This window comes from Legionella maceachernii (genome assembly GCF_900167045.1).
GTDB lineage: Bacteria > Pseudomonadota > Gammaproteobacteria > Legionellales > Legionellaceae > Tatlockia > Tatlockia maceachernii.
The window spans coordinates 1-115,343 of sequence record NZ_FUXJ01000013.1 but is presented as its reverse complement, the minus strand read 5'-3'; the positions used below and the strand labels follow the sequence as shown (position 1 = coordinate 115,343).

Genomic DNA, 115,343 nt, shown 5'->3' with positions numbered 1-115,343 from the left:
GCCACCACATCATTGATCGCCGCCTCAATATTTTGATCAAGGAGGATCAAGTTGTAGTGCCAATGTTGCTTTTCTGCTATTGCTTTAAAAATATCAACCACTAAACCACTTAATGCGTTATCTTGGTAAATTGCGAAAGGCGGCTTATTAATAACACCAACACGAATAGGCTGCATTGCGCTTCCTAATAAAGCGTTGGGTATCGTTTCGGAAAAAGCGTTATTGTTGCCCCAGAGCAATAATGCACTGAATAAGAGGCCTTTTATCAATTGATATGCTTTGCTCATTGCGTCATTCACATTAGGGTATAATTGGTTCATAGTTACGAATAAAGGTAGACGCTTTTTCAATATCAGGGGTTAAGATCCTGTCTTCGTTTAAAAAAGGTACCTGCTTTCGAAACTCTAAAAATAATTGTAACGTATTGGCGCCTAAGCTTAGTTGAGGGTCTTTAATTTTCCTTAAGTCAATTGCCTGACTTGCATGCATTAATTCGATGCCCATAACCGCATAAAGATTGGTCAGAATTTGTTTCGTTTTTTCAATGGCCAATAACGAATTTGTAGCCACATCTTCAATTTCGCCTGCGACCGGATAATTGACTGCTTGTATCGATTTGCCAAGCTCTTGGATACTATCATTCAAGTAAATGAGCGGTTTTTGTATTGCCCCAAAAGCAATAGTGGTTTGGTTAGGTGAGAGGAACCGGGATAAATGGGTAAATCGGGGAGTACTCAATTTGATTGTTCTTTGGGTGGAACTGGCTGATAAATGGCTTAACGCAATGTTTAATTCTTGAAAATTTAGTACCCAGGGGATGGGATCAAAATTTGCAGTAGGTATGACGGCTCCAGTCAATTGATTATCACTGATATAATAAATTTTTTCTTGCGCAGATGAATTCGCATCTGGAATGATATCCAGAATAACCGCTGGATTATCGTCGGAAGAATTAATTTGCAGGTAAAGATTTTTTTCGAGTATATCCAAGACATCGCGTGCGGCACCATTGACTTGGCTTTCTGTACGAAAACTCAATGGATCCTGAAGTGCCCGTGTTGGTGAAAGGGAAAAAAGATAGGAGCCGGTCAGGTTTTTAAGAACATTTTTTGCCGACTTTTGTTGTCCGGAATAAGGACGAAGTTTTTGTACTGGCTCCATAAAAGGGGCGATGTTTCCATTTAACCCTTCTAAGCTTAATGCCGTCAGCAAATCATATTTATCAAGTAATTTTCTTAGATCAAAAACTGTTAATGCTCCAGCCGCAGCCGCATAAGCGTTTGAACTAAATAGTGCAAGCGCGTCTTTTGCATAGAGATTCAAGGGTTGTAAACCAGCTAATTTTAATGCCTCACTTGCACGCATTTTTTTATTCAGATAAAGAACCTCTCCCTCCCCTATCATGGCAAGCCCTATTTGAGCAAGAAGCGTAATATCACCTTCCCCTATGGTTCCACCTGAAGGAAAAAGCGGGGTAATCCCTTTATTCAGAAACGCTGCAAACCTATCAATAACGGCTGGCTGGACACCCGCATGCCCCAGCAATAGAGTATTCAATCTCACAAGCATCGCCGCACGAACCTCATCAATTGGCGCTATATGGCCGACAGAGGCACTTGTAGCATGAAGGTTTTTTAAATTAAATTGTTCAGATAATTTTTTTGCCTCAGATGAAAGGATACTCCCATGAAATATCGTTTTATCCTTGTTTAAACCAACGCCACGATTTAAGCCATAGATAGGTAAATTTTTTTCAGTTGCCAAAAGCAATAATTGATGTGATTTCTCAACCCTGATTGCTGCATTACCGTCTATTTTAATGGGTTGCCCTTTCCTTGCAACATTAACAATGTCATTAATGGTAAGATTTGAGCCAGTCAAAATTAGCGCTTCCGTTTGAAAGGAATACACAGACTGAGAATAAAGCAGAAGGGTTAAAATAAAAAATTGGACTTGTGAAATTTTTCGAATACCAAACACTAACATAGTTTAAAATCCTTTTTTCATTTATGACTGAGAGGATAGCACTGATTCTCGAGGAGTCTGCAACGTCGTTTCTAAAATGCCTCTACTTATTAGTGTAATTTTTGACCATTCGGCACTTTAAACTCCGTTGTCACTAAGCAAATTGCCCCTGTCTCATCAGCAAACCCAACAAGAAGAAACTGTGATTTGAATCCGGCGATATTTTTTTCTCCCAGATTGACACAGCCAACGACAGTACGACCTACTAAGGATTCGGGAGTATAATGGACGGTAACTTGAGCAGAGGTCTGCAAGACACCGATTTCTGGACCAAAGTCAACCCAGACTTTGTAGGCAGGCTTTTTCGCTTTGGGAAAAAATTCGACTTTCACTACCGTACCAGAGCGTAAATCGACTTGAGCAAAATCATCATAACTAATCGTCATACGTAGCCAATCCTTCTTCTCTGCTACAGAATAGGTTACTACCTATAGCAATTTCTAAGCAATTTCTTCGGGTTGGGTATTAAATTCCGGTACCAAATTTTTTAATAACACATACAGCTCTTTGTCGTTATGTGCTTCACAGGCAATGGTTAGCAAATGCATCGCCTGGATAAGTTCACTCCATTCCAGCTGGCGAAATTTGGCTTTAAATAATTTTTCATGCTCGGTGGGCGATAGTTCTTCAGAGATATGGAAAAGTTCTTCATACAGTTTTTCACCAGGCCTTAATCCGATATATTCTATGGCGATATCCTTACCGGGTTCTTTACCAGCTAATCGAATCATTTGTTCAGCAAGGTACCGAATTTTAATTGGTTCCCCCATATCCAAGACGAAAATTTCCCCACCTTGTCCATTGACCATTGCTTGCAAGATGAGCTGCGAAGCTTCGGGTATTGTCATAAAATAGCGCTGGATATCTGGATGAGTTACAGTCAAAGGCCCTCCTGCTTGCAGCTGTTTTTTAAACAACGGCACTACTGAACCGGCTGAACCGAGCACATTACCAAAACGGACGGTAATAAACTGGGTTTCTGTTAGACTATTTAAGTTTTGGCAATAAATTTCCGCCACCCGCTTGGTGGTCCCCATCACATTCGTTGGGTTAACTGCTTTATCAGTCGAAATAAGGACGAATTTTTCCACGCCTTCGGCCACACTGGCTTCAGCAATAACCTGAGTTCCTAGCACATTATTTTGTACAGCCACTCGGATTTGTTCCTCAAGCATGGGCACATGTTTATAGGCAGCTGCATGAAAGACAATTTGTGGCTTAAATTCATGGAAGACAAAGTCGACAGCCACTTTGTCAGTGACCGAAATCAATTGAAGTTCAAGCGTTATTTTGGGAAACTTGCTGCGTAACTCACCCTCTATTTTATATAAATTGAACTCTGAGTTATCAATCACTAACAATTTGCTTGGTTGCAATGTCATAATTTGGCGGCAAAGCTCTGAACCTATGGAGCCCCCGCCACCCGTAACAACCACTCGCTTATCTTTGATATTTGCGGCAATTTTATCCCATTGCAGTTGGACTTGATCGCGCCCTAATAAATCCTCGATATTTACATCGCGCAGCGCATTGACTTCAACGCGACCTGCAGCTAATGCGGATATGCTGGGTAAAGTTCTAAAGGGAACATTGCAAGCTTCACAATGATCAACAATTCGGCGCATCAATGCGGAACGTGCTGAGGGAATAGCAATAAAAATCAAATCGACACGGTATTGGACCACAAGTTCTCTTAAATCCCTGATTTGTCCTAAGACTCTCACGCCGTGAACTTCTAACCCTCTTTTATTAATATTATCATCCACTAACCCTACAGGGAGATAAGATTGGGTGCGCTTCAAATCACGGGCTAAACTTTCACCCGCTCGACCAGCACCAATGATGAGAACTCTTTTTATAACGCTTGACTCCCCTCTCTTGTCCTGGTATTCCCAGAGAGAACGCCGTAACAATCGAGCACTACACAGCAAAACAATTAATATCATTGCATATAAAGGAGGGACTGAGCGTGGAATGTGATGAAGGATAGTGGTTAAATAGAGTGCTGGAATGGTTAGCACTGTAGCGCAAAGTGTCGCTTTAATTATTCTTGCCACATCGTTTAAGGAGGAGAAACGCCAGAGGCCTCGATGAACTTTGAAGTAGCAATAACAGACAATCTGTAATGTCGCTAAGATTCCTAACGCGGATAAAGAATAGGCTGTTGCGATACCGCTTGGGAATGGTTGCATATTAAAACGTAACCAATAAGCGCAATACCAGGCAAGAGGAATTGCTACAATATCGAACGCAATAACTGCAAATTTTTTGTTGAAATTAAAAGAAAAAGGAGCATTCTGCATAATTTATATTCGAACCTCTTATCCAGGCATCTCATTAGGCCTGTTGAATGAACATAAGATCCATCAGTCTCTTTGCAAGTAGGGCCATTTAACCAACCAGAGTATCTTGGGTATATATACCCGTGATCCTTCAAAACGCTATTTTTGGTCTATTGCTTTTTCCGCCTGGGATTATTTTAAAACCTCGCAATAGGGCTTGCTATTACTCGTTTTTAAAATAATCCCAGCCAAAAAAATCAAGTTGCCCAAAACATAGCATTTTGAATGCATCACGGGTATATACTACTACAGCTTTAATTTAATAGGGTATAAATTTCATAACGATAAAGGTGCGGTTGTGAATTTGCCCTAAAAACCGCACGAAACTGGTAAATATGGGTTTGTTTTAATTGGTTATGTAAACACAAATCTGCTGGAGTATAAATGGCTTTTCCATTTTTCTCTACCAGTGAGGTGAGTATAAGTACTTGTGGTTTTGTCACAAAAACCTCATTGCATAATCGCTCATAGGTATTATTCATTGGTGGCCTCGTCATGGATTTGTTATTTAAGCAATAAGAATCAATAAAACGCAGGGAACTAAAATAAGGGATTTGCCCGCTATCACCTAATACCACCTGGCTATGAGGTGCAACATTATACTTTAACCAATTCAGAACTTGCTCGCGAAGCTGTATTCCCGCTTGGGGATTGAAAGTAAAATGTCGATAATTGGCTAAATTTAAAAAAGGAATAAAAAGAAAAGCAATCCAGACTGCACTCATTAAAAGGCTTATTTGATAAACACTGTCTTTCTTAGGAAAAAAATAACCCGAAATATGGCTTATCCCTAAAAATGCAACCGGCAAAAGCAAAGCAAAAGCAGGAAGAAACAAGCGATTTTCAAAAGCAGCAACGGGATCAGCGTCTATTAATAAAATCAAATAAAGCAAACTCGGTAACCAAAAAAAATAATGACGCTTGTCTTTCCCTTTAAACAAGACAGGTAAAGACAGAATAAGAAAAGGCAAGGCTAAGTACAGGTATTGTCTATCCATGACAGCAAAGAAATTCATGAAACTTTTGCAGTAAACAGGATTAGGAAATAGTTGACCGTAATAAATCCATCGCCACATAAAATAAGGGACGAAAATGACCATACAGGTTACACACCCTCCTAATAGTGCTTTGTAATATTCTGTTTGCTTGTCTTGCGGCCTATCGTAGAACGCTAAACCCAAAAAAAGTAGCATCAGCGCTGGCGCTTCAGGGCGTGTTAATCCTGCAAGAGCAAGTAAAAATCCAGCTATCACAAAAAAGAGCACACGGGGATTACTTCTTGGTTGAGGATAAAAGCGATACCCCATCCCTTTTAATAAAAATAACAATGAAAAACAAATGAGCGATTGATAAACCGTGGTCTCTAAGCCACTTACGGCCCAAATGATTTCTCCTCGATAAAGAAGCAGCCACAAAGAGGGAATCAGCGCAAACCAAGAGGTAAACCACAGGCGCGAAAGACAATAAAGGGCAATGGTACTCAGAAAAAGGCCCACTACCCCCATCGCTTTAAGAACAATAATTGGATCAAGCCATAAGCGAATGGCAAGAGCCGCTAAGACAACAAAACTAAAATTTGAATAGCCTTCTACAGGCTCTTCACCGACATTCCATAGCAATCCATTGCCTGCTACCCAATTTTTTGCATAACGCAGGCTAATATACATGTCGTCAATAGTAAAAGGCCATATTGCAATCACTTGCAGAATCAGCAGATAACAGAAGATTAAAAAAAGCAGTCCAACCAGTAATCCTTTTGTCTTATTCATTTAAACAAGGCGATAAAAGTTAAAATTAAAAAGCATAAAAAATTAAAACGGGACAAATTATCGCTAACAAATAAGGACACTGGATCGTCATTATCGCTCCCCCTCATGGTTAACCAAACAAAACGCCACAGGCCTATCGCAGCAAAGGGCAAGGTTAGAAGAAAGTAATAAGACTCTTCATGAGCGTAAATGGTGTAAAGAAGATAAACAATGAAACAACTGACTGCGGCCGTAATAATCATGGCATCCAACCCACGAAAAGAATACTTTTTAAGCACGGGTCTTGTTATATATTTTAGGCCTAATTGCTTTTCCAATCGACGTTTACAAAGGGCAATGAAGAGGCTTATTAAGGTCGCTGTAAGGGTTAACCACCAAGAAATCGGTAATCCTATACCAATGGTCCCCGCTAAAACACGAAGCATAAAACCACTCGCGATGCATAACACATCAACCACAGGCAAATTTTTGAGAAAATGGTTATAAGCTAGGTTAATAAGCAAATAAAGCCCTAAAAGAGCCGCAAGATTGGTTGAAATAAACAAAGCCAGGATCACACCGCCCAGCAGCAAAACAGCTAACATGATGAGCGCGAAATCCAGTGAAACCTCTTCCGAAGCAAGCGGTCTTTTACGTTTATGCGGGTGTAACCTATCTTCCTCTCTATCCTGAATATCGTTATAAATGTAAACGGCACTGGCAATTAGGCAAAATGAAAAAGCAGCCAATAGGGCATCGGGTAAAAACGCGAGAGAGCGAGAATACAAAACCCCGAGGAGTACAAAAGCAGCCTTAGACCAATGAGATAATCTAAGTAATAAAAAAAATTGTTTTATTGAGGTCATACTCAAGCCTAGGCAGCAACTTCTGAATTTCTAACTATATCATCAGTTTTTCAATAGGTTAATTAACTTTTAGAATTTCTATAAGACTCCTCGTTGAGACGTCGAACTTTGGGCATTTTTAAAAATACGGAGATTGCAGGATAGTCATTAGAAACAGCCAATTAATTTTTATATTTGGAAATTCTGTATGGGTAAAACATTATCCAGTTGAGTGCATTTAATCATTAACCCCATAACATAGAGAATTAGAACAATATTTAACAATGAAAATGAAGTGCCGTCATTAAATTGGATTGGAACTGTCAATAAAAAAATGCTCAAGCCCATATTTCTCAGCGAGATGATTACCTAAAGCTTGAACACCATAGCGTTCGGTCGCATGGTGGCCACAGGCAAAATAATGAATACCTAGTTCTTTTGCTTGGTAATAAGTTCGCTCAGAAACTTCCCCGCTTAGATAAGCATCAACACCAAGGGCGTAAGCCTCTTCAATATAATCTTGAGCGGCACCGCTACACCATGCCACGCGCTGGATTGCTTTTTTACTTCCTGAAATATAAAGCGGTTTCCTTTGCAATTTCTCCTGAATGCACTTTTGAAACTCTTCCGTAGTGAACGGATTTGCCAATGTTCCTGACCACAACAAATTCGGTGTTTTACCAACTGGATGCTTTTTAATCGATTCAATATTTAATAATGCAGCGAGACAAGCGTTATTACCAAATTGCGCGTGACAATCAAGGGGTAGATGATATGCAAATAGTGTTAAATTATGGTTGATTAGTTTGGCAATGCGATCGCGTTTCGTCCCTCTTATAACAGGCGTCTCTCCTCGCCAAAAATACCCATGATGGACCAATAAGGCATCAGCCTGCAAAGAGACAGCTTTTTCGATGGCCTCCAACGAAGCGGTTACGGCTGTGCAAAGGCGATGAATTTGGCCTGTACCTTCGATTTGTATACCATTGGGGGCATAATCATCCATGGTGGCACAGGCCAATAACTCATGTAAATAAGAGGCTAACTCATCGCGTGCGATCACCGTGCTGAAGCCCTTTTAATGTCAGCTCCTAACATGGAGAGCTTCTCTTCAATCCGTTCATAACCACGATCCACATGATACACACGCTCCACAACTGTTTCTCCTTCAGCAGCAAGACCGGCTAAAATTAAACTTGCTGAAGCACGTAAATCAGTTGCCATGACTGGAGCGCCAGTTAATTTCTCAACACCAGTGACCATGGCCGTATTGCCATTTAAATGGATCTGGGCTCCCATACGCTGTAATTCCTGAACGTGCATGAAACGGTTTTCAAAGATATTTTCAATAACAGAAGAAGAACCATCAGCAATTGCATTTAATGCCATGAACTGTGCTTGCATGTCCGTGGGAAAAGCGGGATAAGGTGCAGTTGAAATATTGACTGCTTGTGGACGCATTCCATGCATATTTAAAGTAACCCAATCTTCCCCTATCGCTAATTCAGCTCCCGCTTCCTCAAATTTACACAACATGGATAATAAATTATCAGGCTTTACCCGTCGGACAGTCACTTTACCTCGAGTTATGGCGCCTGCTGTGAGATACGTACCGGCCTCAATACGATCCGGCATCACCGTATAACTTCCTCCAGACAATGTTTCAACCCCAATCACTTCGATAGTAGGCGTACCTGCACCAGAAATTTTTGCACCCATTTGTATTAAAAAATTGGCTAGATCAACCACTTCCGGCTCACGAGCGGCATTCTTAATAACGGTTTTTCCTTCAGCGAGAACCGCAGCCATTAATATATTTTCAGTTCCAGTGACTGTTACGGTATCAAAAACCAACGGTTTACCCTGCAAACGTCCTTTTTTGCAACGCGCTTTGATGTAGCCATTCTTTACAGTAATTTCAGCACCCATGTTTTTTAAAGCTTTAAGATGCAAATCAACAGGACGCGTTCCTATTGCGCAACCACCGGGTAAAGAAACGTCCGCTTGGCCAAATCGAGTGAGTAAAGGGCCAAGCACCAAAATAGAAGCTCGCATGGTTTTTACTAATTCATAAGGAGCTACGTATTCATTAATATGGGAGGCATCTACTTGCACGTTCATTTTTTCATCGACAGTCAATTGTGCACCCAATTGTCCAAGCAGCTCCATCATCGTCGTGACGTCGCGAAGATGTGGGACATTAGCGATAGTTACGTTATCTGCAGCAAGAATTGTTGCCGCCATAATGGGTAATGCCGAATTTTTTGCGCCCGAAATAGTCACCTCTCCGCTCAGCATCTTGCCGCCACTTATAATTAACTTATCCATGATTTTTCTCCCACTCTTCTTTTGTCAAAGTTTGCATGCTCACCGCATGCAGGCTTCCGCTTGTAATATAATCCCTTAATTTTGCATATACCCATTGTTGTCTTGCGACCTTTGATTTTCCTTGAAACGCATTGGAAACCACCGTTAGCTGATAATGATAGCCATCCCCAGCAACTTTAACGAAATCGACTTCTCCCGTTTCAACAAGACAACGTTCTATCTCTTCATTATTAATCATATTACTGCCCTAGCTTATTTGCATAATGGAACTTCTAACATTCCATCCACACCACAAAATTCTGCTAAAGCTTGAATCGCTTTAGGCATTCCGTCAATTTTGCAAACCTTATTTTGCTCTTTGCAGAGTCGTCTTGCTTCAATTAACAAAGCAAGACCAGCACTATCGCAATGAAGAACCTCACTTAAATCGAGATGCAACACAGCTTCTTTATTTTCATGACAAAACTTAAGCAAACGCTGACAGTCCGATTGGACTGTCGCAAAAGTCATTTCAGGAGAGGGTTTGAAGGATTGTGCTTGCACGTTACGCCGCCTTTTTGCTTTGTTGTTGCATTTGGCGGATTAAGTCTTGCATGCTTGAATTTTGTAAGGCTTCAGCAAACTGCGATCGGAAGCTTTGTAGAAGGCTAACCCCTTCAACACTCAAATCATAAATCTTCCATTTGCCATTGTTGAAAATGAGGCTGTAGCTCAGAGGAATATTCTTACCATTGGAGCGAACAATAATACTGTTTACACGAATAAATCGACTTTCCAGAGAGCCTCTAATGGGCAGGAATTGAATTGTTTCGTCAGTGTATTCAGCTAAGGGGGTTGCGTAAGTCCGAATGACTAATTGAGTAAACGCTTTTGAAAATTGTTGTTTGTCAGCTGCAGAAGCTTGCATCCACGCTTTACGACCTAGTACCGAGCGTGACATACCACTTACATCCACATTAGGCAATAGATGCCGTTCGACCGCTTGGTAAATAACATGCTGATTATTTTTTAAATTGGATTTATTCTGCTTCAACGTAGAGATAATTTGATTGGCAGTATTTTCGAGCATCGGAATTGGAGATGAGGCTGCCCATACCCACGAAGTCAAGGATAATGCAACGAATAACACAATTGTTTTTATTCCCTTCATAGTTCACCTATTTTTTAATATTAAATAAAAGCTGGCCAATCAAATTCTCAAGAATGATTGCTTCTTGTGTTTTAGGAATCATATCTCCTTCCCGCAAGTAAGGATGATCCTTGCTGTTTTCATCCTCAAATCCGGGCACAATGCTGATATAGTTTGAACCAATCAAACCTTCAGTAAGGATACGTGCTGAAGCATCTTCATAAGGAATAGGTTTATCGTTACGCAATAACATGGTCACTTTAGCATTTAATTCCCCAGGTTGTAATTCGATGCGTGTCACCTCTCCAATTTTGACGCCAGCAACAGTGACAGGGGCTCTTACCTTAAGACCACCAATATCCGTGAATTCGGCAGATACATGATAGCCTTTGGGCGAAACTAAATTAGAAACACCACTCACTTTCATCACCATAACGAGTAAGGCAAGCAAGCCTAGCAACATAAATAGCCCTACGCTTATATCAATACTTCGCTGCCTATGATTCATCTACCAACCTCCAATCATCACTGCTGTCAAAAGAAAATCGAGTCCAAGGACTGCCAGCGATGAATAAACTACTGTTCGCGTTGTCGCTTGACTGATACCTTCAGCTGTAGCAATACAATTAAACCCTTGAAACACAGCTATCCATACTACTACGAATGCAAACACGATACTTTTAATGATGCCACTTAATACATCTACTCGAAAGTTGACAGCAGCCTGCATGTTTGACCAAAAACTACCTGCATCAACCCCTAACCACTGCACTCCTACAAAATACCCCCCATACACGGCAACTGCTGAGAAAATTAACGCCAGCACCGGCAAAGCAATAAGACCTGCCAGAAATCGTGGATAGATGACGCGTCCGAGAGGATCTACACCCATCATATCCATGCTTGCCAATTGCTCCGTGGCTTTCATTAAACCAATTTCCGCAGTCAATGCAGAACCAGCGCGCCCTGCGAAGAGTAATGCACTGATTACTGGTCCCAATTCTCTAGCCACACTTAAGGCTAAAAGTTGCCCTAATTGGCTGGTTGCCCCGAATTTTTGTAAGGTGTTATATCCTTGCAATCCAATAACCATGCCAATAAACATGGCTGAGACGACAATAATTAAACAAGACAGCACACCAATAAAATGCAATTGACTACGCAAGGCTGGCCAGAGACGAGGTAAATCCGGATTCCGCGAAAAAATACTTAATAGGAAAACACCAGAGCTCCCCATTACTTGCAAAGAACTCAAGCCACGTTGTCCCAAGCGCGCAAGCGTCTCAAGCATTTAGCAACTCCTCTGTATAAGGGCGCGCCGGATAATGGAAAGGCACAGCGCCATCCGCTTCACCATGCATAAATTGTTTTACTTGCGGGTCGGTAGATTCTTTTAGCTCCGCTGGCGTTCCTTCCCCGATTAAACGACCGCCTCCAATCAAATAGATGTAATCTGCAATGGAACAGGTTTCCTCAACGTCATGTGAAACGATAATAGTTGTTGTTTCTAATAATTGATTTAAACGCTTAATGAGCCGAACTAAAACACCCATAGAGATGGGATCTTGGCCTGTAAAAGGCTCGTCATACATCATCAGCTCAGGGTCAAGAGCAATGGTTCTTGCCAGAGCAACCCGTCTTGCCATCCCCCCCGAAAGCTCATAAGGCATCAACTGAGCGGCCCCCCTTAATCCCACAGCTTCCAGCTTCATTAAGACAATATCGCGCAGCATCGCTTCATTTAATTGAGTATGCTCTCGTAAGGGAAAAGCGACATTATCAAAAACCGATAAATGAGTGAACAGAGCAGAACTTTGGAACAGTAAGCCCATTTTACGTCTGGCTAAATATAAGTTTTTTCGCGATAGTTGATGAATATTAACTCCATTTACTAAAATTTCACCCACTTCTGGTTCTAGCTGAGCGCCAATTAAGCGCAAAAGTGTGGTTTTACCACTTCCACTTGGCCCCATAATGGCTGTAATCTTTCCTCGCTTCATCACCATATTAATACCGTCAAAAATATGGCGCCCGCTTCTTGAGAAGCTAAGGTTGGTGATCTGCACCAAATTTGCCCGCATTTAGTTTGTTCCGACGCTCGATTTAATAATTGATTATACCTGAATATAAATTTTCGCCTACAAAAATTTAGTCCCTAATCTTGAACCCAACTCGCACGGTTTCTTGATGTGATTCTACTAAGCATCAGGAGATCCCTCACTCTATTCAGGATGACAGGGTGTTATCGTCCTGAGCAACGCGAAAGGATCTCCTTGGGGGGTTAGTGCCAAGAGTTGGGAGGTCCTTCGCGTTGCTCAGGATGACAGTGGTGTTGTCGTCCTGAGTGAAGAGAGGGATCTCCTTGGGAGGTTAGTGCCAAGAGTTGGGAGGCCCTTCGCGTTGCTCAGGATGACAGTTGTGTTGTCGTCCCGAACGTAGTGAGGGATCTCCTTGGTGGGGTTAGTGCCAAGAGTTGGGAAGTCCTTCACGTTGCTCAGGATGACAGTTGTGTTGTCGTCCCGAACGTAGTGAGGGATCTCCTTGGTGGAATTATTGCCAAGAGTTGGGAGGTCCTTCGCGTTGCTCGGGATGACAGTGAGTGGTATGTCGTCCCGAACGTAGTGAAGGATCTCCTGAAATTCACTGCTTTCATGCGAATTCTATTTTTGTCCTACAAAGAAAAAATTTACTATGCTAGAATTTGAAACCTGCTTAAATAAGAAAGACTAAGGCTGACAGGTAGAGCGCATATGAATTTTTGCAAATTAGGCCTTGCGGTCATTGAAACAGAAGCACAAGCAGTATTCGAGCTAACGCAGCGTATTGATGAAAATTTTGAAAAGGCTTGTAAGCTTTTACTCGACTGCAAAGGTCGTGTCGTAGTAACAGGGATGGGCAAGTCAGGTCATATTGGGCATAAAATTGCTGCTACTTTTTCAAGCACAGGAACTCCCGCCTTTTTTATGCATCCTGGTGAGGCAAGTCATGGTGATTTAGGCATGATCACCCGACAAGATACAGTACTTGCTATTTCCAATTCAGGATTTACCAATGAAATTGTGACCTTGTTGCCTCTTTTAAAACGGCTTGAAGTTCCCTTAATTACTCTCACAGGCAATAGCGAATCAACTTTAGCTAGGGCAGCGAATGTCAATCTCGATATCTCTATTCGACAGGAAGCATGCCCATTAGGCCTAGCACCAACCACCAGCACCACGGTATCATTGGTTATGGGGGATGCACTGGCGATAGCCTTACTGCAAGCAAGAGGCTTTAGCGCTGAAGATTTCGCCTTATCTCATCCAGGAGGCGCTCTTGGCAGGCGTCTTTTGCTTCGTATTGATGAGCTATGCCATCATGGTGATGAGTTGCCTTTAATAAAGGAAGACGCGACAATTAGAGAAGCGTTGATTGAGGTCACCGCGAAAAAATTAGGCATGACTTGTGTCATTGATGCGCATGGCTATCTCGCTGGCGTATACACCGATGGTGACGTAAGAAGAACACTTAATCAAAATGTGGATATTAATATCACCCCCATTAGCAGTGTGATGAGCAGAAACTGCAAAACTATTAAAAAAGGATTACTCGCCGCAGAAGCCTTGGCCATTATGCAAAAACACAGCATTACTTCCCTGGTGGTGATTGACGAAGAAAATAGACCCGCTGCCGTTGTTCACTTACATGATTTACTGCGTGCAGGTGTTTTTTAACTTCAAAGAGACGTTGAAAGAATGAATGAATTATTAGAAAAAGCAAAAAATATAAAATGCCTAATCTGTGATGTGGACGGGGTTTTAACAGATGGCCTCCTTTACATCGATAATTTTGGAAACGAATTAAAAACATTCTATGTTCAAGATGGCATGGGATTAAAATTTCTTATGGCAGCAGGCATTCAAGTGGCAGTCATTACCACTTCGCAAAATGCGGTTATTGATCACCGCATGAAACAGCTGGGTATTCAACATTATTTTAAGGGACAGGTTGACAAAAATGATGCTTTTAACCAGCTTAAGCTGCGTTTAGGCTTAAAAAACGAGGAATTTGCCTACATTGGAGACGATCTCCCTGATTTAGCCATTATTCGGCAAGTTGGCCTTGGCGTCGCGGTAGCCAATGCAGTTGATCAAGTGAAAGAATTTGCTGTTTGGCAAACGGAGCAAGCGGGAGGTCGCGGTGCAGTGCGGGAAGTTTGTGACCTTATTCTTAATGCCAAGCAGGTTTACGAAATGGCTCTAGCAAGGTATTTGACATCATGAATGCAGCAAAGCAAGCGGCTTGGCTGTTTTGTTTATTAGTCGCGTTAGCCTGCTCTGGTTGGTATTATGCAAGTTCGCGGTCGGTAACCCGGCTTGATGATACAACACTCTCTAACTCGCCCGATATGATGATTACTAATCTTTCCGTGAAGCAATTTGATTACAACGGAAAACTTACTAATTTTTTGCTTTCTCCTGAAGTACAACATATTCCAAACAACAATATGCATTTTTTCGCTTCACCACGCCTAGCTCTCTCGGAAGCCAATCAGCCGGCTTGGGAAATTAGTGCAAAGCAAGCACAAGCAATCCATGGTGGAGAGCGAATTATTTTTACTAATGACGTGCTCATTCATCAAAATCAGGGTGAACATAATCAGGAAAGTACACTAAAAACGGAGGAACTCACCTATCTTCCAAAAGATAAATTAGCCACTTCAGAAACCACCGTTCATTTTGAACAACCAGGTAGAACTGTACATTCTGAAGGGATCAAAGTTTATCTTGCTGATAAACGGGTGCAATTGAGTCAAGCACGTGCAACTTTTGAGCCGAAAAAAGATGATGCTTAAAACTCCACTCTTAAAATTTATTGCCCTACTCCTGTTGTTATTAGCAACCCCTCTGTGTTTCGCATTACCTGAGGATCGTGAAAAACCGGTTGAACTGTCGGCGGATACAGCAGATTTGAATCAGCAAACGCACCGCGGAGAATTCATAGGGCATGTGCAGCTCGATCAAGGGTCTTCTCATCTGCGGGCAGCAAATGCCATTACTGAAGGAAATGCGCAAAATAAGCTGGTGTTAGCCATAGCCAATGGCGACCAAAAGGAACAAGCCCATTTTTGGATTCTGACTGAACTTAATAAACCACCCCTGCACGCTTATGCCGATGTGATCCGCTACCATCCTGACCAGCATTTGATTGAATTAATTGGTAACGCCCGGGTAGTGCAAGGTGAAAATTCTTTCTCCGCACCCAAGATCAGTTATGATACACTTAAGCAACATGTGGTCTCTAAAAGTGATGGAAAAGCACGAACAACCATTATTTTCCATCCTGAGAAATAATTATGAGTGAGCTGTTAGCACGCCATCTTAAAAAGTCATTTAAAACGCGCACTGTGGTCAATGATGTGAGCATCAATATTCGCAGCGGCGAATGTGTCGGTTTGCTTGGGCCTAATGGTGCAGGCAAAACGACTTGTTTTTATATGATTGTCGGCCTGCAATCGTGTGACGAAGGCCAAATCATTCTCGATAATAATGATCTGACGAAAGCTCCCATGCATCAACGCGCGCGCATGGGTATTGGTTACTTGCCCCAGGAGGCTTCTGTATTTCGCAAATTATCTGTGGCCAATAATATCTTATCTATTCTGCAATTGCGGGAAGATTTAGACAATAAAGCGCGTAAAGACAAATTAGAGCAATTGCTGGACGAGTTTCATATTACCCACTTGTATCATAGCTTGGGAATGAGCCTTTCAGGAGGAGAGCGACGACGCGTCGAAATCGCGCGCGCTTTGGCCATTGAACCCACCTTTATTTTATTGGATGAACCCTTCGCTGGAGTAGATCCCATTTCTGTTTTAGATATCAAACGGATTATTTCGCATCTGTGTGATAAAAATATTGGCGTACTCATTACCGATCATAATGTGAGAGAAACACTCGATATTTGTGAAAGAGCGTATATTGTGAGTCAAGGTAAAATACTGTGTGAAGGCACCCCTAAGGCAATTCTCGATAATCAGCAGGTACGCGCGGTTTATTTGGGGGAAGAATTCTCATTATAATTTCAGCGCACTGCGCAAGGCTCCTTTGCACAAGGAGATCCCTCACTCACGTTCGGGACGACAATATCTCATCCCGAGCAAAGCGAGGGACCTCCTGACTCTCGCTCGGGGCCACGATATGTCATCCCGAGCAAAGCGAGGAACCTCCTGGAACCCGCTCGGGGCCACGATATGTCATCCCGAGCAAAGCGAGGGACCTCCTGGCACTCGCTCGGGGTCACGATATTGTCATCCCGAGCAAAGCGAGGAACCTCCTGGAACCCGCTCGGGGCCACGATATGTTATCCCGAGCAAAGCGAGGAACCTCCTGGAACCCGCTCGGGGTCACGATATGTCATCCCAAGCAAAGCGAGGGACCTCCTGACTCTCGCTCGGATCACGATATTGTCATCCCGAGCAAAGCGAGGGACCTCCTGGCACCCGCTCGGGGTCACAATATTGTCATCCCGAGCAAAGCAAAGGACCTCCTGGCCCATGGCAATAATTTAGCTTTAATAAAGATCGACTATGTTAATTCTCATTGATAATTACGACTCCTTTACCTACAACCTCGTGCAATACTTTCAATGCTTGGGGCAAGACGTTCGTGTTTTTACGAACGATGACACTTCCATAGAAGCAATAGAACAGTTATCACCTGAATACCTGGTCATTTCCCCAGGGCCTAAAGGGCCTGAAGCGGCTGGGATTTCATTGACAGCAATTCAGCATTTTTATCAACGCATTCCTATTTTAGGGGTTTGCTTAGGGCATCAATGCATTGCTCACAGTTTTGGTGCTTCCATTATTCAAGCGCCAGAAATCATTCATGGGAAAACATCACGCATTCATCACCATAAACAAGGTCTTTTTCGTAATCTTCCAAGTCCATTTAAAGCAACACGTTACCATTCTCTCGCTGTGGATATAAAAACACTACCCCCTTGCTTTGCTATCGACGCTTGGGCTCAACAAACAATTATGGCAATATCTCATCGTCAATATCCGCTTTATGGTCTACAATTCCATCCTGAATCGATTTTAACTGAATACGGCATGAAGCTCTTGGCTCAATTTCTACACCATGAAAATAAATAATCTCTTAGAACAACTGATTGCGGATGAGCATTTAACCATTTCCCAAATGCAGGAATTGATGCATGCCTGTATGCGCGGCGATTTAACTGATGCTCAGTTTGCAGCCTTTTTGGTTTTAATGCGTAAGAAAGGCGAAACCGTTGACGAACTCACTGCCGCTGCAAAAGTCATGATGGAATTTGCTCACTGCATCGATTTAGGCGACGATCTCATCGATATTGTCGGGACTGGCGGTGATGGGAAAAACACATTTAATGTGTCCACTATCAGCAGTTTTGTTGCTGCAGCAGCGGGCGCACATGTCGCGAAACATGGTGGTCGCTCCGTGTCCGGACGAAGCGGTAGTGCCGATTTACTATTCCAAGCAGAGTTTGAACTTTACCTCACCGATGACCAATTGGCGCAATGCATGCAGCAATGCGGCATTAGCTTTTTATTTGCCCCTCATTTTCATCAAGCCATGCAACATGCCAGACAAGTCAGGCAGCAGCTTGGAATACGAACCTTATTTAATATCCTAGGTCCCTTGGTTAACCCCGCACGGGTTAAAAAACAAGTGATGGGAGTCTTTGCTAAACACTGGCTAGAGCCCCTCGCTAAAGTTCTTGCTAATTTAGGCAGAGAACGAGCGTTAGTCATTCATTCGCACGATGGCATGGATGAAGTCAGTATTGCTGCCATTACCGATGTGGTTGAATATCACCATGGCCACTTTAAGCATTGGTCTATCGATCCCAAAGAACACGGTTGCTTTCATGCGACACTGGATGCCATCATCGTTGACTCCCCTGCCGAAAGCCTTGCTCTTGCCGATGAAGTGTTCAATGGCACTCGAGGTCCAGCACGGGATATCGTTTTATTAAACGCAGCAAGCGCTCTTTATTGTGCTGAGCTTGCAGAAAGTTATGCTGAAGCCGTAAGAAAAGCTGAGTTGGCTATCGACAGCGGCGAGGCAGCACGACGATTCACCCGACTAAAAGAATTAACTCGAACGCTGACAGGCAAATCATGAACAGTATTTTAAATCGCATTGCTGAGCACAAAAAACAAGAAGTGGAATTTGCAAAAAAGACAACCTCTTTAGACAGTTTAATTCATCGTGAAATGCAACCCATTCGCGATTTTATCGGTGGTTTACAGCACAAAAGCCCCGCAATCATTGCTGAAATTAAGAAAGCTTCACCGAGTAAAGGATTGATTCGAGCTGACTTTGATGTAGCATCCATTGCAAAAATTTACGAAGAACACGGGGCAAGCTGTCTCTCAGTGCTCACTGATGTTCACTTTTTTCAAGGCTCCCCTGCGTATTTATCACTGGCAAAGGCACACTCCTCACTACCCGTCCTACGTAAGGATTTTATTATTGATCCCTATCAAATTTATGAGAGTCGGGCATTGGGTGCCGATTGTATTTTATTAATTGTTGCTATGCTTGATGACAAACAGCTTCAGGATTATTGTCAATTGGCACAAACGCTTAAAATGGCGGTTTTGGTGGAAAGTCATACCCTTGAGGAATTTGAACGCGCGCTTCAATTGCCGACGCCTTTAATGGGAGTGAATAACCGCAGTTTACACAGCTTTGTTACCGATATTAAAACGAGTCTCGAATTAGTCCAGTATCTTCCGCCCGATAAAATGTTGGTTACTGAAAGCGGTATTAACACGCATGAGGATATCCAATTAATGCAAGAAAACGGAATAAACATTTTTCTGATTGGGGAAAGTCTAATGCGAGCACCCGATATTGGTGCAAAACTGAAAGAGTTTATGGGTTAAAAAGTAACCGCACTTCATTCGGAGTGGTTATATATTTGTTTTACTGTGCTAAATTTAGCATAATTACCCTCTTTCTAGTTTCATAGCTGAGAATTTATGGCACAAAATAAAGTAACCCTCGATCTTCTTAAACAGTTAGTGAAAAAAGCGGAAGAGAGCCAAGCAGGAGATACAGCTAATTATATTCCTGAGCTGGCTAATGTGAATAAAGACTTAACCGCAGTAGCGATTAATCCGCTTAACGACGCGATGGTTTCATATAGCAATATGCCTTTGCTGCCAATTACGCTACAAAGTACAGGAAAACTTATTCCCCTCATTGGGCTTCTTGAAGAATTCGGGGCAGAACAGCTTTTTGAATGGGTTAAAGTTGAACCGTCTGGAGACGATTTTGCTTCCATTACTCGCCTTGAGCAATTTGGACCTAAACCCTCTAATCCCATGTTAAACGCAGGCGCAATCACGCTTTGCTCGCATATTCCTGGTGTGGGTGAAGCGCAATTTGCCTGGCTAGAGCATTGGGTACAAAAATTATTCAATCAGCGACTTAGCATTAACCCTTTGGTGTTTGCTTCCGAAAAAAGGACAGGGGATCGCAATCGCTCCCTGGCTTACCTACTTCAAAGCCGAAAAAATTTAGGTGCGCCCGTTAATGAAACTCTCGATTTATATTTTGCTTTATGCTCGTATGAGGCCCTGTTAGAACAAATGCTTTACTTGCCTACTTTACTGGCTAATGCAGGTCAAGATCCTGTCAGTGGTGAGCAAATTATCTCAATAGAAACCTGTAAAATTACTCTCGCGATCATGGCTACTTGCGGTTTATATGATGAAACCGGCACCCATATGGTTAAAACCGGAATGCCAGCAAAAAGCGGGGTTTCGGGTTATACTATTGCCGTGGTTCCGCGCAAAGCAGGGATTGTCGTGCTAAGCCCAAGAGTTAACCCTAAAGGAAATAGCATTCGGGGTGAAATCATGTTGGAAGAATTGTCCAAACAGATGGATTGGCATTTTGCGATTCCTTAGAAAAGCTATGGAGAGCCAAAAAAGAAAAGTATATAATTAAATTTGGAGAGTTTAATAAGGTTACATGGCAAAGACCAACCATAAAGACATGATCTCAAGCGCAGAAGTAAGAATCATGCTTTTGGAGCCAAAGAATGATGATTTTCATCAAACTTTGATGCGCATGGAGAAAAGGTTTGATCAAATAGACCGAAAATTTGATCAGATTGACTAGAGCTCGACAATCTCGAAAGAAAATGGATGCTCGATTAACACAGTCGAATCGCGAATAGAAAAGCTAGATTCTCGAATCGATTCCAACTTTAAATGGATTCTCGCTTTTGTTCTTCTCAGCCTTTTAGGGGTTCTTGGCCTAATGGCACGAGGATTTCATTGGTTCTAGGATTTGTCATCAGAGGGTTCCGGGGTTTTTACTGGCTCAGGTTCAGGACTTTCATTAGGATTAGGTTCTAAAGGTTCGGGCAAGGGTGGATCGTTCATGGGAGGTACAGGTATTTCTTCAGGCATTTCTGCACTAGATATTTCCTTAATCATAAAACCTCCTAATTAACCGTACTTTAAAACTATAGTATATTATGCAACCAGACCAAAATACGCTCACAGTCACCCAGCTTAACCGCCAAATTCGCTCATGGTTAGAAATAGAGTTAGGTCAAGTTGCGGTCATCGGAGAAATATCGAACTTATCTAAACCCACTTCTGGTCATTTCTATTTTACATTAAAGGATTCAACCGCCCAATTGCGCTGTGTTTATTTTCGTAATCATCATGATGCAACGAGCAAAAATTTCAAGGATGGCCAACAAGTCATCGCCACAGGGAAATTAAGCCTGTACGAAGCGAGAGGTGAGTATCAGCTTATTGTTCATGCATTGAGTGAAGCGGGTTTAGGCGAGCTGTATCGCCAATTTGAGCAATTAAAAATAAAGCTGCAAACGCAAGGTTTGTTTGATCAATCGCGCAAAAAGAAATTACCTCTTTTTCCCTCAATCATTGGTGTAGTCACTTCCCCCTCTGCGGCTGCCTTAAGGGACATTTTAACCACCTTAAAACGACGATTCCCTTTCGCTGCTGTTAGGATTTATGCCAGTGAAGTTCAAGGCAGAGAAGCGCCTCAACAATTAATAAGAGCGGTTCAAAAAGCAAATCAGGAGAATTTAGCCGATGTCTTAATCCTTGCACGCGGAGGCGGTAGCATTGAAGATTTATGGGCTTTTAATGATGAACAGCTGGCTTTGACCATCAGCAATAGTGTCATTCCAATTGTTACCGGCGTGGGCCATGAGACTGACTTTACCATTGCTGATTTTGTTGCTGATCTAAGAGCACCCACTCCCACCGCAGCAGCCGAAGCCGTAACACCCCACCAGACTGATTTGATAAATACGTTTTTTGCGCTTGAAAAACGCCTGTTAAGGGCAATTCATCAATTCATCGACCATAAGCAACTGGTATTAGCTCATCAAATTGCCAAATTTTTATCCCCTGCCCAACTGATTGCAACCCATTGGCAAACGATTGACTCTCTGGAACAGCAACTTAATCACCGTATGCAGGGTTTCTTGCACCAGCAACATAAGAAATTGCACCTTTTTCAAAGCCGCCTACATGCTAAAAATCCCATGGCGATACTGCAACAATCCAAAGCAAAAGTACAAAGGCTGGAACAACAGCTCTATCAAACCTTGCTCAACAAATTTAATCGGATGAAGCAAAAATTGACGATGCAGATGGCAACCTTGCATGCAGTCAGTCCCTTGGCTACACTGGACAGAGGATATGCTCTAGCCACTTATCGCAATTCAGTTCTTTTTGATAGCCAACAGGTCAATTTGGGTGATGCTATCAACGTGCGATTAGCCAGAGGTAACCTTTTGTGTCAGGTCGTTGAGAAAGAGGCTTTGCTCGAAGCTGAAAATTCCTTACTACAACCGGAAGCGACCATTATTTAATACGCTGTTATGGATCTTTAGGTATGATGCTTGATCAATTAACTGCCAGCTTAGATCAGATCATTAATCAGACTCAAGCTAATTGGCACACGCTCTTGATTATTTTGCTTGTTCCTTGGCTTGTTTTTATTTTGAATGCACTGATGGGTAAGCGCTTACTTTTTCTGGGAATCATCCCTCGCCATATTTTGGGTCTTCCTGGCATCCTATTCGCCCCTTTACTCCACGCAAACTTCAATCATCTTTTTTTTAACTCCATCCCTTTGCTGGTTTTGAGTAATTTTATTTTGGTCAATGGGCTAACGTATTTTTTATGGGTGACAGTGATCATCACCCTACTCAGTGGCGTTTTAATATGGCTTTTTGCAAAACCAGGCATTCATGTTGGCGCCAGTTCTCTCATTACTGGGTATTGGGGATTACTGGTCAGTGATATTGTGCAACAAGGCACATTGACCGCCATTATTCTCGGCATCATTAGTTTGTACTATTTCGCCGGTATTTTCTTTGGTATTTTTCCCAGTAAAAAAGGCGTTTCCTGGGAGGGCCATTTATTTGGATTGCTAGCTGGTTTAGCGACAAGCTATCTTATGAGTTACTTAATGCTGTAACGAAAACGTGTTGATAGGCTTCTTTTATAGTATACTTTTGCGCCTCATTAACGGCGACAAGCAAAGCATGGTATGGCAACTTTGATACTCAAACATCCTCCCATCGATCATCGACAAACTTGGGGACAACTTTACGGCTGTAGTCTTCCCTTGGCCATTGCTGAATTTTGCCAAGAAAAAGCAGGAATAAAGTTATTAATTACCCCTGACAATTTGACTGCAGGGCAACTCTTAGAAGAACTGCGATTTTTCATTGGAGAGACCGATAAGCAAGAATTATTATTTTTTCCTGATTGGGAAACATTGCCTTATGATCAATTTTCACCTCATCAAGACATTATTTCCCAACGTTTATCGACCTTAAGCCGCTTGCAGCAAAGTGCCAATGCAATTGTCATTAGTTCTGTCAGTACCTTAATGCACCGGCTCTGCCCTCCCCAATTTTTACATCACCATGCTTTAGTATTAAAAGAAGGTCAGACTTTAAATTTAGACCATTTTCGCCATCAGCTCACTCAAGCAGGCTATCACAGTGTCAACAAAGTGCTCGAGCACGGTGAATTTGCTATTCGTGGTGCAATTATTGATGTTTATCCTATGGGAAGTTCAATGCCATTCCGCATTGAACTGTTTGACGAAGACATAGAAAGTTTGCGCCAATTTGATACGGAAACACAGCGTACAGTCAGCAAAATTTCTGAAATCCAGGTGCTTCCCGCACGTGAATTTCCATTAAATGAGCAAAGCATCACCTTATTTCGTCGCGCATTCAGAGAGCGATTTTCAGGAAATCCTAGCCAATGTCCTATTTATGAAGCGGTGAGTGATGGGCAATTTCCCTCAGGCATTGAATACTATCTGCCTTTATTTTTTGAAAGCACCGCCACATTTTTTGATTATTTACCTACTGATGCATCAGTCTGTTTAATTGAAGCGATCCCTAAGCAAGCAGAAGATTTTTGGCAAGAATTGTCTGCCCGGTATGAACAGCGGAATTATGATATTTCTCGCCCTATCCTTCCGCCAAATGCTTGCTTTTTAACACCTACCGAATTACTCACTTTAGCTAAGCAATATCAACAATTACGCTGCTACCATCAATCCGTGGAGAAAAAAGGGGCCTTATTTAATTTTAACATCGGCAAAGCCCCACCCCTTCCTATCGAGCGTCAAAGCAATCAACCCCTAAATAAACTTAGCGCTTATTTGCAAGACAAAGAAAACCGCTTCCTGCTGGTCGTGGAAAGTGCTGGTCGACGAGAAGTCTTATTGGATTTACTTCGACAAAGTGAGATAAATCCTAAAATACAAAATTCTTGGCAAGATTTTCTTACCGATTCCGCACCTCTTAATATCCTCACCGGTCCCTTGATTGATGGCGCCGAACTGATTGAGCAGAATGTAACCATTATCGTTGAAGCGCAATTGTTTGGAGAACAAGCAATTCCACAGCGACGAAGTGGCCAAAAAACAGTGGATCCTGACTTAATTATTCGTGATTTGGCAGAACTTAGAATAGGCGCACCAGTAGTTCATTTACAATTTGGGGTCGGCCGCTATCAAGGGCTTAAGACCATTGAAAGTAATGACACTGCGAATGAATTTTTGGTACTGGCTTATGCCGGTGACGATAAAATTTATGTTCCAGTGACTTCGTTGCATTTCATCAGCCGTTACACGGGTATGGACAGTGAACACGCTCCATTGCATAAACTAGGGAGCGACCAATGGCAAAAAGAGAAGAAAAAAGCCGCAGAAAAAATTCATGATGTAGCCATTGAGTTATTGGAAATTTATGCCAAACGGGAAGCGAAACCCGGATTCGCCTATGAGTTCAATGTCGCTGAATATCAACGCTTTGCAAGTGACTTCCCTTTTTCTGAAACCCCCGATCAACTGCGTGCGGTCGAGCAAATTATTGGGGATCTGCAATCCCCGCGTCCAATGGATCGGCTCATCTGTGGTGATGTCGGTTTCGGTAAAACAGAGGTAGCGATGCGCGCTGCCTTTTTGGCCGTGCAAAATGGCAAGCAAGTCTGTGTCTTAGTCCCTACCACTCTTTTGGCTGCTCAACATTTCGAAACGTTTCGTGACCGATTTGCGCAATTCCCAATGAATATTGAATTACTATCACGGTTTCGCAGTGCGAAAGAATCCGAAAAAGTCATTGAATCCTTAAAGAGTGGACAGGTTGATATTGTCATCGGTACTCATAAACTGTTCTCCAAAGACATTGCCTTTAAAAATTTAGGACTACTCATAATTGATGAGGAGCATCGTTTTGGCGTCAAACAAAAGGAACACATCAAAGCGTTACGCACTCATGTGGATATCTTATCGATGACGGCCACCCCTATTCCTCGCACACTGAATATGGCCATGGCTGGAATCCGCGATATTTCATTGATTGCCACGCCGCCAGCAAAGCGTTTAGCCATTAAAACATTTTGGCAAGAAAAAAACGACTCTGTGTTACGAGAAGCCATTTTGCGGGAAATTCTGCGTGGTGGACAAGTGTATTTTCTTCACAATAATGTGCAAACTATTGAACGGGTGTCTCAAGATTTACAAACACTCGTACCCGAAGCCAAAATTCGTAGCGCGCACGGTCAAATGCGTGAAAGAGAATTAGAACGAATCATGTCTGATTTTTATCATCATCGCTTTAATGTCTTAGTTTGCACAACGATCATTGAAACAGGTATTGATATCCCCACAGCAAATACTATTATTATCGATCGCGCGGATAAATTTGGTCTGGCCCAGCTTCATCAACTCCGTGGCCGCGTGGGCCGCTCTCATCATCAAGCCTATGCTTATTTGCTCACACCCAATAAGAAATTACTGACCGCCGATTCAGTCAAACGCCTAGAAGCAATTGTCTCTTTAGAGGATTTAGGTGCCGGTTTTACTTTGGCAACCCATGATTTGGAAATACGGGGCGCTGGTGAATTATTGGGTGAAGATCAAAGCGGTAATATGCAAGCCATAGGGTTTAATTTATTCATGGAAATGCTTGATAAAGCAGTTCATGATTTGAAATCAGGTAAAACACCTGAATTAGCCGCCCCCATTCATCAAGGACCTGAAATAGATCTTCGCCTAAGTGCGATTCTTCCTGAAGATTACATTGCCGATGTGCATACACGTCTCATCATGTATAAACGAATTGCAAACGCAAAAAATAAAGAAGAACTGCGCGATTTACAAATTGAAATGATCGACCGTTTTGGCTTATTGCCACAACCCGCTAAGCATTTACTTCTGGTAACCGAGCTTAAATTACTCGCTACACAATTAGGCATTAATAAAATAAATGCAGCTCAGCAAAATGGAAAAATTGAGTTCAGTGAAAAACCCGAAATTGATCCGGGTATTTTAATTAATCTTATCCAATTACAACCTAAACGTTACCAAATGGAAGGCCCTACTCGTCTACGTTTTAATTTGGATAGCACGACTCATGAAGAGCGTATTCTTGAGATTAAGATGTTGTTGATTAAATTGGCGAATAAAGGGTTAGAGTAACCCGAGACAGAAATAACACGGTCTTGAATTGAAAAATTCAAGACCGTTGCTACTTTTTATCAGTTTTTTGCATGTCTACCTGCGCGATGTTCCCCCAATGGTCAACGCATCAATTTTTAACGTCGGCTGACCCACACCAACAGGCACTGATTGACCGTCTTTACCGCACACGCCTATCCCTTTATCAAGGGACAAATCGTTGCCAATCATGGAAATTTTTTTCATCACTTCAGGGCCGTTGCCAATTAAAGTAGCGCCTTTTACTGGCTTAGTGATTTTACCGTCTTCAATGAGATAAGCTTCACTCGCTGAAAAGACAAACTGGCCAGAGGTAATATCCACTTGTCCACCCCCAAAATTGGCTGCATATAAACCGCGTTTCACTGAACGAATGATTTCTTCAGGAGAATGAGCGCCTGCAAGCATGTAGGTATTCGTCATGCGAGGCATTGGTAAATGAGCATAGGATTCACGTCGGCAGTTACCAGTCGGTTTCATATTCATCAGCTTGGCATTGAGCTTATCTTGCATATAATTAACCAATACACCATCATCAATCAAAGTGGTGCATTGGGAAGGTGTACCCTCATCATCGATGGTGAGAGAGCCCCTTCTGTCTTTTAAAGTACCATCGTCAACCACCGTAACCCCTTTCGCCGCAACTTGCTGACCCAGCCGCCCAGAAAAAGCCGATAATCCTTTGCGATTAAAATCACCTTCTAAACCATGGCCTACTGCTTCGTGCAGCAGCACACCAGGCCATCCGGGTCCCAAAACCACAGGCATTGTTCCTGCAGGAGCTTCTTCAGCTTCCAAATTAACCAAGGCCTCTCGCACCGCTTCGCGCGCATACTCAAGTGCTGTTTCTTTTTCAGTGAAATAGGAATAAGCGACACGTCCACCGCCACCTGAGCGACCTGATTCTCGACGACCATTTTTATCTTCAACAATCACACTGACATTGACACTGACTAATGGCCTGATATCTGCGATCATTTCTCCTTGCATGCCTGCGACAATGACCACTTCATAGCAACCACTTAATGAGGCATTCACTTGAATCACTCGGGGATCAACGCGCCTGGCCTCTCGATCGATCGCTTCGAGCAAAGCAATCTTTTCAGGTTTAGTCATGCCTTCCAGCGGATTTAATGCTTCGTAACGGGTGATGGGAGCACTGGCAATTTGAATGGATTGGCTCTGTTTATGGCTGGTAAAGGCAATTGATTTTGCCGCCTCAGCCGCACGCTGCATGGCAGGAAGTAGAATGTCATCGCAATAAGCATAACCCGTCTTATCACCACTGACTGCGCGAATTCCTACGCCACGATCAAGCGAATAGCTACCGCTCTTAACCTCAGAATCTTCTAAATACCACGATTCATAGCTACTGCATTGAAAATAGAGATCAGCATCATCGATATGCCGGCTCATCATTGAACGAATCAGTTTTTCTAAAGTGGATTCATCCAATGAAGCAGGTTTTAATAATAAATCTTTTGCTAAAGCGAGTGCTTGAGTCATAACTATTACCTTTAAAAAATCACCTGTTCAAGAGCACATGGTGCTCATTACTCGGGAACTGCAGGCGAAGTTGCTGTAAGCGTTGCAAATCGATATCTACTGTGATCATGCCTTCACCCACTTGGTGTTGAGTGATCACTTTTCCCCACGGTTCAATGACCATTGTATGACCATAAGTTTGTCTGCCATTTTCATGCTGTCCACCTTGATTGGAAGCAATCACATACGACAAATTCTCAATGGCACGTGCTCTTAATAGCACTTCCCAATGGGCACTGCCAGTTACTGCAGTGAAAGCGGATGGAACAGTGAAGAGTTCTGCCCCTCTTTGTAATAATTGTTGATACAACTCAGGAAAACGCAAATCGTAACAAACCGTTAAACCAACACGTCCTACCGGCGTATCCACAACCACTAATTCATCCCCTCTTTCAACAGTGAAGGACTCTTGATGCGCTTCTTGCTCGGAAACGCGAACATCAAAGAGATGAATCTTGTCATAGCGGGCAACGCAAAATCCGCTATTATCAAAGACTAAACAACTGGCTCTTACCTTTTTATTTAGACCCTCTAAGGGGATAGTCCCTGCAATAACCCAGAGAGCATACTGTTTGGCTAATTGTCTAATTTTATCTTGAATTTCTCCTTCACCATATTTTTCCGCAATACGCAGTTTATCCGTTTCTTCCATGCCCATGAACGCAAAATTTTCCGGCAGTACCAGTAAATCAGCTTGCTCTTCCTTTGCTTGATTGAAAAAATGTTCGACGCGCTTGAGATTTTGCTTTATCGAGGCAGACGAAACCATTTGCACAGCAGCAACTTTGGGCATAATCAATCCGTAAAAACCATTACTTTTTTCATTATCAGTGATTCACTTGCAATCTTTCAACCTCTCTAGAAACAATTATAGCCCTCTTGCGAGGATGAAAGCATCATTATAAACTTGAAAAGCCAACAAATCGCCCACAGATATGCTAAACTGAACATAACCAATCTGGAGTTATCGCATGAACAGAAATGACGTCACCCTCTTAAACCAACGAAGTGAGTCGGTGCTTGCCACCAATAAGGTACTCAGAAATACCTATTTACTCCTTAGTATGACTTTTATATTCAGCGCTCTCGCTGCTTACGCTTCCTTTGCCTTAGCAGTTAGACCTCTAAATCCATTGATTATGATTGTGGGTGTCTACGGTTTGATGTTTTTGACTCAGGCGCTAAGAAATAGTCCACTTGGTCTTTTGAGCGTTTTCGCCTTTACTGGCTTTCTAGGCTACACGCTGGGTCCTATCCTTAATCTTTATGTAGCCAATTTCTCCAATGGACCACAGCTTATCGGTGCTGCTTTTGGGGGCACTGGTATCATTTTCTTCGGTCTTTCTGGTTATGCTTTAACAACACGTAAGGATTTCAGCTACTTAGGTGGATTCCTCTTCGTGGGTGTTATGGTTGCAATGCTCGCGATGATTGCCGGTATTTTCTTCCACATGCCTGCGTTGCAGCTTGCTATTTCTGGCGCTTTTGTCCTGATTTCATCTGGACTCATTCTGTTCCAAACCAGTGAAATCATTCACGGTGGAGAAACTAATTACATTTCAGCGACAGTAGCATTATTTGTTTCTATTTATAATCTCTTCGTCAGTCTGCTTAATTTGCTCAGTGCCTTTTCAGGCCGTGATTAAACCTCTCCTCAACCTAAATCCCGGTGAAGTTGCCGGGATTTTTTTATCTTCAATTAGTGCTAATTTTCGACAGCAACAACTCAATTTGTTATTATGCCTCCAATTTAAAAAATGAGAGGTATTTATGTCTTTTTCTCTTGAAAGCATTCTTGAATTCAGTCGAAGCGTGGAGAGCCAATGTGGCCGGCAAGGAGTACCCGCAAAATTTTTTAAAAAAAATTGGATAGAAAATGCAGAGTGGGTGGTTACGTGTCAATCGAACCTGAGGAAAGAACCAAGCCAAAAGAATTTGGAGTGCTACGCTCAAGCCATTCATCTTGCTGCCCAATTTTTAAAGTCACAAGAGCAAGCCTCAACAACAGAATTAGGATTCCTTAGTCAGCATTTATTTACATTAGACTCAGAAGCAAGAGTATTGCTGCCAAATGCAGTCCTTAATTTTCCTAAGCCTGTTGATGAAACGAAAGAAACACTCATTACGCAACAATTTGAACAGCTGAAAACACTTTTTCTTTCAGGAGTTGACAGTTCGATTGGTCAAATTGAGGAAGAGTATAGGCCAACACCAGCCGTTCAGGTTTTTTTAAACAGTGATGAGTTTACTGCCTTAAAAAAATACCGGGATACTGTTCTAAAAAACGATAAACGTGATCATACTTTTTTCGGGATCGACTTCGCATTAACTATGAAATATAAAGCTTTGGATCTGCTTATTAATGCTTTTGAACAACAAAAAACACTGGAAGGCATCGATAACGTGATGAAAACATTTTATAACACGAAGAATAAGAGCACACGGGAAGCAAAATCCATTTATGATTACCTTAATACCGGACAAAATCTTTTTACCTGGTTTTTTGGCCTATTTGTAAAAACAACAACCGTTACCTTAATTGATTCATTAAAAGAGTTTATGGAAGAAAATTTTCAGGACAAGGTGGAGCGTGAATTGGAGCATCCTTGTTATTAATAAGAGTCTCTTCTCACCCACCCCTTGTCGGTGGGTGAAACTCCACCTTCTTTTTATTAATCATCATATTCTCTAATAACAAGGCATCAAAGTAATGCTGCCTCTGTCCATTAAGCGTTAAATAAAGCACGCTGTTGTAAATTGCATTAAATGTTTTAATACTTACAAACCAACAAATGAGTAGAAATAAAGTAAGAGGGGCATTAATCGTTAAGTGAAGGGTATATTGGGAATGCAGAAAGAATGAGGCAAAGAGATAAGCTAGCCCACCTAAAGCAGCAAGTACCAAAAAAACCATTAAATTAAGTGAACCGATGTTGCGCCACCCCTTCCCAGCCAGTTGCGTAGCCCGCTTAAAAGCAGTAAAAAATTTAACATTCCCATCAAGCATAGTCGGCAGTAAAAAACAGCTGGTGGTTGTCCAAGAAAAACCAAAAAGCATTGCAATCAACTTCCCAATCGCATCACTCAGCCGCTCCAAAGCACTCAACAACACACTCAATGTCGCGCTGATCAGTGTCCATTGAAGCAACGCCCGGCTGTTTTTGAATGCTCTCAATAATCCTGTAAAAACAGAGAGCTTTCTTTCCTGTAAGCGACTAAGGACACAGGTAATAAACGCGGCATTAAAAAAAACAGCGACAAAAGCTAATAAAAAATAAATTATGACTAAGCCAACAATAAAGATAAACTGAGTGATCTGATAGTAAATTGACACTTTTATGTAAGAGAACAGCAGAATAACTAGAGCAATTATACTGAGTACTGGTAAAATAATAAGATCAACGTTTTTTTTTAGAAATCTTAAGCTAGTTCTAAAACAATAACGGGAATTTTGGAAGCTTTGAATCAACTGCATCATGATACCTTTGCAAGAAGCGATAATAGTTGATGGAGTGCCGAACATCTTACCTAAGTTCTTGTGTAGTTTGTAGAGTGACTTTAAGCACATTAAGGGATTTGTCATTCCCCGAAAGCGGGAAGACAGTGTTATGCATTGAGGAAAAAGAATGAATCAAAAAGTTTTTGTTAATCGCATACTAAACATGAAAAAAATTAAATTTATCGGTTTAGATATGGATCACACCCTTATTCGCTACAATTCTAAAAATTTTGAAGCTTTAGTCTACAAACTTGTCGTTGAGCAACTCATCGCGAAAAAAAATTATCCACAAGAAATTAAAAAATTTGAATTTAATTTTGATGAGGCTATTCGTGGACTGATTATCGATAGCAAGAATGGAAATATTTTAAAACTGAGCCGCTATGGCGCCATTCGCCACAGTTATCACGGAACGCGATTAATTAACTTTGCAGAGCAAAAAAGAATCTATCGTAGTACTTATGTTGATTTAAATGATCCGAATTATTTCGCTATTGATACTGCTTTTTCCATCGCTTTTTGTGTCCTTTATAGCCAGCTGGTTGATCTTAAAGACGAGTATCCTAACGAGTTACCTCCCTATGCATCCATTGCGTTAGATGTCTTAAATACCGTTGATAAAATTCATTCTGACGGCAGCTTAAAAGGTTGCATAAGTCAAAATTTAGGGGACTATGTTTTAAAAGAAAAAGAGGTTGTTCAGGGATTACAGCGCTACATTAGATTAGGTAAGAAAATTTTTATTCTCACTAATTCTGAATTTTTTTACACTAAAGCCCTTTTAGACCATGCTATTGATCCCTTTTTAGAAGAAGGTAAAACCTGGAGAGACCTGTTTGAATACGTTATCACTTTAGCGAATAAACCCCGGTTTTTTTACGATAATCTTCGATTTTTATCCATTAATCCCGAAAATGGCACAATGACCAATACTCAGGGTAAAATTTATCCAGGCGTATACCAAGGAGGGTGTGCGCGCAAATTTGCTGAGGATTTAGGTGTCAATGGCGATGAAATTTTATACATTGGTGACCATATTTACGGGGATATTGTCAGATTGAAAAAAGATTGTAATTGGCGCACTGCATTGGTTGTTGAGGAACTTGGGCAAGAAATCTGTTCGCAAAAAAATGCCCAACCTGTGGAGAAGAAGATTGTTGCCGCAATGGAGATTAAAAAGCATCTGGAGGAAATGTACATTGCCCTTCATACGCAAGACATTGAAGAACATTCGCAAACGCATGCCCATGAAGTCAGTGAATTACAGAAGCAAATCACTGACATTGACATGGAAATATCCAAACTCTTACAAGAAGAGCAGACTTTCTATAATCCCAAATGGGGCCGCATTTTTCGTGCGGGTGCGGAAGAAAGCTACTTTGCCCATCAAGTGGATCGTTTTGCTTGTGTCTACATGGAAAAACTTGCAGACTTGCTTGAGCAATCTCCACTTACTTATTTTCGTGCGCATAGGCGCTTATTAGCTCATGACATTGCACTTCACTCTTGAATTTTGAAGCCAGAGACTCCTTGAGTGCAGACAAAACCATAACCGAAAAACTGTGGATTAAAAAACTTTCGCCCTGTCATTGGAAACGGAGCTGTCCGCCTCTTTCCCAAGTTTCTCAAATTGCTTATAAGTACGCATGCTAATCGAAAACATGCCATAAGAAGAAGCATTATAATTATACCAGCTGGGTTTTATCACCTGAGGTATCCCTACTTCACGATCCGCTGCTCGACACAGTGATAAGTAATCTGATGCGCTGAGCTTTTTATTTCCTTTGGTAAACGTCACCAGCAGATCGGTATTAATCTTCCCAGGCGATAATTCCGATCGAATGGCGCTAAATTCGAAGTTAATATCGATATGCAAATGCGATTTGAAAAAAACCGCTATTTTTTTACGCACCTCTTCATCACCGAAAACAGTCAATAATGTGTTATTTTCTGTCGAGCTCATTGCCGAAAATTTACCGCCTGGCTTAAGTAAAATGGCTGCATACATTAGGCTATGCAAAGGATTACTTGCATAAGTTGCCGGTCCGAAAGTATCAAAAACTTTATCCACGGCACCTTGTTTTTCCTTCAAAAACTCAATAACCGCCTCATCATGAGGTAGTTTTCCTTTAACAATACTAATATTGGCATAATGGCAAGCACGATGACTGATTTCATTGGGCGAGGCACTAATTCCCACTAAGTCGCACTCTTTTTTAAGTTCTGCAGCCAAATCAATTAAAAATTGACCTTTGCCCATGCCTAAATCCACAATGACAGGTTTTGGCGGTAATTCAGAAAGAATATCAAGTTGATTGGTTTTCGCTTCATCTCCTAAGCTTTCTTCGGTATTCAGTGCATGTAATGTAGCAATTTTAGCTTTACCGCGACTATTAGGCCATGGTCGTTTATTGAATACTTCATCCGCCGCTTTCGCTTGCTCAGCCATTCTAATTTTTGCTACCCCTCTGTCGATTATTGCCTGAGCATCAGTGAGTAATTTCTTTCTGTACCGCTCTAAGTTCTCTTTGAAATTAGTATCTTTTTTAAAAAAATTGATTTTGATGCTGGAAAAATCATTTCCGTCTGATTTCAGATACTTGCTTTTCATCGTTTATCCCCTCTTCTTTGCTAAAAGTCAGAGGGGATCTTAGTGATCTATAACTAGCCAAACCATGTCGTAATTCGGACATTATGATAAAAAAATGACTATAAAGGTGTTTATTTAAACCCTATCTGTATTTATTTTGTACTTTTTGTATGTTATTATATCGACATTTAGAATACAATCGTTTGTTGAGGTACTATGAAAAAACGGCATAAAGTCTCTGAAAACCCAAGTTTGGCGAGTCATCACGTCCTTAAAGAGGTTTGCACACCTTTGAAAACGCTGGGCGTCCATTTTTTTGGCTATACCGCAGTAGACATAGAGGGTAATGCATTCTGTCTGGGTTCTAAACCCGATTACGCTGCAGAATACCTTCGCCGTAATCATGCTCGTAATGATGTCCATTGCCATTCTGAAAGTACTCAAAAACAATTCCATTATGACTTCTGGGATTACCTGGAAATGACTAAAAACAATCAAGAACTTTATCAAATGGCCGCCGCTTTTAATCAAGGTCATACTTTAACTATTACTAAACATGATGCCGATATGACCCATTGTTACCACTTTAGCGGACAATTAACTGATTCTCGAATTAATCAGCGTTACCTTGAAAAGCTGGACTCTCTGCATGCGTTTATTTATTACTTTAATGATTGCATGAAAACTATTCCGGAGCTCGCTGCAGTGTATCAACTTCCGGTTAATATCGATCGAACCGCAAAGCAACAGAAAAAAATTAACCTTGTTCATGATGATCCTCGAGAGATGGATTTAGAAACAGAAGCTAAAACCAGATTACATTTTAAACATGGATCCCGTTATTACCTAAATTCTAAAGAACGTGAGTGCCTGCAATGGCTTCGCTTAGGGAAGTCTGCTGCCCTTATTGCAGAAATTAATAAGGTTTCGCGTAAAACCATAGAGCGCTACGTTGAGTCAATTAAAACAAAGTACAATTGCTATTCCATGATTCAGCTTGGGGAAAAAATAGCAGCAAGTGGATTAACTACTTTCCTCGATCTTCAAAATTCGAGAGCCGCCACTAAATAAAGCAAAGAGAGAGTCCTGGCTCATAATCAAGATTCTGTATTGATCACCTTTTTGCTTACACCCGCTCCCACGGCTTGACCACAAGATCGAGTGCTTTAGCACAGAGCTCGCGAATCCGCGGACAAGCCGCGGTTCGTCAGACTGCTGAGCTGGACTGGATTTTTTAGAGAAGTTACGATCGAGGCCTGGATGTATTTTTAGACCTACGGTTTTTCACTTTGCTGCCAACTTGCCCTAGTGCGAAATAGCGCGGGGAGATCTTCAACTGTTTTGTTAGCGGGTTTATTTAAAGTAAACACTTCACGCGGTTTTTGGAAATAAATTCCTAAGGGAACAGGGAATTGCGGAAAACTGAGGCGAGCTAAGCGCATTGCAGCAATAAAATTAGTCGAATCATGTCGGTAATTGATATTCTCATTATTGGGCACTTGCTCTAATGATTCCTCTTGCAAACTCAGCGCCCATTCTTTTCCGGCGCCAAACACCAAAGGCTCTCCTTCTTCTAGCACAATTGTCTTAGCTGCACGGTTGGTTTTTACAGCAAAAGCATCAAAAGCACCATGATTAAAGATGTTACAATCCTGGTAAATTTCCACAAAAGAGCACCCCTGATGTTCGTATGCTTTCTTAAGCATTAATCCTAAATGCACAGGATCTTTATCCACAGCGCGAGCCACGAAACTTGCACCGGAGGCCAACGCAATCATTAAAGGATTGATAGGCTCATTCGTTACTCCCTGAGGAGAGGTTTTGGTGACTTGCCCTTTTTGAGATGTCGGGGAAAATTGTCCTTTTGTTAAACCGTACACTTGGTTGTTGAAAAGTAAAATCTTGACGTTCACATTACGTCTTAAGCAGTGAATAAGGTGATTGCCGCCGATACTTAACGCATCACCATCGCCGGTGATTAACCAGACCGTAAGATCGTCTCGCATGGCTTTCAGCCCAGTAGCTACTGCTGGGGCTCTACCGTGAATCGTATGGAAACCATAAGTATTCATGTAATAAGGCAATCGACCTGCACAACCAATTCCCGATACAAAAACATGCTTTTCGGGTGGTAGCCCTAATTCAGGTAATAAACGTTGCAAGGCCGCTAAAATAGCATAATCCCCACATCCCGGGCACCATCTGACCTCCGTTGCATTTGTGAAATCTTCGCGCTTATAGCTGTGATTGTTCATAGTTAATTTCCATTTTTACGGCTTTAACCAGTTGACTTACAGTAAATGTCTGCCCATTGCATTGACTGATTGACTTAGCATCAACCAAATATTCAGCGCGCAATAGTTGACATAGTTGGCCAGAATTCAATTCAGCAACCAAAATTTTATCAAACCTAGCAAAGACCTTATCCAATCCATCAGGCAAAGGGTTTAAATGACGTAGATGAAGTAAAGCAAGGGGTAAACCTTCAATATGACATTCATTAATAGCGGATTTTAAGCTACCATAAGTAGACCCCCAGCCTACTAATAAAATGTTTGCGCTCGCATCCCCTTCAATGACTAAATCAGGGTATTCACGAGAAATTCCTGCGATTTTTGCGGCGCGTAAATTAACCATTTTTTGATGATTTTCCGCATCATAGCTCACACGCCCTTCGTCCCCTTGTTTTTCCAAACCACCTATTTGATGAATGAAGCCTGGCGTGCCTGGAATATTCCAGCTGCGCGCTAAAACGTCATCGCGTTGATAAGGTTTCAGGAAACGATTAAAATCGATTTTAGGGGTTTTGATGGATTCCAGAGCGGGGATTTTCCAAGGCTCAGCCGCATTTGCCAGATACGCATCAAGCAAAACGATGACAGGAGTCATGTATTTTGTGGCTATCGAGAAAGCCTCAATAAGTGTATCAAAACAATCAGATGAAGATTTGGCTGCTAATACGGGTAATGGCGCTTCGCCATGACGACCATAAAGTGCTTGACGCAAATCGCTTTGTCCTGTTTTGGTAGGTAAGCCCGTGGAAGCGCCTGCACGCTGAACATCGATAAGCACGAGAGGAAGTTCTGCCATGACAGCGAGCCCTAAACTTTCACTTTTTAAATCGAGTCCTGGTCCTGAAGTACAACTGAGCGCTAAACACCCTCCGTAAGCCGCACCAATACAAGCACATAAGGCAGCAATCTCATCTTCAGCTTGCAATAAATGGACGCCATAATCCGCTAATCTGACACATTCATGCAAAATAGCCGAGGCTGGAGTAATGGGATAACCAGAGACGAATACTGGGATTTTCGTGCTCACTGCTAAAGTCGCTAACGCGAGGCCAACAGCTTCAACGCCGGTTATCTGCCTATAGTCCCCGCTATCGCGACTTACTTGACCGAGCATGAATTGACGACGGCTCAACTCCAACGTCATCGCGTAGTTATATCCTGCCAAAAGCGTTAATTCGTTCGCTTTAGCGATTAAGGATTGATTTTTGAATTTTTTGGCGATAAATGCCAGACAATTTTCGGTAGGTAAATCGAAAAGCCAAAGCACCAAGCCTAACACATAAAAGTTTTTTGCTTTTTTTGCCTGCGCATGGGTAATTTCCAGCGCTTCAACCGCTTGTAACGTTTGAGTAATTAACGGAAGTGACACTAAATGATAATGCTCTACCGCTTTGTCGAGAAAATCACGCGTTAATCCCGCTTTTTGCCAATCCTTGTCGGTGAAACTGTCTTCATTAATAATTAATAACCCACCTGGACATAAATACTCCAGAGAAGTCTTTAACGCTGCGGGATTTAATGCCACCAAAACATCCAATGTTTCCCCCGCAGTGAAAATGGCTTGTTCGGCCATTGCCAACTGAAACCCCGAAACACCAGCCACAGTTCCGGCAGGAGCCCTAATTTCGGCAGGGAAATCGGGTAGAGTGCGCACATCCCGCCCGCTAAGAGCAGCCGTAATGGTCAATTGCTCCCCTACCAGTTGCACCCCATCCCCGGAATCACCGGTCAAACGGATAACAATCGAGTCAGTGTTTGCCATAATGTCTTGCTTCCAGCATAAGTTGACGCATATCCCTCACTGCGTTTTTTAAACCACAAAATAAAGCACGCGCAATGATTGCATGGCCAATGTTGAGTTCATGAAATTCATTTATTGCCGCAATGGGTTTGACATTGTGATAATTTAAACCATGTCCAGCATTCACAATAAGATTAAGACTTGCTGCGTATTCGGCTGCTTCTTTGATTCGCTGCAACTCCCGCTCTTGCTCAAGCGCATTGGAGGCATCTGCATAACAACCCGTGTGTATTTCAATGACAGGCGCACCGACCTCAACGGCTGCCTCGATTTGCTTTTTATCAGGATCAATAAACAAAGACACTTCGCTGCCCATTTGCTTTAAACGCTTTGTGGCATTGGCCACCGCATGATAGTGGCTGATTACGTCTAAGCCCCCTTCGGTGGTTAATTCTTCGCGCTTTTCGGGTACTAAACAGGCATGTTCAGGTTTAATCTCTTCAGCGAAATCGAGCATGGCTTCAGTAACTGCCATTTCTAAGTTCATACGAGTTTGCAGCACCGCCTTAATCAGTCTAACGTCACGTGCTTGAATATGACGCAAATCTTCTCGCATGTGCAGAGTGATTCCATCGGCTCCGGCTTCTTCTGCATCCATCGCCGCTTGCACTGGATCAGGGTAGCGCGTACCTCGAGCCTGACGAATTGTTGCAACATGATCAATATTAACACCAAGTAAAATTTCTTTAGACATCATTCCACCATTTGTTAAACCATTGTTGCAAATTATGACGCGATTACGGGACAAAAATCAAAAAGTCTTTCTGCAACACCCAACGTCCACGAGGCGGTGAGTCTGTGTGCAGTGTGACGCGTCTTTGTGAAATCCCCAAGCGATTTATGTGCCAAGTTGTTTGCGGGGATACAACTTTCGTGATTTTAATTCCCTACCCCCTAAAAGGTGATCAATCGCTTGACGCATAATCCATTTAGCTGTCTTTAAGATACTCACCTCATTGAATTGTCCTTGTGCCAACGCCAGAATATGCTCACCTCGTATTCCTGTACCCGCTGGCACGAATCCCTCTTCGGGAACAAACTGATAAAATTGCTGTGCATTTATTGGCATGACGGAATGTGCTTCATGGGTAAATGAGATGCCATAACCGCAAGTAAGCAGTAATGCCCATTCGAAACGCCTTAACAAAATTTCTGTTGCAAGTTTGTCATGAAGAGAGGCTAAGCCTTGTATGGTCTGTTGATAAATCGCGAAAAGCTCTGGACAGGGTTCCATGGGTTTCAGGGCATAAAACACCAGTTCATTGACATAGAGGCCAGCAAAAAGGGAGTTGCCTTGAAGCACGAGAATATCTCGTTGCATTTCAATCTGGCGTACAAAATGATACTCTTTTTTGCTATCCACAGCTAACCACAAAGGTATAAACGGCTGTAAGAGCGCCTGCTTTTTAGGGGTCCTACCGCCTTTGTACAAACAATTTAGCACCCCTTTTTCCTGAGTCAACAAGCTGATACGTGCGCTGGTATCTCCAGAAGGACTTTTATGTAGAAGCCAAGCGTCAAGTGTCTCAATCATAGCCTAATTGTTTTAATAATCGCTCGTCATCGGCCCAACCTGATTTCACTTTGCACCAACACTGTAAAAAGACTTTTTTGCCAAGTAATTGTTCCATGTCCAGACGCGCGCTAGTGGCCATTTCTTTTAATTTTTTCCCTTTATCGCCAATGATAATCCGCTTGTGACCTTCTTTCTCGACTAAAATTAATGCGTGAATACGCACTAAGTTTCCTTCTTCTTTGTAAGATTCAATGTCCACTGTTGTTGAATACGGTAACTCTTGACCGCATAGACGAAAAATTTTTTCACGCAACAATTCGGCGCACAAAAAACGCACAGGCCGATCCGTGAATTGATCTTCGGCAAATAAATGTGGTCCTTCAGGTAAAAATGCTTTGAGTTGCTGCTCTAAGTGATCCACTTGCAAGCCTGTTTTAGCCGATAAGGGAATAATAGCGGCAAAATTATGACGCTGACTCATCGTTTCTAACCACGGTAATAATTGGCCCTTATCAGCGATTTTATCGACTTTATTCACTGCTAGAATGCAAGGAACATCAGCCTCTTTAATTAAGCGCAGGATATAATCCTCTTCATCACTCCAATGGATTCCCTCGACAATAAAAACAATCACGTCCACATCGCGCAGTACAGCGATCGCGGTTTTATTCATCAGCCGATTCATGACTTTTTTTGAACCTTGATGAATACCCGGCGTATCGACATACACGTATTGATACTCATCAATCGTTTGTATGCCCAAAATACTGTGTCGTGTCGTTTGCGGTTTACGCGAGGTAATGCTTAATTTTTGCTGTAAAATGCAATTTAAAAGCGTTGATTTACCGACGTTGGGTCGCCCGATGAGGGCAATATAGCCACAATAACTTGTCATTAACCTTATATCCTGCCTAATTTTAGTGAGCTCATGCATTGATTAATCAAATTTAACACATTTTGCTTGCCTTAAAAACATAAAAACCTATACTGTGGAAGTAATCCATTCCTCTTCTATTTGAATATGGTCGCTACCAAATTTATTGACAATCGAATACATACCGTTATTCCTTTATCCGTCAGGCCAAACCGTTTTTATTCGAGTTTTACAGTGACTGCAACGGCCACTAGTCGACACGCCGGAACTGTCATCTACGGCTCTTTCAGAACACAATTTTTACTTCCGAACGGCGATTGCTTGCTTCTTTTCGCTAATCATAACAATAATTCCACTCAATTACTGCTTATTACTCATGATGCCGAAAAATTACGTTACTTGCCGGGAAAGCGCAGCGCTTCGCTCGTGGCTGACGTAATAAGCCAACTTCACCGATATCGTATCCGCTCAAATAGCTATAGCAAACCACGCACCGACGCACAAGTGTTAAAGTACCAATTAGCCACTAAGGCAATCAACCGACTTGAAGAATTGTTAACTCAAGAAAGGGCATTATCTCCTGATGATTGGGAAGGGCAAGAAAAATTGCGCCGTGATGTCTTTGCAATTCTTGTAGAATGCAGTGATGGCAATCGTCGTCTACTAGCGAGCGCCCCAGTGATCTCTGAAGGCGCATTGGGTCATATTTTATCTAAAGCTTTTGAATCCACTCAAGATTATCAATTTAATCGCGTTTATCCAGTTTGTCGTATTGATCAACTTGATTTTACCGATGAGCAAGGTCGATACACTGATAAACCAGCAGCTTATGTTTGGGACAGTGAATTACACATAGGCAATGATGAAGCGGCTTTACAAGATACATTTCGGGTTATTTGCCAATTATACGGCTTAAGATTAGGTTCCAAATTAAGCAATATCCCCGCAAATCGCTTTGTGCGTTTAGGGTCATTTTTACACAATCTTTGGACAAATAGTCGCGAGTTAGCGACCTTCTTGGCTTCTCCCTTTAAACCCACTCAACCGAGTGAAACAACGGGCTGGTATGATGGATTAATTGTGACAGAAATTAAGCCCTATTATTATTTTGAGGGAATCCCGCAAAATGGATATACAGCCGAAGAAATGGCGGAGGACCCTCCTCCACCCGACATTCTTTTCTTTGAACATGAAGGAAGACACTACCCACTTCCCAGTGGTGATGACTTAGTCACTATAAGTGAATTAAGCGAGAAACATCTTTATTTACATCAACGACTGAGCTTACAGCTTAAAGTGTTTTTTTCCAAACTTCCTGGCTTTTTTGTCTATGTCTACCGCAGCATAGCTCAATTTATTACCCACGATCTTTATAAGGATTTTATTCAATACATTCATAGTGATCATCTTGAATTTGAAAATAGAAAACCTCCCATTAAACCCCAAAGAACATCTTTGCAAAAGTATCTCATGTCATTGCAAGAAATTTTACAAAATGAAGGATTACTTGCTGATGGGCAAACGCTGGAGCAATTCATTGAAACACAAATTCAAAATAGCAATTATGTCTTAGTACGCGAAAAGCACCCTCCTAGTCCTCCAATGTACGATAATCCCTTACATCGCACGCTGGATGTTTTTCGCCATATCGGCTCTTTTTTTGTTCATATCAGTGAGGAAAATCCCATCATTGGTACGCTAGCCATGGCGGCTTATATCTATGGCGCAGGAGCCATCATCGCACCACAAACTTTAACTGCGATTTTGACTAAGTTACAGTTGAAAGGCTTGATTGCAGGGATAAACCCAACCCAAGCACTAGGTCAGTGGATGAGTCATGGGACAGTCTCTGAAGCGCTTTCAGCTGCAGTGACTTATTGGCAAGCCGTGGTCATTGGCGGTGATCTTGATAAGTTTTTTGTTGAAGCAATTAAGCTGTTGAAAGATCACCCCGCAGAGGCAGCTATTGTTACCGCTCTAGCAGTGACACTGGGCTTTGGTTTATGTAAAGCAATTCCCGCCTTGGAAGAAGAAAACGGCAAATTTCCTCCTTTAAATTATGCCTTTTTTGGGCTTAAAGGGGGTATAGCTGTCAATGACACCATTATGCATCCTGGGGACGATTGGCTACTTGGTACGATGAAATGGCTACTTCGAGGTGGATTCATCCTAGTTAAATTTCTTGTTGGCCCTTTTATCGAAGGTTATTACTATGGTGAAGATGGATTTGTTTCTGGCTTAACAAAAAGTTGGAATCTATTAATTCGAACCTTTAAACAAAGCATTGCAGCACTTACTGATTTAGTATTAGTCATTTTAACCATTCCTTTATTGGAACTCAGCAGTTTATTCCTCTATGTTCCCTTTCGGGGCATCACTAACCTACTTAGTAAGTCGTTGAGTGTCCTTGGAAATTGGCAAGATTTGGGAAATAGCCTATTAGAATTTACTCCTCAATCATTCTTCCAAAATTATTTTTCAGATTTTCGCTTATCCCCTCTTTATGGATTTTATAACCCGTTCGGCACCTATACGAGCAATAAGTTGCTCAATATTTTTATCAATGGTGTCATGTTATTCGTCTCTCCACCTTGGCAATTGGTGAAGAATTTAGCAGTATTGCCAGTGATTGACCTAACTTTCTTAGCTATACGCCTGAGTTTAACCTTGATCCATCCCTTTGTAAAAACGGTCATGTTAACAACCGGCATCTTTTTAAAAACTTCGGGCTTTTTATGGGACAACAGTTGTGGTTTGATTTTTCAGTTAGGTGCAAAAGCCATTAGCTTAGGCGCAAACTGGACTGTACGAACGGCCGGTATAGCTAAGCAGCGTATACTTAGTGAAATACAAATTCTTCGTCTTAATCTCTACGATTGGGCTTTTAATGAAGAAGATATTGCTTTGCATACTGTTAACAATGATAAAGACTACCTGATGGCTCATCCTGAATCCGTGGAACGATTTCCTCATGAACATAAAGACAGCACCAGTTGTTTACTTAAAGCACTAACAGGGGATAAACTCGATGCCGTCACTAAAGCGGCAATGAGCGATATGGCCAATCATGATCCTCTATTCAAAAGATCAACAAAAGAATCTAAACAATCTGAGCAACCAAGATCAGAAAGAGAAATAGTTTTACAGTAATCAATTATGAAAAATAAAGGATTTTCTTTCATCGAATTAATGATCGTTATTATCATTATCAGTATTTTGGCGGTTTTTGCATACCCGAGCTATCATTATTTCATCACTCAAACAAGACGCGTCGATGGACAAACTGCTTTACTTCAACTGGCCAATCGAATGGAAGAATATTACTCAAAAGCGCATACCTATCGTGGCGCAACTATCGCAACGGGTGGGCTTACTGATGTACTAAGTAAGCCTACTTCAGAGCAAAATGGGTATGAGTTGAAAATTATTGAGCAAACAGACACCTATTTTAATTTACATGCTATTCCAACCAAAGCGCAGGCACTAGCGGATACACTTTGCCAAACGCTCACCTTTAATAGTCTGGGCATTAAAGGAATTACCTCAGGACCCCAGGGTATTCCTCAGGGGGTGACCTCCCAATGCTGGTAGTGGACAGCCGCTGTCAGTGTGCTGGGAAGTCATTTTGATTATTGTATAGACAATTTAATGAGGTATACTTATAATATTTGTTATAGCTTTTCATTGGGTTTTACCATGGCTGATCAAACCAAACATGTTCCGGGGCCTTCATCGCCTAAAACTATGTCTTCCAACTCAGTGATGACTCAACAACAAGATCTTTTAAAAACCCTCTCTGCACAGCCGACACCGAAGCTTAGTAAAGATCAAACAGCAAAAAATCCACAACAAACACTTTCTACGCAATCAGGATCTCATTTGAGTAAGAGCCAGGGCGTTAAAGATGCGCGTCATAAAAGTTCGCTGGATTCAAAAATTGAAAAATTCCATCATCAATTAATAGGGCAACTGGGCCTGAAGGATGCTACCGAAGTCGCCGCTTTTTTAAAATCGCCCATCGGCCTAAAAACCAAAGCATTACTTCAGGAACAACAAATTTTACTTGCAGAATTAAAGAAAACTCGTCAGCACGCGATGTTAGAGGCTCTTTTAAAAAAAATGCGGATAAGGGCCTTCTTACACTTAATTGCGGTGTACAAAAGAAAAGCCCGAGCAAAAGAGTTGAATGCAGCCATTCAAAAGCAAATCGATGAAAGACTAGCCTCCTCACAAAAACAAACTCCAGTAGAAACGGTTCAACCCTTTAATCCTATTGATACCCAAGCTGTTATAAAACAAACTTATGCAGCTTACAAATTAGCTGCACAAGTGATTGAGAATACTCTGGAAGAGAAAATTAAAGAAGCACAAGAACTTGAAGAAGAATTAGCAGCCCTTGAAATTGAAGGTAAAAAAATCGCGAAACGCTACAACGCTTTTGAAGAAAAGCTTAGCGAGCTAGATAATCAATATGAGCAATTTGTCGAAAGAAACAAAGAAAAAACAACCGCAGAGAAGATCGCGGATATTAAAAGCATGATTGCAACCCTTAATAACACGATTGATATTAAGCGCATAGAAATCGATAGGTTGGTCGTCGCTAACCAAGACGAAGAAGCAATGGAAATACTCCCTGAACTTAATAGTCTTAATGGCCAGTCAGCGGGTATGGAAGACATTTTGTCAGTATTAGAAGAGAGAAAGTTATTCTATAATGCTGGAGGCGAGAGAGTTGACTCCTATAAAGAGGCTGACTTTATTCTTCCTAAGACACAAAGACTGTTTGTGGATAAGCAAACGGGAATAACTTATATCCTTACAGCAAGTGCCGATCTTAATTCGGAAGAGCTTACAAACCTATTTAACACCCTATCGCCTAAAGATAAATTGGCAGCTCAACGTCAGTATGAGCGTACTAAACCAGAAATCTCCAATCTTAAAGCACTCGTTGCAAACAACAAACAATTAGAATTAGCCCTACATACTGAGAAAGTGAATAAAGCATTGGCTCATAGCGAACTACTGCAGCAAGAAATTTTAGACCTTACTAATCAAGCTGCAGCCATTGCCTCCATGATGGACCAGATGGCTACTGCCTTGAATCAGGTTAATCAGCAATTGGGATCAGATATTCAATTAGCCACTCCAAAACCCAAACCGACCCCAGGTGGTACTGCATCTGCGAAAAAAGAAGCGATTTCAGGAACCCTAGTTTGTAAACACATGCTGCAATTAATTAAATCAAATCCAACTCCGGCAGCAATTGATCGCTTTGCCAATAGCTTCGTATTGCCGGATGGCTCACCTAATAAACAAGCTCAAGATTTAATCAGAAATAATATTAAACCCGGTATGCCAATACCCCAAACAACTATGAACCGCCTATTGCAAGATTTACCACGTTTTGGCGTTACCGCTAACAGCCCAAGAGTCACACCTATTCCCGATAAAACACCGGGTAAGATCACTGCGCCTACCCCTTTTAAAACCACCCCTTGGTGATTTAAGATAAAGTGAAATCTGTAAATAGGAGCCTCGCTTATGCCTGTCATCCTGAGGAAGCGAAGGCGCAATGGATTTAAATGACTGAGTTAATTGGAAGGGCATTAGGTATTTTGGTTAATGCTTTACCCTACTATCCAATCCATCACATAGAACCGTTTTAAGAATAGGATCAGCCTCCCTGATGAAGTGATTATTGTACTCTATTGAGGGATCAAATTGGTGATTGTAATGTATTCTAAGTTTCACTTTTTTATCAAATAATTGTTTATCGATGGACTTGTAATTTTCTTTTTTGAAAAATGCAGCCAACTTTTTGTCACAGCCAGGGGGTAGAAAGAAGTTATTAATATGGCATTGAGCGCTGTACTTCTTTTTTCCCTTACTTGAGCAAGGCGAGTGTGTTAAAAAAATTTCAATCGTGTTTATTTTTTGATTTGGAAATTCGGCTTTGAATTTTTTTAAAATGTTAGGGAAATTACGAATCAGATTTTCTTCAGCGTGTTGAGCATTTTGCGGAAATTGTTGTGAAACACCACTATTCATCATGAAATTATAAAGTTTTTGCTTGCGAACAACATCCACCTTCTTTGTATCACAATGCCGCAATTCATTCCCAATTGCCATCTTTGCGTGGGCTTGCATAATGGTGGATATCTGCGCATTAGGATTACTGCGGAAAACAAAATAGGCTTGTCCATTAAAAGAGATAATAGCAAGTACCTCTCTCGATTTTCGTTGAAATGCCGCAATAGCTTCGGAAAGTGAATGGTATAACTTCATTTAATTGATGTCTTGAAGAAAAAAGCGATATCCTACAAGGAATTTATTAAGGAAATATTAAATGAACACAATGGTCAAATTATTGTTAATTTTAGGGGCTATTTATTGATAGGTAAAAAGGATTGATTAAGACTTCAGCACCCCTGTAAGCCGTTGTCCTTGCAGCAATACCCTATTCTTAATTTTAAGATAATGTTCATTGCGTATAATTGTTAGTAGGGTCCTCCTTAAAAGATGGAAAATGAAAAATTTAATCGCCCAAAACAAACGATTAAGTGCTTTGCGAGGATATATCCAAAAAAAAACATTACAGTTAAACGCAAAAAAAACTCGCACTAGACCTCAGGAAATTGAATCGGGCAGCAATCATCATGAAGAACAGCAAACGAAGGCTGCCAAAATAATCCAACGCACTTGGCGAAAACATAAAATTCGAGAAGTAATAATCGATAGTCCCTATTTTGCTTATCTTTCGCTTATCGATCCTCGGGATGAAAAAAAACTGCTATCAGCAATAATGTTTGGCCGTCATGAAGCTGAATTTCGTGAAGGCTCGGCTGAGCGAAGCGAAAATCCTTTTATTTACACTAGAGTTAGTTCAAATGCCTATTACCATCGCGGTGATCTGCATGACTCTGAAGGCTTAATATTTGATTTGCTTCTCAAAGAATTTAAAATAAATAAAGCTGAAAACCCAGATTGTATCTATCTTCCTATTAGCAAACTTCAACTTGTTGCTACCAGAGAATACCTAAAGCCTTATGGCCATTTAGAAATAATAGAAGATGATCACCACACGATTAGTCTCGTTGTCATTCCCAAATCCAAGATTTCTATTGCGCATAAAATAATGAATCATGGGGTTATCGCTACGCCTTGGGAAATTGCTCAAAATATAAAATTAGGCAATCAGGAGCACTCCCACTCTTTTGACTCCTCAAAACCCAAGCTCACCTTAGATCCCAGTTTACCCTGTACTAAAGAGCAGCTTTTGGAAAGCCCCATTTGGGCGGAATTGGGAGTCACTGCAAGCAACAAAAAATACCCTAACAAGAAACTGGCAGTTTGTTTGCGTAAGATGCTCGTTAATTTACCCCCCCTAGATGCGGAAGCAATTCAGCGTATTGCTCTCATTCTTGATATCGCCAACACATTTTACAGATACAATTATTCACAATATGCATTTTGTGTTTATGCCATCGTCCATGAAATCAGTGTTGGCTTGTCTACCATCACCGATAAGCCATTTCTCCAAAAATCGTTTGACAATTTTTTAGCTGAGTCTAAAAGTACATTATGTAAAAGTTTAGGACTTACTCCATCCGATTTGAGTCGTTCGACCTTTATTGCATCTCCAGCCCTATCAGGAACTAATGCCTTTTTTATTGCCACAGAAATTGCTAAGCAAATGAGGACGACATCAGGACAGGAGCCTCGTATTAAACTCATTTCGCCCTGTCATTACTTTGAATTTGAAGGAATAATTTCCAATAGCACTTCATCAGATGAAGCGGATATATTTACCTTTTCAACAGGACCTATTGTAAATCCAGGCGGAATAAATCCAGGGGTTGATATTAATCGCTTTATTAAACGAAATATCATCGACAAAAAGCGAACAAAACCGGCAACTTTAATTTTAGATACCACTACAACCCTCTATAAAAACCTTAAGCTAAGCGACGAAGCAAAAGAGTTAGTTAGGGAGGGAAAATTATCGATATTGTTGATTGAAAGTCATCAAAAATTTGGTCTACTCCATACCGATCAAGCTCAACATGGGCGGCTATTTGGTCTATGTTCAAAAAATAGTTTCGCTGAACAATTCATTGAAGGAATGCAACAGAAAGCTCAGGTTGATTTCAACTCTCATCTCGATATGCGTGTAGGCGCTTTGATTAGTAGTGAGTGTGGTGAGACTTTAGAAGAAATCAAAGGGCAGCATTTTACCAATGGGGCTATTTTACGCAACATTTTAAGAGAAACTAGCTTAGCTTCTAGCACAGTAATGTCTCATACCGACATGTTAACTGATGAAAATGAGTTTTATTTTGCAACTTCGACTCTCAATTCAAGGAAAGAACAACAAATCAAAGGCATTGTTGAACCACGCAGTAGCTTCGGCCATTACACCACAACGGTATCGGATGTCGTTGATCAACTGAGAATATGCGCCAATGCGTCGGATAATATCGATTGTCTGATTAAAACTGCACAACTCTATCTGTGTGATAACTTTGACCAAGAGCAACAATTAAACATGTTGCTTGAAAATGGAAATGCACAAGAGGAACTGTCGATTGAAGAGCAAATTATTACACTTGCAATGATTAGCAACCTCTTGGCAAATCGATCGGATTTATTGACAAAGAATCCTTTAAACCTATTTTCCGCCCTTAACAATTTATTAACCCACTGTACTCTTTTAGAAAGTAGAGTTAATTTTGTTGAAGCGTATCGTTTTTTGCGCAACCTTGGCAAACAAATTTCACATAAAGAACAACCCGAAAACAATAAGCTGTTTCTGGCTGCACTTCATCGCCTTCATCTTAGCAATATACCGATTGGTCCTGGGATTTTAAGCCATCTAAGAGCAAACTCCAATATTTGTAGGGCTATCACACTACTAGAACCTATTAGTTTGGCTCAGATAAAATTAGTCATTGAATCACCCGAAAAATTAGCGACTGTACTTGGAACCACTGCGACACCCGATGGGCATCTTTCAAGCGCAATCGATGCCTTGAATAGACGTAATGTAGAAATAAAACCCTTTCTTTTAAGTCATTTAAAAGCGAATCCTAAACTGACTCAGGCAGTCAGTTTACTTGCGGATATCCTTGATAAGCGATTAGTTTACTCGTTAATTGAAAAACCGAAGAAATTAAATGATTTCCTCAATCGAACTGAAAAACTCGAAACCTGCATCCCATTAATCCAAAAACTTCAAAAAACTGGAGTATCGATTAGGCTGGATGGCTTGCTTGAGTTATTGGCACATGATGAATCTCAAGCGGCCTTGAGCGTTATTTTAGCTAATCATTTTCCATTAACTGAACAACAAATTAATAGCGTAGTAAAAGAGAAAATTGCGCAAATAATTATTGATAAGCAAAACACATTAACTGCAGAAAATACCTCTGCGCTATGCGCTTTAGGTGAACTTTACGAGGACTTCCAAGAGTTTCTTCCCCTATTGGATAACGATAACTTTTGTAAAGCGCTTTTGCACATACATCAAGCAACTGATAACATTCTTAGTAATTTAAAAAGCGCCCCACAAAAATTCCAAATGGCGGCAGCACACCGGCCTGTTTACCTCAAACAATGTTCTGATGCATTAAAAACGTTTTATAGCCTAAAAAATCCAAAACCCGTTGATTTGAATCAACTGAATAAGCATCTCGATATGGCTAAGGATAAGTATTGCCAAGATATTCTTGGTAAAGATCGTACCGCATTTTCCAAAGTGTTGCGTTTAACTTTTGCAGGGATAGTTAACTTCATTGCAGGACTTAGTATTGGAATTGCTCATTATGCCCACTATAAATTAACACAACGTATTGGATTTTTTACTGAAACAAATTCACAAAAAAAATTGGGGGAAGCGCATAAAGATTTAAATACTATTTTAACGAAATCTATAAAACCTTAGTCATTCATTTTTTAATATCCTCCGCTACCGATATGTTGCGTAAATGATCGTCATCCTGAGCGAAGTGACGGATCTTTGGTAGATCATTTCCGGGGTTTAATCAGGGGGATCCCTCACTTTGTTCGGGACGACAATACCAGTTTCAGTTCAGGACGACGCCGGTGAAGGATGATTTTACCCTGCAATCCAAAGAATCAATTCAGTTATTCTGTCGAGGCAGATAACCGTCTCTCCAAATCTGGGTTAGACCCTCGCGATAGGTTGGATATTTTAAACTGGCATGAAGCTCTTTTTTTATTTTTAAATTAGAAACGCGGCGGTTATTATCATAAAACTCCTGCTCCATGGGGGACATTGAAGCTTCCGAAATGGGCACTAAAGGTGGAGGCTCACGATGGAGCAAAGAAGCCGCATACTGCTCTACAACATGCGCTGGCGCTGGCTCATCGTCTGATACATTGTAAATAGAGAGGGGATTAATAGCATTCATTGATGCAAGAAGAGTAGAGGCTATATCGTCTACATGAATACGGCAAAATACCTGCCCCTCTTTAAAGAGCGTGTGCTTTTTACCTTTTTGCAGGCGCTCAATCGCATTCCGGCCTGGTCCGTATATACCGGATAATCTAAAGACATGAAGAGGCAATTGATTTATTTTTGCAAATGAAAGCCAATGTTCCTCTGCCTTTAAACGCATAATAGCCGCTGGCGTATGAGGTGTACACTCGGTTTTTTCATTAACCCATCCTCCCTGATGATCGCCATAGACGCCGGTAGAAGAAAGATAGCCTAACCATTGAAGGTGGCGAGCCTGTTTTCGGATTAAATCACCGTATTTTATGAAGACTGAGTCACCCAGGGGGCTTGTCGGAGGGATAGAAATTAAAATATGGCTCGCCTCGGCTATATAAGTTTCCATGCTCGGGGAATTAAAAGGCACTAATTGAACGCCTTGAAAGCCGTTAGACTCTTCTTCCCGTAAGGAACGTTTTGTCCCTATGACTGTAAACCCTTGTGAGATCAGTTTTGGTGCAAGCGCTTTGGCTGTGTAGCCAAAGCCAAAAATTAAAAAGCAAGGCTTCATAGCGTTCTCTTTGTTTTTAATTGATTATAATAACTCAACGCTATGGCACGAGATTCAATGTGATTGACAATAGGTCGAGGATAATGGGTTTGATCATAAATCTTCGCCGAATCAGTCGCTGTCCAAGGCGCATGGATATCCTCATTGTTTAAAGAAGATAATTCTGGAACCCAACGACGAATATAAGCGCCATCCGGATCAAATTTTTGGCCTTGTAACACTGGATTGAAAATACGAAAATAAGGTGCAGCATCAGCACCACACCCTGCAACCCATTGCCAACTCGCGCTATTATTGGCTAAATCCGCATCCACTAAGGTATCCAAAAACCAATCCGCTCCCAGGCGCCAATCGATAAACAATCCCTTAGTAAGAAAGGATGCAGCAATCATGCGTACTCGATTATGCATATAGCCAGAACCCCATAGCTCTCTCATTCCTGCATCAATGATGGGATACCCCGTCATTCCTTTTTGCCAAGAGGTTAATAATTGTTTGTCATTATGCCAAGGAAAAGCATCAAATTCCTTTTTAAAATTCTTATGAGGCAGCGTCGGCACATGATAAAGAAGATAATAAGAAAATTCTCTCCAGCCCAACTCTGATAAAAAATGATCTGCAGAGGCTAAATCACAGTCGGGATCGCACTTTGCTAATTCAACAGCCCTTAAAATAGTCCAAGGGCTTATTTCACCATAGTGCAAATGAGGAGATAACCGTGAGGTAGCCTGTTTTATAGGGAAGTTACGATTAACCTTATAGTCATTAAGATCATGAGCAATAAAATGGTTTAGTCTCTTTTGTGCCCCCTCCTCGCCAGGAGTCCAGAAAGTATGGAAAGAGGAAGCCCACGACAAGCTCGGTAAAAGCCCCCATTCATGGAGTTCATCACTAAATACATCTACCCCGATAGGCCGAGCGATGATTTCTTTTGCCGGTGGCGAAAAAAGAGTTTGCTTGCAAGCGTTCCAATAGGGCGTAAAGACTTTAAAATAATCGCCATTTTTATTCTTAATTGTCCACGGTTCATGCAATAAACTCCCATTAAAACTGAGTACTTCCAGTCCAAGCGCTTGCATGGAACTCTTAATTTTCTTATCGCGTGCAATGGTTAGAGGTTCGTAACAACGGTTCCAGTAAAGAGCATCGATAGAGAACGTTTTAACTAATTCTAAAATAACTTCTAAGGGATTGCCTTTGCACAAAACGAGTTTTAGCCCTAACTTCACATTAAGTGAATCTTTTAAAGCATTAAGACTGTGATGAAGCCACCATGCCTGTGCTTGTCCAAGCACACTGTTTTTTACATCTAAAATATAGAGAGGAATAATGCGCTTATGCTGAGTGCAGGCTTCAAAAAATGCAGGATTATCGGATAATCGCAAATCTTGTCGGAACCAAACAAGGGCAGTAGTCATATTTTATCCAGTACTTGAATCATTCGTTTAATGTAAGCAAATGGGATTCCGCTTGTATCTTAGAGATATTAAAGAATAAAAGAGAGTATTTCGACCCCTTAGAATAGATTGCCCGTGTTTATGCATTTTGCCATAAATCTGAATTCAATGACAAAAACAATAAAAGCAGCCCAAAAGAGTTATCTTATGGGCTGCTGTCAGAAAATTCGGTTTAATCAGGGATGGGATTAAATTCGTTTTGATTCTCTATTGGGATATGCCGAAGTTTCCTCTACTTCTTTTTTGCATCTTACCCCTAAGCTCCCTCCAATACATGAAGAAATAGCCCCTACAAAAAACAATAAAAATACCATCCAAGAACTCCCTGCTAAAGTATTAGGGGAAATTTTTACTTCAGGATTAGCAACGCCTGGAGCATTATTTTGATTTAAATTAATCATTCCTTGATCTGAAGTAGTACTGTCTTGAGAGCTGGTGAATGACACAGTTGGAGTGAGAAATTTATTATAAAAAGCCGTATAATGAACCAGAGGAAGCACCATAATTGCACTTAATAAAAGTGCCAAAGACCATGTTAAAAAACCATAAATAACTCCTCCCTGATGATTCGAATAAAAAAAGCGGCCTAAATACCCAGAAACAAAACCGGCTACTCCCATGGATGCTATGACTCCAATAAGTAGACCGAGAAGTCCACCTATTGCTACTGTTGCTGCTCCGGTCGATGAAAAATTATAAGCACTTAACCCAATTGCAATGCTGTATAATTGCAACAAAAAACCCAAGCCAATAGCAACCAGAGCCCCTGAAATGACAGCTGACCAACAGATTCTCGAAAATGAAAAATGAGTATCAGTCTGAATGTTCATGATAAGTCCCTTTTAAAGATGAGAAATAAGCCAAATTAGTACTAAAATGCTTACTGGCACCCCTAATAACCATGCAATAATATAACCCATGGCTATCTCCTTATGTTGAGTTTATTTAAATTAAAAATAAACAATTATCGTGTATTTATTGAATAATATTTTTATTAATTTACACGCTAATCTCCTTTTATCATCATCTCCTCCTCTTATTATTAATCTCATTAACAATAAACTCGATTAAAATTTAATTATAGAATAATTTTATCAATGGACATTACTTTCATTTCAAATATATACTAAAGATGGTATATGTTTTAAAAATTATCAAATTTTCAATTGAATGATGCAGTAAAAAGATTTAGATATAAATAAGGAGAAAGATGTGAAAGGAGAATCAATTTGGAAAAAAATTGATTATAAAAAATTACTATATAACGCTTTAGAAAACAATGAAATTGAAGTCGACTTGGCTATTATAGGTGGAGGAATAACTGGAATAACAGCCGCAATAGAGCTAATAAAATCAGGGAAAAAAGTAGCATTAATCGAAGCACAAGAAATTGGTGGAAAAACAACTTCAATGTCAACTGAAAACCTTTATATTCCTGTTCAACCTTATTATCATACAATTTCCAAAATTAACCGACTTTATTTCGAAAAAAATATTGCACAATCAAGAAAATTCGCTATTGATTACATCGAAAATAATGTCAAAAAATTTAATGTTAATTGCCATTTTAATCGAAGACCATGGTACGGGTATACTTCCAAAAATGAAAATAAAGTATTTATAGAAGAGGTTGAAATTTTAAAAAAAATGGACATTGCAATTGCAATGACCTCTGCCCTTCCCTTCTCCATCAAATTTAAAAAAGCAGCGATTATTGAGAATCAGGCTCGATTTAATCCATTGCAATATGTAAGCGCAATGGCCCAAGAGTATGTAAAAAATAGTGGCCAAATTTATGAGAGAAGCCTTGTAATAGAGATAAAAAAAGAAAAATGGGGGGTGTCGCGCGACAAATCAAACAATCTGCATCTGGTCTCAGCTATTTGTACCCATATGAAATGTGTGATTCATTGGAATGATGCCGAGCAAACATGGGATTGCCCATGTCATGGTAGCCGATTTAAACCCACAGGGGAGGTAATCGAAGGGCCAGCTACTAAAAATTTGAAATACAAATCAATTCCATCCTAATTCGATTTGGAGAGCCTAAATGTTACTGATTGCTATTGTTTTTTTCCTACTCGCAGCGATGTTTGGAATTTATTTGTTAAGCTATGTTTTCGCCGAAAAAAACACACCCAAAGGGGTTGTTATAACTCATGGTTTCCTTGCTTTTTTAGGAATTCTCCTTTTAATCCTTTATTCTTTTTTTTACACCATCCCTTTATTCAGCCTCATTTTTTTTATAGTTGCGGCCTTGGGAGGTGGATTTATGTTAAAACTGGATATATTTGGAAAAAAAATTCCAAAAATATTAGCACTTGGGCATGGCGTTATTGCTTTGGTGGGCCTATTACTTTTAATCGCATTTTTCATGAATTATTTTAAATGAAGACCACTTCCTCAAAAAGCCTACTTGCTTTAAGTGTGATGATATTCTTAATCTCGGATGTCCAAGGAGGGGTTGGGCCTTTTCTTTCCATTTACTTAAGCGCTTATTTAGGCTGGGATGCAGCCCAAATAGGCATTGCTTTAGCGACTATTGGAATTGTAGGGTTATTCTTTCAAATGCCGAGTGGGATACTGGTAGATGCTGTCCATTCTAAACGTTTGATAATTACAGTGGCTTGTTCCCTTATCCTTCTGAGTTGCTATCTTATTCTTAACCAGAAATCCCTTTTTATTGTCCTTTTAGCTCAAGCTTTTGTAGGTGTAGCGTTCAGCTTAATCCCACCCTCAATTGGAGCGATCACTTTAGGATTAGTGGGAAGAGAATTATTTCCTAAACGAGTAAGTACAAACGAATCACTAATCCATTTAGGAACGGTGATTACCATATTGACCATTGGCATTTTGTCTCATTACTATGGTCATGCATGGATAATATATGGCACTATGTTATTCGCAAGTATGGCATTGCTTCCTCTATCTTTCATTAACCCTAAAGAAATTAATTATTCAGCCGCCCGTGAGTTACCCGAAAATTCTTTGGATATAGCCCCTATTTCGTTTATACCGCTTTTTCGCGCAAAAACATTATGGATTTTTTATAGTGCTATGATTGTTTTCCATTTTGCTAATGCAGCCCAAGTTATATTAGTTGGGCAAAAATTAGCTAAAATTAGCCCGAGTATGGATTCACTCTATATGGGAATTTGTATCATTTTCGGGCAATTTGTCATGGTTTTTATAGCTTATTTTTTAGGTTTTTTTATCAGCAAAATGGCCAGAAGACCTATCTTCTTATTGGCCTTTATTTTTTTGATTCTACGAGCTACATTATTTATTTTCGTGGACAATCCGCTATACCTTGTACTTATTCAATTAATTGATGGAGTCAGTGCAGGGATATTTGGAGTGGTAGCTACGGTGATGGTTTCCGATTTAGCAGCAGGAACGGGTCGGTTTAATTTCTTATTAGGTGCGCTTGGGATGTGTGTCGGCTTGGGCTCTTCCTTGAGTAATTTGCTAGCAGGATTTTTAACAAAAACATATGGATTTCACATAGGATTTTTTAGCTTGTCAATAATTGGGTTTATTGGATTTTTTATTTGTTTATTTGCTTTTCCAGAAACAAAGGATATTAATCAAAACCCTATCAAAAAAATCATTCCTAAAAAAATATCCTTGAATAAATTCTGCTATATTAAAAATAGATAGATGGCTTTATAGCTTTTATTTAAAGATTAAGATCACATTATGATACCAATCATTCCAGAAGAAAAATGGCTTAATTTTTTGAAGGATCATCCCCTTTGGATTCCTCCTAATTCTAAAACTATTATACTAGCCCCTCATCCTGATGATGAAACATTAGGCGCTGGTGGATTAATTGTTGATTTAAGAAAAAAAAACATAGACGTAATTATTATTGCTGTGACTGATGGAGAAAACGCTTATAAAGATATGACAGGGCTTCGGCAAATTCGACAAAAAGAACAAGAAAAAGCACTGCAAAAACTCGGTATTGCTAAAAGCAACATCATAAGACTTCAACTGGAAGATAGCGCCGTCCATTTAGCAGAAAATCAGTTAGAACATTCCCTTTTACCTTTTATTAATAGCCATACAAACTTAATAGCTCCCTGGATTGGTGATTTTCATTCTGATCATGAAGCGGCTGGCAGAGTAGCCGTAAAAATTGCAAATTATCTTAAAATAAATCTAATCTTTTATTTTTTTTGGACGTGGCATCGATCCACAATTTCGGCAATCAGTCATTTGCCTTTAAGCATTTATCCACTTTGTGCTAATACACTGAATTTAAAAAAAATGGCAATAGCTTGCTATAGCTCGCAACAGAGATACCCTGCCAACAATTCGATTTTAACGAAAAAATTACTCAAACCAGCTGAGCGCCAATTCGAGGTTTTTTTAAACTATAAAAATCTATATTAGGGATAGTTTATTTAATTACATGGAAAAAAAATGATAAAAAATAATTGGCATATTTCAGTCTTAATCCCGGCATGCAATGAAGAAGAACTACTTGCTCGTTGCTTAAATTCAATTTTGAACGCTAAAGCTGAGCTTCCGCCTTACTGCACTGCCGATATTGTCTTAGCGGTTAATGCCTCTACTGATCAAACAATTCGACTTGGAAGAGCCCTTTTAGGCACAAAGGGCCTCGTCTTAGATCTGAACGAGCCTAATGTTGGTCATGCTAGAAAAATGGCTGCTAATGCCGCTTTACAACGCTATAAAGGCCCACTACATCGGTGTTGGCTAGCGAACACCGATGCTGACTGTGAAGTACCTATAAATTGGCTCTTGTATCAGCTCATAGTAGCCAACTCGGATGTCCAGGGCATTGCTGGAATTGTAAAAGTGGATTCATTTTGTGAGCATGAAATCACTGTGTCTTCAAAATTCTTAGAGAGTTATTTAATCAATCCAGATGGCACCCATCCTCATGTTCATGGAGCGAATCTAGGGGTTCGGGCTGATGCTTATAAACGTGTAGGTGGATGGAAAGAATTAACGACGGCAGAGGATCATGATTTATGGAATCGAATGACATCCTTTAACATCCCTAAAATTTCGGATGCGAATTTGTTTGTTTACACTAGCGGCCGCAGAAATGGACGGGCGCCCCATGGATTTGCAGACACATTGACTGCGTTCAATAAAAACCTTAAAACAAACTAATGCGAGTTTTTTACTTAAAGCCAAAAACTCGAAAATGGCTTTAATGAGGATGAATATTTCTTTTTGATAAAAGGCTTTTAATATCATTTATTGTTGGGTACTCGTCTTGATTATTCATGGATTGAAATTTTTTAAAATATTTTTTTGCTAATTCTTTTCCTAATTCCACTCCCCACTGATCAAAAGGATTAATATTCCAAATCACACTTTGTACGAACACCTTGTGCTCGTAAATGGCTAATAATTCCCCCAACCCTTTGGGAGAGAGGTTTTCTAAAAGAATCATTGTCGACGGGCGGTTGCCAGGATACACTCGATGGGGCAACAAACGATTAATTTCTTCAACTGAAGAATTTTCATTCCACATCTCCTGATACACTTCTTCTTTTGTTTTACCCTGCATTAACGCTTGGGCTTGAGCCAGAGCATTGGCCAAGACATATTGGGTGTGAGCAAGATCTTGATGTTCTAAATAAATGGGAACAATAAAATCGATAGGAACAAATAATTTGCCCTGATGCAATAATTGGAAAAAGGCATGCTGTCCATTGGAGCCAAGCTCACCCCATATAATATTACCCGTAAGATAATCTATTTCCTGAGCATCTTTATTAACGGATTTTCCCAAACTTTCCATACTTAATTGTTGGAGATAAGCGGGAAGATGTTGCAAGTAACTATGATAGGGAAGAATAGCTCTTGTCTGCGTGTGCCAGAACTCAATATAAAATAAATCGACTAATGCTAAGATAAACGGAATATTTTTTATTAAATCAGTCTCTTTAAAATGTTCATCAGCCTCATTCCCTCCACTTAAAAATTGCTGAAAATGGGTAAATCCTATGGCTAATGCCGAGACTAATCCTGCCGACGACCAAACCGAATATCGTCCCCCAACGAAATGCCAAAATTGAAATTGATTTTTTTTAGGAATTCCAAACGCATCCATTGCACTCAGGTTTGCAGAAACACCAACCACATGATTTTCAAACGGAGAGCGGCCAGTGCTATTAATAAACCACTTAATTAAGCTATTGGCATTTAGAAGGGTTTCCTGGGTAGAGAACGTTTTTGAGACGACAATAAATAAGGTGGTTTCTGGGTTTAATTTATTCATTAATTCATTGGCGTGGAGACCATCACCATTCGATACAAAATGGATGTTGAGACGAGTACGGTAATGGGCTAAGGCTTCGGTTAGAAGTAAAGGGCCTAGATCAGATCCTCCAATTCCGATATTAACGACGTCCGTAATGGCCTTATTGGAAAATCCTTGCCAATCTCCGTCGATTACTTGGTTTACAAAAAGTTTCATGCGTTCAAGTTCAAATTTAATATCATCCATTACGTCATGACCATCGATGATAATTTTTTTATTCCCTTGATAACGTAATGCGGTATGCAGCCCAAGCACCTTTTCTCCATACAGCGGTTTACCTTTAAATAAATCGTGTATTCGATTGGGAACACTATAAACTTCACCTAAATTGGCAAATAATCTTAATGTATCTAAAGTAAGGAAATTCTTTGAAAAATCAAACAGTAAATTTCCCAGCTGAAAACTCAATTGTTCAAATCGTGCTGGATTTGATTGAAATAAATCATTAAGGTGTATTTTCCTAAAAAACGCAGCTTTGGATTCTAGCTCATTCCATATTTTTTTCCTGAACATGTCCATAAAATACCCCTAGATTGTCCTTTAGTTTTTTTTCAATTTCCTTATTCTTATTACAGTAGAAACTTACTATTTTTTGCGGCTCAAGTTGGATAAATTCATTATTGAAAAATAGATTTGCCTCCTCATTGTTTTTTTCCAATAATTTCAAATGAAAGACATCATTAAATATTTCAATAAGATATAGGTTATTCTTGAAAATAAATTTAAAACTGACTCGCTTCACCCAGGAAGGAATAGAAGGATTGACATTCAATTTATTCTCTTGAACTGTTATACCAGCAAAAGTTTTAAACAGCATTGAAGTGGTACCTACCATAACACCAAGATGTATTCCTTCTTCGGTAGTTCCCCCTTGAGTATCCTGAATATCGCTGATGAGAGCCTCGTGAAATAAATGTTGACTTGCCTCTGAATCTAATTCAGAAAGAATGCTAGCGAAGGTGATTTTACTTAAAGTAGATCCATGGGAGGTTCTTGCTAGATAATAAGCAATGGTATTTGCTTTGATATTCAAATTATAGGGATAGGATAATTGATTTAAAATTCGCTCAATCTCTGCGTCCTTCAAAAGATAAAAAAGCATTAAAGTATCAGGTTGTTTGGCAATTTGAAATTCACTGGGATTTTTATTTTCTGCTTTTAGAATCCTGTCTAGCCGTTCAATGCGCCCATATTTTTCTTGATATAATTTCCAATTAAATTCTTTTAGTTCTTCGTACCCTTCGAATTGATTAAGAATTTTATTATGAAACGGGACGTACATTCTATGAGTAATGTCTTTCCAGCGATTGATCTCATCCATGCTGATTTCAAGCGTTTCAAAATAGTACTGGATTCTCTTAGGGCTTAATATTTCTATTAACTTGAGCGCCTTTTCTAAAACCCAAACGGCTAGAATATTGGTATAAGCATTATTATTCACTCCTGGTTTATTGGAGTCCGGATAATTTTCATGATATTCATCAGGGCCCATGACATTTCTAATTTCGTAACGCTCTCGGTTATAATCAAGAGATGCCAAACTTGAAATTAATTTAGCAATTTCAAATAGAATTTCAGCACCGTAATGGCATAGAAAATTAACGTCCTGCGTTGCCTCATAATAAGCCCAAATATTATAAGCGATTGCTAAATTGACATGTCTCTGATACTGGCTTTTATCAGGGCCCCATTTTGAAGATTGAGGGTTTAAATGGTATTGCTGCGTTTCTTCTTCCCCGTTACTTCCGCTTTGCCAAGGAAACATGGCTCCTTTATACCCATTTTTTTTAGCTAATTCCCGGGCAGAACTCAAACGATGATAGCGGTACATTAACATCGACCGGGCAATGTCAGGAAAATGAAAAATATAAAAAGGTAAAACAAAAATTTCATCCCAAAATACATGACCACGATAGGCTTCGCCATGCAAGCCTCGCGCAGGAACACCATAATCAATAGTTGTACTGTGAGGCGATAACGTTTGAAGGCTATGAAATAGATGTAGCCTTATTAATTTTTGAATATCACCACTCGTGTCAATTTCCATGTCAGAGATGTACCAAAGGTATTTCCATGCTGATATATGATTTTTTAAAATTTTAATAAAATTTTTGTGCCTTTTTATTGTTTTTTTTGCCTCATAAAGCGTTTCAAATAAAGCAACATCTTTTGCGGTATATATACTTACCGTTTTATTAATCCTTACTTTTTCAAGTTTTTTTAAATTAATGCAAAAATCTTGATGAATATTTTCTTTTTCTTCTAAAATCGTTTTTTGGGGCTTAATTTTATTTTTGGAATGAAATTCAGTATGAACAGCTTCAGCTATTTCAATATGTGAGGAATTCGTCCTTACATGCATGTATAATCCATCTTCATTAAATGATCCTTTTTGCAGCACTTCAAGATGATGATTTTTTAAATCTTTATACCGTGCAACCCCCTTATTAATCACATTTCCTAAGAGGGACGAACGGAGTGTTATTTTTCCTTCCCAGTTAGTTGAAATAATCGAATAACTCAATCCCCCTAAATGAGGATTATGTTGACTTACAAAACGTATTGAATTAATAATGAAAATTCTTCCTTTAAGATCCATGAATTTTAAACTGCGTTTCATCAATCCCTTTTTTAGATGTAGCATCGCTCTGTAAGATAGTATTTTTACTTTTGTAATATCGAACCATTCCTCCTCAATTTTAAAATTAACAGGTAACCAATTAGGCAAATTAACTAGATCTTCATTCGTTAATTTTTTACTACAGATAGTGCTTGAAAGGCGATTATAGACACCGCCTAAATAGGTTCCTGGATAATGAATTGGAGCAATCCCATCCTCATGAGCCCCTCGAGTTGCAAAATAACCATTTCCCAGAGTAAAAATGGTTTCTCTCAATTTTTGCGATGAACTATTAAAGTCTCTGTAACTAATTATCCAATTATTCATTTTTATTCCTTTAGTTCATTTAATTGATCGAGAAAAAATTTGACATGATTTGGTGACTCTAAAAAGTAGCGTGCGTGGGTGTTAGCGTTTGCACCCACTTTGATTGTAATGCCATTTAAATTGAAGAGTTGGAAAGCATCTTCATCAGTTACATCATCTCCAATATAAATTGGGATTACGTTTGCATTATCTTTTTTAATCCATTTTAAAAAATTTAAAGAGGCTATTCCCTTATTCCAGGAAATTTTTGGTCGAATTTCTATTACTTTTTTTCCTTCATGTCGCGATAATTTTGGATAATCTTGAAGAAGTAAATCGATTGACGAAGAAATGAATTGATGTTGATTTTCGTTAACTAAGCGGTAATGAACAGATAAAGTGAATTTTTTATTTTCTATCATACAACCTCTGATATCTTTTAAAATCGCGTCTATTTTCTCAAAAAAGGATTGAATGTCTCCAAGATGCTCTTGACCCATCTCGAACGGGAAACTTAAATGTTGAGGGCCATCAAATTCGTACCCATGATTTCCTGCATAATACAGATCCGCAACTCCAATTTTTTCTTTTAGATTCTCTAATTGACGACCACTAATAACAAGGGTTAAATAATTTTTACAGAGCTCGATAAGTGATTTTTTCATTTCAGGGGATAAATGAGCATCTTGTGGTCTATCCACAATCGGCGTTAAGGTTCCATCGTAATCTAAAAAAACAACCACTTCTCTTTGTTGATTAAGCGCCGAAGAAATGATAGGCAATGAGTATAATGCAGTGATTGTTGTCGGCTTGCCTTCAAGAAAGACTTCATAAAGATTTACTTGCGTCTTGGATAAATCCGTTAAAATATAATCGGGATTGTATTGGCTAAACTCTGTAAAAAGTTTATTTTCACGATCCAGTGCTACGACAAGACCAAATCTTCCCTCTTTTGCTGCACTAACACCCGCCAAAGCATCTTCAACCACCATGCATTCATCGGGTAACAAATTTAATTGGTTGGCTGCTTCCAAAAATATTGCAGGGTTTGGTTTTCCTGGAATGTTTTTTTCCTCCGCTGTTTTACCATCAACACAGACAGGAAATAAATTAATAATTCCAGCACGTTCTAATATTTTTCGACAATTTTTACTGGAAGAAATTATCGCAATTTTATAATTTAAATCGGATATATATTTAATAAATTCAATACAATCAGGAAAAACCTGAACTTTATCTTCAGCGATGATTGAAAGCAGAAGATTATTTTTTTTCATGCAAATTGAATTAATACAATCTGTTAAATTATTATAATAATTTCTTATTTTATATTCATCTATCTTATATGCATTAAAAAAATTTTTTACACCATTTTCTCTTGAAACACCATCAAAATAAAAAAGATAGTCTCGATGAGAAAAATCAATGTTTGTTTCATTTATTTGTCGTAGAAATTGATCGAGAATTATTTTCCATGCTTTAAAGTGTAAATCTGTTGTTTGAGTTACTACTCCATCCATATCGAATATAATTCCCTTTATTTTCATATCCATTCCCTTGATTAAATTACTTATGGATAAGCATAGTATATTTGGCTGAATTTTTCCTAACTTACATCTATCAAGATGAAAGAATTAACCGTTGGGCTGAAGGAATTTGAGATTTAATTAATACATTTTTATATTAAATTTTTAATAAATTAATAAGATAAATGCGTTATTTAAATGCCAATTTTGCTTTAATTTATGCAGTAATTCATTTAGAGGATTTATGGATATCAATAGAGTGACACCCGTTAGCAACAAGATTTGAATGCGAGTAAGTAAATATAGTTGTCCAGCTACTTATCACTGTCGTGATTTAATGTTTTGCTTTTAAATTTTTTCCATTCTTTATCTTTTTTGAATACGAATAAAGCGATTTGTTCAATGAAATAATCTATATCATCAATACTTGCCCATTTGCAATATTCCTTTATCATGAAGAATAGTTTTTGATCAATTTCAAGATTTAATTTTACCTTCTTTTGCTTATGTTGTTCTTTTAGGAGGGCCATAATATATCCAATCCTTGATTTTTTTTTATTTTATCAAAAAATTTCTAAATAGAAATAAATTTCTATTGATATAGGCTAAAGCGCACTCTCCTATGACTAAGGGCAACCTTAGTTTTCTTATGGTATTCCCTAATATCCCCCGCTCTCCCAAGTTTATATATTAGATGATTAATCACTAAAGGGAGATTAGGATGCCACTCATTAAAAGTAACTTTAACAAAAGAAAGATTACCATCCATGCCCAAATTGACTCTGAAATACTCAAACAAATTTATTCTTACTGCAAATGGGCTAATATAAAAAGCATTGATATTTTTTTTGAAGAATCCATAAAGTTTATTTTAGAAAAAAAAAATTAAAGTAGTACAATAGTCAGACGCTTTCTCATTTCTAACTTACCGCAACGAAACAATGAAGGTTTTATTAACCGCATTGTTTCGTAAAGGTATTTATCAAGCGTATTGTGTATTTATTTGCTTTTGAAATAAATAAGCACCATTGACCGAGAGTATTTCATGGACACCACATTAGGCCTATTTGGAATAATGTCTGCTTCACGGTTTAACAGCGACTCACTTCCTTTTAAAGTCTCATCAATGAGATGATCGAGGTTTTTTATGTGCCATTCAATTTTCAAATTGAAAATGGGCTCATTAATAATTTTCGTCCTGTCTAATGAAAATACTGAAAGAAACTTATCATTGGCAAAAAGGATTTGCTTATCTTTATTGATAATAACAACCAAATCATCAAGAGCATTCAGTAACGCGTACTCAGTATTTTTTAACCCTTTCAACTCCTCTTCAAGGGCAGCAAGACGATTTTCAGCCATTTTTTGAGAGTGAATATTGATAAAGGTAAGGACTACCCCATCAATTACATTATTTATAGTTCTGTAGGGGATGATTCGAACCACACACCAGTGATCGCTTTTATCCTGAACTTCAGTGGATTTAGGTTTTAGGGTATGCAGCACTTCTCTCGCATCATGCAATAAATTGTCATATTGAAGATTGGAAACAATGTGTGAGATTGGTCGTCCCACATCCGATAGAATTAAATTAATAATTTCTGTCGCTTTAGGAGTGAAGCGCTTAATGCATAATCTTTATCTAAAAATATTGTGGCTATTTCAGAATTATCGAGTAGATTTTTTATATCATCATTCGCGCACTCGATAGCTGTTCGATACGGCTTTCCAATTCGGCATTAACTGTAGTTAGCTCTTCATTGAGGGATTGTAATTCTTCTTTCGACGTTTCGATTTCTTCATTGCTGGATTTTAATTCCTCATTGGAAGTTCCTAACTCTTCAATGGTGGTTTGTAGGCTTTCTTTAGTAAATTTTAGCTCCTCACTTAATTGTGAGTTTTTTTTCTTCAGTATAGATGATTGTGAAAATAAAAATCCTTATAAAATGAAAAGGAAATGGTTAGTGTTTTCTTTAGGGCAATATCAGGAAAACCTTAGTAGCGGCTAATTTTTAATTTTGTTACTCTTACTATCAGGCATGCCGTCTCATGTCAGAAAATGAAAATTTAGGATGAAGCAAATATTAGTTAGGGAAGATTATATGGAAACAAAAATTTGTGGGATCGTAAAATGGTTTAGAGACGATAAAGGATTTGGATTCATAGAGAGTAACGGCACCGATTATTTTGTGCACTTTAAAGGAATTCTAGGGGAGGGTTTTAAAAGTTTGCCTAGAGGGGCAAGCGTGCGTTTCAAAGCTTTGAAAGGCAAAAAAGGACCACTTGCTGAGGAAGTCGAGCTCATTAACTTATAACTGACGTGGTATTTGATTGCTTTCAGATAACCGTTTTTTGAATAGGCTAGTTATTTACCTTTTCCCCAAATAACTAGCCCAATTCAAGGAAAGCCAATTTCTTCAATTTTTCCTAAATCTTCTAAATTGGATGATTTAACATCTTTTCCGATCACATCATCAGTTCTTACTACATTTTCAGAGTGATTTTCCATTGCTTTATTCTCCTTCTCTTGAAAGTTATTCTTATTAAACTATTACTTATATTGTTATTAAAATATATTAATGTTTACCTTGGAAATTAAAGGAAAACCTTAGTATAAATTTTTATAAATACGCATTTACAGATAGATGCACTATTCAATTAGATGTGATGACTTTTGATTCGCTGAATATCGTAAAAGGGAAAATTAAAATTTTTTTCGTTAAAGCAAAGGCTTATTTATCCAAAATTTTGCACACTTCTTCCAATAAAATTTCAATGTTTAACGGCTTGGGTAAAAACACTTTAGCCCCCTCATTCATTACCTGTTTTTTTGTTTCTTCAGAGACATACCCACTGATTAAAATAATGTCTAGAGCGCTATTTTTTTGCTTTAGTGTTTTAATAAGTTCAAGTCCATTAAGCGAAGGCATAAAAAGGTCAACAATTAAGCATCCTTTTTCCTCTTTTGAATATTCCTCTAAAAAGCGTATTGGATCTTGATAGATCTGCGTTTTAAAATTCATTGATTCAAACAAAAAACAAATGGCATTACAAACGGATTGATTATCATCAAGGATATATATTTTTTTTTTCATAATATTGACTTAAATTTTAAAAGGTTCGGTTGCTAAACCTTATGCTCTAATTGCCATTTTGAGTATAATGCTCAATAGGCATCATAAAGTAAAAAACTGCACCTTTGCAATTTTTTATAAATCGAAGATGTCCACCGTATCTTTCTATTAATGAGCGACAAATACCTAGTCCAATGCCAGTTCCTTGAGTTTTAGTGGTGAAATAAGAGTTTAAGACAATATTCTTATATTGATGAGGTATGCCAGGGCCATTATCCTTGACCTTAACGACAACAAAGTTTCTCAGTTTCCGGCTTTTAATGATGATTGTAGAATCAGGCTTTGAGACGGTTTGCAACGCTTCCATGCTATTTCTAGCTAAATTCAAAATGATTTGCATCAAATGAATTTTATTGGCGACAATGGGAGGAGGATTATTCATTAATGCCAACTGAATTTTTATTTTAAAGTCTGATAAATCATAATTTAAAATTTTAATTGCATCCTCAATTAAACCATTTATATTAATTGTTTCCGTTACTAATTTATCTCCTCGCATTAAGCTTTTCATATTATGAATGATATGACCAGCAAGTTCTGCTTGCATAGAAATTTCGTTTAAAGGAAATTTCAATTTTTCGTATTTCTCTTCATTACTAATTGAGGAATTTAATAAATAAGCGCAGCTTTTGGAAAAGGCATTGATGGCCGTTAATGGCTGGCAAATTTCATGCGCTAAAGCAGAGACCATCTCCCCCATAGCAGAAAGTCTGCATGAAAGAGTAATCTGAGACTGCTGGATATGCTGTGTCATTTCTTTTAGCTTGAACTCTGTTAAATCCCTAATATGCACCAACAAAAGATTCTCACAAGCCACATGACCTTTTAGAAAACTCACTACGACTTCATAATAAAAATACACCTCAGGATTATAATTATTATTTTCAATGATGGTGTAGGAGGTTTTTCCCGAAAGTGCGTCGTTGCAAGCATTCATCATTTGTTGCTTTCTATCCGGTAAATTATTAAGACAAATTTCTAAATGACTTCCAGGTCTAGCATAAGCAGTAAAAATCTTAAAAAATAACTTGTAAAAAGGTTGGCTTACTATTTTAAAAACCAGGTTAGTGTCTAATGCGGCTACAGCATCCGTGGTGTATTTTATTATTTGATTAGCTAGGTTTAAATTTTGCTCCAAACAAGAAATAGTACCTTTTTTTTGATGAAGGTCTGTAATATCACTTAAACATAAATGGATGCGTTTGTCTCTGTTTAAAGTGCATTCTAATTGAATGTATTTTCTCTCTCCCCCTTTTAAGAGGAGCTCAATCTCACAGGTCTGCTTAAAACCCATGTTTAAAAGGGATTGTATTGTCCTTCGAAATAATGCTTTTGATGAACCGGCAATCAATTTAAGGAAAGACTTATTTAATAAAAACACCCTTTCTCTACCAAGAAACGATGCTGCACTAAAATTCAATGAATCAATTTTATAATAGGTATCTATTATTAAATACATTAATGGGCTGAAATCATAGAGCTCTTTATATTCAGATTGTCGTTCTAATTCAACTCTGAGCGCTTGAATGATTTCAATTTTTTTTTTAGCTCAAGTTGTTGTGAATTAATGATTAGCTGCAATTCTTTTATTTCATCGTCAACTAGCGTATTTTCTCCCATGATTCATTCCTTAATTACTCTCTGGTAATTTTTATTCCATACTCATTTGAGCTTGTAAATAAGTTTTAATCAGCTGCGCCAGATTTTTGGAGTTCATTTTTTTCATAATATTTGCTCGATGCGCTTCAACGGTTGAAATGGATATACCCAAATCAAAAGCGATTTCTTTGTTAAGTTTTCCTTCTAATAAAAGATTAATAATTTGCTGTTCTCGGTCAGTTAAATTAATCTTAGAACGGGGGGGAAGTAACTCATTATTTCTAAGACTAGATATGGTTTTTTGGACTACTTCTAAAATATATTGTTCATTAATAGGCTTTAGAATAAAGTCTACAGCACCCGCTTTCATAGCTCTTACAGCCATTGGAATGTCGCCATAACCGGTAATAACAATTACAGGCAAATTTATTTTCATTGCGTTAAGTTGATCAAGCAATTCAAGCCCGCTCATTTCAGGCAGGCGAACATCTGTGATTAAACAACCAGGAGTATTAGAAATATTTTCCAAAAAATCCTGAGAGCTTGTGTAGGTTTCCACCTTATAATTTAAAGATTCAAATAAAAAGCGTAACGATTTACACACATCATAATCGTCATCCACAATATAGAGGGTTAGATTATTTAATTTTTGTCCCATACCCGATGTAACTAGCTGATTAATAAGAGCTATATAAATATACTTTTTTAAAACCCGATTCAAGAGTTAATGTACATTTTTTTAATTTTATTTTCCAGAAGTTCGGTATGCTTTTTCACCTCATATAAAGCGTCTATTATTTTATTTTTTTCATAATCTTTTGATTTTAATTGGTTTATACACCCACTGGCATAGGCATTTATAACGGTAAGAGATTGAGTTATTTCATGCATTAACGAAGAAAGGGATTCATTTAAAGACTTGGTATTTCGGAATTTGGTCATAGAGAGCGCTTCAATCAAACAAGGATAGTAGCGGAATTGCTTAGCAATTGGAATAAATATTTAAAGAATAGTTTATTAGGGAAGTAGACTTGTCGATTTAATACAACCGGTAATTGCATAATTATCATTCTAACTATCTATCTAAAGAATAATAAGTGTCAAATTCAAACAGATTTCCACACATCATTCTACCATTGGAGAGATAATACGAAAAGAGAATTTACAATACTTTAAAAGCAACCTACTTCCCAGGGCAATTACGAATTAACCTGTATTTTGGGATTATGAAATCATAGGGCGGCTGAATTTTTGATCAGATTTAATTCATCTAATACCTGATTTTTGCGTTGTTCGCGACAAGTCTTTTCACTAAAAAAAGATAAGCCATCTTTACGAAAAACGCTCTCAATTACATCTAATTTCAAAATACCACCTAAATATTTTAAAATATCGATAAAAAAAGCTGCAATTTTTCCAGTATTCCTGTTATTTAACTCAAATGATTCAACGAGGTAAGTACAGCAGTTAACAAAGCAGCTGCAATCGGTTTCTGTAAAATTTCCATTTAAAATAAATTGGGTGACTCTCATTTCTAATTGATTTGCTAATTGAGCTAGCTTTTTAGCGTCAATTACTCGCCCATTTTCATCTAATTCTATGACATAATTTTGCATTGATGAAATTATGCTTGCTAGTTTTATAATATTCGATTTAAGATAAAGAGGAATCGCTGATACTGATTCAGCAGGTACACCTATTTTGTCTAAATAATCAAATTGCTGTTCTTCAGCTGTAACAACTAATTGATTCGCTGATTGTTTAAGTTTTTGGGTTATATTTTTAGAATTTAATAACTCACCTATATCCCCCTCGAATGCTCTCTCTATAGAGTGGTTGAATGAATTAACAAAATAGTATTCATTTATTAATTTCGACCAAGGTTTTTCTTTATAAAAATAAGGCAATTTTTTTCCTGGAGAATAAAACTGAGCAGCTGTTTCTAATTTGTCCACTGATTCATTGAAATAGCGGATAAATTTTTGTCGATGAGAGATATCCGCCGGAATTTTTTGAATTCTTCGCCGCATTTCTTGAATAAGCCGCCACTCTTGTGCATAGACATTAGAAGCGTCTACTGAACTATATAGTCTCGAGTTTAAGCGTGTTAACTCATCTTCTCCTTTTGGATCTGCAACCCTATTCTCGTTCTCCAACTCTCTTAATACTTTGATACTTTCATGGAGATCTTCAGCTAAATCGCGTACTACAACTGGAAATAGAATCTCAGACGCTCTTCTTGCCCCCGCACTTTTTAGAAGCATAATAATTTCATTGTTTGGGGTAAAATCTTCATGAGTTTTATTAGTATTAAACCAACCTGTATAGGCAACATCAAGCGCAGTTGGTTCATCCCAAGTCCAGTCCACTTTATAATTTACGTCCAATGTACGTACCTCATCGGGATTGCGAAGATTTAATAAAGTACGAACAAGGTGTGCATCATTAGTTAATACGGCCGCAATTAAAGAAGCATCTTCTAATTCGCCAGTAGTGAAGTCATAAGCGCTAGAGCCATTTTTTTTTCGGAGATTTACAACTCGATCCACCAAATAATTTGCTGTGGAAGAAAATATTTTTCCTGCTGCATAGAGGTCAAATATCCGTCTCAAAATCTCAATGAGATTATGATTACTATTTAAATCAATAACTGGATTTCCTGCATCATCTTGGACGTTTAAAAACTCATCGATGATACTACAAGCGATTTCTGGCTTTAAAGTAGAACTATGATAAAGGCAAGATAAAGTATACCATACTCCTGTTTGTGCTCCTGTTAAACCGTTATGCACATTATTGATATCCTCATAAGGTACTCCATTCTCATCTCGATCACTCAGTATTTGTCTAATCTCATTAATATTACCGGCTTCGATTGCTTTACTAATTCGAGTCATTTTTATTGGAAATTTAATATATAAACGTTAGGCTTATTTTGAAATAATAAAGTTAAGCAAAAATTAAGGTTCAAGGAAATTTTGGAATTTGGCTAATTCTTTAATGTGGGATTAGCGGGGACATTTCTACAAAAACTTAGGGTCTCGGTGCATCCGAAATAGAAATTTAAAAATAGTAGTGAAATTTCTCTTAAAATTAAAACCAAAGAGAAATGCACGGGTTTAAGGACATTTAAAAATAAAAAGAATATTAATTGGCTAAGTGAATTAGCCATTTAACCAAAAGCATACAAGCAATACTCCTGATAAACTCATCAATACAAAAGTAAGTATCCCTAAATAATTTGATAATTTTCCATTCTTTTTATTCCCCATAATTGTTTTATTATTCCCGATTAGCAGAATTATTAATAATAATGGAGGAGAAACCAATCCATATAAAATTGCCGAGAAAATGAGAGCCTTTATAGGATTTACATCAAAATAATTTAGTCCCAACCCAATTAAAATAGAAAATATAATGAGCAAATAAAACACTTTTGCTTTTTTAAATTTTTTATCAAGCCCCTCATTTAGCCCAAAAGTAGTGCATACGGTATAAGATAAGCAACCACTTAATACAGGTATAGACAAAAAACCCGTTCCAATGATCCCTAATGAAAATAATAAATACGATAATTTTCCAGCTAAAGGCTCTAAAGCTTTAGCTGCATCCTCGACAGTCGATATAGAAATACCATGATTAAATAAAACGGTTCCCGTGGTTAATATAATAAAATACATCACGATATTTGAAATTAACATGCCTATTCCAACATCTTTTCTAAGGTTATGAAATTCCTCTTTTCTTAACCTAATCTTTTCGAAATTATTACGCTCTGCCGACATTGTAGTTTGCCAAAAGAAAAGATATGGAGAAATAGTTGTTCCCAAAATGGCTACTAATATACTGAGAAAATCTTTATCAAATTTGATGTGGGGAATAAATGTATTTTTTATAATTTCGCTAAAATCTTGCTTCGTAATAAATGGAATAATGATGTACAAAAATAAACTTAAGCATAAGTATTTTAAGATTGAAACAATTTTCTTGTAAGATAAAGCAATCATCGAGACGATTAAAAGAAAACTGAAAAAAATGGAGGCAGCTATTGCTGGAATTGTGGGCAATAAAAGATGAATTACTGCACCCATACTCGCTATATTAGCGCCGATATTAATAATCAGCGCTGGGCCCATTAACAAAACCACTAGAATCAGTATCGATTTTGAATAATGTTTTTTAATATTTGCTACTAAACCATTAGCGGTCACAAGCCCAATCCGCGCACACATTTCCTGAATAGCAAACATAAGAGGAAAAGTAATGAGCGCAGTCCATAATGTGGCTAATCCAAATTGCGCGCCCGCTTGAGAATAAGTTGCAATTCCAGAAGGATCATCATCGCTAGCACCGGTTATTAATCCTGGGCCTAAATTCTTAAAAAATTTTTTTATGGGTAACGTGTTAATTTTTCTTTTCAAGGTATACCCTCGCATAAATGAGATGGATTTCAATTAATTGATATTTTTATTACTCAATTTATACTCCGAGAAGAGATTTATTCCTTGTAGCATAACATTGAATTTGCCGAGTAAACATAGGCATGAGTATAGACTAAATAAGCAACTTCTTTAGCACAACCATGAAAGAATTCATGTTGGATCAATTGAGCCTCATATTCTACTTACATAAAATAATTACCTATAATTTAATATAAAACGTGAGTAAAAATGATAAAAATTTTTAAAAGTTAAAATAATTAAGATTAAATAGAGCAAGTCAAGGAGGATGCCATGCCTAAAATATCTTATCATATTGTTCCAAGATCGAGAGGCGGATGGGATATTAAGCAATCAAATTTTCTTCTACCAATTAAGCATTTTGCAACAAAGGATGAAGCAATAATCGCCGCAACAAAAATGTGTAAAAAGGAGTATGCAACCGTATTCATACACGGCCATAGAGAAGGAATAATTGACTCAAAAATAAACCCTTATTGATTAATTAATCTTAAAAATTAATAAAATTATTTAGCGAAATTCGTTTGTATTTGATTTTTATTTTTATTGAATTTTTGAAAAATGGTTTGGTTTATGCCAAATAAATGAGCATTTTTTCGCCTTTATAATTATTTGTCATAAGCTTGATTATACATTGCCGATTGCTTATTTAACTTTAGCATTTTTTCTTATCCATCTTCAGAGATTCCTAAAAAGGATTTTAGTTCTTGTTTCGTCTTGTCATAACGGGAGGTTTGCCAACTGACTAGCGTTGCATGGCCTACTTTCCGATTAAGACGTGGTGCTTTTTCATAATCATGGTAGTGAAGCCCGGCGTACTTCAAGCAGTTTTGGATGGGCAACATTTCCCCTATAAAATTAAGTAAGAAGCAATTTCCTAAAAAGGAAGTACTTCCTAAAGGAAGATCAAAAATAGCACGTAAATGGTTTTCGAATTGACTTGTCGCCGCACCTTCAATCGTTAAATGTCCGGAATTATGCACTCGCGGGGCAATTTCATTCACCATTAGCTTATGCCCATCATAAAAAAACTCTACAGTGATAACCCCCACGTAATTTAATTCATCTAAAATAGTCTTTGTAATTCTTCTACATTCCTCTTCAAGAATTTCATTTTTAAATGGCGCCTCAGACCATCGCAAAATGCCATTTTTATGATGATTGCGGATTAAAGGATAATATTCGATATTCGATTTTTTATTGCGTACGGCGATAAGCGACACTTCATAGTGAAAAGGAATAAATTTTTCCAAAATCAAAGGTTGCTGTTGTAATTCTTGCCAAGCTAGCGGCAATTCAGAATGATGTCGAATAAGGAATTGGCCTTTTCCATCATATCCCATACGTCTCGTCTTTAATATGGCCGGTAACCCAATCTCCGCAATCGCAGCCTCAAGCTGTTTCATTGTATTTATTTCGGTAAATTCAGCAGTTGCGATACCGAGGGATTTAAGAAAGGATTTTTCAAGATAGCGATCTTGTGAAATTTTTAACGCATGAATAGAAGGATAGACAGGTTTGATGCTATTGATAAACTCTACTGCATCCAGCGGTATGTTTTCCGTTTCAAGCGTCACACAATCCACACTCTCTAAAAATTGCTTCAAAACATTTTTGTCAGAATACTCCCCCCTTAACACTAAAGTTACGTTTTCTGCGCAAGCCTCTTGGTTAGGATCGAGGCAAAGGGTTTTAATTCCTAAAGTATGGGCGCTCATGGACAGCATTCTTGCTAATTGCCCACCACCTAAAATACCTATTTTCATCTTAACTTGTTCCTAATTGGGGTGTATCGGCTTCAAGTACTTTACGTGTTTGCTCTTCACGGTAAGATTTTAACTTGATCTTAATATCTGGGTACTTATTCGCGAGCATTGCAGCGGCTAATAATGCGGCATTAACAGCCCCCGCTTTTCCAATGGCCAAAGTCCCTACGGGTATACCCGATGGCATTTGGACTATAGACAATAGCGAATCTAATCCGTTTAATAATTCTAGCGGAACAGGCACACCCAGTACAGGAAGTATCGTTTTTGAAGCAATCATGCCAGGGAGATGTGCGGCACCACCAGCACCTGCAATAATAATTTCCAAGCCTGATGACTCCGCATTATTTGCATACTCTATCAATCGATCTGGCGTGCGATGAGCAGAAACAATTTTGGTTTCATACTCTATGTTTAAGATCTCGAGTGTCTCAGCTGCATGAGATAATATTCTCCAATCGCTTTTTGACCCCATAATAATACCCACTAAAGCGCTTTTTTTACTCATCGTTGCTCCAAACCCTACGATAGATTAGGGATTACAATAATTACAAAACTCAGGACTGGCATACTCTAAACCATCCTTCCTTGGCTTAGACTCCTCATAACAACATTGTACACAACCATATAATTCGAATTTATAGAGGGAAGTGGGCGAGTCACAACTTTGACATAATAAATTGTCTTGCGTTTTTTTAAAACCAAATCCCGGCGCCCAACAACCCGGGCAGTTAGTTTTGATACGATTCGCTAGTTTAATGGCTAATTCGGATAACACTTTCATCCTTGTGGGATTTAGCATGGCGCGCATATCGGTTGTAAGCAATAAGCGATCTTCCACTTTGTAACCCGATTTTAAACAAGATTGAAGTAGGTGAATGTCATTAATGCCCTTAGCAATGATTTCCTTCGTAGTGGCAGTTTGCATAATCAATGCATGGCCTGGGAAACCCATTTGTCTTAAAAATCCCTCAATATTGGTTGTCGAATCCACGTATATCGAGCTGTAGTTGGTTTTTTCCGTAATTAATTGTTCCGCTATAATCCAATCCTTCGATTTATCCCAAAAAATCATAACTTCATGACCTCCAGGGATAAAAGGAATAAAAGGATGCGGTCCATAACTTCCCTCACTGGCAATGCTTAACTCGTAGCCAAACTTTTCTGCTGCCTCTTTTGCTTTTAAAATGCAGGTCTGATAAGGACCAAGGGGTCTTGGAATCTCACCACTGAATGTGCCATATTTATCCGTATCAAAATCCTTCGTGTTAACTTGGCAATGAAGAACGGATTTAAAAACGGGTTGGATTACCTGCTCTTTAGCATGTTTTGTTGCCAATAAGACTTGCTTATTTTTATACTTGTCCATTTCTCTTATCCTTTTATTAAATGGCTTCCCATGTATTCTTGTCATTAAAGTAATAAGTTGAACGAGTTGTAGGATCGATAACAACCAATGAAACCCAGTGATTAAAAAATAACTTTTTTAAGATGTCGTGTTTCTCGATGATTTGGGTGACTAGATGCTTCGGGGCATAAACAAGGGTTAATAACCTCAAAGGCTCGTGGTAGTTCGTCTTATCATCGCTCTTTACAGACTGGAGAGGTAAACCATGCATCAAATCACTCCCGTTACCCTGCATGACCCCTATTTTACCCATGACATTGTGAGTAATTTTGCTGCCGCTTCCGTAAGTAGTGTTGTCCAGAGTCGAAAAGAGATATTGGTTATTAATCCATTGGGCCACTACCATCGGCGCAGTTAATATCGTTTCAAGGCAATTTCCTTGAGAATCTTCCTGCCAATCATAAGAATGCAAAAAACATCTCCCCTCTAAATCGATATTCTCTGTTATACGACGCGGGCCCACTATAAACGCTGCATTTCGAGCAAGTCCCCATTCTGGTCTTACTTCAGACCAGTCAGAGCTTCTTCTGATGACCTCATTTTCTTTAAAGGTCGATTTCATTAACTTGGCACTCCGTTCAAGAGTTGTCTTTTTTCTTGCCTCAGCAAAGGCAATCTTAAGCTTTCTCAGAATGGCTTGGTGAACAGGCTTTTTCTGGTCGACATAAAGAGTAATTTCATCCGTCGTGGTATTATGGAGACCGGCATAAAACACTGTATCTGCTGGGATGGTTATTCCTCTTTCAGAGAGTCCTGCGCGTATTTCCTCCTTATTGAGTATAGTGGCGAGCAGCTTTGCATTCGAGCCTCCATGATTTCCACCACAAGCACCGCAATCCAAAGCTGAGGCATAGGGATTATTCTGGGTCGTACTGCCATGGCCACAAAAAAGCACCACTTTGGCAAAATTTTTTGTTAACCCCATTAGCCGCAGTATGGTCTCTGCATGGCTCAATTGATCTTCTAAACTCATTCCTCGATCGATTGTTTTTGTCCTTAAAGCAGGTGTCAGCAGCTCATTTACCCAATTGCTTAAGGACTTGTACTGGACAGGTGAAAAGGATTGCATGAACATCGTTAATCCACACCAAGCCCCCAAAAACTCAGCGAACGCAAAGGGCGTTGAAAAATTATATTTCAGTTGGTTATACACAGTAGTTAAGGTGTTTTTAATCTTCTTACCTCGTTGATAACGATCAACGAGGTTTAAATCAGGAACAATAGGCGTCTCATCAATTGTAAATTTCGGTTTCAATAAGACAGGACATAATTCTTTCACTTTTCCAGTGTGGTAATCACAACTCTTAATCGGTAAACCAAAGAAACCGGCAAATCCTAATGTTTCGTAATTCCCCTGCTTTTCGAGAGCACGACGAAAAGGTTCTGAGCGAACATCAATACAAAAAATCAATTGTGCATCTGAGCGTACTTCGTCTTTTTTGTGATTCTTAAGATCATAGAGTATTTTGATTAAAAGATCGTTTCGAAACCATCTCTCCCTCACTTTCATTTCCTTGATTAAGTCATCTGAATGCGATGTCTTGGAATAATTCTTTTTTTCCTTTCCTGCTTCAGGCCAAAGGAGACATGTGATGACCAATCTTACGGCGATAAAATCAACCAAATCATTGGAAAATGGGGATTTTCGCGTAGACCATTCATTCATCCAGTGAATATACCCAGCCCATCCTGGAAGATAATTTAATGTTCTTTCTATAAACGTTTCTTGCTCATGAGACGGTATTCGAAGCTCTTTGAAACAAAAACTAATCGCTTGTTCAGCATTATGAGGTAAATTTGCAAGCCAAGATTTATTGGCTTTGTTTTTCTGATGTAAGGACTGATCGAAGGGGGCAAGGCTTATAAAAGCGCCATAAAACCCTTTTTCTTTATTGGGCATGGCTATAGTGCTTTGCTCTGGATCCAAAAAAGCACTACACCATTTAATCATCTGGCGATTGACTTCTTCCAATTGGGACTGCACTTGCACGGTCTTATTAAACTGACTTTCTAAAATAGCCTCTTCAAAATGAAGGGATTCATACCCATGCAAGGAATTGCAGGCAATGAATGTGTCAAGAGGCCATACCGGCGTCAGCAATTTAGCCGCATTGGCAACCATTGCAGCAATGCTTTTAGGTTGATGATCAAAATTAAAGTTATTTGCCGCGTGTTGAGCATTTGAATCAGATAGGTGACGTTTCATGTTAACCCCTTAGTACTGATAAGTTTTACGGTTAGTGGTCATTGTTTTAGGATGCGGTTGGCTTGCATTGAGCATTCTTGTATAAATGAAAGCCCATAGTCTTGTCCTTTCCAGTTGTAGATAGCTTCTAAAGTTGAACATAAGCCATGTACTTAGAAACAAGATGAGTACCATCAGCTGCATCCCATTGAGCGAGGTGGATTGCGCCATGGGAATACCTGTTAAAAATTCAATCAGATGTATACTCTCTCCATATAACCAGCCAGTCAGCAAAGAGAGCATGATTACCAGCAGGTTCATTAGCCTAAAATGGCTTGCTCTTATTAATGTGTCAGATAATTGTGCCCCTGCTATGAAAGTGAAAACTAAAAGAAAGCTTGTGCTTTGCAGAGGAAAAATGGACTTTTCAGTGACCATCGCAAAACTAAAAGCACTTGCCACCCCCCCCAGCACTGCAAAAATTAGGCTAGATATTGTGACAGGGTGCAATTGAGTTTGAATACGGCGTTGGTGCAAAACTGAACCAGAGCTCAAGAACAAGTACGATTTAAATAACCCATGCCAGCATAAGTGCGCCACTGCTGCCGGAAATAGCCCTAATCCACACTGCATCATCATAAAACCCATCTGAGCCATCGTGGAGCAAGCCAACATGCGTTTGACGCTATTCTGAATTAATTTCCAAAGGCTTCCTAAGAGTGCAGTGGTTGCTCCTAATAGGAACACTACATTGAGAAGGGCTTGATCGCCGATTAAGAGGGGATAAAACTTGACTAATAGCACCCCCCCGCCATTGACGAGACCCGCATGCATCAGTGCAGAAACAGGGGTTGGTGAATTCAGTGAGCTTAAAAGCCAACGATGAAATGGCCAAATGGCAGATTGAGTAATCGCCGCAAAAACAATGAGCAAAGTCGCCACAGTGACTAGGGGCGATTCGTATTGGGCTAGTTGGCTATTTACTACTTCAATTGAGAAGCTTGCAGTTAGCATATAAAGCAGCGAACAGGAAATAAGAAGTGCCAAGCTGCCAGGAATTAAGGTTTTCATTGTCAAAATGCCGGAATTCTTTGCTGCTTCCCACTCGGTCTTGTGGATCATTAAGACGACTAAAAAGATATTGCTAAGGAACCATGCCAACCAGAAAAGGATCAAGTGGTTAGCAAAGGCCATCGTAGTGGCCGTGAAAGTAATTAAGGACAACCTGCGAAAATACAAGCGATAATTTCTGTCCCCACTCATGTAGCGCTTTGAAAATTGATGAACTATAAAGCTGACAAATAAAATCAAAGTGGCGGTTAAAAAGCTTAAATTGCTTAAGCTGAATAATTCATTGGTCGTGTTGCAGCTGGGGTTGATGAACAGTGCAAATAACCCAATAATGAAACTAGTCCCAGTTAAAAAAGTTGAACACGTCGCCGCTATGGTTGATTTTTTTTCACTCACTGCGTAATTAACCAACGTACTCATAATAAGAAACAGTATTATTGCCATTAACAACAGTTCATTGCAGTGCGATAGGTTCATAAGCAACTCCATTAGAATTTATGTTTTTCTTGATTTAATATATAAGCGATATTAATATTAGTAAAATTAAAAATAATTATTTCAAATATAAGGAAACCTTATATATGTCTCTTGATACCATTACTCTGCAATGTTTTCTCGCTGTAGCAGAAACAAACAGTTTTACTAAAGCGGCTGAAAGGGTGGGACGTACGCAATCGGCCATTAGCCAACAAATTGCTAAGCTTGAGAGCTTAGTAGAAAAGCCTTTGTTTCATAGAGGTAAGACGCTGTCTCTGACGACTGATGGAGAGCTCTTCTTAAGTTATGCAAAACGAATTTATGAATTACATCGAGAATCACTTGACTATTTCAAAGCACCTGAAATTCATGGGGAGATTAGACTTGGTTTACCCGAAGATTTTGCAAGTATGATTTTATCAGACGTTTTAGTGGAGTTTGGGCGTTTGCATCCAAGAGTAATTCTCAATGTTGAATGCGATCTTTCTTTAAATCTTATTGATAAATTCAACCAAGATAAATTTGATTTAATTCTGCTTAAAACGAATTCACAAGAAGGTGCTTCAGTAATGAATGTTTGGTCTGAACCTGTGGAATGGATAGGTAAAAAGGAATTACTACCCGTCTTCTCTGAAAAAGGAGTCGTTCCCTTAGTTTTGTCCCCTTCTCCTTGCATTTATCGAGGTGATGTCATTAATTCACTGAATAGAAATAAAATTAAATGGCGATTAGTTTATAGTAGCCCAAGTTATGCTGGTAAAATGGCCGCTGTACGTGCTGGATTAGGTATCACCGCTATCCAACGAACTCTCATTCCTCCCTATCTTGAGCGGTTAGATTTCGATTTTTTACCTTCTTTAAATGATATTCGTGTTTGCTTGATGAAAAAAAATAATCCAAGTAAAGCGATAGAGTCACTAGAGTTTTTCTTATTGAAAAAACTGAAGCATTAGTGATTAAATGCTTTTAATAGCGCGTTCGGGAAGCTATCCACATAGATAAGGACAGAAAGAATGGCGAAAACGGTTTCTCTCACAGCAGATGTATTAGATAAGTCAACCCTTCTCTCGATTGTCATTATCAGTGTGCTGGTCAGTATGTTGTCTTTGATTGTGCCTATTGCAGCCCAGACATTGGTTAATTTAATTGCTTTTGGAAAATTATTACAGCCGGTGTTTACACTGAGTGTAATGGTTTTCGTCTTAATGATCAGTTTGGGGGCTCTCAGTGTTTGGCAACTAATTATCATAGAAATCATTCAACAGAAGTTGATGGTAAAAGTGAGTTTAAATTTAACGGATCAACTCGCTCACTTATCACTAAATAATTTTTCCACCCATTATGGGCCTGAATTAGTCAATCGCTTTTTTGAGATTGTGACTATAAAAAAGTCACTGGCTAGCCTTTTGATTTACGGAATCAATTTAGGTCTGCAAGTGTTTTTTGGCTTAATTTTGCTTTTAGCCTACCATCCTCTTTTTATTATTTTTGATGGCTTTATTATCCTTAGCGTTCTACTCATTATTTTTCTTCCCTATGGCAAAGCTTTATATTCAGCAAAACAAGAGTGTGATAAAAAACATAAGATTGGCACTTGGTTAGAGGAAATTTTAATCAATCGCTTTTTATTTAAATTCAACTTCTACGATCGATTCGTTCTTCAAGAAACCGATCGTAGACTTGTCGAATTTCTTAAAGTGAGAAATCAACATTTCAAAGAACTCATCAAGCAGCAAACTGGTTTTTACCTTTTATCAGCCCTGGCAACTAGCCTGCTGCTCGGCTTAGGGGGGTACCTTGTTATTAATAACCAATTAAGCCTTGGTCAGTTAGTCGCCTCAGAAATCGTTCTCGGATCGTTCATCTATGCGTTCAAACGGTTCGGAACATTATTGGAAAACTATTATGATTTGCGAGCCTCCTCTGACAAAATAAGCGCACTTCTTAGTCTACCCGCTGAAAAAGAACAAAAATCGCTTAGTTTTCTCTCTTCATTAGATCATCTCCGATTACGATTTGGTGCAAATAATGAGGCAGTTGTCACAGTTAAGCGCCCTCTCATCATAAAAACAGAAAGCTCGGACTTATGCCAAAATTTTGTTGAGGAATTATTTGGTTTCACAAACCATAATCTCTTGAAAATCGATATCAATGAAGTCCCCTGTGATAATAAACATCTTGTTCCCTTGCGTCATCACAGTCTTCTTATTACGGGTACTCAATGGTTTGCAGGAAGTATTTATGACAATCTATTTTTGCGGCACAAAAACATTGCTAATAAAGAAGTCTATGCTTTACTGGAGCGATTACAACTCATTGATAAAATTAGAAAGCTACCGGAAGATCTCCATACTGTGATCTATGACTGGCAAAGTGTGTTTACCGAAGTTGAGCTTACAAAACTAATGATAGCACGTGCTTTTTTCTTAAAACCACAGCTTTTGGTTATTGATAGGGGTCTTGACTTGTTCGACTCACAAACGCTTAAAGAAATCTTCGTTTTATTAGAACGTTTAGAGAGCACTCTTTTAATCATTTTAAGTAAACGCTCAGATTTACCCTTATCGGCTCACTTTTCTATTGTGAATATATGAAACTTTATTCCTATACCATTCTAAAAAAATTACCTAAACCAAGAACAGTTATATTCATTACCTTACCCATTTTTTTAGGCGTAGTTCTCATCCTTTTGTTGACGCCATGGCAACAATTTGCGTTAGGCAATGGCAGAGTTATTGCCTATTCGCCGACAGAGCGATTACATACTGTCAATTCCCCCATTAGTGGACGAATAAAAAAATGGTATGTTGATGAGGGCATGACAGTGAAACCGGGAGACCCTATTGTGGATGTATCGGATAACGACCCTGAACTTTTATCCCGTCTTGAGCTTGAAAAACAAGCAACTCTACTTAGAATCGAAGCCGCCAAACAAGCTATAGCCGCAGGAAAATCCAATGTGGATAGACAAAAGAGGCTATATACAGACGGGATAAACTCAAAACGTCAGTATGAACTCGCACAAATTGAGTATGCAAAATATCAAAACGATCTCGCGCAAGCGAATATCGACAAAGTGAACATTGATATACGAATTGCTCGACAACAAACCCAAGTCATTAAAGCACATGTAGCAGGTACTATTTTTAAGCGTTTGACCGGTGAGCAAAGCGTCGTTGTGAGTGCTGGACAGGTTTTAGCGCAAATTATTCCCGATACTAAGTCACGAGCCGTAGAATTGTGGATTGACGGCAATGATATACCTTTTGTTCGCTTAAACCAGAAAGCACAGCTGCAATTTGAGGGTTGGCCGGCCATTCAATTTCGGGGATGGCCTGAAATTGCGGTAGGAACTTTCAGAGGAACAGTTGCATTTATTGATCCAACAGATAATGGCCAGGGCTTCTTTCGAGTGGTCATTGTGCCAAACGAGCCTTGGCCTAATATCAGGTTTTTAAGACAAGGAGTCTTGGTTCATGGCTGGGTTCAATTAGGTAGAGTACCCTTATGGTATGAGCTTTGGCGTCAATTCAATGGATTTCCTCCGGAAAGCGATAATGAGTACAGAAAGTTATGAGCAATATTTTGGTTAGCAAGTATAAGTCATTTATCAATCCGATATTACTCATCTTGTTGCTGTTGAGCTCCTCCGAAAGCTTTTCTAAGGTTAACCAACCCTTGAAGTTAACCGATATCCTTGAGAAAATTGATCAGTTTTATCCGCAAGTGATCATTGCTTATTTAGAGATAAGTAAAGCGCAAGGAGATTACATCAGCGCCCTCGGCAAATTTGATCCCAACTTGAACATTAATAGCCGCTCCCAGCCCTTTGGCGGCTATGTTAATACGCATATTGATAATGAATTAGTCGTACCCACGCTAAGAAATGGATTGAAATTGTTTGGCGGATACCGTATTGGACGCGGTGATTGGCCGATCTATTACCAAAATTATCTTACCAATTCCGGTGGTGAATACCGTGTGGGTTTGTCCTTTCCCTTACTTAGAAATAGGGCAGTTGATAAAGAACGAACTGCTCTTTTTACGCAAGCTGAAACGATTCATCTTAACAATCAAAATGCCGCCTCCACAAAAATAAAAATATACCAAGAAGCCATACAAGCTTATTGGCGATGGGTAGAAGCTGGATTTCAATTAAAGGCTTTTAAACAGTTACTCTCTTTGGCAAAGAAGAGACAAAATGCTATCACAAAGCAAGCAAATCAAGGTGAGTTAGCGAAACTGGCCATAGCCGAAAATTTACAAATGATGATCCAACGCGAGCAATTTGTTAATCAAGGCGAGATGATGTTAGAGCAAGCCGCGATAAATCTTTCGATTTATTATCGAGACGAAAGAGGCCGAAGATTAAAACCCAAAACCTCGCAACTACCCCTCCAAGTAGCGGATAAACGGCTTACGGTATCGACTATTTTTGACAAACTAAAAGGCCACCCAGAGCTTCGTAAAATGGAGAGTTATTATCGAATCATTAAAATGAAACAAAATTTGGCTCGCAATGATTTATTACCCAACTTAGATGCCATGGCCTACACCTCTAAACAATATGGAAGCGGAGGATATCCAAGGTTAATCCCTCAAGCAGCACTCGTAGGGATTTCTTTTAAATTTCCGTTTTGTCAGCGTGAAGCGAAAGGAAGACTCTTAAGTAGCACTAGCGAACTTCAGCAAATAAAGACTAAAAGAAAATTTATCTATGAAAAATTAAGTAACCAGTTAGCCAACCTTTTTATTGCCATCCGAATGTACAGCCAACAGATTAATCTGCTGACACGTTCTTTGCGCTTGGCAAAAAAAGTAGAGCACGGCGAAATTAAAAAATTCTACGCAGGGGATAGCACCCTTTTTTTGGTGAATCAGCGAGAACAAACGACAACGCAGGTTCGATTGGATTTAATTAATGCTAAAATCAGTTTGCAACAGGTTAAAGACATGGTGCAATTCTTCTCAACCCCTGAGCAACAAAACACAGTTCAAATCGCATCCTCACGCTTAGCTCCCTCGCTTCGTTATTATAAAAATTTGCCTAATTCCGGTGCTGGTATACCAGGAAAATAGCCTTAATTATAAACGATCTTAGTCATCTAAAATTGGGTAGCGCAATCAGCTAACCGTTTCGCGCTCATTGCTAATCAGTTGAAAAAAAGGCTAATCCCATTTAAAATAGCCAAAATGAGTATTTTTTGTCTGATTGGTTAATTTTTTGTATTCGCCAATCGCCAAATGAGGTTTTTATTTTGATACTTTGTCTCATTAATTTGGATCAATATAGAGAACAACTTAAAGAGGCGAGCACCTATCTTCAAGATGCCGCGCTCATGGAAATTCCTGATGACGCCATTTTTGTAAGCTATGTTAAGCAGCATAAGCCGCATGGAATACGTTTATTGTCGAAAAGTTCATTAGAGACTAGCTTACGACAAAATGACGAGGCTCGCGCTATTGTCGAATCAGCGAATAGTGATAACTCCGGTATAAAGGTGGCCCTTAGCCTTGCGGAGGGTTTATCTCCCAGAGAGCAGCTTTATAAAGAATTCTTACTAAGCATGATAGAGCGTGGTTTCAATGTTGCGCAAATCATAGAAATGGAGAGAAGCGTTTGTGCAAATTTGTTATTCCAACCTGGTAATTTTCTTGCCATAATGCAATCACAGCAAGCTAATTCACCACTTGCTGTTTTAATTGGTTTTATATTCCTCCTAATGCTGAATGGGGGATATGCTTTTTTTTCACTGGGTCAGTTTGCTATGTTAATGTTTCGGAAACAGACCGCTATCGTTGAAGAGAATAGACAAAAATTACTGCAGATAGACGGCTCTCCCTTAGGTTACAATCAAATTATCTGCCCTTACACCCGGGAAACACTTAATGTCGATTTTTCTCCACAAGCGCAAGAAAAGGTAAATGATTTTATCGATGTGTTTATTGGCTTGTCTATATTGGCAGGAGTAGCGGATTCTTCTATAGACAGTTTTTTAGCTTCTAAACCGGAAACCTACTTGCCTGACGTTATGCAAACGTTATTGAATTATTTACGTAGACCTGAAGAATTTAATTTTACCGAAGAACAAGAACAATTTCTGCAAAAAATAGGTGGAGAAGAGGCCTCAAGGCAATTGCGTTTTCATGAGAAACTGAATCCAGCATACAAACATTTATGGATTGAGAATGAAACGCTTGAAGAGAATGTACTCAATCTCTTGATCGATTACTCGAAACGAAATTGGTGCATCCCTGCTATTGGTTTATTTTTCACAGGGCATTGGAATCGCCATCACCATGATATTGTGAATGAGGCCATAGAGACTATCGAAGAGGGTGCAATGGTTATGCAGGTTTTAGAAGACTTAGCAGAGAAGGCTAAGCTGCATCCAAATTTTAATTCCGAAGGCTCGTTGATGCGTCGTCTAGAGTTTATTCGGGTGAAATTTGACATCCAGAAAGAAAAAGATATGAGAATAAACCCTAGCCTTACTTCACCGGCGGTAAATTTTGTTCCACAGCAGCCAGCGACAGATAATGCCTTTAATCTGTGAGACTATTTTGACGCATGCGAGTGCAGGAGGAGCTCCCTCACTTTCGCTGAATTCTCCACACATCCCTGAAAACCCAGTCCAGCTCAGTTCTCGACGTCGCGCGGCTTGCCTGCGGGATCCAGGAACTCTGCGCTAAAAAGCTAGACTCCGCCGCGGGCGTGAGCAAAGATTATCCAAAAAAAGCTCACTTCGTTCGCGACGATAACTCAATTCGCTGATTTAATTACAAGACTTACTTGTGCAGTGACATTGTCCTCAATACCAAATCGATCATAGAATTTTTCTTTTCTTTCCTTAAAATCCATTAAGTTTTCCCATCGCATATGTGAGTGCATTAAGAGGCATGCTTTAATTCAACAATATAATTAAGATGTTGGCGCCTCAATTGATCTCTAATTAAAAGCTCGATTAGTGGCTCTATAGAATACCCAAGTGCATCAGACACTTTTTTTGCAAAAGCAATGCCCACATCTTTTCTATTATGCTCGACATCGCTAAGAAACTGCTTAGAAACTCCCACCCTATTTGCTAATTCGACTTGAGTAATTTCATCACTAATTCTCAGGGAACGAACAAGTCCGCCGAATGTCATTTCATTCCAAATATTTTTAGTTGCTTCTAAAGCATTTAAACTATCTTTAGTACTCATGAGGCATTACCTCCATCACTTCAACAAATTCAATTGTTCCATTATCTTTAATAATATACACCGCTCTCCATTGTTTATTTAAACGAATGGATCTCTGGCCTTTTCACCTAACAAGGGCTCGTCATGCCAACCTGGCCTCTTTCTTGTTTCCTCTAAACCGACATGATTTACAGCTACAACCCAAGCACGAAATTTTTCTTGTAAATATTTAGGAGTTCTTTTTAAATCTTTCAATGCATTTCTTGTTATTTGAACTTCTGTTATCACATTAAAGCTCTTTTATTTTTTAATTGTACACCAAATTAGGTGTACCATCAAATTTCAAGACATAGGAGTCTTTTATCTCGCTGCAATTTATCTTATGGGTTTTTTACAAAATTTTTTCTGGGATCTTTTATACCTATTGTTCCATGTCCATTCCATATTCATGCAGTTTGGGAATATATTAAATCAAATAACAAGCTCTTTGAGCAGCGAAAGATTCTTCCGATTTGGGATTTACAAATATAGCTTCGGAAAATTTTAATCCTCCAATTTTAATATCATCTTACACTCAATCAAATTTGAATAATTTTCCTTATGGCTTTTTAAAACTTCATATTTCACAGCTCTACTTTGTACTCCGAAAGAGTTATTTATTACCATGTAAGTAGTAATTAAACTAAATACACCAGAAAAAAGATAAGTATTTTGTGATTGAAAGCTGCTCGGCTATGGCCATCTTAATAGTCTAAAATGGAAATAATAGAAAGGAAGAAGCCTGGCTTACTATGCAAACCCCGTTAGAGTTGGAAATTTTAAAAAGCGAGAAATTAAGGGCGACCATTTTAACCGCCGTTTTTATTTTTCTGGCACTCATGTGGGGCTTATTTACTGCTTTTTCACCTCAAAAGACACCGTTATTCTTGCCCATTTATTTAGGAAGTATTGCTGTCTATTTTTTATTAACGAGAAAAATGATTGATCAATACACTCATTATCAAAAAAACATCCCTCTTTTTTTACGCTATTTGACCACTTTTATCGAAATTAGTATTCCCACTTTAGCCATTATTCTTCTTTCTGATTATGTAATGCTCAATTATATATTTTTAATGTCCCCTCTTTTAATTTATGCCATTTTTATTTTTCTTTCCTCCTTAACATTAAATGAATGGTTATGTCGCTTCGCAGGAATTGTGGCCGCCTTTGAATACGGAGGACTTACCTACTATCTCCTATACTCAACCCATTTTATTGAAGTTCATTCACTCAAGATAGAATGGTTCACATTATTCGTCCGTAGTGTAACTTTATTCATTTGTGGCCTCGTTACTGCCTTTATTACCTCGCGTATTAAAACTCAACTCACTGTGGCTTTTGAGGCGCAAATAGAACGTGATCGCATTGCTAGTATTTTTGGCCAGCATGTTTCACCCGAAGTGGTTACTAAATTATTATCAAAAAATACGAATGCTACTGAGAGCCTGCCTGTTTGCATTATGTTTTTAGACCTAAGAAATTTTACTCTTTTCAGTGAACAAAATGATGCATCAACGGTTGTTAATTATCTCAATCATTTTTTTAGGTATGCGATAGATATCGTCCATGAAAATAAAGGAATTATAAATAAATTTTTAGGTGATGGTTTTATGGCAATCTTTGGCGCCCCTATTTCCAGTAATAATGATGTAGCTAATGCAGTCCACGCTGCCTTGGCTATCGTCAAGCGTAATGAGGAAGAAATAAAAAAGGGTGAGTTACCACCCATGAAACTAGGTATAGGATTGCATTTTGGTTATGCGGTAACTGGAATTATTGGTAATCAGAGACGAGTTGAATATACAATTATTGGTGATGTTGTTAATTCGGCAGCTCATATCGAACAGTTGAATAAGTTATACCATACAACTGTGTTAATTTCTGAGGATGCATTAAACAAAGTACCGGAAATAAACGCTGAATTTTTAGGAAACGCTTTCCTTAAGCATCGAAAACGTCCTATTAAGCTATATAAATTACTTTAAAATCTGTTTTTTGTGCCACTGGGGGCTCATCGATACCATGGAAAAATTCTTCTGGTTTTCTCTCCCTATTAGCTTAATGATTGTCTATTTGCTTGTGCGGGCTTGCATTGGTAAACCTGTGAAAAGACGAGACATCAATATGATCTCGGCAATCTATTTGATTTTTTATTTACTCACTACTGCTGGTCTAGGGCTCTTCTGGGTTGCACGGATGGATTTACCTGCCTTTGATTTGCATTATTTATTTGGTTATTGCTTGCTCTTTTTAGTTGCTGTCCATCTTTGGTTTCAGCTTCCCTTGGTTTCTCATTGGCTAAAAAAAAATAGCCCCTCTGTTCTGCTTGATGAAACGCAAGCTCAATGGAAACGATGGGTCAAGAGACTCTTCTTTACCCTCATAGTTCTTGTTGCCTATTCGGTGGTAACCCTGATCGTTTATGAGTTTATTACACCAACAACCACTACTCTTATTGAAAGGAGCCAGGAAACACCGGGTGGCTACCGAATCTGGTTTACCACCGGAGGAAAGAAAGTCGATTCTATTCGCTATATCCATCAACAGGGGAATAACACCCATAGTACCGTATTTAGGCCAAGGTTTAATATCGCCAAGCCTCAAGAATTTAAAAATTACGCGGATTCTTTAGTAACTTACCTACCGAGACCTGATGTACGTTCAGGCACTTCCTTAAGTGAAAGCTTATCGCAAATGCAAGCAAACGCTCTAAAGGCTATGAACTTAAAGGACTTATCTAACCTTCTTTATTATTCAAATGGGGTCACCGATCAATTAAATTATATATTGCTGCGTGCTGCTGCCTCAGCAGGCGCTCTGTATCCCAATGATTTATACGTTGCTGTCATCAATGTGAGCGGCCTTAAACCCGGGATTTATTATTATCACCCAGCAAATCATAGCCTAACACAAATGGGTGACCAACAATCCCTTCAACTTCTTTCGCTAGCGAGCCCTTATTCTGACATACTGAAAAACACCGCTGCCATTATCATTATTGCGGCTAATTTTGACCGCACTATTTGGAAATACCGTGAACGCTCTTTTCGTTATATATTACCCGATGCTGGGCATATTTTAAGTAATCTTGATATCGCGGCTTCTTCACTGCGACTTCCTTATGTACGCACTTTTTTCTTTGATGATGAGAAAATGAAATCGGTGTTAAGACTATCGCCTCAAGATGAAGGGGTTCTATCGCTGATCGTGCTTGGAAAGAATAAACTCACGGAATTAGCAGAAATACCGCAATTCGCTCCCGTCGCATTGCCTAAAGAGGTTCAGGATATCGAACCTACTCGCCTTGCTTATCAGTTAACTTCTGTACAATGGAAAAAAGGATTCAGGAAGACGCCAACAATTGACATGACCAAATATCAGGATGAAATGCCTCCTACAGAAGCACTTATTCAATTACCACCGGGTTCGACGGCGGCAGAAGATACTTTTGTCATTATTAAAAATCGCCGCTCATTTCGTCAATTTTCAGACCTAGCGGTTAGCCTTGAGGATTTTGCAGGCATAATCCACCAATCCTTTGCTCCCCTTCGAAATCCCTACAATGTAGAGGATGGGAGACGCGTGGAATTATTTGTCATTGTCTCTAAGGTAACTGGCTTAGCTAAGGGGGTTTATCGGTATATCCCTGAAAAAGCGGCTTTAGAAAAAATCAAAGAAGGTGATTTTTCAAAAAAAATATATCAAGCGGGGCTTTCTCAGGAGCTTTTAGAACGAGCCGCGTTTGTTATTGCTTGGAGCGTTGATTTCAGTCGGATTGGACAGCTCCACGGAGAAAGAGATTACCGATACGCTAATCTAGAATCCGGCATAGGCGGAGAAACAACCTATCTCGCTGCCCAAGCACGTGGATTAGGCGCTTGTTCAGTAGGGGCATTTTATGACGATGAACTGCGCGCGTTGCTTAATCTTAGAGATACGGCCAAGCACGTGCTGTTATTATCCGCCGTGGGTAATAAATAAATCCCATCCAGCGGAAAATACATTTCCGAAGCAGCTGCACAAATTCCACCATCAGGAGAATCCACAATTGGTCCCGTACAATCTGACCAATGAAAGCGATCCCTTTGAACACATCTCGCTACAGCCAGGTTAGAAAAGCATCAACCACACCGATTATAGATCGATGCGGGGTAAGCCTCTAATGGGCTAGGTTGCAATCATCAAACGTGCTGGTTTACCAAGCTGTTTCTGCGCTATTTCTAAAATTTTTTTATTTTAAATTAGTCGATTACTTATTTTCTGAAGTGCTTTAATTTTCCTTGAGGTATAATTATTAACTGTAGTGATCATTTTTTGATTTACGCTAATCATTGCCCTCGTTCAAGATAAGGAAATAAAAAAGGATGAAAAAAAGGCTATTTTACAGATTAGGAAAGGGTATTTTTCAACTGCGTTGGAGTATCGTTCTTATTTGGGGAATAGTTATTATTGCTTCTATACCCGTTCTTATCACTACAACTCCTCCTTTTAAGAGCACTGGATTTACCGACGAAGATTCCACAAGCGCTAAGGCTCAACAATACATTAATCGTCAATTTAAATACGATGATGCAAATAAGATTTTAATTATGTACCACAGCTCGAGTCTCTTGGCTAATCAATCCCTTTTTAAAAAGAAAATAAAGCAATCGCTGTCAGGGTTAAAAAATCTCCCTTTTAAACATGAAATCATTCTCCCTTCCGATAATAAGAAACAAATTTCTAAAAACAAGCATTCAGCGTATGCCGTGATCATTATTAAAAGCCCAGAAGTGCTTGGAGATAAAGAATTACTGCAAATTAAATCATTGGTAAAAAAACCTTCTAACATGTCGATTATCTTTGGCGGCCAAGCTTTATTTATCAACGAGATTAATAAACAAACACAAGTGGATCTTTATCGAGCAGATTTAATTGCAGCACCCGTGGCCATTATTACTTTGCTTTTCGTTTTTGGGTCATTAACTGCGGCTTTACTTCCTATTATTTTAGGTGGAGGATGTGCTTTAGTCATTTTAACTTCGCTTTATCTCATTGGACAAAGCTGGACTCTTTCGATTTATACTTTAAATATTGCCTTATTATTAGGGCTTTGTCTTAGCCTAGATTACGCGCTATTTATCATTAATCGCTTTCGCGAGGAATTTCACAATGGGAGAAGTCCGGAAGAAGCCCTTGCGATTACAGAAGAAACCGCAGGAAAATCTGTTTTCTACAGTGGGTTAGCCGTTTTAGTCAGCTTAAGTGCGTTATTTCTATTTCCCATTAATATCTTGTTTTCGATGGCTGTAGGAGGTGTGATTGCTGTTTTAGTGGCTGTAATGAATGCAATTTTTGTATTACCTGCAGTACTCGGACTCATTAAGCACCATATTGATTTTTTAACTATTCACTTAACTGGAAAAAACAAGGTTAATAGAGCTCCATTTTGGCGTTGGTTAGCTGAAAAAATAGTGAAGAGACCACTCGTTTTTTTCTTCCCCATCATTCTCTTTTTACTAATGCTTGGTTATCCGCTCACTTCAGCAAAATTTGGAGTATCCGATTATCGAATAACGCCCAAAAGCTCAGCTAGTCGACAATTTTTTAACAGCTATGAATCTTATTTTGATATTAAAGAATTAACGCCCATTATTTTATTAGTTCAATCACCTCATACCTATATGTTATCTAAAAACAATATTTCAAAATTATATAAGCTTGTAACCAAAGTAAAAGACAATCCATTAGTGAAAAGCGTGATTGGTATTATTTCTTCCGATTCGGAGTTAAGCAGCAAGCAATATCGCACGCTTTATTCCACTTCAAATGATCTTTTACCAACGCGCATTCAACAATTACTCTCCACCACGACGAAGCATTCATTCACCGTGTTAAATGTAAATAGTAAATACAATAGTAATACTCAACAAACAACCGATTTAGTCAAGAAACTAGAGACGATGAAATCCCCATCAGGATTGGATGTGGAAGTGACTGGAACACCAGCTATCAATGTGGATGTGTTAGAACGGATTTTTAAAATATTGCCTTATGCGATGGTGTGGATCATTCTTTTTTCCTATCTGATTTTACTCCTCTTATTACGTTCTTTATTTTTACCCCTAAAAGCGATTTTAATGAATTTATTAAGCTTATCCGCTTGCTATGGCGCTCTTGTCTTAGTTTTTCAGGATGGATATTTGGCTCACTATCTTAATTTTGAACCTCAAGGGATTGTGGACGTGAGCTTATTAGTCATCATTTTTTGTGCTTTATTCGGGTTTTCTATGGACTATGAGGTCTTTCTCTTGTCGAGAATAAAAGAATCTTATCTTGAATATAAAGATAATAAGAAAAGTATTATTTTTGGCATTGAAAAAAGCAGTCGCATTATTACCTCTGCGGCCTTAATTGTCATCGTGATTTGCGGCTCTTTTCTAGTTGCTCACGTATTGATGGTGAAAGCATTTGGACTTGGTATTGCCGTTGCCATTTTTGTGGATGCTTTTTTAATTCGTACCCTTTTGGTGCCATCTACCATGGCACTTCTTGCAAAATGGAATTGGTATCTGCCCAAATGGTTAGACAAAATTCTGCCTGAATTATAACTCACTAAGGCTTGTTTGCTTGAAGTAGGGCCGATTCAAATGCTTCTTATCGATCCAAAGGTTCAATGTTAGTGAATCTTATGGAAGGAGGATCTGCAATCAACTGGTTATTCACATACCCACCTCTTAAATATAAATCCCCTTGAGGAGGTGATGCAAATCCTCCCCAAAGGGTATCTCTGTCTTGCACCAATTCCCCGCCAACTTTAGTTTTTACATTTAAAGGGCCTCCATGATGCACGCCACACGGCGCCAATAGGCATTCGTGAATCCCCATTTCAAACCAGTGACCATCCAGGTGTCCACGGGCAGATCCAGCCCAGACAGGAACGCATTCATCTGAAATGGGATGCGTGTGTGCGGCAAAACAATCACCCGGGGCACAACGGGTTAAATGGAATCCGCATTGGCGAGTTCCATGTCCTGGCCACAAAATAAATCGCATGGGGCTACCATTCGCATCAAACTCAGCTCCTCTGAATACGTTGAATAAGGCACCATGACGACGGATATCCGATGATTTTAAATTCCAGGCACGAATCTCTGGATGGGTTTCCCTGTAGCGAAGGTAATTAACAGGGGAAATGTTTCCGCGGGTTATTGCTTTTTTTGCCTCCTCTGCAGCATCAAAATCTATGGAACCCATGCCACGAATATAGAAACCCGCTTCTTCATATAAACTCACTAAAGGAGGAGTGATGGAGTTAACCAAAATAAAATCCTCATCATTGGTGGCTGAATTACGTAGTGCGTGGGTTACTCCCTCTGGAAAATAAGCCATATCACCAGGCTCAATGCTTACCCATTTTCCACGAAGATAGACTTCCCCTTTGCCTTGAACGCACAAAAATGCTTCCTCAGAAATTGGATAAGTATACATTGGCGATTCCAATCCGGGTGAAAGAGTTGACACATGAATACTTTCGGTTTGGAAACCATTACCAGGCCATGCAATCAACCTCGTTGGGATGTTATGCAGTGTTATTTCAATGCCTTCATTAAGATGACCTATCGCGCCTCTATGGCGAATGTCATTGTGACTACTATGCTTAGCTAAATAATTTTCTTTTGTTTTTGCCATTTTAAGTGTCTATCAAAAGGAAATTTATTCAAGTATAGACGAGTTTCTGCGAAGGACTTCTAGGCTTAACTGATAAATTTAAAACGCTCTTGACAAAATAAATGCCAGAAATTTGCAAATTAATTCAATGAACTATTGAAGTCCATATTCCTTTAGTTAAAGTTCTGGTAAGATTAACAACTCATTAAATTAAGGGAATAATATGATTAAAAAAGTCTCTTTAGCTGCTTCTTTACTTGCTTTTTCTTCTTTGAGTTTTTCGGCTTGTCCTAATGCTTTACCCACAGACAATCCTAATTTTTGCGCCTCTTTTAAAACTTCGGCTCAGTGTTATTGTACTAACTCAGGCCTTCCTGCTGGGATGTGCCAGGATTTAAATCAGCTTTATTCGCGAATGACCGCTTTCTATGGATCATTGGAAAATGCGTGTCGAGCTCAAAAATACACGAGTTTCGAAGATTGTATGGACAATTGGAATTGCTATCTATTTGGAGGAGTGGATTCTCATCAACGCGCTTGCAGTTCAAATTTTAGCAAATGTTCCTAAGCTTTAACTAAAAAACAAAGAGATTCTTGAGTGATTTTTAAAAAATTAGAATTCTATAGCTTACTGCTCTTATTGTTATACTCAATATTTTGCTATAGCAATGAGAGCAAATCTTTCTCTTTTCAACGAGCCATATACCTTGGTGTGCTGGGCGGATATGGTTCGACTACCTGGGAAGGATTAGTACCCACAAAAGAAAATCAGAATTCGGCACTCAATTTATCCACTCCCATTCGAGTAAGGGAAGGTGGTGGTGTATGGGGTGTATTAGCGGGATATGAATTTATTTCAGCTTTTGCTTTGGAAGCAAGCTACATGCACTTTCCTAAGGCAGACGTTTTCTTTGATCCGGATAGTCTTTTTAGTTTCAATAATAATGATTTGGTCACCTTAAGTACCAACACGGACACGTTAAATTTAATGGCTAAAATCATGTTACCCATCTCAACCACTTCTTTTAGAATCTATTCGAGTGTGGGAATAGCCAGCGTACATCGCACTGATATCCTTACCTCAGATTGGCGCTTAAGCCCAACTTTTGGGGCAGGAATAAATTATCGAGTAAGTAACCACGTTATGGCCGAAATAGCAGGAAATTATACGGCAGGTTATGGTGAGTCTCAGTTAAGCCCGACTGACACCTATTTTCCTTTTCTCTATTCTGTAACGGCTCGCTTAAGTTATCGTTTCTAACGGATAGATTAATTAAAGGATATAAGCATGCGATTAAATCTTAGAAATACGCTAGGACCTCTCTTTCTTATTTTAGTATGTCCTCCTTTTGTAATGGTCATGTGGTATACGAATACGAAATTAGAAGGTTCTTTTGTTACCCTCGGGAATCTCATCCTTGAAGAAGGCGCTCTACGCACTTTATACCACCTATGGCAACCTCATTTTTGGGGTTCTGGCCCTGCATGGATGATGATCAGTTGTTTTATTGTATTTGAAGCGGCTTTAATGCGCTTATTACCCGGAAAAAGATTTCAAGGCCCCCTTACCCCAAAAGGCAATGCTCCAATCTATAAAGAGAATGGATTTTTAGCTTTTGTTATTACCTTAGTCACATTCTCTTTTGCTACCTTTGGATTACATTTATTCCCTGCAACGCTTCTTTACGATAATCTTGGTGATCTTTTAGGTGCGCTCAATATTTTAAGCCTTTTGGTTTGTGTTTTGCTCTATCTTAAAGGGCGCTTCCTCCCCTCAACAACCGATGCAAATACCACTAACAATATTTTATTTGATTACTACTGGGGTGTAGAACTGTACCCACAGGTTTTGGGCTGGCACATTAAACAATTGATAGCCTGTCGTCTCGGGATGATGAGTTGGGTGCTACTGCTTATTTCTTATTGCGCCAAACAGGCGGAACTGACTGGGCTCGCTAATTCCATGGTGATTTCAGTGTTATTACAAGGTTTGTATGTTGCGAAATTTTTTCTTTGGGAAAAAGGCTATTTACATTCCCTTGACATGATGCACGATCGTGCGGGATTTTATATTTGTTGGGGTTGCCTTGTTTGGGTACCCTGCATCTACACTTCAGCCAGTATGTTTCTTGTACTTCATCCGGTGCATTTAAGTCTTAGTTTGGCGTGGATTATCCTTGCTCTGGGCACAGCGAGCATAATGATTAATTATTTAGCAGATAAGCAACGGATGCGCGCTAGAGAGACGAAAGGCCATTGTAAAATTTGGGGTAGAAAACCGACTATTTTGTTAACTCATTATAAAACACTGGAAGGAGATACCAAAAGCAGTGTTCTTCTTGCCTCTGGTTGGTGGGGGATTTCAAGGCATTTCCACTATATTCCTGAAGTCACCAGTGCCTTTTTCTGGTCAGTACCAGCGCTTTTTACCCATTTTGCACCGTATTTTTATGTTTGCTTCTTAGCCATTCTTCTTATCGATCGCGCGTTTCGCGATGACAGGCGCTGTGCTAAAAAATATGGTCAAGATTGGGAGAAATATTGTGCGCTTGTACCCTATAAAATAATTCCTTTTTTAATTTAAAGATCAATATAGAAACATTTTCTGCTTATTTCCTTTTCTTTCATTCTGGTTGCAGAAAAAATCAAACCCAATGAATTCTAGGTAGGCTTTGCCTAATCAGCACCAGCCAACCTAGAATGCCAATCGCCTGAAACATTTTCCACAGCGGCAAACTCTTGTCAATCAACTGGAAAGACGATAGTTTTTCTTAAACTGATACATTTCAGATCCAATTTTTTCCAAATCGTCCTCTGTTAAAAGTTTTTTAACTTCTGGAAAAAGTTGGTTTTCCTCTTCTTTAGCATGATGCTCAATGTCTTTTTTCAATTGAGTAAAACGCTCATTCCAGGCTGATTCTGTGGTAATTTTAGATAGTTTCTTTATTTCTTGCTCTGCAAAATTTTCTTCTTTTACAAGATGCCTAACTTCTTCATTGAGTCTTCGATCATTTTTGAAATGAGGATACCATACCTTATGCTCCATCGTTTCATGGCGTATAAGGTCATTGCCCAACGATTCAAACATGGTCCTTTTAGTTTCATAATGATGCGATTTATCGCTAATATCGGTTAATAATTTTCTGACTTTATTATGTTCTTTAATTAAGAAATCAATTGCGTTCATAATTATATTTCCTTATTAAAAAAATCCATACATAAGTAATAGCATTGGTTGATTTTTTTGCAAATCAAATTTTATATTAGAGAGTAAATAGTCTTCCTTCTATCAGCGATGCCTGCCTTTTTTTGGGGGGCTCTCTTCATGAAATGGTTCGTTTTTTGCGGCCGTGTCTTTCTTATGAGGAAAGTGTTTTATTGCGGCTGTTGTTTTTGATTTTTTGGCCTTTACGGCAAGCGAATCTTTTTTAGGTTTTTTTGTTTTAGAGGCATCAATTTCCTCCTCTAAATTAGTCACTAATTCCTGTAAAATTTTTAATAAGCGTTTTTTTTGTGCCAAATCTGAGATATTCCAATCGTCTTGGCTCGCTCTCCTATGAGCAACTTTGTACTTTAAACCCACCATCTCGGTCGAATAATCATTCGCGTTGAGTTTCTGGACTATTTGATGAGCGAATATATACCAATGGTATTTAGTCCCTACTGGAACCCCTGAACCTTCAGGTGCTTTACCTTTTCTCCTTTTAGTAACAGCATAACTAATTGTCCATTTATCAGGGGTTAATTTGGTTTCTTTCCATTCTCCAGGATCATAAATCCAATGGTGGCTCCGTCCTACTTTCATTCCCGTATACTGTCTACCTTCAAATTCTTTAAATTTATTATAGGATTCTGCAATATCATTGCTTTTTGAGTCTGAATGATCTTTTCTCTTCATTGCAATCTCCTTTTCTTTGGCCTATTCTTTAATTTTAGCAATTATTTTCGATAAAAATTTAAATTATCTTTATTCCATTTTTTAATTAAATTTTTCATGTTGTTTTTTGTTTAAAATGAAAATTTATTCTCATTTTATAATTAACTATAATTTAAATATTTCAATTTTTTGTTGTAATTTTATAAGGACATTTAATCATGAAAAAGGAATTCAATAAAAACCCGCCACAACATCAAAGCAAACAACCCGGAATTGAATCAAAGATGCACCCTAAACCCATCTATTTAGACCCCCAATACCAGGGAGCGGGGAAACTCGAAGGAAAAATTGCTGTAATTACCGGAGGAGATAGTGGTATTGGAAAAGCAGTAGCCTGCTATTTTGCCAAAGAAGGAGCAGATATTTTTATTCACTACTTAAATGAGCATGAAGATGCAAAAGAGGTCGAAGATATCATTAAAAATTTGGGAAGAAAATGCTGGTTAAATTATGGGAATTTACAAAATTATTCCGAATGCCAAAAATTGATTGATAAAGCATTAAGTACCTGCGGTAAAATTGATATTTTAGTGAATAATATCGCTGAACAACACCCTAAAGAAAGTATAGAGGAAATAAGCTGTGAACAAATGGAAGATACCTTTAAGACCAATTTTTTCTCTTGTTTTTATATGATTAAAGCCGCGCTACCTATTTTAAAAAAAGGGAGCAGCATTATTAATACTACATCAGTCACTGCTTACAAAGGCAGTGCTCATCTCATCGATTATTCAGCAACAAAAGGGGCTTTAGTCGCTCTTACCCGTTCTCTGTCACAAAGCCTGATTAGTAAAGGAATTCGTATTAATGCCGTTGCCCCGGGACCTATCTGGACTCCTTTGATACCAGCAAGTTTCTCTGCTAAAGAGGTCAGCGAATTTGGGCAACAAGTGCCCATGAAACGACCCGGTCAACCGGCTGAAATTGCTCCGGCTTATGTGTATTTAGCCTCACAAGACTCCTCCTATATGACAGGTCAAGTGTTACACCCTAATGGAGGAGTGATTGTAAATAGTTAAAATCAAGTCCTAAGAGGATTATTCTCTTCATTCTATGAGAGCCAGATAGATTTCATATTAAAATTGGTTAATGAAGACGATAATCCTCTGTGAAATAAAAGCGACAAATGCGGACATAAGCCTGATTACTCTGAAGCCAGTCTCCACTCGCCATCCACAATTACGAATTTTTTACGAAGTTCGTTAATATTTTTAACTTCAATTTTTATATAAGGCTCTATGATTTCCGGATATTTGGATAATAATTCGAAAATAATTTTATAAGTAAAATCTTCTTCATTTGGATGATCCATGATCTCATCACTCCCTATTTAATTATTCACCGGTTTTTTTATCTATCATTTTTTTATAATGCTTTTCTAATGCTTTTAAGTCTTCATTGGAGAGTTTTTCTAAATTAAACGTTTTGTTATCGGCCACTTTGATTGATTTGATGATTTCATCCAACTTTAAATTTAAAATTTTTGTTTCTCTATTTTGGGTATGTTGAATGATAAAAACCATTAAAAAAGTGACGGCGGATGAAACTGAATTAATGATGAGCTGCCAAGTATCGGAGAATTTAAAAAATGGGCCAGAGATTAACCAAGAAATGACAAAAATAAACGCAAGCAAAAAAACCCAAGCTTTACCAACACCATAGGAAATGTGCTTGGCAAAAATTTCAAATCCCCCTTTCGATTTAGTCTTTTTCATTTCATCTTTTCCTTAGAACATTAGTGTCCTTATTTATTTTAATTAAACGCAGTTCGCGTTCGAAGCCAATAATACTGGCCAACAGACCAGATAAACAACTACGAAGAATAAAATCCCAATTGGATATCATAAGCACCCAATCCTTGCTTAATAGGTTAAATCGATTAATACCGAATTTAAACCTTTTATTACATCAAAAAATTTATCTTTTTTTGTATTTTTTGCTTTCAGAATGAAAGTTAGGGTGCGCTGCTTCTTTTACATTTGTTTCTTTATGCGCAGTATCACGCGATTTTATCCCGTATTTTTTGCTATCAGAATGAAAGGATGGATGAGCTTCTTTTTTAATTTTTTTGGGTTTTGAGTTGCCTGATTTTGGGTTTGAATCATAATCATTTTTCATTCTATGGTCCTTTATTTTAAAGTTATTTCTTTATTATTTTTATAAATTACATAGTTTAATTTTAGTCGATATGGCAAATTATTTTCAAAATTTTACTCTATACTTATAAATGAATTTTATGAAAGGAGATTAAAATGTCACAAGGAGATAAATCAAGTTACACCTCTAAGCAGAAACGCCAAGCTCATCATATTGAAAAATCCTATGAAGATAAGGGTGTTTCTAAAAAGGAAGCAGAAGAGCGCGCTTGGAGAACCGTAAATAAACAAGATCATGGTGGTAAAAAGAAAAAGCATTGATCAGCGTTGCTCAGTCGGGTTAATCAGTGCGATGAGATTTTCCAACTTATCCGCTTCACTAGCAGGTTTATCCCACCGCACTCGATTAATTCGAGGAAAGCGTAGAGCCACACCTGATTTATGGCGAGAAGAATAATTGACCGCATCAAAAGCAATTTCAAACACAAGCGCTTTCTCCACTTCTCTAACGGGCCCAAAATGGTTCTGAGTATGGTAACGAATCCATTTATCAAGTTGATAGAGCTCTTCATCAGTAAACCCAAAATAAGCTTTTCCAATGGGAACTAATTCTTCACCTAACCAAAGTCCGAACGTGTAATCTGAATAATAGGAAGAGCGTTTTCCATGCCCTCTCTGTGCGTACATTAATACCGCATCGATCAATCGTGGATTGCGCTTCCATTTAAACCAATACCCAAATGGTCTTCCGGCAATGTAAGGACTGTCTTTACGTTTTAACATTAGTCCTTCAATAGCGATATGCTGCTTGCTAAGCGTATCTTTTTTTAGCTCTAATAAATCCTCTGAAGAATTGAAAAAGAGTAATTCAGAAAGCACCATGTTTGAAGGATGATGTCTTGCAAACCAATTTTCCAATTTTTTCCTTCTTTCACTCAAAGGCAAATGACGCAAATCCCTTTTTTCATCTTCTAATAAGTCGTACAAAATAATGACTGCAGGCTGCTCTTCCAGTATTTTTTTATCAGGATTTTTGCGATTTAATCGTTTTTGTAAATCATTAAAACTTCCAATGCAATGCTTACCTGCAACCATAAGCTCGCCATCCAATACCACCGGGTTGTTCACCGTTTGTAAGGCATCGGGAAATGACCGACTAATATTATCCCCCGTTCTTGAATAAAGGGCTTTCTCTTTAGCGGTGCAAACCAACTGAACGCGAATACCGTCATACTTATATTCTGCAAAAAAATTGTCTGGATTAATGCTTGATAGATCTTTGTCTTTAAGAGGATGGGATAGCATAACCGGATGGAAAAAATTATCTTCGGCAATAGAAGGAATTGGTTTTTTACCGTCGAGCCATGCAAATAACTCGATATAGGGGGGTTTTTGACTATGCCATAGGTGTTCTATGTCTTGGATATTAACTTGTCCATACAATGCCAAGGCTTTCTTTATAAATCGCGCAGATACCCCTATTCGTAGACTCCCCGTTCCTATTTTTAACAATGCCCAACGTTCAATCGTATTCCCTTTATCGAGCAACTCAGCTAAATGATTTGCGGTTTGCGCTTGAGGTATGTTCCGCAGATCGTGGATTACTTTTGAAAGATGGGGTAACTTGGATTCAGATTTGCTCATTTTGTTTGGCCATAATAGAGCAATGGTCTCAGCAAGATCGCCCACATAGTCAAAAGAAAGTTCAAACAAAAAAGGATCAATTCGTTGATCAATAAGTTCCCTAATTAATTGGCGTTTAAACGTGGGAAAATCTAAAGTGTCTGCCATGATAGCGAGCGCATAACCGCGTTCAGGATCAGAGGTATTTTTAAAAAAATCTAATAATAAATTTAATTTTGCTTTATGTTGATAAGAAAAATAAAGATGATTGAGTAGCTGAGCAAAATTCTTCACTCTTAATCCTCACTGTTCTCATGTTCCATCATGCCTAATCCTTTAATTTTATATCCCTCATGCCTAAGAGTATAAATTAACGCGTCCTCGAATCCATGAGTCACCCAAATTTCCTCTGCCTTGACTTCATCAATGGTTTGTAAAAGCTCAAACCAATCCGCATGATCCGAAATAACAAGCGGTAATTCCACATTTTTTTGCTTGGCGCGGGCGCGAATCCGCATCCATCCTGAGGCATTTGCTTTAATGATTTCACCAAATCGTCTTGTCCATTTGCTATTCAATTCATTGGGTGGACATAAAACGATTTTTCTTGAGGCGGTTTTTCTATCTAAACTCAACGCTGATTTCACTTCACCTAACTGTACACCTTGATGCTCATATAATTGACAAAAGTTTATCAGAGAACCATGCAGATAGATTGGATCAGCGTAGGCTAATAAGCGCAGTGTTTTAATCACTCGTTGACATTTCCCTAGCGGATAAACACCAATCAAATGACAGGCTGGAAATTGATGTAATGAATCTAATAATTTCTTAATTTCCTCTTGAATGGGTGGATGTTTAAAAATCGGTAAACCAAATGTTGCTTCCGTCACAAAAAAATCACACTCCATGACTTCAAAACTGACACAGGTAGGGTCATAACTGCGCTTATAATCTCCTGATATGATTAAGCGCTTATCGAGGTATTCAATGACCACTTGGCTACTTCCCAAAATATGGCCCGCTGGAATTAAAATTAATTTAACCTCATTAATATTAAGTGGTACTTGATATGGTAGTACTTGCCAACGCGTGGATTGATTTTTACCATGACGCAGTTGCATGATAGCAATCGTTTCAGGAGTGGCCAAAACGTTCTCATGACCTGATCGGGCGTGATCATTATGAGCATGCGTAATAACCGCTCTTTTTACACTATCAATGGGATCAATATAAAAGTTCCCTGGAATACAAAAAAGACCCGCAGGCTTTTTTGCTAAAAGATCACTCATATTTATCATGGTTTTCTCTTAAAAACACGCCAAGGAACTCTGAAATAATGATGTTATTTGTCATTTTTTATGCTAAGGACCACCTCTTGTTAGCAGTAATATAACGAGAATAATAATTAACAAACCCACTCCACCACTAGGATAATATCCCCACCCCCTACTGTACGGCCAAGCGGGTAAAATGGCGAGTAAAATAACGATAAGAATAAGCAGCGTGACGAGATTCATTTTAAACTCCTTTTTTTGTAAAAAACTCCGGTTTTTATTTTATTTTATTTTATTTTATTTTATTTTATTTTAGGATAAATTCTTTAATATAATAAATAAATTTCAATTATTTTTTATTCCTATTAAAAATACAAAAAAATTACAATCGAAATTAAAGTCAATACAACATCGCATTATCTCCATTTGCATTATCAAAATAATCGACTACCTTTAATATACGGGAATTGATTAGAGTTTTCTAAATCATTTTCCAGAAAGGAATAAAAAATAAATCAAGGAGATGAAAATGAATCGAGACATCTTTCAAGGAAATTGGGAAGAAATAAAAGGCAAAATGAAACAAGCTTGGGGCTGGATGACAGACGATGATCTTAAGCAAATTGAAGGCAATCATCAAGAAATTTATGGCAAGCTCCAAAAGCATTATGGCTACGGTAAAGACGAAGCTGAAAGAGCGGTAGATAAGTTCCGCAATCAATATAGACAGCATTGATTTCTATTCGGGTCTCTGCTGTATGCGCAGAGACCCTCCTCTAAAGTCCTCAGGCGATGTCATTAAGCGAGACAAATGGATAGTAAGCATAGGGAACAGTTAATAGAAAAATTCTCAAACCTTCATGGCGCCTCAGGATTTGAAGCGAAAGTCAGGGATGCATTTATCCATGAAATCGAACAATTGGGTCTTGAGTACGAAATAGATCACTTAGGTAATGTCATTGGCAATTTATCAAAAAAAAATAAGCTCTCCGTGTTAATCATGGCACACATGGATGAGGTTGGCTTTTTAACCGAACATGTCGATGAGCAAGGATTCATCAGAGCTGTCCCCTTAGGTCGGTGGGATGAGCATATTCTTTGGGATAAAGAGTGGCTGATACATGTTGATAATGAATCGATTGTGGCATACAGTGGCATGGATCCTCCTCATATTTCCAATTTATATAATAGAAAACCCATTGATATCAAAAACTTTTTTTTGACACTGGTTTGACCAAAAATGAATTACTCGAAAAAGGATTCCACCCAGGATTACCCATCACGCCTAACACTACTTTTAAAACTTTTGCAAAGGGTGCATTTTATTCAGGAAAAGCCTTGGATGACCGTGTTGGTTTAGCATTAATAATTGAGCTTTTAACTCAACTTAAAAGAGAATCTGCTCTGACGAAAAAAGTTCAGGTCCAATTTGCTGCCACCGTACAAGAAGAACTCGGAAGAAGAGGTTCACTCGTTATTTCTCGATTTTTAAAGCCAGACATCGTAATTAATTTAGAAGCGAGTGTTGCACAAGATTACCCTGAACAATTTTCAAGCACACACTTAATTTATTTAGGAAAAGGTCCTTCTTTATTTGCTTTTGATGGTTCAATGATTCCTAATCAAACATTATTAAATTATATTGCCACTGTAGCGCATGAAAATAATATTCCTATTCAATGGGAGGTTGAACCTTCTTATGGAGAAGATGCTTCTTGTTTACAGAAATCAAGCCACGGTGTCCCTGCAATAAACATTGGCATTCCGATAAGGTATGCTCATAGCCACCATTGTGTGATGCGCAAAATCGATTATCAGCTTACGTTGAAATTGTTACTCTTGTGCATCAAGGGGATTGCAAAATCCAATTATGAGCGCTTAAATCCAAAGTAACAAAGTATTACACCCAGCAAGAAATCGATTCCCGCTGAGACATAACCCGTGGTTGGACTTTGCACAAAAAGAATTGTAGCTTTATCGATAAAATGGGGATAAAGAATAATACTTGCACCTTTCAATAAAATAAGCCAGGCGAGGAGAGTGATAAGCACTCGCCAGCTCCATTCCCAAATGTTATGACTCACTGCAATGATTAAGCCTAAAATAAGGGTAAAAAACCCCGTTATAAACATCAGTGGCTGAATATGAACCAAAATATAAACATTATTGATGAACTGCTGCATGTTAAAAAACAAGGCAAGGCTTACAATAATGAGGTAGGTGCCAAGCACTTTCCCCCAAAATTTAGAAACGTCCATCATTTGCTCCTTAAGCACTAGCGTGATCGCATGCCAGCAGAATGAGCAGCCTTTTTGTCTGCTACTGGGGCTGGTGTGTTGTCAACAAACGATTTAGCCAGGGTATCGTACGCCGACTTGCCAACGCCGGGTTGTTTTGATAATTGTGAACTTTGAGCCAATTTATCCAAATCATTTTTGGTGAGAAAGACTGAGCCGTTCTGGGGAGTTTTCATCTTTCCGGGGCCATGAGTATGACTATGAATTCCATAATCTTTATACAGTCGTTGGCAAAATTCCTGGGCTTCTTTTTGGGAGCTAAATTTAATTTTCATGGCCTGAGGATCATGGCCCGTTTGATTAGCCCGCGAGTTATTCACCATTTGCACATTAACACTTGTATCCAGGTTACCCATGACACTTTTCACAGAATAAGTGGCCAGTAAATTAGAGGCCTGTGTTTTATTAATGCCTAATTTTAAACAGCCATCAAAAATGGTTTCTTTATTGGACACTAAAGGTATGGTTCCTTTCTTCAATGAGTTTTCGATTTCACTGGCCGATAAAATGGGGGCGACATAATGATTACCCCCTTTAAAGACAAAGTTTCCTCTTGAAGCTCTTGGCGGCACTTGATTCGCCCCGCCCAAGGTTAAATTTTTTACCTGTACGCTATGGGCCAGAGAAGCGCTATGATCGCGCTGTAATTCCTGGAAAGCTTGTGCAGGATTTGGAATTCGAGGCGTTTCTCCATTTTGACGCAATAGCTTGTTGCCTTCTTCGAGAATAATAATGCCCAGCATATTTAATCCTTCGCCATTAGGCCCCGTAGCCCAGTTAACGTCCTTATCGCTTATCTCCACTGGAAGAACCCCTTCTCGGGCACATTGCATCGCTATTTTACGCAACTCTGAATGCTGTTGAAGTTTCAGGCTAATTACCGTGCGCATGAAGTCGATACCCTTTTTCTTGCCGTTCTTATTTAGCGTGGCATGGAAATCCGCCTCACACAGCGCATCAAACGAATTTTTATCCGTTAGGTTAAGGCCATCCGCTTTAAGTTGATTAAGGTATTTATTCACTAAAGGATCATAATCCTGGCGAGGTTTATACTCTTTACCGGTTCCGGCGTGTGTTTTCTCAATTTCATTAAGCATCAGAGTTAAGGTCTTTTGCGCTGGATGCTTGTCACCCAATGTATTTTTTAGATGCAGAATCTTCTGTGCATGATAAGCATGCTCAGATGATGGCCAAACAAACTCGCGAGGTTTGCCATCGAGCATCACCGTTTGCTTAATGGGATAGGCCCCTGAAGGAGTCGTATTGGCAAAAGCGCCATAAGGTTGAAGGGCAGGATCTTTAAAAGGGGCAATTTTAAATTTACCCAGTGAAACATGAGGCATTGGCATTAAAAAAATCTCCTCAAATAAATTTAAATATAGTCGATCCCTACAGGGGATGCATGGCAATCTCAACAAGAACATTAAGCGAGCAGAGTGATTTATTGTGAATCTATTGATCGTTAATTTGACAAAAAGGAACCATGAGTCTATGCTTTGCCTCTTTTTTTGAGCAAGAGGCACAGAGGTTTTTTATGCCAAGTGATAATTGGTTTACTCGCAGAGCAGCTTTTATTTGTTTAGCTGCAATGGCTCGGCGTTAGAGGATGTATTACCCATGGGAACCACGACGACTCAGTTTTTTTCTGCTCTACCAAGGAGCGCTTGGAGGCATATCTACTCTAATCTAAAGCCAGAAGCCCTTTTAAAGGCTTGGGACACGCATAATAAACAACATCAAAGAGTCATCGAAGAAGTTTTGTTTGCAAAAGACGACATCGCATTTTATCCCAGTCAAATCACAATACTCACAAGACTCACCCACTCACGTACAATAATTAATAGCGAGGATAACTATTTAAAAAAATTAGCCCTCCAATTTTCAGCAACCCTAAAAAATCCTAAATTGAGCTTATCCCAACAAATAGAAGGATTAATACTCCTTGGTACAATTTGGCGAATATCGTTAGACCCTGCTCCGATCGTATCTCAACTCAGTCACCAAGACCCAGATACTGATAAAGACGCACTGCATTGTTTAAAAATAATGGCACCGGCTTTGGAGAAAAAAACATCAGCCACGCTCATTGAGGATGTTAAAAAGGGGTTCAATCATGAAAATTGGACTGTTCGTAAAGCTGTATTAAAATGTTTAGCAGCGATGGCCCCTACTTTAGAGCAAGATAGTTTAATCGCTCTCGCGACCTTTTTTTCTGATCAACTCAATGACAACGATTGTCTCGTTGTCAAGGCAGCTTTAAATGGTTTAAAAAAAATAGTACCCGCTTTAAAAAAAGAGACTATCAGCACGCTTGTAAAGCCGGTGACCGACAAACTCAACGACAAAATATGGATTGTTCGCCAAGCCGTACCAGATTGCTTAAAACCTATCGCACCTGCATTAGAGAAAAAAACGCTAGAAACCCTTGTTGAGTCTTTTACAACGCGCCTCGATGATGAAAATTGGGATACCCGTCTACTTATGTTGAACTGCTTGGCAGCTATTGCGCCGGCTTTAGAGAAAGAAACATTGGCAATACTTATTCGACCTATTACCAGCAGACTCCATGACCCAACCTACGCTGTTCGCAAAGCAGCATTACAATGCTTTACAACGTTAGCCCCTTTTTTAGAGAAGCCATCGCTTGTAGAGATAGTTGAACTTATTAAAAAGGGTGACGACGGAAATGAGGAAATTCGTCAACCGACACTTAGTTGCCTAGCAGCACTAGCATTTGCTTTAGAGAGAGCAACACGCGCAGCGCTGGTTGAATCGTTTAAAAAAGCGATTGACGATCAAAATCCACAGGCTCAGCTTACAGCATTGTATTACTTAACCGCGATCATCCCTGCTTTAGAGAAAGAAGCACTAGTACCCCTTATTGCACCAATTATCCATAAATTCAACGCCGGAAACACAGCTACTCGCCTAGCAGCAATCAACTGCTTATTGGTTATGGTACCCACTTTAGAGAAAGAAACCCTAACAGCCCTGGTTGAAGTTATTAAAAATGGTTTAGCTGGCGAACAGGAGAATGTGCTTGTCGCAAGACTTAACTGTTTAGCTGCCATGGCACCTGTTTTAGACCAAAAAACACGAGTCCTCCTCTTCGAACCGATCAAAAAGAATCTCGATGACAAAAATGGAGATGTTCGTCAAGCAACACTTCATTGCTTAGCAGCAATGGTCCCTACTTTAGAGAAGGAAAGTTTAACCACGCTTATTGAGCCTATAGCAAATAAACTCAATGACGACGATTGGGATGTTGGCCACGCAGCAGTGAATTGTTTCGCATCAATAGCCTCTTATTTTGAAAAAGGGGCACTAATAACTTTTGTCAAATCATTCAAAGACAAACTCAATGACTCGAATTCATCTGTTATTCTATCCACATTAAACTGCTTAGCCGCAATAGCACCCGCCTTAGAGACAGAAACCCTAGCAACGCTTATTGAACCCATAAAAAACAAACTCAATGCGCAAAGTTGCTTTATTCGACAGGCTGCATTAAGCTGCCTGGTTACAATAGCACCTGCTTTAGAGACAGAAATGAGAGCAGCACTTGCTGAACTGGTTATAAGTCAACTCAATGATGTCTCTTCGATTATGCGACAAATGGCCTGTCGCTTTCTTATTTCCTTATTAGCTGACCGAGATGACAACATACCTGTAAAAATAAATGAAGCGTCATTAAATACCTTCGAGGCATTGCTTATCCATACTATCTCAGGCTGGATAAAACAAATCAACGATGCCCTGCAAGCAGAAATAGCATTGCAACTGGAACAAGGGCATCCAGAATTGCCCATGATTTGAAATTTTTGCGTCGTAAGCTTGGCGGTTTGCAACCATGCTCTATGCCTCTAGTGATTTATAGACTAATCTCGATACCGCTATAGATTGCATATTGACCTTTAACCTGCGTCCCATAAAGCTTTTCTTCTATGGGAAAACCCGCTCCTAAAAAGCAAGAAAAGCTTTCGCCCACATTCACTCGAATGCCTGGATTAATATAAATGCTATTGCCACCGCTATTGGGATCATTGATACCTTGGATTTTATCGCGGTTTAAATATTCGCCGGTTAATTCTAATATCCCATTCGCTTTAAAGGCCATTTTACCTTGAGACTCATAAATGGGATACGTTGCTGCAAAATCATAATAAAAATAGCTCCCCAATGTGGTATTTTGGGTTCCTTTTGTGGTTTGGCTATAAGTAAAACTACTATTTAATGATAACTGGCCTAAGTTTTTTGAAAAAATAATACCCGCAAAGGGAATCCAAGCGCCTGTTCCTGGCTGATTAGCGGCAGTAAATAATTCACCTTGACGCGTTTTTATCGTTTTCTTTCCAGTGGGAAGACTTGTTCCAAAAAGAAATGCCGTCGTTAGGAAAGAACCATCCTTATTTCCTTGATTGGGCCGCCAAATTCCAAAAATTGTCGAATCACCTACACCGGATGTATCCCCCAGGGTAATGACTTTGGGTAGAACGTTCTTTTCTCCTTCGCTTTTTCCATTGAGGGGTACTTTTTTGTCTACAGGTTGAAAGGCTTCTTTATCTTCATATAACTCGACTCCATTGGTCGCATCAAAATCTTCTTTGCTATCGAGCTGCGCGCTGATATCATCGGCTGCCTGTAGCTGCACATCACCGACTTCACGTAAACCATGACTACGTTGAACAGGTAAAAATGCCCCTATTGTAAAACCTTCTAGCAGCCCATAACTTGCCATAAAAAAATTCATGAAAAATCCTTTTTGACTTTCGGCTAGCGGGGAAGATAGTAGCGTTCCATCAGACAAAGGATGGGCGCGATCGTACTCCATCCGTTCCCCTACTGCCCAAGCACCTTTTTCTAACGTTTCTGCTGTCGAAGTAAGAATGGGAGCACCAAAGGTTACGGAAAAATTATCCACGTTGCGTTGCGAAATAATCGCATAAGCCCCTTTGATATAACCGCAACTGAGGCCTATCAATAAAAAGAGAAATTTTCTCATAAGCATACACTAGTGACACATCTAATTGATAATAGCCGATTTATCATTCTAATCCGGTTAGATAACTCATTACTAGTTTTGGTAGTAATTCAAAGGATGGGCCTTGCCACAACAACGCTTTTGGACAATTTTAGTTTTGTTAAGAACCCAAATAATATTGGGGGAAGACTAATCTCCTGGTTATTTAGCTAAGACCCTTCTTCAATGAATTAATGCTTTTTGTGGTACCATAGGGCTTTAAAATAGGTTTTTTGAAGAAATGAAGCTAATCATTCTCTTTTGCGGTTTACTAGCAAGCATCCAAGCTGTCGCCGCTCCTCGTTTTGTTTCTGCTGCTCCCATTGATTCAACACGCTATCAAATTAACGGGCCTGCATTATGCGCAACTGCTTTAGAAACCTTAGCATATCTCAATAAAGGGAGTCATTATGATCCCCGAGTGAATCATGAGGGTAAAGTCTTTAAAGTCTCTCTTTCCCGCGTTAAGGCCACATTGGTATTTATTTGTCAGCATCAAGACGAATTGAACAATCCGGCCTTTATTAAAAAACACTTTGATTTTGTTCGCTGGTATCCAGACACAGAGCAAACTCAATCCTTTAAATTAAATAAACCATTAATCGCCAATTTACCTAAAGATAAAATTTTAATGACCAAGTATTATGTCCATCGCGCTAAAGCATCAAGCCATTCCACTTCGGTCTACCCTTATCCCCTGTACGCTCTGCCTCGGGACGAAGAGTCCTTAACCCTTGAAGAAGCCGAGACAAAACCTGGACTTACTCGTTTTCAATTCGGTAAGCAAGCCATCTTAAAAGGTGCACTGGCAACTAAAAATGTCCCTGCTTTAGCGTATTTAAATCGAGATGACTTGGAAGCCGCATTAATGCAAGGTACAGTTGTCGCCGACTTTGGTCATCAGCTAAAAACCTTTAATGTTCACCGAAATAACAATATTCCCTACGATAAAGCAAAAAACCCCTATCACCAAGAGCGCTACTGGTATTTTAAACAAGTGGATGGCATCAAGGGATATGGTAAAGATGCTGATCATAAAATCACAGTCAACACCGAAGTCACCTTTGCCGCAGATATTGAACAGTTTGGCCTGGGAAAATTACTTATGGTGCAATATCAAGATAAATCAGGAAAGATAATGACCAGGGCAGGTATTTTTGCCGATACAGGGGGGGCTTTTGAGAATAATCTTTACCAAGTCGACTTTTTAGCAGGTAGCTATGCCGGTAAAGAGGCTTTTTATCGAGCAACCCAACATTTACCTAACTATGTAACCGCCTACTTTATGATTTTAAAAAACAATGATTAAAATTTTCACTCTGATTTTATTAAGTCTCACTTCTTTAGCGCATGCTTTTTCGTGCTACGATGCGCAAGTGATTCATCAAGCTCCTATCCAGTTCAATGAAGAACGCATTGCTCTCACTCAGCAATATCAGTTAACGCATTATGGGATTGACTCCAAATCCATTGAAATTGAACCTAAAATGATCGTATTGCATTGGACATGCATTCCTACTTTCAAAGCAACTTTTCGAGTTTTTAATCCCCCCACTTTCCCTAAAGATTCGCCACGAACGAAGGAATTACCGGGAACTTTGAATGTATCCGCTCATTTTGTAGTTGATCGGGACGGAACCATTTATCAGCTCATGCCTGAAACGTGGATGGCCAGACACGTGATAGGACTCAATCATTTTGCCATTGGCATCGAAAACATAGGCGGAATAAACAGCATTGATGATTTAACAGAAGCGCAAGTGAAAGCAAATGCCTTTTTGGTGTGTTATTTAAAAAAGAAATACCCCGAAATAGAATACGTCATTGGCCATCATGACTATTTAAGATTTAAAAACACGCCCCTTTGGCTCGAGCGGGATCCAAATTATCAAAAAGATAAAAATGATCCTGGTCAGGCTTTTGTCGATAAAGTGATGAAATTGGTCGATTGGAGCTAAAGCATAACCCAAATTAAATCCGAAATAAAAAATCCCAGCTCAGCTACATTACCAGAGATTAGTTTAAAGTCATTGTTTCAGTTTGAGAAGGTGTTTCGTTAGCAGGTGTTGGTGATGACCAAAAACTAAATTTAGACTTCCCGAGAGTCGTTTTCAATTCGTCATGGAGCATCATTTTTTTATTGTGCACGATTTGTCGATCCCTCATGGCTGTTTTTGCATCCAGTACCCGTTTTGCATCTTCTTCGTTTTCGGGGAAGGTAATCGGTAATTGACTCACAATATCCAGGTAATGTTTGATTGCTTCAGGGGATTGACCATGCTGGATGTACTCATCAGCGATGAGCGAATAGGCCCAAAAATCCCTAAGGCTAAAGCTAAGAGTACTCTTATTATCGCAAAGCAACTTATCAGTGCTTTCAAAATCACCGTGTCGTGCGTAGGCAAGCATACGTTCTGGTACGGACAGTGCGTGGGAGAGTTTCAATAAATCATTTGAATCGATAGCTACATCATTAATCACTGGCTCTAAACTCAATTTCATTGCGCAGGCATTAACCGCCCTAATATTTGCCGGTGAAAAATAGGCGTGAGTAAAATTAAAAAACTGATTCAAATCCACTGTTCTTCCAGCACGCAATTCATCAAATAATTCATTGGTGTATTTTCCAGTATCGTGCTTAATGACACTACCTATTTTAAATTGCCAATCACCCTGTTCGTCTTGAAAAAACAGGATGTTTTCAAACCCCATGGCATCCAAAATAATATTAGTCTTTTGATAAAAATCACGGTAGTGATTTAAGAACTCCGTCATCGTACCAACGAGCTGAGGATCACTCTCTAAGCGCTGCAAAATGGGACCGATTCGTGCATCAATCTTTCCATACTCATTCAGATCCCAACACAGTTCAGAACTTCCTTTACCCATAAGCGTGCTATTTAGTCTATGGAACAACGCGTTATTGTGTTCCATCAAATAAGGGTCGAGTTCTGCGGGTTCTATTTTAAAATCAAATTTTACTTTCGCTTTGAAGCAATTTTCGTAAGGGACAAGGGAGAGAGCCGCATTGTAAGGTTCTTTTCCGGGGAGTTGCACCGAAAGAGTCACATGCTGCTCACGAATGCATCGTTGTTTTCCATCCGTGTCAAAGCATTCGTATAAGACAGCGTATTTTTTTGCTAATTCATCAAGCTCCTCGCGGTTGGGATTCTGTTTCATTACTTTAATGACATAAGGCGCATCAGGAAATCGATACAGCACATGTGTCCCACCTTCTGCGATACGTTCGGCTTTTGTTAAATCAATTGCACCCGATTCAGTCTTTGGAGCAGTACCCATCAGGTCACTAACTAAATGAGTCATTCTGATACCTTCATGTTTAATTTAATTCGTATTTTAATTCACACAAAGATGACAGGGCTTATCGGGCCATTGAATTTACCTATTCTTTTCACTTCATTCCATGTATTCGCAGTCATAACAGAGCAAAATAGCCTCGATTCGCTAATGGTTTATATAGCGGCTTTTTCTGGATTTCCCTTTGATAGTTTAGAGCTATCCTATACTCCATGATCTAATTTACCGTTATAGCAGTATTTATTGCTATTTTTTATACATTTAGAGAATTTATATTCATAAAAATACCCATTAATACTGCGATAGCGGTAATTAAACTTATTTTAGCGGTAAATTAAACCTGTATTTCTTTTATTTTATTTTTTTTACTGCTATAACAGTAATATACTTTCAATCACTTGATGAATATGGTTGCTGATAAAATCGCAGAGATTGTTCATTATTGCCGCAAACAGAGCGGATTATCACAACGAGACCTAGCCCGATTAGCTGGGGTAGGCAAAACTGTTATATTTGATATCGAAAAAGGCAAAGAGACAGTACAGTTAAATACACTGGTAAAAGTACTCGATGTGTTGAATATTCGAATCAATTTAGAAACACCCTTTACCCAATCCACGGATAAAAATTCATGAAAAAAGCTCGTGTATTAGGGTCTGTTGACAATTCACCTGCCGCCTACGTGCCGCGGCTTGTTCGCGGCATCCATTCGATCTAAATCATTGGCAAATTTCTTCATACAGGTCACGCCATTCAGGGTTTAGTTTCTCTATTAAATTTATTTTCCATTGTCTTGGCCAATTTTTGAAACGTTTTTCACGTCGTGCTGCTTCAACGTATAATTCATGTGCTTCATAATAGACCAGCATATGTACGTTATACTGAGCAGTGAAACCAGGAATGACTTTATTTTTGTGTTCCCAAGTTCGTTTAATGATGTCTGACGTAGAACCTACGTAAAGAGTAC

General features: G+C 39.1%; 105 protein-coding genes and 1 pseudogene (1 of these 106 running past the window's edge). 47 read left to right on the top strand and 59 right to left on the bottom strand.

From position 1 onward, the window contains the following. The 14 genes from B5D33_RS11905 to B5D33_RS11840 form a co-directional block, all read right to left on the bottom strand. Nucleotides 1–287, bottom strand: partial view of a transporter substrate-binding domain-containing protein gene (locus B5D33_RS11905; protein ID WP_160158652.1) — the start only. It extends 841 nt beyond the left edge of the window; 287 of the gene's 1,128 nt are visible here — the first part of the coding sequence; it begins with the start codon at nucleotides 285–287; its stop codon lies off the left edge, out of view. Nucleotides 288–300: 13 nt separating this feature from the next. Then, nucleotides 301–1,986 carry an HAL/PAL/TAL family ammonia-lyase gene (locus tag B5D33_RS11900; protein ID WP_058451413.1) on the bottom strand — a complete coding sequence of 562 codons (1,686 nt, stop codon included), beginning with the start codon at nucleotides 1,984–1,986 and terminating at the stop codon, nucleotides 301–303. 89 nt (nucleotides 1,987–2,075) lie between these two features. Beyond that, complete coding sequence (locus tag B5D33_RS11895) at nucleotides 2,076–2,411, bottom strand: tRNA-binding protein (RefSeq protein ID WP_058451412.1); 336 nt, start codon at nucleotides 2,409–2,411, stop codon at nucleotides 2,076–2,078. Between the two features lie 54 nt (nucleotides 2,412–2,465). Then, nucleotides 2,466–4,328, bottom strand: a complete 1,863-nt coding sequence (locus B5D33_RS11890) for a nucleoside-diphosphate sugar epimerase/dehydratase (RefSeq protein WP_058451411.1) — start codon at nucleotides 4,326–4,328, stop codon at nucleotides 2,466–2,468. A gap of 293 nt (nucleotides 4,329–4,621) precedes the next feature. Beyond that, entirely contained in the window at nucleotides 4,622–6,136 is a 1,515-nt protein-coding gene (locus tag B5D33_RS11885) for a hypothetical protein (protein WP_058451410.1), read from the bottom strand. Then, nucleotides 6,133–6,981 (bottom strand): decaprenyl-phosphate phosphoribosyltransferase, encoded by an 849-nt coding sequence (locus B5D33_RS11880; protein WP_058451409.1) that lies wholly within the window; start codon nucleotides 6,979–6,981, stop codon nucleotides 6,133–6,135. The genes B5D33_RS11885 and B5D33_RS11880 overlap by 4 nt, the downstream gene beginning before the upstream one ends. A 283-nt stretch (nucleotides 6,982–7,264) precedes the next feature. Then, on the bottom strand, nucleotides 7,265–8,023 hold the full coding sequence (locus B5D33_RS11875; RefSeq protein ID WP_078767438.1) for a Nif3-like dinuclear metal center hexameric protein: 759 nt from the start codon (nucleotides 8,021–8,023) through the stop codon (nucleotides 7,265–7,267). Beyond that, nucleotides 8,020–9,288 (bottom strand): UDP-N-acetylglucosamine 1-carboxyvinyltransferase, encoded by a 1,269-nt coding sequence (murA, locus tag B5D33_RS11870; RefSeq protein WP_058451408.1) that lies wholly within the window; start codon nucleotides 9,286–9,288, stop codon nucleotides 8,020–8,022. The genes B5D33_RS11875 and murA overlap by 4 nt, the downstream gene beginning before the upstream one ends. Continuing rightward, nucleotides 9,281–9,526: a BolA family protein gene (locus B5D33_RS11865; protein ID WP_058451407.1), complete on the bottom strand. Its 246-nt coding sequence runs from the start codon at nucleotides 9,524–9,526 to the stop codon at nucleotides 9,281–9,283. The genes murA and B5D33_RS11865 overlap by 8 nt, the downstream gene beginning before the upstream one ends. A gap of 14 nt (nucleotides 9,527–9,540) precedes the next feature. Further along, nucleotides 9,541–9,831: an STAS domain-containing protein gene (locus tag B5D33_RS11860; protein ID WP_078767437.1), complete on the bottom strand. Its 291-nt coding sequence runs from the start codon at nucleotides 9,829–9,831 to the stop codon at nucleotides 9,541–9,543. A gap of 1 nt (nucleotide 9,832) precedes the next feature. Further along, on the bottom strand, nucleotides 9,833–10,438 hold the full coding sequence (locus B5D33_RS11855) for an MlaC/ttg2D family ABC transporter substrate-binding protein (RefSeq protein WP_058451406.1): 606 nt from the start codon (nucleotides 10,436–10,438) through the stop codon (nucleotides 9,833–9,835). 7 nt (nucleotides 10,439–10,445) lie between these two features. Next, nucleotides 10,446–10,925 carry an outer membrane lipid asymmetry maintenance protein MlaD gene (gene mlaD / locus B5D33_RS11850; protein ID WP_058451405.1) on the bottom strand — a complete coding sequence of 160 codons (480 nt, stop codon included), beginning with the start codon at nucleotides 10,923–10,925 and terminating at the stop codon, nucleotides 10,446–10,448. Next, entirely contained in the window at nucleotides 10,926–11,708 is a 783-nt protein-coding gene (gene mlaE / locus B5D33_RS11845; protein ID WP_058451404.1) for a lipid asymmetry maintenance ABC transporter permease subunit MlaE, read from the bottom strand. Continuing rightward, nucleotides 11,701–12,498 carry an ATP-binding cassette domain-containing protein gene (locus B5D33_RS11840; protein WP_058451403.1) on the bottom strand — a complete coding sequence of 266 codons (798 nt, stop codon included), beginning with the start codon at nucleotides 12,496–12,498 and terminating at the stop codon, nucleotides 11,701–11,703. Before B5D33_RS11840 ends, mlaE begins: the two co-directional genes overlap by 8 nt. A 669-nt stretch (nucleotides 12,499–13,167) precedes the next feature. Between B5D33_RS11840 and B5D33_RS11830 the strand changes: the two genes are divergently transcribed. The 9 genes from B5D33_RS11830 to glsA all read left to right on the top strand — a co-directional run bounded on the left by B5D33_RS11830 (nucleotide 13,168) and on the right by glsA (nucleotide 20,363). Beyond that, nucleotides 13,168–14,130 (top strand): KpsF/GutQ family sugar-phosphate isomerase, encoded by a 963-nt coding sequence (locus B5D33_RS11830; RefSeq protein WP_058451976.1) that lies wholly within the window; start codon nucleotides 13,168–13,170, stop codon nucleotides 14,128–14,130. Nucleotides 14,131–14,151: 21 nt separating this feature from the next. Then, complete coding sequence (locus B5D33_RS11825; protein WP_058451977.1) at nucleotides 14,152–14,679, top strand: KdsC family phosphatase; 528 nt, start codon at nucleotides 14,152–14,154, stop codon at nucleotides 14,677–14,679. Next, nucleotides 14,676–15,251 (top strand): LPS export ABC transporter periplasmic protein LptC, encoded by a 576-nt coding sequence (gene lptC, locus B5D33_RS11820; protein ID WP_058451978.1) that lies wholly within the window; start codon nucleotides 14,676–14,678, stop codon nucleotides 15,249–15,251. The genes B5D33_RS11825 and lptC overlap by 4 nt, the downstream gene beginning before the upstream one ends. After that, nucleotides 15,244–15,750, top strand: coding sequence for a lipopolysaccharide transport periplasmic protein LptA (lptA, locus tag B5D33_RS11815; RefSeq protein WP_058451980.1), 507 nt, complete (start codon nucleotides 15,244–15,246; stop codon nucleotides 15,748–15,750). Before lptC ends, lptA begins: the two co-directional genes overlap by 8 nt. Nucleotides 15,751–15,752: 2 nt before the next feature. Beyond that, the gene (gene lptB / locus B5D33_RS11810; RefSeq protein WP_058451979.1) at nucleotides 15,753–16,478 is read left to right on the top strand and encodes an LPS export ABC transporter ATP-binding protein; all 726 of its coding nucleotides are present in this window, start codon (nucleotides 15,753–15,755) and stop codon (nucleotides 16,476–16,478) included. A gap of 507 nt (nucleotides 16,479–16,985) precedes the next feature. Continuing rightward, nucleotides 16,986–17,555 carry an anthranilate synthase component II gene (locus B5D33_RS11800; RefSeq protein ID WP_058453174.1) on the top strand — a complete coding sequence of 190 codons (570 nt, stop codon included), beginning with the start codon at nucleotides 16,986–16,988 and terminating at the stop codon, nucleotides 17,553–17,555. After that, nucleotides 17,542–18,567, top strand: coding sequence for an anthranilate phosphoribosyltransferase (trpD, locus tag B5D33_RS11795; RefSeq protein ID WP_058453173.1), 1,026 nt, complete (start codon nucleotides 17,542–17,544; stop codon nucleotides 18,565–18,567). Before B5D33_RS11800 ends, trpD begins: the two co-directional genes overlap by 14 nt. Then, entirely contained in the window at nucleotides 18,564–19,334 is a 771-nt protein-coding gene (gene trpC / locus B5D33_RS11790; RefSeq protein WP_058453172.1) for an indole-3-glycerol phosphate synthase TrpC, read from the top strand. Before trpD ends, trpC begins: the two co-directional genes overlap by 4 nt. Nucleotides 19,335–19,430: 96 nt before the next feature. Beyond that, on the top strand, nucleotides 19,431–20,363 hold the full coding sequence (gene glsA, locus B5D33_RS11785; RefSeq protein WP_058453171.1) for a glutaminase A: 933 nt from the start codon (nucleotides 19,431–19,433) through the stop codon (nucleotides 20,361–20,363). Between the two features lie 378 nt (nucleotides 20,364–20,741). Here glsA and B5D33_RS16645 read toward each other — a convergent pair whose 3' ends face one another. Next, entirely contained in the window at nucleotides 20,742–20,897 is a 156-nt protein-coding gene (locus B5D33_RS16645) for a hypothetical protein (protein ID WP_156415022.1), read from the bottom strand. A gap of 41 nt (nucleotides 20,898–20,938) precedes the next feature. Between B5D33_RS16645 and xseA the strand changes: the two genes are divergently transcribed. The 3 genes from xseA (at nucleotide 20,939) to mfd (ending at nucleotide 26,454) form a co-directional block, all read left to right on the top strand. Further along, on the top strand, nucleotides 20,939–22,315 hold the full coding sequence (xseA, locus tag B5D33_RS11780) for an exodeoxyribonuclease VII large subunit (RefSeq protein ID WP_058453170.1): 1,377 nt from the start codon (nucleotides 20,939–20,941) through the stop codon (nucleotides 22,313–22,315). A gap of 26 nt (nucleotides 22,316–22,341) precedes the next feature. Next, nucleotides 22,342–22,926, top strand: a complete 585-nt coding sequence (locus B5D33_RS11775; protein WP_058453180.1) for a rhomboid family intramembrane serine protease — start codon at nucleotides 22,342–22,344, stop codon at nucleotides 22,924–22,926. Between the two features lie 72 nt (nucleotides 22,927–22,998). After that, a complete protein-coding gene (gene mfd / locus B5D33_RS11770; RefSeq protein WP_058453169.1) occupies nucleotides 22,999–26,454 on the top strand; it encodes a transcription-repair coupling factor in 3,456 nt (1,151 codons plus the stop codon). A gap of 75 nt (nucleotides 26,455–26,529) precedes the next feature. On the opposite strand, the gene tldD is transcribed toward mfd, so the two are convergent. Both tldD and B5D33_RS11760 read right to left on the bottom strand, forming a co-directional pair. Continuing rightward, on the bottom strand, nucleotides 26,530–27,978 hold the full coding sequence (tldD, locus tag B5D33_RS11765; RefSeq protein WP_058453168.1) for a metalloprotease TldD: 1,449 nt from the start codon (nucleotides 27,976–27,978) through the stop codon (nucleotides 26,530–26,532). Between the two features lie 19 nt (nucleotides 27,979–27,997). Continuing rightward, nucleotides 27,998–28,810, bottom strand: a complete 813-nt coding sequence (locus B5D33_RS11760) for a carbon-nitrogen hydrolase family protein (protein ID WP_058453167.1) — start codon at nucleotides 28,808–28,810, stop codon at nucleotides 27,998–28,000. Nucleotides 28,811–28,988: 178 nt separating this feature from the next. Here B5D33_RS11760 and B5D33_RS11755 point away from each other — a divergent pair, with 178 nt between their 5' ends. Together B5D33_RS11755 and B5D33_RS11750 are read left to right on the top strand one after the other, a co-directional pair. After that, on the top strand, nucleotides 28,989–29,663 hold the full coding sequence (locus B5D33_RS11755) for a Bax inhibitor-1/YccA family protein (protein WP_058453166.1): 675 nt from the start codon (nucleotides 28,989–28,991) through the stop codon (nucleotides 29,661–29,663). A gap of 124 nt (nucleotides 29,664–29,787) precedes the next feature. Next, nucleotides 29,788–30,633, top strand: a complete 846-nt coding sequence (locus B5D33_RS11750; RefSeq protein WP_058453165.1) for a hypothetical protein — start codon at nucleotides 29,788–29,790, stop codon at nucleotides 30,631–30,633. A 13-nt stretch (nucleotides 30,634–30,646) separates the two neighbouring features. On the opposite strand, the gene B5D33_RS11745 is transcribed toward B5D33_RS11750, so the two are convergent. After that, entirely contained in the window at nucleotides 30,647–31,495 is an 849-nt protein-coding gene (locus B5D33_RS11745; protein ID WP_133140999.1) for a DUF6159 family protein, read from the bottom strand. Nucleotides 31,496–31,643: 148 nt separating this feature from the next. On the opposite strand from B5D33_RS11745, the gene B5D33_RS11740 reads away from it, so the two are divergent. After that, nucleotides 31,644–33,026, top strand: coding sequence for an HAD-IG family 5'-nucleotidase (locus B5D33_RS11740; RefSeq protein ID WP_058453163.1), 1,383 nt, complete (start codon nucleotides 31,644–31,646; stop codon nucleotides 33,024–33,026). A gap of 57 nt (nucleotides 33,027–33,083) precedes the next feature. Here B5D33_RS11740 and B5D33_RS11735 read toward each other — a convergent pair whose 3' ends face one another. Continuing rightward, complete coding sequence (locus B5D33_RS11735; RefSeq protein ID WP_058453162.1) at nucleotides 33,084–34,127, bottom strand: methyltransferase domain-containing protein; 1,044 nt, start codon at nucleotides 34,125–34,127, stop codon at nucleotides 33,084–33,086. 195 nt (nucleotides 34,128–34,322) lie between these two features. Here B5D33_RS11735 and B5D33_RS11730 point away from each other — a divergent pair, with 195 nt between their 5' ends. Further along, the gene (locus B5D33_RS11730) at nucleotides 34,323–35,177 is read left to right on the top strand and encodes a helix-turn-helix transcriptional regulator (protein ID WP_058453161.1); all 855 of its coding nucleotides are present in this window, start codon (nucleotides 34,323–34,325) and stop codon (nucleotides 35,175–35,177) included. 203 nt (nucleotides 35,178–35,380) lie between these two features. Here the strand turns inward: B5D33_RS11730 and B5D33_RS11725 are convergent, their stop codons facing one another. From B5D33_RS11725 to era, 5 genes are all read right to left on the bottom strand, one after another. Then, complete coding sequence (locus B5D33_RS11725; RefSeq protein WP_058453160.1) at nucleotides 35,381–36,361, bottom strand: 2-oxoacid:ferredoxin oxidoreductase subunit beta; 981 nt, start codon at nucleotides 36,359–36,361, stop codon at nucleotides 35,381–35,383. After that, nucleotides 36,342–38,162, bottom strand: a complete 1,821-nt coding sequence (locus B5D33_RS11720) for a 2-oxoacid:acceptor oxidoreductase subunit alpha (protein WP_058453159.1) — start codon at nucleotides 38,160–38,162, stop codon at nucleotides 36,342–36,344. The genes B5D33_RS11725 and B5D33_RS11720 overlap by 20 nt, the downstream gene beginning before the upstream one ends. Further along, a complete protein-coding gene (pdxJ, locus tag B5D33_RS11715; protein ID WP_058453158.1) occupies nucleotides 38,149–38,895 on the bottom strand; it encodes a pyridoxine 5'-phosphate synthase in 747 nt (248 codons plus the stop codon). The genes B5D33_RS11720 and pdxJ overlap by 14 nt, the downstream gene beginning before the upstream one ends. 144 nt (nucleotides 38,896–39,039) lie before the next feature. Then, nucleotides 39,040–39,735, bottom strand: coding sequence for a DNA repair protein RecO (gene recO, locus B5D33_RS11710; protein WP_058453157.1), 696 nt, complete (start codon nucleotides 39,733–39,735; stop codon nucleotides 39,040–39,042). Continuing rightward, nucleotides 39,728–40,612: a GTPase Era gene (gene era / locus B5D33_RS11705; protein WP_058453156.1), complete on the bottom strand. Its 885-nt coding sequence runs from the start codon at nucleotides 40,610–40,612 to the stop codon at nucleotides 39,728–39,730. The genes recO and era overlap by 8 nt, the downstream gene beginning before the upstream one ends. A 126-nt stretch (nucleotides 40,613–40,738) precedes the next feature. Between era and B5D33_RS11700 the strand changes: the two genes are divergently transcribed. From B5D33_RS11700 to B5D33_RS11690, 3 genes are all read left to right on the top strand, one after another. Continuing rightward, nucleotides 40,739–43,741 (top strand): hypothetical protein, encoded by a 3,003-nt coding sequence (locus B5D33_RS11700; RefSeq protein ID WP_058453155.1) that lies wholly within the window; start codon nucleotides 40,739–40,741, stop codon nucleotides 43,739–43,741. A gap of 6 nt (nucleotides 43,742–43,747) precedes the next feature. Beyond that, complete coding sequence (locus B5D33_RS11695) at nucleotides 43,748–44,182, top strand: type IV pilin protein (protein WP_058453154.1); 435 nt, start codon at nucleotides 43,748–43,750, stop codon at nucleotides 44,180–44,182. A 105-nt stretch (nucleotides 44,183–44,287) separates the two neighbouring features. After that, nucleotides 44,288–46,093, top strand: a complete 1,806-nt coding sequence (locus B5D33_RS11690) for a hypothetical protein (RefSeq protein ID WP_058453153.1) — start codon at nucleotides 44,288–44,290, stop codon at nucleotides 46,091–46,093. 117 nt (nucleotides 46,094–46,210) lie between these two features. Here the strand turns inward: B5D33_RS11690 and B5D33_RS11685 are convergent, their stop codons facing one another. Further along, complete coding sequence (locus tag B5D33_RS11685) at nucleotides 46,211–46,876, bottom strand: hypothetical protein (RefSeq protein WP_058453152.1); 666 nt, start codon at nucleotides 46,874–46,876, stop codon at nucleotides 46,211–46,213. 241 nt (nucleotides 46,877–47,117) lie between these two features. Between B5D33_RS11685 and B5D33_RS11680 the strand changes: the two genes are divergently transcribed. Continuing rightward, a complete protein-coding gene (locus B5D33_RS11680; RefSeq protein WP_058453151.1) occupies nucleotides 47,118–50,531 on the top strand; it encodes a hypothetical protein in 3,414 nt (1,137 codons plus the stop codon). Between the two features lie 199 nt (nucleotides 50,532–50,730). Here B5D33_RS11680 and B5D33_RS11675 read toward each other — a convergent pair whose 3' ends face one another. The 3 genes from B5D33_RS11675 to B5D33_RS11665 form a co-directional block, all read right to left on the bottom strand. Beyond that, a complete protein-coding gene (locus B5D33_RS11675; protein ID WP_058453150.1) occupies nucleotides 50,731–51,615 on the bottom strand; it encodes an SDR family oxidoreductase in 885 nt (294 codons plus the stop codon). Beyond that, nucleotides 51,612–53,033 (bottom strand): cryptochrome/photolyase family protein, encoded by a 1,422-nt coding sequence (locus tag B5D33_RS11670; RefSeq protein WP_058453149.1) that lies wholly within the window; start codon nucleotides 53,031–53,033, stop codon nucleotides 51,612–51,614. Before B5D33_RS11670 ends, B5D33_RS11675 begins: the two co-directional genes overlap by 4 nt. 227 nt (nucleotides 53,034–53,260) lie before the next feature. Next, entirely contained in the window at nucleotides 53,261–53,902 is a 642-nt protein-coding gene (locus B5D33_RS11665; protein WP_058453148.1) for a hypothetical protein, read from the bottom strand. A gap of 382 nt (nucleotides 53,903–54,284) precedes the next feature. Between B5D33_RS11665 and B5D33_RS11660 the strand changes: the two genes are divergently transcribed. From B5D33_RS11660 to B5D33_RS11640, 5 genes are read left to right on the top strand one after another with little or no spacing between them, the layout of a single operon-like run. Next, nucleotides 54,285–55,103: an FAD-dependent oxidoreductase gene (locus B5D33_RS11660; protein ID WP_058453147.1), complete on the top strand. Its 819-nt coding sequence runs from the start codon at nucleotides 54,285–54,287 to the stop codon at nucleotides 55,101–55,103. 19 nt (nucleotides 55,104–55,122) lie between these two features. Then, the gene (locus tag B5D33_RS11655; protein ID WP_058453146.1) at nucleotides 55,123–55,464 is read left to right on the top strand and encodes a hypothetical protein; all 342 of its coding nucleotides are present in this window, start codon (nucleotides 55,123–55,125) and stop codon (nucleotides 55,462–55,464) included. Further along, complete coding sequence (locus tag B5D33_RS11650; RefSeq protein WP_058453145.1) at nucleotides 55,461–56,732, top strand: MFS transporter; 1,272 nt, start codon at nucleotides 55,461–55,463, stop codon at nucleotides 56,730–56,732. The genes B5D33_RS11655 and B5D33_RS11650 overlap by 4 nt, the downstream gene beginning before the upstream one ends. A gap of 39 nt (nucleotides 56,733–56,771) precedes the next feature. Then, nucleotides 56,772–57,470, top strand: a complete 699-nt coding sequence (locus tag B5D33_RS11645) for a PIG-L deacetylase family protein (protein WP_058453144.1) — start codon at nucleotides 56,772–56,774, stop codon at nucleotides 57,468–57,470. 30 nt (nucleotides 57,471–57,500) lie between these two features. Further along, entirely contained in the window at nucleotides 57,501–58,220 is a 720-nt protein-coding gene (locus tag B5D33_RS11640; RefSeq protein ID WP_058453143.1) for a glycosyltransferase family 2 protein, read from the top strand. Nucleotides 58,221–58,260: 40 nt separating this feature from the next. On the opposite strand, the gene pgi is transcribed toward B5D33_RS11640, so the two are convergent. The 5 genes from pgi to B5D33_RS16855 form a co-directional block, all read right to left on the bottom strand. Further along, a complete protein-coding gene (pgi, locus tag B5D33_RS11635) occupies nucleotides 58,261–59,898 on the bottom strand; it encodes a glucose-6-phosphate isomerase (RefSeq protein WP_058453142.1) in 1,638 nt (545 codons plus the stop codon). Next, on the bottom strand, nucleotides 59,867–62,326 hold the full coding sequence (locus tag B5D33_RS11630) for a glycoside hydrolase family 65 protein (protein WP_058453141.1): 2,460 nt from the start codon (nucleotides 62,324–62,326) through the stop codon (nucleotides 59,867–59,869). Before B5D33_RS11630 ends, pgi begins: the two co-directional genes overlap by 32 nt. A 2-nt stretch (nucleotides 62,327–62,328) precedes the next feature. Then, nucleotides 62,329–63,852: a trehalose-phosphatase gene (otsB, locus tag B5D33_RS11625; RefSeq protein ID WP_058453140.1), complete on the bottom strand. Its 1,524-nt coding sequence runs from the start codon at nucleotides 63,850–63,852 to the stop codon at nucleotides 62,329–62,331. 293 nt (nucleotides 63,853–64,145) lie between these two features. After that, the gene (locus tag B5D33_RS11620) at nucleotides 64,146–64,361 is read right to left on the bottom strand and encodes a hypothetical protein (RefSeq protein WP_058453139.1); all 216 of its coding nucleotides are present in this window, start codon (nucleotides 64,359–64,361) and stop codon (nucleotides 64,146–64,148) included. Nucleotides 64,362–64,830: 469 nt separating this feature from the next. Then, entirely contained in the window at nucleotides 64,831–65,406 is a 576-nt protein-coding gene (locus tag B5D33_RS16855) for a PAS domain-containing protein (RefSeq protein WP_058453138.1), read from the bottom strand. 527 nt (nucleotides 65,407–65,933) lie between these two features. On the opposite strand from B5D33_RS16855, the gene B5D33_RS11610 reads away from it, so the two are divergent. Beyond that, nucleotides 65,934–66,146: a cold-shock protein gene (locus tag B5D33_RS11610; RefSeq protein WP_058453179.1), complete on the top strand. Its 213-nt coding sequence runs from the start codon at nucleotides 65,934–65,936 to the stop codon at nucleotides 66,144–66,146. 417 nt (nucleotides 66,147–66,563) lie between these two features. Here B5D33_RS11610 and B5D33_RS11605 read toward each other — a convergent pair whose 3' ends face one another. The 5 genes from B5D33_RS11605 to B5D33_RS11580 all read right to left on the bottom strand — a co-directional run bounded on the left by B5D33_RS11605 (nucleotide 66,564) and on the right by B5D33_RS11580 (nucleotide 72,985). Beyond that, nucleotides 66,564–66,926 carry a response regulator transcription factor gene (locus B5D33_RS11605; RefSeq protein WP_058453137.1) on the bottom strand — a complete coding sequence of 121 codons (363 nt, stop codon included), beginning with the start codon at nucleotides 66,924–66,926 and terminating at the stop codon, nucleotides 66,564–66,566. A gap of 46 nt (nucleotides 66,927–66,972) precedes the next feature. Then, nucleotides 66,973–68,385 carry a PAS domain-containing sensor histidine kinase gene (locus B5D33_RS11600; RefSeq protein WP_160158651.1) on the bottom strand — a complete coding sequence of 471 codons (1,413 nt, stop codon included), beginning with the start codon at nucleotides 68,383–68,385 and terminating at the stop codon, nucleotides 66,973–66,975. A gap of 231 nt (nucleotides 68,386–68,616) precedes the next feature. Further along, entirely contained in the window at nucleotides 68,617–69,222 is a 606-nt protein-coding gene (locus B5D33_RS11595) for a response regulator transcription factor (protein ID WP_058453178.1), read from the bottom strand. Nucleotides 69,223–69,796: 574 nt separating this feature from the next. Continuing rightward, on the bottom strand, nucleotides 69,797–71,461 hold the full coding sequence (locus B5D33_RS11585) for a hypothetical protein (RefSeq protein WP_058453134.1): 1,665 nt from the start codon (nucleotides 71,459–71,461) through the stop codon (nucleotides 69,797–69,799). Between the two features lie 267 nt (nucleotides 71,462–71,728). Continuing rightward, entirely contained in the window at nucleotides 71,729–72,985 is a 1,257-nt protein-coding gene (locus tag B5D33_RS11580; protein ID WP_202972392.1) for an NRAMP family divalent metal transporter, read from the bottom strand. Between the two features lie 312 nt (nucleotides 72,986–73,297). Here B5D33_RS11580 and B5D33_RS11575 point away from each other — a divergent pair, with 312 nt between their 5' ends. Beyond that, a complete protein-coding gene (locus tag B5D33_RS11575; protein WP_058453132.1) occupies nucleotides 73,298–73,504 on the top strand; it encodes a DUF2188 domain-containing protein in 207 nt (68 codons plus the stop codon). 188 nt (nucleotides 73,505–73,692) lie between these two features. Here B5D33_RS11575 and B5D33_RS11570 read toward each other — a convergent pair whose 3' ends face one another. The 5 genes from B5D33_RS11570 to B5D33_RS11550 are packed head-to-tail and all read right to left on the bottom strand — an operon-like array spanning nucleotide 73,693 to nucleotide 79,931. Next, nucleotides 73,693–74,790 carry a 5-(carboxyamino)imidazole ribonucleotide synthase gene (locus B5D33_RS11570; protein WP_058453131.1) on the bottom strand — a complete coding sequence of 366 codons (1,098 nt, stop codon included), beginning with the start codon at nucleotides 74,788–74,790 and terminating at the stop codon, nucleotides 73,693–73,695. Between the two features lies 1 nt (nucleotide 74,791). After that, a complete protein-coding gene (gene purE, locus B5D33_RS11565) occupies nucleotides 74,792–75,298 on the bottom strand; it encodes a 5-(carboxyamino)imidazole ribonucleotide mutase (RefSeq protein WP_058453130.1) in 507 nt (168 codons plus the stop codon). 24 nt (nucleotides 75,299–75,322) lie between these two features. Further along, nucleotides 75,323–76,159, bottom strand: a complete 837-nt coding sequence (locus B5D33_RS11560; protein ID WP_058453129.1) for a DUF6671 family protein — start codon at nucleotides 76,157–76,159, stop codon at nucleotides 75,323–75,325. A gap of 16 nt (nucleotides 76,160–76,175) precedes the next feature. Next, on the bottom strand, nucleotides 76,176–78,404 hold the full coding sequence (locus tag B5D33_RS11555) for a DUF2309 domain-containing protein (RefSeq protein ID WP_058453128.1): 2,229 nt from the start codon (nucleotides 78,402–78,404) through the stop codon (nucleotides 76,176–76,178). A 9-nt stretch (nucleotides 78,405–78,413) separates the two neighbouring features. Further along, entirely contained in the window at nucleotides 78,414–79,931 is a 1,518-nt protein-coding gene (locus B5D33_RS11550; RefSeq protein ID WP_058453127.1) for a proton-conducting transporter transmembrane domain-containing protein, read from the bottom strand. A 104-nt stretch (nucleotides 79,932–80,035) separates the two neighbouring features. Here B5D33_RS11550 and B5D33_RS11545 point away from each other — a divergent pair, with 104 nt between their 5' ends. The 5 genes from B5D33_RS11545 (at nucleotide 80,036) to B5D33_RS11525 (ending at nucleotide 86,488) form a co-directional block, all read left to right on the top strand. After that, the gene (locus B5D33_RS11545; protein ID WP_058453126.1) at nucleotides 80,036–80,884 is read left to right on the top strand and encodes a LysR family transcriptional regulator; all 849 of its coding nucleotides are present in this window, start codon (nucleotides 80,036–80,038) and stop codon (nucleotides 80,882–80,884) included. A gap of 60 nt (nucleotides 80,885–80,944) precedes the next feature. Then, nucleotides 80,945–82,525 carry an ATP-binding cassette domain-containing protein gene (locus B5D33_RS11540; protein WP_058453125.1) on the top strand — a complete coding sequence of 527 codons (1,581 nt, stop codon included), beginning with the start codon at nucleotides 80,945–80,947 and terminating at the stop codon, nucleotides 82,523–82,525. Continuing rightward, nucleotides 82,522–83,508: an HlyD family secretion protein gene (locus tag B5D33_RS11535; RefSeq protein WP_058453124.1), complete on the top strand. Its 987-nt coding sequence runs from the start codon at nucleotides 82,522–82,524 to the stop codon at nucleotides 83,506–83,508. Before B5D33_RS11540 ends, B5D33_RS11535 begins: the two co-directional genes overlap by 4 nt. Further along, nucleotides 83,505–85,010, top strand: a complete 1,506-nt coding sequence (locus B5D33_RS11530; RefSeq protein ID WP_065240035.1) for a TolC family protein — start codon at nucleotides 83,505–83,507, stop codon at nucleotides 85,008–85,010. The genes B5D33_RS11535 and B5D33_RS11530 overlap by 4 nt, the downstream gene beginning before the upstream one ends. Nucleotides 85,011–85,135: 125 nt before the next feature. Then, nucleotides 85,136–86,488, top strand: a complete 1,353-nt coding sequence (locus B5D33_RS11525; RefSeq protein WP_058453123.1) for a DUF5617 domain-containing protein — start codon at nucleotides 85,136–85,138, stop codon at nucleotides 86,486–86,488. A 334-nt stretch (nucleotides 86,489–86,822) separates the two neighbouring features. Here the strand turns inward: B5D33_RS11525 and B5D33_RS11520 are convergent, their stop codons facing one another. Then, nucleotides 86,823–87,137, bottom strand: coding sequence for a helix-turn-helix domain-containing protein (locus B5D33_RS11520; protein WP_058453122.1), 315 nt, complete (start codon nucleotides 87,135–87,137; stop codon nucleotides 86,823–86,825). A gap of 78 nt (nucleotides 87,138–87,215) precedes the next feature. Further along, nucleotides 87,216–87,404 (bottom strand): hypothetical protein, encoded by a 189-nt coding sequence (locus B5D33_RS16850; RefSeq protein WP_234802504.1) that lies wholly within the window; start codon nucleotides 87,402–87,404, stop codon nucleotides 87,216–87,218. A gap of 503 nt (nucleotides 87,405–87,907) precedes the next feature. On the opposite strand from B5D33_RS16850, the gene B5D33_RS11510 reads away from it, so the two are divergent. From B5D33_RS11510 to B5D33_RS11500, 3 genes are all read left to right on the top strand, one after another. Further along, nucleotides 87,908–89,143 (top strand): adenylate/guanylate cyclase domain-containing protein, encoded by a 1,236-nt coding sequence (locus tag B5D33_RS11510; protein WP_058453121.1) that lies wholly within the window; start codon nucleotides 87,908–87,910, stop codon nucleotides 89,141–89,143. A 37-nt stretch (nucleotides 89,144–89,180) separates the two neighbouring features. Further along, complete coding sequence (locus B5D33_RS11505; RefSeq protein ID WP_078767432.1) at nucleotides 89,181–91,139, top strand: SagB/ThcOx family dehydrogenase; 1,959 nt, start codon at nucleotides 89,181–89,183, stop codon at nucleotides 91,137–91,139. 383 nt (nucleotides 91,140–91,522) lie between these two features. After that, nucleotides 91,523–93,748 (top strand): MMPL family transporter, encoded by a 2,226-nt coding sequence (locus B5D33_RS11500; RefSeq protein ID WP_058453119.1) that lies wholly within the window; start codon nucleotides 91,523–91,525, stop codon nucleotides 93,746–93,748. A gap of 46 nt (nucleotides 93,749–93,794) precedes the next feature. On the opposite strand, the gene B5D33_RS11495 is transcribed toward B5D33_RS11500, so the two are convergent. Next, a complete protein-coding gene (locus B5D33_RS11495) occupies nucleotides 93,795–94,829 on the bottom strand; it encodes a cupin domain-containing protein (RefSeq protein WP_058453118.1) in 1,035 nt (344 codons plus the stop codon). 202 nt (nucleotides 94,830–95,031) lie between these two features. On the opposite strand from B5D33_RS11495, the gene B5D33_RS11490 reads away from it, so the two are divergent. Genes B5D33_RS11490 through B5D33_RS11480 form a run of 3 tightly spaced genes read left to right on the top strand, consistent with a single transcriptional unit; the run spans nucleotide 95,032 to nucleotide 97,392 of the window. Next, complete coding sequence (locus tag B5D33_RS11490) at nucleotides 95,032–95,376, top strand: hypothetical protein (RefSeq protein WP_058453117.1); 345 nt, start codon at nucleotides 95,032–95,034, stop codon at nucleotides 95,374–95,376. A gap of 30 nt (nucleotides 95,377–95,406) precedes the next feature. Continuing rightward, entirely contained in the window at nucleotides 95,407–96,069 is a 663-nt protein-coding gene (locus B5D33_RS11485; protein WP_058453116.1) for an outer membrane protein, read from the top strand. A 27-nt stretch (nucleotides 96,070–96,096) separates the two neighbouring features. Further along, nucleotides 96,097–97,392 (top strand): phosphatidylethanolamine N-methyltransferase family domain-containing protein, encoded by a 1,296-nt coding sequence (locus B5D33_RS11480; RefSeq protein ID WP_058453115.1) that lies wholly within the window; start codon nucleotides 96,097–96,099, stop codon nucleotides 97,390–97,392. Between the two features lie 162 nt (nucleotides 97,393–97,554). Here B5D33_RS11480 and B5D33_RS11475 read toward each other — a convergent pair whose 3' ends face one another. Together B5D33_RS11475 and B5D33_RS11470 are read right to left on the bottom strand one after the other, a co-directional pair. After that, nucleotides 97,555–97,995 carry a hemerythrin domain-containing protein gene (locus B5D33_RS11475; protein WP_058453114.1) on the bottom strand — a complete coding sequence of 147 codons (441 nt, stop codon included), beginning with the start codon at nucleotides 97,993–97,995 and terminating at the stop codon, nucleotides 97,555–97,557. A gap of 102 nt (nucleotides 97,996–98,097) precedes the next feature. Further along, nucleotides 98,098–98,706: a hypothetical protein gene (locus B5D33_RS11470; RefSeq protein ID WP_058453113.1), complete on the bottom strand. Its 609-nt coding sequence runs from the start codon at nucleotides 98,704–98,706 to the stop codon at nucleotides 98,098–98,100. 197 nt (nucleotides 98,707–98,903) lie between these two features. On the opposite strand from B5D33_RS11470, the gene B5D33_RS11465 reads away from it, so the two are divergent. Then, nucleotides 98,904–99,764: an SDR family oxidoreductase gene (locus B5D33_RS11465; protein WP_058453112.1), complete on the top strand. Its 861-nt coding sequence runs from the start codon at nucleotides 98,904–98,906 to the stop codon at nucleotides 99,762–99,764. Nucleotides 99,765–99,889: 125 nt separating this feature from the next. Here B5D33_RS11465 and B5D33_RS16640 read toward each other — a convergent pair whose 3' ends face one another. From B5D33_RS16640 to B5D33_RS11455, 3 genes are all read right to left on the bottom strand, one after another. Further along, the gene (locus B5D33_RS16640; RefSeq protein WP_156415021.1) at nucleotides 99,890–100,057 is read right to left on the bottom strand and encodes a hypothetical protein; all 168 of its coding nucleotides are present in this window, start codon (nucleotides 100,055–100,057) and stop codon (nucleotides 99,890–99,892) included. Nucleotides 100,058–100,079: 22 nt separating this feature from the next. Then, the gene (locus B5D33_RS11460) at nucleotides 100,080–100,460 is read right to left on the bottom strand and encodes a low affinity iron permease family protein (RefSeq protein ID WP_058453111.1); all 381 of its coding nucleotides are present in this window, start codon (nucleotides 100,458–100,460) and stop codon (nucleotides 100,080–100,082) included. A gap of 202 nt (nucleotides 100,461–100,662) precedes the next feature. Next, on the bottom strand, nucleotides 100,663–100,863 hold the full coding sequence (locus B5D33_RS11455) for a hypothetical protein (protein WP_058453110.1): 201 nt from the start codon (nucleotides 100,861–100,863) through the stop codon (nucleotides 100,663–100,665). Between the two features lie 134 nt (nucleotides 100,864–100,997). Here B5D33_RS11455 and B5D33_RS16635 point away from each other — a divergent pair, with 134 nt between their 5' ends. Beyond that, on the top strand, nucleotides 100,998–101,162 hold the full coding sequence (locus B5D33_RS16635; RefSeq protein ID WP_058453109.1) for a hypothetical protein: 165 nt from the start codon (nucleotides 100,998–101,000) through the stop codon (nucleotides 101,160–101,162). Here B5D33_RS16635 and B5D33_RS11450 read toward each other — a convergent pair whose 3' ends face one another. The 3 genes from B5D33_RS11450 to B5D33_RS11440 form a co-directional block, all read right to left on the bottom strand. Then, entirely contained in the window at nucleotides 101,163–102,758 is a 1,596-nt protein-coding gene (locus B5D33_RS11450) for a cisplatin damage response ATP-dependent DNA ligase (RefSeq protein WP_058453108.1), read from the bottom strand. 2 nt (nucleotides 102,759–102,760) lie between these two features. After that, complete coding sequence (locus B5D33_RS11445; RefSeq protein WP_058453107.1) at nucleotides 102,761–103,765, bottom strand: ligase-associated DNA damage response exonuclease; 1,005 nt, start codon at nucleotides 103,763–103,765, stop codon at nucleotides 102,761–102,763. A gap of 63 nt (nucleotides 103,766–103,828) precedes the next feature. Beyond that, nucleotides 103,829–103,984: a DUF3309 family protein gene (locus B5D33_RS11440; protein WP_078767431.1), complete on the bottom strand. Its 156-nt coding sequence runs from the start codon at nucleotides 103,982–103,984 to the stop codon at nucleotides 103,829–103,831. A 286-nt stretch (nucleotides 103,985–104,270) separates the two neighbouring features. On the opposite strand from B5D33_RS11440, the gene B5D33_RS11435 reads away from it, so the two are divergent. After that, nucleotides 104,271–104,477, top strand: a complete 207-nt coding sequence (locus B5D33_RS11435) for a CsbD family protein (protein ID WP_058453106.1) — start codon at nucleotides 104,271–104,273, stop codon at nucleotides 104,475–104,477. 75 nt (nucleotides 104,478–104,552) lie between these two features. Further along, nucleotides 104,553–105,634, top strand: a pseudogene (locus B5D33_RS17065) (M42 family metallopeptidase). Here B5D33_RS17065 and B5D33_RS11420 read toward each other — a convergent pair. Next, a complete protein-coding gene (locus tag B5D33_RS11420; protein ID WP_234802503.1) occupies nucleotides 105,610–106,002 on the bottom strand; it encodes a hypothetical protein in 393 nt (130 codons plus the stop codon). The pseudogene B5D33_RS17065 and the gene B5D33_RS11420 sit on opposite strands and share 25 nt — an antisense overlap. Before the next feature lie 14 nt (nucleotides 106,003–106,016). Further along, on the bottom strand, nucleotides 106,017–107,387 hold the full coding sequence (locus tag B5D33_RS11415) for an NADAR family protein (protein ID WP_058453102.1): 1,371 nt from the start codon (nucleotides 107,385–107,387) through the stop codon (nucleotides 106,017–106,019). 268 nt (nucleotides 107,388–107,655) lie between these two features. Between B5D33_RS11415 and B5D33_RS11410 the strand changes: the two genes are divergently transcribed. After that, entirely contained in the window at nucleotides 107,656–109,854 is a 2,199-nt protein-coding gene (locus B5D33_RS11410) for a HEAT repeat domain-containing protein (RefSeq protein ID WP_058453101.1), read from the top strand. Between the two features lie 55 nt (nucleotides 109,855–109,909). On the opposite strand, the gene B5D33_RS11405 is transcribed toward B5D33_RS11410, so the two are convergent. Further along, on the bottom strand, nucleotides 109,910–111,040 hold the full coding sequence (locus B5D33_RS11405; RefSeq protein WP_078767430.1) for a transporter family protein: 1,131 nt from the start codon (nucleotides 111,038–111,040) through the stop codon (nucleotides 109,910–109,912). A gap of 259 nt (nucleotides 111,041–111,299) precedes the next feature. Between B5D33_RS11405 and B5D33_RS11400 the strand changes: the two genes are divergently transcribed. Beyond that, nucleotides 111,300–112,367, top strand: a complete 1,068-nt coding sequence (locus tag B5D33_RS11400; protein WP_058453099.1) for an MltA domain-containing protein — start codon at nucleotides 111,300–111,302, stop codon at nucleotides 112,365–112,367. Then, a complete protein-coding gene (locus B5D33_RS11395; protein WP_058453098.1) occupies nucleotides 112,360–113,016 on the top strand; it encodes an N-acetylmuramoyl-L-alanine amidase in 657 nt (218 codons plus the stop codon). The genes B5D33_RS11400 and B5D33_RS11395 overlap by 8 nt, the downstream gene beginning before the upstream one ends. A 58-nt stretch (nucleotides 113,017–113,074) precedes the next feature. Here B5D33_RS11395 and B5D33_RS11390 read toward each other — a convergent pair whose 3' ends face one another. Beyond that, nucleotides 113,075–114,382: a hypothetical protein gene (locus B5D33_RS11390; RefSeq protein WP_058453097.1), complete on the bottom strand. Its 1,308-nt coding sequence runs from the start codon at nucleotides 114,380–114,382 to the stop codon at nucleotides 113,075–113,077. On the opposite strand from B5D33_RS11390, the gene B5D33_RS11385 reads away from it, so the two are divergent. After that, nucleotides 114,374–114,592 (top strand): hypothetical protein, encoded by a 219-nt coding sequence (locus B5D33_RS11385; protein ID WP_058453096.1) that lies wholly within the window; start codon nucleotides 114,374–114,376, stop codon nucleotides 114,590–114,592. The genes B5D33_RS11390 and B5D33_RS11385 overlap by 9 nt on opposite strands. A 191-nt stretch (nucleotides 114,593–114,783) precedes the next feature. Further along, nucleotides 114,784–115,011, top strand: a complete 228-nt coding sequence (locus B5D33_RS11380) for a helix-turn-helix transcriptional regulator (protein WP_058453095.1) — start codon at nucleotides 114,784–114,786, stop codon at nucleotides 115,009–115,011. An 84-nt stretch (nucleotides 115,012–115,095) separates the two neighbouring features. Here the strand turns inward: B5D33_RS11380 and B5D33_RS11375 are convergent. Beyond that, nucleotides 115,096–115,343: GIY-YIG nuclease family protein (locus tag B5D33_RS11375; protein WP_139364751.1), on the bottom strand; the 248-nt coding region annotated here is incomplete at its 5' end.

What these genes read in the sequence shown, in the direction of transcription:
- B5D33_RS11900 (WP_058451413.1), bottom strand. Translation starts at nt 1,986, where the DNA reads ATGTTAGTGTTTGGTATTCGAAAAATTTCACAAGTCCAATTTTTTATT.
- B5D33_RS11895 (WP_058451412.1), bottom strand. Translation starts at nt 2,411, where the DNA reads ATGACGATTAGTTATGATGATTTTGCTCAAGTCGATTTACGCTCTGGT.
- B5D33_RS11890 (WP_058451411.1), bottom strand. Translation starts at nt 4,328, where the DNA reads ATGCAGAATGCTCCTTTTTCTTTTAATTTCAACAAAAAATTTGCAGTT.
- B5D33_RS11885 (WP_058451410.1), bottom strand. Translation starts at nt 6,136, where the DNA reads ATGAATAAGACAAAAGGATTACTGGTTGGACTGCTTTTTTTAATCTTC.
- B5D33_RS11880 (WP_058451409.1), bottom strand. Translation starts at nt 6,981, where the DNA reads ATGACCTCAATAAAACAATTTTTTTTATTACTTAGATTATCTCATTGG.
- murA (WP_058451408.1), bottom strand. Translation starts at nt 9,288, where the DNA reads ATGGATAAGTTAATTATAAGTGGCGGCAAGATGCTGAGCGGAGAGGTG.
- B5D33_RS11865 (WP_058451407.1), bottom strand. Translation starts at nt 9,526, where the DNA reads ATGATTAATAATGAAGAGATAGAACGTTGTCTTGTTGAAACGGGAGAA.
- B5D33_RS11855 (WP_058451406.1), bottom strand. Translation starts at nt 10,438, where the DNA reads ATGAAGGGAATAAAAACAATTGTGTTATTCGTTGCATTATCCTTGACT.
- mlaD (WP_058451405.1), bottom strand. Translation starts at nt 10,925, where the DNA reads ATGAATCATAGGCAGCGAAGTATTGATATAAGCGTAGGGCTATTTATG.
- mlaE (WP_058451404.1), bottom strand. Translation starts at nt 11,708, where the DNA reads ATGCTTGAGACGCTTGCGCGCTTGGGACAACGTGGCTTGAGTTCTTTG.
- B5D33_RS11840 (WP_058451403.1), bottom strand. Translation starts at nt 12,498, where the DNA reads ATGCGGGCAAATTTGGTGCAGATCACCAACCTTAGCTTCTCAAGAAGC.
- B5D33_RS11830 (WP_058451976.1), top strand. Translation starts at nt 13,168, where the DNA reads ATGAATTTTTGCAAATTAGGCCTTGCGGTCATTGAAACAGAAGCACAA.
- B5D33_RS11825 (WP_058451977.1), top strand. Translation starts at nt 14,152, where the DNA reads ATGAATGAATTATTAGAAAAAGCAAAAAATATAAAATGCCTAATCTGT.
- lptC (WP_058451978.1), top strand. Translation starts at nt 14,676, where the DNA reads ATGAATGCAGCAAAGCAAGCGGCTTGGCTGTTTTGTTTATTAGTCGCG.
- lptA (WP_058451980.1), top strand. Translation starts at nt 15,244, where the DNA reads ATGCTTAAAACTCCACTCTTAAAATTTATTGCCCTACTCCTGTTGTTA.
- lptB (WP_058451979.1), top strand. Translation starts at nt 15,753, where the DNA reads ATGAGTGAGCTGTTAGCACGCCATCTTAAAAAGTCATTTAAAACGCGC.
- B5D33_RS11800 (WP_058453174.1), top strand. Translation starts at nt 16,986, where the DNA reads ATGTTAATTCTCATTGATAATTACGACTCCTTTACCTACAACCTCGTG.
- trpD (WP_058453173.1), top strand. Translation starts at nt 17,542, where the DNA reads ATGAAAATAAATAATCTCTTAGAACAACTGATTGCGGATGAGCATTTA.
- trpC (WP_058453172.1), top strand. Translation starts at nt 18,564, where the DNA reads ATGAACAGTATTTTAAATCGCATTGCTGAGCACAAAAAACAAGAAGTG.
- glsA (WP_058453171.1), top strand. Translation starts at nt 19,431, where the DNA reads ATGGCACAAAATAAAGTAACCCTCGATCTTCTTAAACAGTTAGTGAAA.
- B5D33_RS16645 (WP_156415022.1), bottom strand. Translation starts at nt 20,897, where the DNA reads ATGATTAAGGAAATATCTAGTGCAGAAATGCCTGAAGAAATACCTGTA.
- xseA (WP_058453170.1), top strand. Translation starts at nt 20,939, where the DNA reads ATGCAACCAGACCAAAATACGCTCACAGTCACCCAGCTTAACCGCCAA.
- B5D33_RS11775 (WP_058453180.1), top strand. Translation starts at nt 22,342, where the DNA reads ATGCTTGATCAATTAACTGCCAGCTTAGATCAGATCATTAATCAGACT.
- mfd (WP_058453169.1), top strand. Translation starts at nt 22,999, where the DNA reads ATGGCAACTTTGATACTCAAACATCCTCCCATCGATCATCGACAAACT.
- tldD (WP_058453168.1), bottom strand. Translation starts at nt 27,978, where the DNA reads ATGACTCAAGCACTCGCTTTAGCAAAAGATTTATTATTAAAACCTGCT.
- B5D33_RS11760 (WP_058453167.1), bottom strand. Translation starts at nt 28,810, where the DNA reads ATGCCCAAAGTTGCTGCTGTGCAAATGGTTTCGTCTGCCTCGATAAAG.
- B5D33_RS11755 (WP_058453166.1), top strand. Translation starts at nt 28,989, where the DNA reads ATGAACAGAAATGACGTCACCCTCTTAAACCAACGAAGTGAGTCGGTG.
- B5D33_RS11750 (WP_058453165.1), top strand. Translation starts at nt 29,788, where the DNA reads ATGTCTTTTTCTCTTGAAAGCATTCTTGAATTCAGTCGAAGCGTGGAG.
- B5D33_RS11745 (WP_133140999.1), bottom strand. Translation starts at nt 31,495, where the DNA reads ATGATGCAGTTGATTCAAAGCTTCCAAAATTCCCGTTATTGTTTTAGA.
- B5D33_RS11740 (WP_058453163.1), top strand. Translation starts at nt 31,644, where the DNA reads ATGAATCAAAAAGTTTTTGTTAATCGCATACTAAACATGAAAAAAATT.
- B5D33_RS11735 (WP_058453162.1), bottom strand. Translation starts at nt 34,127, where the DNA reads ATGAAAAGCAAGTATCTGAAATCAGACGGAAATGATTTTTCCAGCATC.
- B5D33_RS11730 (WP_058453161.1), top strand. Translation starts at nt 34,323, where the DNA reads ATGAAAAAACGGCATAAAGTCTCTGAAAACCCAAGTTTGGCGAGTCAT.
- B5D33_RS11725 (WP_058453160.1), bottom strand. Translation starts at nt 36,361, where the DNA reads ATGAACAATCACAGCTATAAGCGCGAAGATTTCACAAATGCAACGGAG.
- B5D33_RS11720 (WP_058453159.1), bottom strand. Translation starts at nt 38,162, where the DNA reads ATGGCAAACACTGACTCGATTGTTATCCGTTTGACCGGTGATTCCGGG.
- pdxJ (WP_058453158.1), bottom strand. Translation starts at nt 38,895, where the DNA reads ATGTCTAAAGAAATTTTACTTGGTGTTAATATTGATCATGTTGCAACA.
- recO (WP_058453157.1), bottom strand. Translation starts at nt 39,735, where the DNA reads ATGATTGAGACACTTGACGCTTGGCTTCTACATAAAAGTCCTTCTGGA.
- era (WP_058453156.1), bottom strand. Translation starts at nt 40,612, where the DNA reads ATGACAAGTTATTGTGGCTATATTGCCCTCATCGGGCGACCCAACGTC.
- B5D33_RS11700 (WP_058453155.1), top strand. Translation starts at nt 40,739, where the DNA reads ATGGTCGCTACCAAATTTATTGACAATCGAATACATACCGTTATTCCT.
- B5D33_RS11695 (WP_058453154.1), top strand. Translation starts at nt 43,748, where the DNA reads ATGAAAAATAAAGGATTTTCTTTCATCGAATTAATGATCGTTATTATC.
- B5D33_RS11690 (WP_058453153.1), top strand. Translation starts at nt 44,288, where the DNA reads ATGGCTGATCAAACCAAACATGTTCCGGGGCCTTCATCGCCTAAAACT.
- B5D33_RS11685 (WP_058453152.1), bottom strand. Translation starts at nt 46,876, where the DNA reads ATGAAGTTATACCATTCACTTTCCGAAGCTATTGCGGCATTTCAACGA.
- B5D33_RS11680 (WP_058453151.1), top strand. Translation starts at nt 47,118, where the DNA reads ATGAAAAATTTAATCGCCCAAAACAAACGATTAAGTGCTTTGCGAGGA.
- B5D33_RS11675 (WP_058453150.1), bottom strand. Translation starts at nt 51,615, where the DNA reads ATGAAGCCTTGCTTTTTAATTTTTGGCTTTGGCTACACAGCCAAAGCG.
- B5D33_RS11670 (WP_058453149.1), bottom strand. Translation starts at nt 53,033, where the DNA reads ATGACTACTGCCCTTGTTTGGTTCCGACAAGATTTGCGATTATCCGAT.
- B5D33_RS11665 (WP_058453148.1), bottom strand. Translation starts at nt 53,902, where the DNA reads ATGAACATTCAGACTGATACTCATTTTTCATTTTCGAGAATCTGTTGG.
- B5D33_RS11655 (WP_058453146.1), top strand. Translation starts at nt 55,123, where the DNA reads ATGTTACTGATTGCTATTGTTTTTTTCCTACTCGCAGCGATGTTTGGA.
- B5D33_RS11650 (WP_058453145.1), top strand. Translation starts at nt 55,461, where the DNA reads ATGAAGACCACTTCCTCAAAAAGCCTACTTGCTTTAAGTGTGATGATA.
- B5D33_RS11645 (WP_058453144.1), top strand. Translation starts at nt 56,772, where the DNA reads ATGATACCAATCATTCCAGAAGAAAAATGGCTTAATTTTTTGAAGGAT.
- B5D33_RS11640 (WP_058453143.1), top strand. Translation starts at nt 57,501, where the DNA reads ATGATAAAAAATAATTGGCATATTTCAGTCTTAATCCCGGCATGCAAT.
- pgi (WP_058453142.1), bottom strand. Translation starts at nt 59,898, where the DNA reads ATGGACATGTTCAGGAAAAAAATATGGAATGAGCTAGAATCCAAAGCT.
- B5D33_RS11630 (WP_058453141.1), bottom strand. Translation starts at nt 62,326, where the DNA reads ATGAATAATTGGATAATTAGTTACAGAGACTTTAATAGTTCATCGCAA.
- otsB (WP_058453140.1), bottom strand. Translation starts at nt 63,852, where the DNA reads ATGAAAATAAAGGGAATTATATTCGATATGGATGGAGTAGTAACTCAA.
- B5D33_RS11620 (WP_058453139.1), bottom strand. Translation starts at nt 64,361, where the DNA reads ATGGCCCTCCTAAAAGAACAACATAAGCAAAAGAAGGTAAAATTAAAT.
- B5D33_RS11610 (WP_058453179.1), top strand. Translation starts at nt 65,934, where the DNA reads ATGGAAACAAAAATTTGTGGGATCGTAAAATGGTTTAGAGACGATAAA.
- B5D33_RS11605 (WP_058453137.1), bottom strand. Translation starts at nt 66,926, where the DNA reads ATGAAAAAAAAAATATATATCCTTGATGATAATCAATCCGTTTGTAAT.
- B5D33_RS11595 (WP_058453178.1), bottom strand. Translation starts at nt 69,222, where the DNA reads ATGGGACAAAAATTAAATAATCTAACCCTCTATATTGTGGATGACGAT.
- B5D33_RS11585 (WP_058453134.1), bottom strand. Translation starts at nt 71,461, where the DNA reads ATGACTCGAATTAGTAAAGCAATCGAAGCCGGTAATATTAATGAGATT.
- B5D33_RS11575 (WP_058453132.1), top strand. Translation starts at nt 73,298, where the DNA reads ATGCCTAAAATATCTTATCATATTGTTCCAAGATCGAGAGGCGGATGG.
- B5D33_RS11570 (WP_058453131.1), bottom strand. Translation starts at nt 74,790, where the DNA reads ATGAAAATAGGTATTTTAGGTGGTGGGCAATTAGCAAGAATGCTGTCC.
- purE (WP_058453130.1), bottom strand. Translation starts at nt 75,298, where the DNA reads ATGAGTAAAAAAAGCGCTTTAGTGGGTATTATTATGGGGTCAAAAAGC.
- B5D33_RS11560 (WP_058453129.1), bottom strand. Translation starts at nt 76,159, where the DNA reads ATGGACAAGTATAAAAATAAGCAAGTCTTATTGGCAACAAAACATGCT.
- B5D33_RS11555 (WP_058453128.1), bottom strand. Translation starts at nt 78,404, where the DNA reads ATGAAACGTCACCTATCTGATTCAAATGCTCAACACGCGGCAAATAAC.
- B5D33_RS11550 (WP_058453127.1), bottom strand. Translation starts at nt 79,931, where the DNA reads ATGAACCTATCGCACTGCAATGAACTGTTGTTAATGGCAATAATACTG.
- B5D33_RS11545 (WP_058453126.1), top strand. Translation starts at nt 80,036, where the DNA reads ATGTCTCTTGATACCATTACTCTGCAATGTTTTCTCGCTGTAGCAGAA.
- B5D33_RS11540 (WP_058453125.1), top strand. Translation starts at nt 80,945, where the DNA reads ATGGCGAAAACGGTTTCTCTCACAGCAGATGTATTAGATAAGTCAACC.
- B5D33_RS11535 (WP_058453124.1), top strand. Translation starts at nt 82,522, where the DNA reads ATGAAACTTTATTCCTATACCATTCTAAAAAAATTACCTAAACCAAGA.
- B5D33_RS11530 (WP_065240035.1), top strand. Translation starts at nt 83,505, where the DNA reads ATGAGCAATATTTTGGTTAGCAAGTATAAGTCATTTATCAATCCGATA.
- B5D33_RS11520 (WP_058453122.1), bottom strand. Translation starts at nt 87,137, where the DNA reads ATGAGTACTAAAGATAGTTTAAATGCTTTAGAAGCAACTAAAAATATT.
- B5D33_RS11510 (WP_058453121.1), top strand. Translation starts at nt 87,908, where the DNA reads ATGCAAACCCCGTTAGAGTTGGAAATTTTAAAAAGCGAGAAATTAAGG.
- B5D33_RS11505 (WP_078767432.1), top strand. Translation starts at nt 89,181, where the DNA reads ATGGAAAAATTCTTCTGGTTTTCTCTCCCTATTAGCTTAATGATTGTC.
- B5D33_RS11500 (WP_058453119.1), top strand. Translation starts at nt 91,523, where the DNA reads ATGAAAAAAAGGCTATTTTACAGATTAGGAAAGGGTATTTTTCAACTG.
- B5D33_RS11495 (WP_058453118.1), bottom strand. Translation starts at nt 94,829, where the DNA reads ATGGCAAAAACAAAAGAAAATTATTTAGCTAAGCATAGTAGTCACAAT.
- B5D33_RS11490 (WP_058453117.1), top strand. Translation starts at nt 95,032, where the DNA reads ATGATTAAAAAAGTCTCTTTAGCTGCTTCTTTACTTGCTTTTTCTTCT.
- B5D33_RS11480 (WP_058453115.1), top strand. Translation starts at nt 96,097, where the DNA reads ATGCGATTAAATCTTAGAAATACGCTAGGACCTCTCTTTCTTATTTTA.
- B5D33_RS11475 (WP_058453114.1), bottom strand. Translation starts at nt 97,995, where the DNA reads ATGAACGCAATTGATTTCTTAATTAAAGAACATAATAAAGTCAGAAAA.
- B5D33_RS11470 (WP_058453113.1), bottom strand. Translation starts at nt 98,706, where the DNA reads ATGAAGAGAAAAGATCATTCAGACTCAAAAAGCAATGATATTGCAGAA.
- B5D33_RS11465 (WP_058453112.1), top strand. Translation starts at nt 98,904, where the DNA reads ATGAAAAAGGAATTCAATAAAAACCCGCCACAACATCAAAGCAAACAA.
- B5D33_RS16640 (WP_156415021.1), bottom strand. Translation starts at nt 100,057, where the DNA reads ATGGATCATCCAAATGAAGAAGATTTTACTTATAAAATTATTTTCGAA.
- B5D33_RS11460 (WP_058453111.1), bottom strand. Translation starts at nt 100,460, where the DNA reads ATGAAAAAGACTAAATCGAAAGGGGGATTTGAAATTTTTGCCAAGCAC.
- B5D33_RS11455 (WP_058453110.1), bottom strand. Translation starts at nt 100,863, where the DNA reads ATGAAAAATGATTATGATTCAAACCCAAAATCAGGCAACTCAAAACCC.
- B5D33_RS16635 (WP_058453109.1), top strand. Translation starts at nt 100,998, where the DNA reads ATGTCACAAGGAGATAAATCAAGTTACACCTCTAAGCAGAAACGCCAA.
- B5D33_RS11445 (WP_058453107.1), bottom strand. Translation starts at nt 103,765, where the DNA reads ATGATAAATATGAGTGATCTTTTAGCAAAAAAGCCTGCGGGTCTTTTT.
- B5D33_RS11440 (WP_078767431.1), bottom strand. Translation starts at nt 103,984, where the DNA reads ATGAATCTCGTCACGCTGCTTATTCTTATCGTTATTTTACTCGCCATT.
- B5D33_RS11435 (WP_058453106.1), top strand. Translation starts at nt 104,271, where the DNA reads ATGAATCGAGACATCTTTCAAGGAAATTGGGAAGAAATAAAAGGCAAA.
- B5D33_RS11420 (WP_234802503.1), bottom strand. Translation starts at nt 106,002, where the DNA reads ATGATGGACGTTTCTAAATTTTGGGGGAAAGTGCTTGGCACCTACCTC.
- B5D33_RS11415 (WP_058453102.1), bottom strand. Translation starts at nt 107,387, where the DNA reads ATGCCAATGCCTCATGTTTCACTGGGTAAATTTAAAATTGCCCCTTTT.
- B5D33_RS11410 (WP_058453101.1), top strand. Translation starts at nt 107,656, where the DNA reads ATGGGAACCACGACGACTCAGTTTTTTTCTGCTCTACCAAGGAGCGCT.
- B5D33_RS11405 (WP_078767430.1), bottom strand. Translation starts at nt 111,040, where the DNA reads ATGAGAAAATTTCTCTTTTTATTGATAGGCCTCAGTTGCGGTTATATC.
- B5D33_RS11400 (WP_058453099.1), top strand. Translation starts at nt 111,300, where the DNA reads ATGAAGCTAATCATTCTCTTTTGCGGTTTACTAGCAAGCATCCAAGCT.
- B5D33_RS11395 (WP_058453098.1), top strand. Translation starts at nt 112,360, where the DNA reads ATGATTAAAATTTTCACTCTGATTTTATTAAGTCTCACTTCTTTAGCG.
- B5D33_RS11385 (WP_058453096.1), top strand. Translation starts at nt 114,374, where the DNA reads ATGAGTCATTCTGATACCTTCATGTTTAATTTAATTCGTATTTTAATT.
- B5D33_RS11390 (WP_058453097.1), bottom strand. Translation starts at nt 114,382, where the DNA reads ATGACTCATTTAGTTAGTGACCTGATGGGTACTGCTCCAAAGACTGAA.
- B5D33_RS11380 (WP_058453095.1), top strand. Translation starts at nt 114,784, where the DNA reads ATGGTTGCTGATAAAATCGCAGAGATTGTTCATTATTGCCGCAAACAG.